The sequence below is a fragment of the Chitinophaga sp. YR627 genome, from assembly GCF_900114995.1.
In the GTDB taxonomy this organism is placed as follows: Bacteria; Bacteroidota; Bacteroidia; order Chitinophagales; family Chitinophagaceae; genus Chitinophaga.
The window spans coordinates 403,701-519,043 of record NZ_FOUX01000003.1; the positions used below are offsets into that span (position 1 = coordinate 403,701).

Genomic DNA, 115,343 nt, shown 5'->3' on the forward strand with positions numbered 1-115,343 from the left:
TGTAGAATTGCTGATGCTCTCCGGCCGCTCCCTGCCACATGTAATGATGATGCTGATCCCTGAAGCATGGGATGGCAACGACGACATGGATCCGGTGAAGAAAGCATTCTACGAATACCACGCCTCCCTCATGGAACCATGGGATGGCCCGGCTTGTATCTCCTTCACAGATGGTAAGATCATCGGTGGTACCCTGGACCGTAACGGTCTGCGTCCTGCCCGCTTCGTTATTACTAAAGACGATCGCGTGATCATGGCTTCTGAAGCAGGTGTACTGCCAATCGATCCTAAGAACGTAAAAGAAAAAGGCCGCCTGCAACCTGGTAAAATGTTCATCGTGGACATGGAACAGGGTCGTATCATCGGTGATGAAGAGCTGAAAAGGAACATCTGCTCTCAGCAACCTTATGGCGAGTGGCTGAATAAATACAAGATCCGCCTGGAAGAACTGCCTGAACCAAGGGTTACTTTCACCCACCTGGAACACGATCAGATCTTCAAATACCAGCGCGCTTTCGGTTACTCCACCGAAGATCTGGACACCATCATCGCTCCAATGGCGCTGGATGGTAAAGAACCGGTAGGCTCCATGGGTACGGATGCTCCCCTGGCTGTACTGAGCGATCAGCCACAGCACCTGACCAGCTATTTCAAACAGCTGTTCGCACAGGTAACCAACCCACCGATCGATCCGATCCGTGAAAAGCTGGTAATGTCTCTTGCTACCTATGTAGGTAACAACGGCAACCTGCTCGACGAAGATCCGCTGCACTGTCACGGTCTGGCCCTTCGTCACCCGATCCTGACCAACTTCGAACTGGAAAAGATCCGTAGTATAGATACAGGTCTGTTCCAGGCGAAAACACTCCATACTTATTTCAGAGCCGACGGTAAACCAGGTTCTCTGGAAAAAGGTCTGCAACGTCTTTGCCGTTACGCGGTGGATGCCGTAGAAGATGGTTTTGAAGTGATCATCCTGTCCGACAGGGCGCTCGACTCCGAACACGCGGCGATTCCTTCCATCCTGGCAGCATCCGCAGTACACCACCACCTGATCCGCAAAGGTTATCGCGGCCAGGTTGGTCTGATCGTGGAAGCAGGAGATGTTTGGGAAGTGCATCATTTTGCTTGTCTGCTGGGCTTTGGCGTAACCGCCATCAACCCATACCTGGCGCTGAGCACTATCCGCGACATGAAACTGTATGACAAACTGGAAACATCCCTCGACGTAGATAAACTGAAAAAGAACTACATCAAGGCTGTTTGTGATGGTTTGCTGAAAGTATTCTCTAAAATGGGTATCTCCACCCTGCAATCTTACCAGGGTGCACAGATATTTGAAATATTAGGTATCAACCGTCAGGTAGTAGACAAATACTTCACCGGCGCCGTATCCCGTATACAGGGTATGGGCCTGGATGAAATTGCCCGCGAAACACTGGCAAAACACTGGATGGGTTACGGCCGTAAGGAAACACCTGTACAGCGCCTGACCACCGGTGGTCTCTATCAGTGGAAGAGAAAAGGTGAATTCCACCTCTTCAACCCGACCACGATCCACCTGCTGCAGTATTCAACCCGTATGAATGACTACGGCACTTTCAAAAAATACTCTAAAGCCGTAAACGACCAGAGTGAAAAAGCAGCTACCCTCCGTAGCCTCTTCTCATTCAAACGTACACGTCCATCTGTTTCTCTTGATGAAGTTGAATCAGCTGAAAGCATTCTCAAGCGTTTCGCTACCGGTGCAATGAGCTTTGGTTCCATCTCTCACGAAGCACACTCCACACTGGCGATCGCCATGAACCGTATCGGTGCGAAAAGCAATACCGGTGAGGGTGGGGAAGACGAACTGCGTTACGAGCAACTGCCTAACGGCGACAGCATGCGCTCTGCCATCAAGCAGGTAGCAAGTGCACGTTTTGGTGTAACAAGTAACTATTTAACAAACGCGGACGAGCTCCAGATCAAGATGGCACAGGGTGCTAAACCCGGTGAAGGTGGCCAGCTGCCTGGTCATAAAGTAGATGACTGGATCGCAAAAGTGCGCCACGCCACCCCTGGTGTTGGTCTGATCTCTCCTCCTCCGCACCACGATATCTATTCCATCGAGGACCTCGCTCAGCTGATCTTCGACCTGAAGAATGCCAACCGCGCTGCTCGTATCAGCGTGAAACTGGTATCCAAAGCGGGTGTAGGTACCATCGCTGCCGGTGTTGCCAAAGCAAAAGCGGATGTAGTACTGATCGCCGGTTATGACGGTGGTACAGGTGCTTCTCCGATCAGCTCTATCAAACATGCTGGTCTGCCATGGGAACTAGGTCTGGCTGAAACACACCAGACACTGGTTAAGAACAAATTACGTAGCCGCGTGACCGTACAGACAGATGGTCAGTTGAAAACAGGCCGCGACATCGCCATCGCTACCCTCCTGGGTGCGGAAGAATGGGGTGTTGCTACCGGAGCACTGGTTGTTGAAGGCTGTATCATGATGCGTAAGTGTCACCTGAATACCTGTCCTGTTGGTGTTGCTACCCAGGATCCTGAACTGCGCAAGCGCTTCAATGGTAACGCCGACCACGTAGTGAACTTCTTCAAATTCCTGGTGGAAGAACTCCGTGAGATCATGGCGGACCTCGGTTACCGCACCGTAAATGAGATGGTTGGTCAGGTAGACAGCCTCCAGTTACGCGATAACATCTCTCACTGGAAATACAAATCTCTCGACCTGTCTCCTATATTATATAGAGAACCAGCTGCTGACGAAACAGGGCTGTACAAACAGGAAGAACAGGACCACGGCATCAGTGAAGTGATCGACTGGAGACTGCTGAAAGCAGCACAGCCGGCACTGGAAAAGAAAGCACGTGTGTTCCAGCAGTTCTCTGTTAGAAATACGGACAGGGCTATCGGTACCATCCTCAGTAACGAGATCTCAAAACGTTACGGCGGACCAGGCTTACCGGAAGATACTATCCACTACAAATTCGTTGGTTCTGCCGGACAAAGCTTCGGTGCTTTCAACACCAAAGGTGTGACACTGGAACTGGAAGGTGAAGCAAACGACTACTTCGGTAAAGGTCTGTCAGGTGCAAAACTGATCCTGTACCCTTCTCCGGAAGCAGGCTTCAAAGCAGAAGAGAATATCATCGCAGGAAACGTAGCCTTCTATGGCGCAACCTCCGGTGAGGCTTATATCCGTGGTAAAGCTGGTGAACGCTTCTGCGTTCGTAACTCCGGCGCTACTATCGTAACTGAGGGCGTAGGCGATCACGGTTGTGAATATATGACCGGTGGTAAAGCTGTCATCCTCGGCGAAACAGGCCGCAACTTCGGTGCAGGTATGAGTGGTGGTATTGCTTATGTATATGATGTAAATGGTTCCTTTGCAGGACGTTGTAACAAGGAAATGATCGACCTCGATCCACTGGATCAGGATGATGCAGCCGAACTACAGGACCTGATCACCAAGCATCATGCTTACACAAACAGTACCGTAGCCAAATTCATCCTGAAAGACTGGGAAAATCAGCTGCGTCACTTCGTGAAAGTATTCCCGAAAGAATACAAGGCTGTACTGAAAGCTGGCAAAGCTGCTGCACAGAAAGTAGAGAAGTAGTAACATTCTAACACCACCTAACGAAAGAGACAAATGGGCAAACCAACAGGATTCCTGGAATTTACCCGGGAGCTGCCGGGCAAATCTCCTGCAAAGGAAAGAGTCCAACACTATAATGAATTCGTAGAGAAGTTTTCAGAATCAAAGCTGAATGAACAGTCTGCGCGCTGCATGAACTGCGGCGTTCCATTCTGCCACAGCGGTTGCCCCCTGGGTAATGTGATCCCTGAATTCAACGATGCGGTGTATCATAAAGACTGGAAAGAAGCATACGATATATTAACCAGTACCAACAACTTCCCGGAATTCACAGGCCGTATCTGTCCTGCTCCGTGTGAAAGCGCCTGCGTACTGGGTATCAATCAGCCTCCTGTGGCAATCGAAGAGATCGAGCGCCACATTATCGAGATCGCATTCGACAAAGGCCTGGTACAGGCTAAAACACCAAGATTACGCACCGGCAAGAAGGTGGCTGTTATCGGTTCTGGTCCTGCGGGGCTGGCTGCCGCTGCACAGCTGAACTATGCTGGTCACAGCGTAACCGTCTTCGAAAGAGACGATGCGCCAGGTGGTCTGCTGCGCTACGGTATCCCTGACTTCAAACTGGAGAAATGGGTGATCGACCGTCGTATAAAACTGATGGAAGAAGAGGGCGTCGTATTCCAGTGTAACGCGAACGTAGGTGTGAATGTCGGTGTAAATGATCTGCTGCGTGAATACAATGCGATCGTACTGGCTGGTGGTTCTACCATTCCGCGCGACCTGGGTATCCCTGGCCGTCAGCTGAAAGGTGTTCACTATGCAATGGACTTCCTGAAACAGCAGAACAAACGCGTAGGCAACCTTGAAGTAGAAGGAGAGGACATCCTGGCAAGTGGTAAGAACGTGATAGTGATCGGTGGTGGTGATACCGGCTCTGACTGTGTTGGTACTTCCAACCGCCATGGCGCAATCGGTGTTACGCAGCTGGAACTGTTGCCAAAACCACCAGGTGAGCGTACTGCGTATATGCCCTGGCCAACTTACCCAATGGTACTGAAAACCTCTTCCTCACATGAAGAAGGTGCTACCCGTGAATGGGCCATCGGCACAAAAGAATTCGTAGGCGACGAAAACGGAAATCTGAAAGGATTGAAAATAGTGAAGCTTGAATGGGCATTGGGTCCGGACGGCAGACCAGGCAGCTTCAAAGAAGTACCAGGTTCCGAACAGGAGATCCCTTGCGAACTGGCTTTCCTCGCGATGGGTTTCTTACACCCGCAGCATACCGGCTTGCTGGATGAACTGGGTGTGGACAGAGACGAGCGTGGTAACGTGAAAGCAGGTGAGAAAGCCTTCCAGACCTCCATCTCCAAGGTATTTGCCGCAGGCGACATGCGCCGTGGTCAGTCCCTGGTAGTATGGGCTATTAGTGAAGGTCGTGAATGCGCCAGAAAAGTGGATGAGTTTCTGATGGGTGCATCACAACTTGAAAGTAAAGATCATTCTCTGCAGGCAATGGCTGTGTAAATAGCCATTCCTTCAGATCAAGTTATAATCTAAAGAATCTCATAAGCAGGTTTAGATTTTGTTGTAACCTTCAGCCGGGCCGGGTTTTTACCCGGCCTTTTGTTTTCCCTTCTGCCGGTCCCACGCGCCCTCTCAAATTTGTATTTATATTTGAATGCAAATTTTGTGTCCCTTTACCATTTACCCATGAGAGCATTTTTACTGTCCATTATTACCGTATTATTCGTACTCCCGGCGTTTTCCCAGTTCAGAGGCAAAGCCGGTTATAATCTCGAATCTGTTGAAGACAAGCTGGATACAGCGAAACATTACCAGAAGATCCTGATCGTGGCAGAAGGCAATATGCAGGTACGCATGTATGCCCAAAACCTCGCACAGGAACTCACAAAATATTTCAAAGACCAGAAGATCGAATGTAAATATGAATACCTCGGCGATCCCGCCAAAACAGACGTCAACCGTGCATTAGAGACCGCAAAGACATGGAATCCGGACGCTGTCATGCGCCTGAAACCAAGCCAGTCTGAAGAAATAATGGTCAAAAGAGTATACGCCAATAGTATGCCTGGACCAGGTTCGGGAGCAGGGTTACGTAATGTACTGATCAACGTTTTTAATATCACACTGACTGACGCTATAGAACTCGTTTGGTCTGCCAAACTTTCTGCCTCCTACGAAGGCGCAGAGGAAGGTATCTACCGCCGTGTCGCGAAAGGCATCATGCACGATCTGAAGAAACAAAATGTAGTAGGCGGGAAAATATAATTCCCGTCTATATCTCTGATACCCAGAGTATCATCGCTATTATAACGACCTATGAGATTATTATTATTGCTGTTAACAGCATTCTCTTTCCTCCAAGCCCATGCGCAGACCGAGGAAGTCATGCTGAACCCGGTAGAACAGCCCTTATCTGCTGACAGCGCCAGACATTTCCATAAGATCCTCATCGTCGGCGAAGGCAACTTGCCGGCACGTGCTTTCATCGATGCCATTGGACAGGAGCTTGTTAAAGCTTTCAAAGAAATGGAGATCGAATGTAAATATGAGTACCTGGGCGATAAAACTAAAACTGATGTGAAATCTGCTTTGCAGAAAGCAAAAACCTGGGAACATGATGCCATCTTTCAGTTGAGTCCTCTTGCCATTGTAGTGACAAAAGAGACCCGTATTGGTAGCGCATCCGCAGCAGAAGTTTTATTAATGGCTCCATTAGTACCAGCACGCCGTGTAAAAGCAAGCTACTACCGGAATGACCTCGATCTGTCTCTGCTGGAGAATACCACCACCCTCTGGTTTAGTCGCCTGACCGTCGAATCGAAGTTTGGGAAAACAGCCGTGTTCAAAAAGATCAGGAAAGCCATCGTGATCGATCTGAAAAGACAAAACGTGCTGGCGAACTAACAAATGCCTTCCCTAAAAACAGTACATTTGTTCACTATGAGGCAGTTGGCACTTTTATTCATGTTATGCACAGCTATCTTGCATAACACTTCCGCTCAGGTAGGCAATACAGTTTACGATACGCACCAGTACAAAAAAGGCATTTATAAAACATTCCAGGAATTCAGGGCAAATACGCCTTCCATTACCGGAAACCTGGTCGTGAAAAATAAAACGCCGGCAGCACAGGTCTATCTGCTATCCGCCCCCAATGAACTCAGGATCGTTGATTCTACAGGCAAAGAACAGAAAGTCAAAAAGTTCTGGGGATATTCCGACGGAACAGTTATCTATATTAAAGATAATGGCCTGAATAAACTGGAAGAGATCGGCTACTATTGCATTTACCGCATCAGCGCGATCACTTCTGTACCGGTCAACAGAGCCACCGGAGGAATGGTCTTCGAAAATACCCCACCGCCAGCGGCAGATAAAAGAGTACTTAATCTGGTTACCGGCGACGTATATGATCTGACGCTGTTTAATCTGCGCCGTTACATCCTTCCGCAGGATACCACCTTGCTCCGTGAGTTCAATGAGGACAAGCAGAATAAGAGCAGACTGGTATATTACGTGCAGAAATTCAACAAGCGGAATACGCCTATTTGGTGATATTCCATCAATGAAATTGATATACAGCTTTTTAAATTTATAGCGTCTTGTGAGTAACAGGACGCTTTTTTTATCCTTTTCCGACTCAGCAGGTATAGTATTTGTTTGTTTAACCCTGTAAACCAGAATGGCCCTAAAGCGTTTTATTTCAGGAATTTACTGTAAGTAACCTTTTTCATAGTGACAGATCAATCTACAAACGAAGAAAAACATCATGGTCGTCCCTGGTGGCGGTGGTTATTGTGGGCGCTTGTCGTCCTGCTGATACTCCCTGTTATGGCAGTGTTACTTTTGCAACTGGAACCCGTGCAGGACTTTATCCGCCGGCAGGGAGAACAGTACCTGAAAAAGAAACTCCATACCGACGTGCGCATCGGCTATTTACGGATGCGTGGATGGCAATACCTCGAACTCCGGGATGTGTATGTGGCTGATACCACCTCCAAAGCATTGCTCTATTCAGGCTCCCTGAAAGTCAGGTACAATCTGTTGGCATTTCTCAACAATGAGTTACAGGTAAACGGACTGGAATGGGATTCCGTACTGGTCAATGTATACCGTAACCAGGGAGACAGTGCCTATAACTATCAGTTCATTGTGGATGCGTTCGTTACAAAAGATAGCATCCCGGATACCGTCTCCGCAGAGACAGGTACCACCCTGCAATTCCACATCAAAGATGTAAGCCTCTCTAAAATACGTTTGCACTTCGCGGATGCAGCAACAGGGATGAATGCCGTCATCTTTCTACAGTCATTACATGTGGATCCGGATGACCTCCTGCTGGACGAAGGTCTATACGCCTTCCGGGGTATAGAAGTAGACGGGCTGAAAGGATTATACACACAGGACTATCTCCCGAAAACACGCACATCTGCAGCGCCGCCGCCAACTCCGGCAGATACTGCCAGCACGCCCTTTCACCTGCTGCTTAAAAAATTACAGATAAAGAACAGCTCCTTCCTGTATGCTGATCAGGCCAGCGGTATATCCACCGTATGGCGCATCGGTAATCTGCAACTGCTGAACTCAAATATTGATATGGATTCTACCCTCGTACAGCTGGGTGGATTGAAAATGGGCAACGTTGCAGGGGTATTCACACTATCCGCAGCAAAAGATACTTCTGCACCGTCTCCGGCAGATAGCAGCGCTCCAAATACATGGAAAGTGCTGGCGACCAAGGCAGAACTGGAACATGTAGACGTCAAATTCGATAACAATACGGCGCCTGCGCCAAGAGGAGCCGGCACAGATCCGGACTATAACCACCTGTTCCTTTACAACTTCAATACGGCCGTTTCCAGCATCGTATACAAACCAGATACGATCAAAGCGGTACTTAATAAACTGGAAGTCAAAGAAAAATCCGGCTTTGCCGTGAAAGAGGGCCGCTTCGATGTGCTCTTCACCCCACAATCACTGGCCCTCCGGAATATGTTCTTCCAGACCAACAAAAGCCTGCTGCGCAAACATATAGCCGTAACAGTACCGTCCTGGGAAACCATGTCAGAAAATATGGACCTGATGCAGCTCAGGGCTGATATCGATTCTTCTCACATCACACTGGGAGAGTGGTTACCTTTTGTGCCTGACTCCCGTAAGAACCCATCAATGAAACCATTGTGGGACAAAGAGATAGACGTCACTGCCGATATAAAAGGCAGCATCGGTAAACTCATTATCGAAACGCTGCGGATCGTTGATAATAAAGGTAACCGCATACGCGCCAACGGAGAAATAGCCCACGCCACCGATCCGGATCATTTTTCTGCGAATCTGCCATCTGTATACATCGAGTCCGGCAACAAACCATTAAGATCATGGTTACCTCCGGGTACCATGCCGGATACCCCCAGATTACCGGAACACCTGATCATCACTGGTAATGTGCTGGGTGGCATGCAGGACCTCAAAACACAGTTACAACTGACCAGTAGTTCTGCCAATGCCCGTCTCGCCGCACACCTTGTTAATATCACCGACAGCATCCGTGCCCGTTATGATGTGAATGTACCTTCCTTCAGGGTCAACCCGGGCATACTGATGTATGATACAACAATGGGATGGATCAGCGGAAGAATGCAGGCAAGCGGACAGGGATATACTTTCCCCGGCATGATCGCCAAAGCGGCGGCCAATCTGGACGAAGCCACCTACAACGGTTATACCTACCATGGTATCAATGTCAGCGGCGATATCAACAAACAGCAGTTGCATGCGGAAGGCCAGACCACCGATACCAGCATTACCATGAACTTTGACGTCAATGCGACGCTCAATGATACCAGTATCAGTTCTTTACAGGCCAATCTGCAGATGGATAAAGCCGATCTGTATGCCACCAACTGGTATGCAGACCCATTAATGCTGAAAGGTAATCTGACCGCTGACTTCAGCAGCCTGGATCCAAAAAGGCTGGAAGGTAATGCCTTCCTCAATGGCTGGCAGATCGCTACAAACGGACAGGTATTCCCGATTGACACCATCGCACTGACCGCTAAATATACTGACCAGCAAAATCTCTCACTGGAAGGTCCGTTCGGATTTATACATGTCAACGGACAGGTAGATTATACCCAGGTAGGAAGTGCATTCGGACAACTGATCAACAAACCTTTACAACCATATGATAGCGCCAAACTCGTACAACTGCCTCCGGGTCAGCTATTACAGTGGAATGCCGCTATCTCATGGCCACGCAGTCTGAAAAATATGCTGCCTGGTCTGCGGATGGAACAACCATTGCTGATTACCGGCCGTCTGAATACAGACAGTAGTCTGATCGCCATGAATGCCTCTCTGCTGAAACTGACCTACGACTCTGTCAGGGTAGACAGTGTGAATATCACAGCACAGATCGTCGACACCTCGCTGAAAGCAGAAGTGGATATGGCCAGTCTCTATCATCCGATCGCCCCGCTGAATCATACACAATTGAAAGCCAGCGCGCTGGCAGGTAAGGTAGACTGGGATCTTTTACTGGATGATATCAAAAGGAACCCTAAATACAAGCTGGGTGGCTATGTGACTTTCCTGCCCGCCAACGCGATGGACCTTTCCCTGAAAACAGACCTGCTGCTCAACAAACAGCAATGGAAAGTAGATGAAGGTAATCATATCCGCCTCGTAAATGGCGGTCCGGATACCGCACAGATGACCCTCTCTTATCAGAACCAATCCATACAGGTACAAACATTGAGAGATAGCAGTCAGGGAACATTACCTCCGCTGAAAGCAACAATCAAAGATTTCAAGTTATCCACGATCACCGCGCTGCTCTCAGCAGATACACTGCTCGCGAACGGTATCCTGAATGCAGAAGCAAATGTGAGCAATCTTGACAAATCTCCACTGGTAAAGAGCCAGTTAAAAATAGACTCCCTGGTATTTAGAGGTACCTCTGTTGGTACGCTGAATGCAAATATTGAGACGCCTCAGCCGGGACAGTATAAACTGGCAGCAAATCTCACAGGTAATGAGAATGACGTAAAGGTGGACGGTTCTTATGATTCTACGATCAACGCAACTGTGAATATCAATAATCTGAATATGGCGTCTATCGAGGCCTTTACCTTCGGAAATGTAAGCCGTATGCACGGTAGCGCAGATGGTAAGTTCACAGTTACCGGCACAACCGACAAACCTAAAGTATTGGGTAACATCCATTTCAATAATGCGGGCGGTACGATCACCTATGTGGGAACACCGCTTACCCTGCCGGATGAAAACATTCTGCTGGACGACAGAGGCATACAATTCAACCAGTTTGTGGTAGCGGATAGCCTGGGCAATGAAATGGTTGTAAACGGCCGTGTTAATACAAGGGATTTTACCAATTATAATTTCAACCTCACCGTGAACTCAGATAACTTCATGGTACTGGGTGAACAACAAAATCCTGATCAATTATATTATGGCCCCGCGTTCATTGATACACGTATCTCCGTAAGAGGAAATATGGACCTCCCAAGAGTAGATGCCAATGTAAAACTCAAAGAAAAATCCAAAGTGACGATCACCCTGCCATCCGAAGAACCAGGCGTAGCCAACAGGGAAGGGGTGATGGTATTTGTTGACAAATCGAACCCGATAGATTCTGCTATGATCAGGGCAGCAGACAGTCTTCGCTTCCAGAACCCACGCCTGAAAGGCATTAACCTCTCCGGAAACGCAGAGATTACACCGGAATCAATTATCAAGATCATCATCGACCCTGTCAACGGTGATTATGTACAGGCGCAGGGTACCGCAAGTATCAATGCGACCCTGGATGCCAGCCAGAAAATGAGTCTGACCGGTCGTTATGAGATTTCCGAGGGTAAATATGAAATGTCCCTCAACCAGCTCATCAAACGTTCTTTCAGCATTGAAAAAGGAAGTACGATCACTTTCAGTGGAGACGCCATGGATGCCGACCTGAATATCACAGCCAAATATACCGTCAATGCGACTGCGGCTGACCTGGTACAGGACCAGCTTTCAAATATGTCAGAAATCGACAGGAACCGATATCGGCAGAAACTGCCTTTCTATGTATACCTCCGTATTAAAGGCCAGATGATGAAACCGGAAATATCCTTTGAACTGGATATGCCGGAAGCTGAGCAGAACGCATTCAGTGGAAGTGTATACAACCGCCTGAAACAAATCAATCAGATACCCTCTGAACTGAATAAACAGGTGATGGGCTTACTGGTTCTCAATAGCTTCATTCCTGAAGATCCGCTGGCTGGCGATGGTGGTGGTAGCGGAGATTTCGGTGTAAGTAATATGGCCCGTCAGAGTGTTAGCAAGATATTGTCACAACAGATGAATAACCTGGCAGGCAACCTGATTAAAGGAGTGGACCTGAACTTCGACCTGGAGTCAAGACAGGATTATTCAACAGGTACCGAACAGGAAACGACTAACCTTAAAGTAGGCGCCTCCAAACAGCTATTCAATGAAAGATTGTCGGTTTCCGTTGGTTCCAATGTGATGCTACAGGGTGAGAACCAGGCGAATCCATCATCTCTGGTAGGTGATATTTCCATCGAATATAAACTTACAAGAGACGGACGCTATCGCGTAAGAGTATATCAGCGTAATGACAACAGCACCGTGATTGAAGGACAGGTTGTAGAAACAGGTGTTGCCTTTGCATTGATCATGGACTATGACGAGTTCCGTGAAATATTCCACAGAGCTAAATCTCAAAAGAAAGCAGAAAAACTCCGCAATAAGAAAACCGTGACCAAAAAATAAAATGATCAAAGGATACAGCCATATATCATCCACTGTTGCTGCAGCACTGGTTACCCTGTGCATCTGTGCCTGTAGCACAACCAGGACCGTCCCTGAGAACGACCGCTTGTATACTGGCGCCTCGGTGAAATGGGAGGGAAAGAAACCGCGGGACTATAGTACGCTTACCGCTGAAATGAGCAGCCGTACAAGACCTAAACCCAATCGGAAATTTGCCGGGATGCCTATCAGACTCTGGTTGTATAACCTTGGTAATGAACCCAAAGGCAAAGGGCTGAATTACCTGCTGAGAAAAAAATTGGGAGAACCGCCTGTATTGTTAAGCAGCGCAAAGCCTGACTATACCGCTAATGTGCTGGAACAATATCTTGTAGATAATGGTTTCTTTCAGGCAACAGTCGTTTCCGAAATCAAAAACAGCGGAAAGAAAAAAGCATCCATTACTTATACCACTACGCCTAATCACCGCTATCGTATCAAAAGTGTAACCTTTGAAACCGATAGCAGCGCTCTGGGTAAAGCAGTAGCGGCCGCAAAGGAGGGAAGTTCCCTCAAACTGAACCGTCCTTACCGGCTGGATAGTGTCGTTGCAGAACGAAATCGCGTACATAGTATATTAAAGGAGCAGGGATACTATTACTTCACACCTGATCACCTGCTGATAGAAGTGGATAGTACCAACAATGGCATGGTAGACCTTTATCTGAAGGTCAAAGACGAAACGCCTGTTGCCGCGCGCAAGCAGTACAGGATGAAGAACATCACATTGTATCCTAACTACTCCCTTGATAATGACTCACTAAGTCGCAGGGGAACACCAGTACAATACAATCATATAAGGATCGTCGACTCCACTAAGAAATTCAGACCTAGTGTGTTTGACCGTTCTGTATTTCTGAAACCAGATAGTCTGTACAGATTAACAGATCACAATACAACACTTCGCCGTCTGACTGACCTGGGTACTTTCAAATTTGTAAAAGGACAGTTCCGCACTGTAAGAGGAGACAGTTCCAGGCTGAATGCCAGCTTCTTCCTGACCCCTTATCCGCGAAGAAGCTTATCCGCGGAGTTAAGAGGTACCTCTAAATCAAACAACTTTGCCGGTTCCGAACTGAGGATCACTGCACGCAACCGTAACTGGCTTCACGCAGCAAACCTGTTGGAGCTCACTTTATCAGGTGGTCTGGAATGGCAGGTTGGAGGACGCACCACGGCTAACAATACGACGCTAAGAGGAGGTAATTCTTATAATCTTAAAGCAGAAGCTGCCGTAACTATCCCACGTTTCTGGCAGCCTTTGTTCAATTTTAATGTGAAGACTCCTTACGTACCCCGTACCCGTATCAGCCTGAGTTATGAGCTGTTCAGCCGTAGCCAGCTGTATAACCTGAACGCCTATTCTTTCCAGTTCCAGTATATCTGGCGGCAAACGCAATACCTGGAACATAAGTGGTCGCCAATAGCCATCACTTATGTACTACCAACCAGCACGACAGCTGGTTATGATAGTATTCTACGCAATGATCCAAGTCAGCGGGCAGCCATTGAAAAGCAGTTCATCCTTGGAGGTAATTATAGTATCACTTTCAACAACCAGGCGGACAACCGTGTGCATAGTTTCTACCTGAATGGTGACCTGGATTATTCCGGTAATCTGGCAGGACTGATCATACCGAAAAAAGATACCGCCAGAAAGATCATCGGCGCTCCCTTTGCCCAATATGTTAGGTTGACAGCCGATCTGCGTCACTACTGGAAGCTGAATCGGAAACTAACCTGGGTGAATCGTCTGTATGCCGGTTTTGGTATCCCATATGGCAACTCTACTACACTACCTTTTGTAAAACAATACTTTATAGGCGGTAGTAGCAGTCTTCGAGGCTTCCGTGCCAGAACACTGGGACCAGGTTCCTACAGGGATACTACCAGTCAATACCTGGCAAATGAAGCAGGAGATATCAGACTGGAATACAACTCTGAATTGCGTGCGAAGCTGACCGGCATCTTCAATGCAGCTATATTCATCGATGCCGGTAATATCTGGCTCAAACAGGACGTACCAACTAAACCAGGTAGTAAGTTCAAGGCCAGCACCTTTGGCAATCAGATAGCGGTGGATGCAGGCGCCGGTCTTCGTGTAGATGCCTCTATTATAGTCGTGCGCCTGGACCTCGCATTCCCGCTACGTAAACCATGGCTGCCTTCTGATGAAAGATGGGTCATAAAAGATGTTAAGTTTGGCGATCCTGACTGGCGAAAAGAAAATCTCATTCTGAATATTGCGATTGGATATCCTTTCTGATTTTTTTACCTTGGGCGGGCGTACCCCGCCCTTTTTTTAAAAATGACCTATGATGACAATGAAATATACACGCAACATAATGCTCCTGCTCAGCACATTATTTTTATTAGCCTCGTGCAGCAGGAAGATCACAGAAACAGGAAAGGCATCTTATTATGCTGACAAGTTTGAAGGCCGTAAAACTGCCAGTGGGGAAGTATTCAGACAGGGAGGATTGACAGCAGCACATCGCACATTGCCATTCGGCACCAAAGTGACTGTTATCAACGTATCAAACGGACGCTCCGTAAAAGTGCGTATCAATGACCGCGGACCATTTGCTGAAGGCAGGGTAATTGATCTCTCTAAGAAAGCAGCTAAACGAATTGGCATGCTTACAACTGGTGTAGCACCCGTGGAAGTAAAATACAAGAAGAAGAAATAAACAAAGACATACACATAAAAAAAAAGGCGATACTCATTGCAGTATCGCCTTTTCTTTTTATTGGAAACCTCAAATTTTTCAGGCGTGTACACCTTCACCTATCTCTTCCACCATCTTCCTGCAGAAGGCCGGTAAGTCGTTTGGATTACGACTGGTCACCAGTCCATTATCCACCACTACTTCCTGGTCTACCCAGTTAGCGCCTGCATTTGTCAGATCTGTTTTCAGGGAAGGGTAAGAAGTAACCGTTCTGCCTTTTAGTTCACCTGTTTCTATCAATGTCCATGGACCGTGACAGATGGCTGCAATTGGTTTACTATCATCAAAAAAGCCGGAAACAAAATTAACTGCGTCCTGATTTTCTCTCAGGTGATCAGGATTCATTACACCACCTGGCAATACCAGTGCATCATAATCTTTCGCATCTACCTGACTGACTGTTTTATCAACAGGATAAGTATTACCCCAGTCTTTTTCAGCCCAGGCCTTTACCTGTCCATCATGCAGCGATATCACATCTATCTGTGCACCTGCTTCCTGCAACGCTTCCCGTGGCTGTGTAAATTCTACTTCTTCAAAGCCGTCAGCCACAAGAATGGCGACCTTCTTATTACTGAGTTTGTTTTCCATAATCTTTCCGTTTTATGGTTTTTTAGGTAATAGTACTTGTTCGGACTACTATCTATAACAACAAAAACGGTTCCTAATGGAAAAGCGCCGCCAGCAGAGAGGTCTATGCGTATATGTGTATGAACATCAATTTACCCGCTGTGCATTATTTACTCAGAGTAATGTTCAGATTACTCATTTAACTCACATTTATAAGCAGATTGTTCTATTTTTTTTGGAATTATTATACGGCTAATGTTACTTGCATCGCAATCAGTTTTACCTTATTCTCATTAAAAGACGCGACACTTGCTTATACCGCTTCTGAGAATGCATATTTAGATCAGAGGTTACTGCAATGGTTTTTTGTGAATGTAAAGTAATGTGAGAGAAAGCTGAGTTATTGTTATATATCCAATCTCTATTAATTCCCTTATTTGTACAGCATATTTAGCTTCGTGAACTTTTGCGGAGTTTATTTTTTGCGCGGTCTGCTATCGCTGACCACAACATTATTACATCGTCTTCCATATCCTAGTCTTAAATAGCCAATCTGCTGCCGGTGAGTTCTTCACCGGCAGTTCTCTCTTTTATCAGTTTCCGGCAGCTACTGTATTCAATGCACCATTCTGCTGTAATAAGTTGTACATATAACTCGCCCTGAATTGTTGTCCGTTTATTTCATACAAAGGATCATTAGTGCCAGTCGAATCCTCTATCGCATCCGCAGCTACATATAAAGGGTGTACAGCATTTCTTGCGAAAATATTGGAAGCTGCAGGGTCCAGTACATAAGTATCATCATCATAAGGAATAGACAGGGCTTCTCTTGACAGTTTGAAATTGATAGACAGATGATTCATGTAATCGGTAATGAACAACTGTCTGTTGAAATGAAGACGATCACCATGGGACAATTGCTGTGAAGCTGCTGTCATCAGTTCTTCAGTATACTTTACAAGTCCGGGATTGTAGATATTCACACGATCTGCATACAGATTCCACAACTGCCTTACGCCTTCCAGCGAAGCAGCAGCTTCTTTCATACTCTCACATGCTTCCGGAGAATCAAAACCGCTGATACCCAGTGAAATGATCCTCACTAATTCCAGTCGCATCGCGTCAAATATCTGTGCATCTGTAGGAGCGGGGCGTTCATTTTCCTGTGCCAGTGTATTTACGGCAGCTGCCAGTTTACGGGCTTCCACATAAGCCATCTGTGTATCTGCTACCTGTAATGAAGGATATAAAAGACGTTCTAATTGCTGAAATGCTTTGCCTTCTTTATTAACAGTGGTATCATCTCCTTTACCGTTGATCAGTTGTACCGTAAACGGATTAAAATATTCTGCGAGCACTTCTATCTCCTTGTAAGCCAGTCTGGACTCACAAAAAGCCTGTTGTACTGCTACCGGCGACTGATGGGTAGCCAGGGTATTACATAAGTTATCCACTTTTGTTTTCAGTTTGTTTACACCAGGTACATACCAGGACAGCACGTTCTGAGAAGGAGCTCCAGGTTTCTGCCGGCATTCGTAGATACTAAATGCACAAATGGCAATCAATAAAGTGGCAATCACAAAAATTAATACACGCATACACCTTTTATTTCACCAGTTATTTAAAGCGTTCTATTTTTATCTATATAAACTGATGTCAGCATAATAGCATGGCATTACCGGCGGGTTGGCTAACAAGCGGAGCAGTTATCCCTGATAATCATTATTATGTGACAGTTGTAGGTAGTCTTATTGTTAGCCAAGATAAAGACAACGTGTTAAATAAGCGTTACGCCTATTTTAAGTTAACTTTAAAATAGCGCAGCATAAATCAGTCCATAAATGCCAAGGTCAAATAGAATAATACCCATCCAGCCCATTCAGGATGTATTGGAAACACTGAACCCTTTTAAGGCCAGGAAACAACGGTTGATGAACTACAATCCGGTGACCGGTCCGCTGACCAGGAAACCGTCTGTTTGTGAGAAGATCACCATCTTCAATTATAGTAATACACATTTTGAAGAAGTGACTTTAGCCGGAACCGAGGTAGATGAGATCTTTAAACATATTGATAGTAAGAATACGGTGTGGATCAATGTGGATGGCATCAATAAAGAGACCGTACACAGGATCTGTATTGAACTGGGTATTCACATCCTGCTGGAGGATGATATTATGAGCGTTGGACAGCGGGCCAAGATGGATGAGATCGGAGATCACCTCTTCTGCCTGTTACCTATGATGTATTTCAATGCGGAGAACTGTACCGTTGACCAGGAACAGGTTAGTATCGTGTTGGGAAAAAATTTCGTTATCTCCTTCCAGGAAGAGGTGGAAAAAGATGTGTTCAATCATGTAAGAGAGAAACTACGCATCAATAACTCACGTATGCGTTCAGTAGGAGCAGATTATCTCTGTTATTCACTGATAGATACCATTGTGGATAGTTATTATCTTATTATAGAGAAACTGGGGGAAAGGATCGAGTTGATGGAAGATGCCGTACAGCACCAGGCCAATACCCGGGCACAGGCCAGAATAAACTTCCTGCGGAAGGAATTACTGCTGTTCAAACGGGCGATTGCACCGGTAAGAGAGCTGGTAAACGGATTTCTGAAAAGTGACAGCGATCTGCTGGAGGAGCGGACGACCAAATATTTCAAAGACGTATACGATCATATCATCCAGGCCAATGACCTTTCGGAGAACTACCGCGATATGATACTCAACGTACAGGATCTTTATCATACCCAGCTCAATCTTAAGATGAATGAGATCATGAAGGTACTGGCGGTGGTAACTACCATTATGGCACCGCTGACCTTCATCGCCGGTATCTACGGGATGAACTTTGACAATATGCCGGAGCTGCATACCAGGAATGGGTATTACTACACCATGGGGTTCATGCTGGTAATGCTGATCGCAATGATTCTGTTATTTAAGAAGAAACGCTGGTTCTAGGATTACTTCTTTTTATAAATAGGTACGGTGGAGCAGGGTTCACCGTACATCAGACTTTTTACCACCGGTTTCAGTAAACGGGTGATTTCCACATAGGCCGCTTCGCCGGCGCCTTTATCCCCACAACCTTTGATAACGACACGTTTATCCACGTATTCGTTCACATCAATAGCCCCCAGACTTTTCATGAATTGCGTCTGGTGTACCTGCTTTGTATCACCGAAAGCTGCAAAGTTCGCAACTGACTCGAGGTAAGTCATCACGAGCATATAAGCCCAGAAAGGTATAACGGCATCTGCGGAGCAGAAAATGGCGACATTTTTATTGCGGAACTGTTCCCAGTCAAGTTCCTGTAATTTGGTACGGAAGTCTTTCTCTTTCAGGATCATCTCCATAAAGAGGTAGGGTTTCAGATCAAACGGCACTAATTCTTCCTTTGGATAGTAATCTTCCAGATCCAGTGTAATGATTCCACTCTGTGCTACCTTATTTACAATCTCTTCCATAGTAAATCACTTTTTACAAATTTACTAAAAAATGAAGCTACGATCCGGAACTAATTGATCATTTTCGATGTATAGGGTTTATCAACAAAAAACCCCGGGCTTTTGACCCGGGGCTTTTGTTATAATCAGTTATTGAAGATTCCTTAAAAGAATTTGCTGCGGTTGTCTTCGATTTTGCTCAGTTTTTTCAGCACTGTGAATAACTGGCCATCGAGCGCAGACAGCATGCTTTGTTCATAAGCACGGCTAACACTTGCAGGATCCTGACCACCCTGACCAGGCTGGTAGCTATCAACTTTCAGTACATACACACCAGCATTACCTTCGATTGGAGCGGTAACTTTAGCGGTACCCCATGTTTTATTGAAAGCAGCACCTACTACGCGTGGTTCAAAGCCCATGCTGGCAACGAATGGTGTACCGAAGCCAATACCATCAGCTTTCTGTTCTGGCTGGTTGGTTGCTTTTGATACGTCAGCCAGGGAAGCCGGAGATTTGATCTTTTCGATGATCTGTGCAGCTTTCTTCTGTTTTCTTACTTCAGCTTCAACAGAAGGTCTCACATCTTCCAGTGGAGCAGTACCTTCAGCACGAACGGCAGTCAGTACAGCTACTACGTAAGTATTGTCGAAAGTGAATACGTTACTTACAGCACCTTTATCAGAATCATAAGCCCAACGAACGAGTTCACGTGCCTGACCGATACCTGGGATTACGAAATCCATAGGACGGAGGTTGTCAGCGATACGTTTGTTAAGACCTTTTTCCTGGATAGTTTTTTCGAAAGTTTTAGCGTCGCGGTTTTTAGAAGCGAATTCATTTGCTTCAGCGTAAGCTCTGCTATCAGTTTCGCGGCTTGGAGATACTGGTTTAGCGAGGTAAGCCAGTTTCACTGCAGTACCGATATTTTTCTGTTCCATTACTTCGATCAGGTGGTAACCAGCAGCAGTTTTCACTACACCTCTGGCGCCTTTACCTTTTTCCAGTGCAAAATCTTTGAATTCTTTCAGGAAGTCGGTAGATGGAGTTACATCATATTCACCACCGGTAGGTTTGCTTCTAACGTCATCAGTATACTGTTCAACCAGGGCTTTGAAGTCAGCACCACCATTCACAGCTCTTTCGATGCTGTCGATACGAACTTTAGCCAGGGAATCAGGTAAGCCACCGCCTTGCTGATTCTGCGTAGCAATTAATATATGACGTACTTTAACGCTATCCGGTAAAGTTTTACGATCGATCATTTTAGCATAAACGATCAGGTTATTATCATAATAAGGACCGAATACGGCGCCAACTGGTAAAGTTACCAGGGTATCCTTCTGCGGAACCATCAGTGCGCTTTTAGATACATAACTATCATAATAAGGCAGGTCAGAGTTACGATTGATGAAGGCAGCGATATCGTTATTGCTGATAGTGTCCAGTTCCTGTTTTGCATCTACCAGAACTTTCAGGGTAGCAGCGGTATCAGCAGCAGAAGGGATTACGTTGAAAGCGAGGTAATCAACTTTACGGGATTCTTCTACCTTGAACAGTTCTTTATGACTGCTGATGAAGCTATTCAGTTCGCTGTCAGACACTTTAACAGTGGAGTCAGCGATAGAGGCGTATGGAACAGATACATAAGATATAGATGCTGTCTGTGCGTTATCCTGGATTTGCTTTTCAGCTAACCATTTAGGATAATATACGGCCTGTTTGATCAGGGAAAGATATTTCTCAGATACTCTTGACTGGGCGATGTATTCTTCCAGCTGGAGGAGTCCTGCGCGCATCTGACCGGTTTTATCCTGGCTGATGCTGGCGAGCACCTGTTGCATACGTGCGCGGTCAAACTGTCCGGTTTTCTCATCAGTGAACTGCTGAGTAATAATAGGACTAGGATTTTTACCGGTGAACTGGTCTTTGATTTCTTCTTCGGTAACAGCCAGACCCAGTTTTTCGTACTGAGCGGTCAGGATGTTATCGCTGAGGAATTTAGTCCACGCAGATTCACGGGCCTGCTGAGTGATTTGTTCGTTCAGAGCGCCGTTAGACATGCGCATTCTGTCCTCAGCATTTTTAATCATTTGCTGATACTCGGTGAATTCGAGTTCCTTGCCATTTACTTTACCAACAGTTGTGGAGCGGCGAATAAGGGAGTTTTTGCCGAAAAAGGCGTCTTGCAACAGGAAACTAACAATAGCCAGGCAGATCACTACTACGATCACCACAGCATATTTATCCCTGATCTTCTGAATAACTGACATATATTATATAGTCTAAATTTTTTAAGGAAAGCAAAAATATAATAAAATAACTGTAACTACAAAAAGGTTTTTATTGGCCAAAACCCAATACAGTAAAGGGTTTGCGCCATATTATGGTGAATTTTGGTTCAGAGGTCATTCACAGGTTATCCACATTTGTCATGATTTTTGTACCAGGTTGTTTGTTGGACCCAGGGATTTTTTAATACGGCTACAGACCATTATTTCAGGAAAACGGCTGCTCAGAAAACATGTGTTTGGTTATTCACAATTCACAGGCAGGCAAAATCTTCATTCACATAAAATTGTGTAAAAAGATTCATGTAAAGCTAAAAAAGCAAATTCAACCTGTGATAACTTTTTAGTTGTAGTTTATCCACATTGGCTGTTAAAAAACCGGCAAAAGTTGTCCAATATCTTCTTAAAAACCCTACTTCGGGTACCTGAAAACTAATTTTGTTATTTCGGAAGAAAATGGTCCGGTTCGCAAAAGTGGATTTTTGGGGATTGTTTTACCCCACTATTAACATTTTCTTAATACAGGTACCGCTAAGAAATTATTCACGGAAAACGATATCCACGGGTGTGGATTAAAATAGGGTTTTTCAGGACTATGGCCAATCTCGACTGTTAATTTGCTGTGGATAGCCGAGGCAAAAAGAATAACAACTACATTTGTACACGACGGTCAAAATTTGTTTTCACATATTCACAGCCCTAATAGTAGTGGGTTTTTCTTTTTTTAAAAAAATAACTAGATATATAATTATGATGAGGGAGCTCGAAATTGCTAAAAGCGAACTTCAAAAAAAAGGGTACCTCGACTTACCGGTCGATGTACGTCTTGATCTTTTTGCGGAAATCGAAAGATTGAAGAAAGAAAAAAACGCGATCGTCCTGGCGCACTATTACCAGGAACCAGATATTCAGGATGTGGCCGACTACATCGGGGACAGTTTGGGCCTAAGTCAGCAGGCAGCAAAAACGGATGCCGACATTATCGTTTTTGCCGGTGTGCACTTTATGGCCGAAACGGCAAAAATTCTGAGTCCGCAGAAAAAGGTTTTACTGCCGGATCTCAAAGCGGGTTGTTCACTGGCCGATAGTGCTCCCCCGGAACTTTTCAGAAAATTCAAGGAAAAGCACCCTGACCACCTGGTTATTTCCTACATTAACTGCTCGGCGGGTATCAAAGCGCTCAGCGATATCATCTGCACGTCTTCTAACGCCGAAAAGATCATCGAGAGCGTTCCCAGGGATCAGCCGATCATTTTTGCCCCCGACAGGAATTTAGGGGCTTATTTGTCCAAAAAAACGGGTAGGGACATGTTGTTGTGGAATGGTGCATGCATGGTCCACGAGATCTTCTCCCTGGAAAAAATAACAAAATTGAAGATCCGTCACCCGAAAGCCAAGGTGATAGCGCATCCGGAGTGTGAAGCAGCTGTTCTGGAAATTGCAGACTACATCGGATCGACCACCGGCTTACTGAACTTTTCCAAAAAAGACGATGCGAAGGAATACATCGTGGTAACCGAAACCGGTATTCTTCACCAGATGCAAAAAGAAAATCCTTCGAAGACTTTCATTCCAGCTCCGCCGAATAATGCATGTGCATGCAATGATTGCCCACATATGAAGTTGAATACTTTGGAAAAGTTGTATCTGTGTATGGAATTCGAAGAACCTGAGATCACAATGAACGAACAATTGCGTATCGCAGCGAAAAAACCGATTGAAAGGATGTTAGAGATCTCCGCACACTACGGATTGTAGATAAATCTCTGAAAAACAACGGTTTATAACTTAATTTTGGTCTAATTTATCATATTATGGCCTGGTTAGCATGCTAATCAGGCCTTTTTTATGCCCACAAAGGGCTTATGGGCAGCTTGCTTCAGGTCGTTTCAGCCCCTTATACGAGCTATTATCTGCTATAGCATTCGTTTTTCCTACCGCTTATAGATCAAATATTCACAAAAATGCTGTACCCCCCTACGGTATTTTGCATTCTGAACGATTCTCAGAGCCTTCATTTGGGAAGGCCTTATCCCTGCAATAGATGTGTTCATCAGGGTAAGAGGTCAGTTTGAGAGGTTCTCAGCGCTTTTTGCGAAGGCTTTATGGCTTCAGTGAACTTGAAAATGCTGTAGGGGACTACGGAAATTTGAAGTTCACTAAAATTATGAGCGTTTCATTTTTGAACGCCTTATAGCTGCGATGAAATTCACATTATGTGAATTGCTATAAAACAATAAATTCTAAGCGCTTTATTTTGAAGGCTTTGAGCTTTTCATAGATGTGGATATCCTGTGGGTACCTACAGGAATTGAGATTTTATTGAAACGAGAACGCCTTCATTTTTGAAGGCGTTATGCTTACGATGAAATTGTAAAAACGGGTGTGTATAAGATCGATTCAATTCTGAGGCCTTTATTTTGAACGGCTCGTGGTTGCGATGAAGCCAAAATCCTGTGGGGTACCACGGAATTTTGCGATTGATTGCAAATATGGGCCATTTAATTTTGAGCGGCTTATAGTTAAAGTGAAAATTTGGAACCGGGGAGTTGTAGGGATCGTTTAATTCTCAGCGCTTTCATGAAACGCTTATAGCTTGAATGAGTTTTAGAACCCGTGGGTATCCACGGGTTTTAATTTTTTGTGAAAAACAGGAGCGCTTCAGAAATGAAGGGCTTATAGGTGAGGTGAGATTTTGGAGTCGGGGGATTATAAAGATCGTTTGATTCTCACGGCTTTAGTGAACAGCTTAAGAATTCAACGAGCTGTAAATACTGTGGGTATCTACGTGAATATCTTTTTTATGGAAAATATGGCGCCTTCAGAAATGAGGGCCTTATGGTTTGAACGGATTTTGTGTAAACGGGGAGTTGCCAATATGAGTTAATTCTCAGCGGTTTGATGAAGGCGCTGAGAATGCGATCATTGAAAATAGCTGTGGGTAACCACGAATATTTCAATTTGGGCAGAATTGTGAGCTGTTTGATTTTGAGTCGCTTGTAGTTGCGATGGAAATTTTATGACTGGACTATTCATCAATGGCCTGATTCTCTTGAGCTTCGTGAACAGGCTATAGTTTTAACGGAAATTTTTTCATGTGGGTATCCACGTATATTTCCGTTTCATTGAAAATATAGGGGCTTCATTTTTTTCATTCGCCGGAGATTGGGGAAAACCTGGTTAGTAATGATGACAAATCAATTTTTTTATGCTGAGCTATGTGACTAAGGCGCTGAGATTATGTTGGAAGTCATCAAACTCGTAGGTATCCACAAGGTTTTGATGATCTATTGAAGCTATAAAGCCTTTCTTTTTCAAAACAATGTGGATTTCTCGTAAATTTTTTTGTTTTTAATAATTGCCGCGCGGATTTTGGTGGATAACTTGCAGTTGGTTAGTGAAAATGGAAAAAAGTTGGGGTGATATCCACATTATTTTTGTTTTTCGGGAGAAAATCTGCCGTTTTATAAATTTCGATGTGGAAAACAGGGTCAATTTTTCTTTTTTCAGAAAAATTTCTTCAATTTTTTTCTTTCGGAAATCTAATAACTGGTCTTATCCACTGAAAACAGCCTGGATAATGTGAATAAAAAGGTGAGATAGATCTCAAAAAACATAAAATCAATTATTTTCCTTCTGAAATGTGGAAAAGGGTCTCAAAATTTTTTATTTTTTTGTTTTTTCTCGAAAATTTCTTGTTCATACTAAACACAAGGATGCTTTATCCACAAAAACTCACCATTCTTTTTGAAAACTGATGTAGAGATCTTTGGAATCTTTTAATTTTCAATTTTCCAGCTTCATAAATGTGGAAAAGCAATCATTTTTCTCTAAAAATTTTTCTTTTTCAGATTTGGATGGCTTTTATAGCGCTCGTTTTCCACATTTTTTTGTTTTTAGCTCATAAGATCTCTCCGACGCGTTTTTTACACAGCAACTATCCACATTTTCCTGAAATTTTTTCTTTTTTTCTATTTCAATTCCATTTGTTCACGGGATTTTGCATCCCATTTACATAGTTACACCACTCTTATTATGGAAAGGCCCTTTTTAAGCCATTTAAGCCTGATTGTAATACTATAGGAGTATAGTTGTGCGAATTATGAAAGGGAGGCCGATTAGGGCAGATATAGTGATTGATATTGTAAGGTGCACCTGGTATAATGAAGGGATTATATGCTAATTGAGGACCTGTTTATTGGTCTGAGTGGCCTTCTTCTACGTTCGTCTTACATTAATGAATGAAGGATCAAGGGAGAAGAAGTATAGTTCAACTATTGTTAAATGAGGAGGGATTAATAAGAACAATCTGAAGGATATAAAAGTGAGCAAGAAGAATCCGAATGATACATTTAGTTTATTAGCTCATTTGAGTGAAGTGTATCATTCGGATTTTCTATTAGACCAATTCTTCGACCCATATATAGTCTGCTTCTGTTTTACGGAGGGAAAGATTATAGCCGGCTACCATGATTGAAATAGGATCTCCGAGTGGGGCGATCTTTTCTATTTTCACTGTTTCACCGGGTACACAACCCATTTCCATTAACTTAAGGTGCAAATCATCTTTTTCAAAAGATGTGATAACGGCACTTTTTCCAATAGCGAGGGAAGACAATTTAATCACTCCTTTTTTCATCCGTTGTAATTTAATCTTTAATGCCTGAAGTGTTTCGATCTTAGCAGGTGACAAAATTGTATCTCTTACTAAGTGATGCAACAAAGGTACTGGCTGACACTCAATCGAACAAAGACAGGGGAGGTGTAATCCGAAATTTCACCATATTTTTACATTCTCAATCAATTACAAAAACAAGTTCGAGGTATGGCAATCAATTTTACTGCGCATGAGGTGAAAGTAAATCTTAAGAATAAGACGAAGCTGAAGGCATTCATAAAGGACTTATTTGCGCAGGAGGGTCAGGGGATGAAAAGTATGCAATATGTTTTTTGTAGTGATGAATACCTTTTAGAAATTAATCAGCAATTTCTGCAGCATGATACGCTTACCGATATTGTTACGTTCGAAATGGGAGAGGACCCTGATGTGACTGAAGGGGAAATTTATATTAGCATTGATCGTGTTCGGGAGAATGCAGAGAAGTTCAAAGTGACTGAAGAGCAGGAATTGCATCGGGTCATTTTTCATGGTGCGCTTCATCTTTGTGGTTATAAAGACAAGACAAAAGATCAATCTGCTAAGATGAGACAAATGGAAAATCAGTGTCTTGAGAGATACTTTGGCTGAGAAAATATTGAGATGTTCCACGTGGAACATTTTGCAAAACCGGATCGTTCAGATCCGGTTTTGTGCTTTTAGGTGGTATGTGTTTGCTCCGAATTAGTCCATTGGGTTTGCTGAATTTTATTATTGTGCTCCATAGTTTTTATTCTTTCTCTCTCAGATTTAAAGGGTATTTAGGTCAGCTTGTACTCTTACCTGGTAGCGATATATCAGCCCTTTATTCGCTGCACTTCTAGAGGAAGGTTAGTTCAGGTGACTTTACCTTTAAAATATGGGGTGTTAGTTTTTTAAAGTCCTGGGCATCTGCATTCGGTTTAAGGTGGGACCCGGGCTGATGCCCTTTTTCGAGGAATGCTATTGAGCGTTGTCAATCTTGTTGGCTATTGGAATGCTATTAAACATTAGTCGATCGTGTAGGGAATCTCAAAGGGCTAAGGCCCGAGTCTCCACCTTAAACCTGCTGCTTATAAAGCCGGCTAACTGATTTTATAATTGATAAGGGGAAGGTTTGTCTATCTGATTTTATTGCTGTTCTTTCTGTGCTGTAGGTATAAGATCGGGAGAACTACATTTCTAAAATCTTGGGCTTTTGCATTCGGTTTAAGGTGGGACCCGGGCTGATGCCCTTTTTCGAGGAATGCTATTGAGCGTTGTCAATCTTGTTGGCTATTGGAATGCTATTAAACATTAGTCGATCGTGTAGGGAATCTCAAAGGGCTAAGGCCCGAGTCTCCACCTTAAACCTGCTGCTTATAAAGCCGGCTAACTGATTTTATAATTGATAAGGGGAAGGTTTGTCTATCTGATTTTATTGCTGTTCTTTCTGTGCTGTGGGTATAAGATCGGGAGAACTACATTGCTAAAATCTTGGGCTTTTGCATTCGGTTTAAGGTGGGACCCGGGCTGATGCCCTTTTTCGAGGAATGCTATTGGGCGTTGTCAATCGTGGTGGCTATTGGAATGCTATTAAATATTAGTCAATCGTGTAGGGATCTCAAAGGGCTAAGGCCCGAGTCTCCACCTTAAACCTGCTGCTTATAAAGCCGGCCAACTGATTTTATAGAGGATGAGATAATGTGGGTTGCCTGGTTGGTAGATATTTATTTTTTCCTTTCTTCAATGTTCCTAATATGGATATGGCAGACATTTCTGTGTTGTAAAAAACTTTATAATCGTGTGAGGAGATGTGGATCATAGTTATTATTTATTGGTTTTCGCACCATTATTTTCGAATTGGCCATTGATCTATGTGTTTTATATTTGACCAAAGGATGTGAAGTCGTCTTACATCTTTTGAGAGATAGTTATAATCATTTAATCTCATCCTTCTCATCCTTGCTTTTGTTCAGGAGAAAAAGTTCATACGATTCTACCATCTAATATACTTTTCTCGGGATGTTATGCAATACCTGGAAAGGTCTGAAACGAAATTTAATATACCTGAAGAAGTTGATCGACTGGTCTGCATTATCCTTACCAATGAATAAATTATCTCCACAAATCAAGAATGTTTTGGGTAGATACCATCTTAAGATGCGTTAGCACCAGGAGAATTTTTACACGCTCAACCTTTAGGGAAAAGAGCTATTCTTGAATAAACTCACATCATAAAGTTACTGCTCTGATTGTGAGAAACACTTCTATCATATTCATCAAATCCTCCTGGGAAAGCTTATGATAGTTATCACCAGTCCCTCATATCCTAGGAACTTAATCTTAACCGATAATACCAGTGAGCATATAAGTGGCTAAATCTGTCAACAAATGAGGACTATAATTTGAAAACAATTACCAGGACAGACTCGATCCTGGTTTGGCTTATTCAGAACGTCTGATAGGGTAGAGGAGAACGACAACCCTAAAAGATCATAACGGTGATCCCTTACAACAAATCAACAGAAAGAATTTTTAGTTAGACTTTACCTCAACTTAATCAGCCTGTCTGTCCCTCCTGAAAACATGAAGAACATATCAATAGACCTACATCAGTAAGAAAATATTTCAGCTACACTCCTGAACTATCAGAAGGGACAATTAGTGCGGCGGGTTTGAGAAGGGCTATCGGGCCTTAGCCCTTCGAGATTTCTACACGCTTGACAAGACTTAATAACACCACCCAAGCCAACCACGATTGACAACGCCAAATAGCAAACCTCGAAGAAGGGCATCAGCCCGATAGCCCTTCTCAAACCCAAAGCAGTATGTCTGAGAATCCCACAGAACCCTAAGCAGAAAGATTTCATGCACAAAAAATAACCCACCCATGAATTATAACATGGCTCCCGTAAGAAAATATCTCAGCTATACTCCTGAACTACCACAAAGAGACAATTAGTGCGGCGGGTTTGAGAAGGAGCTGTCGGGCCTTAGCCCTTCGAGATTTCAATACGCTTGACAAGACTTAATAGCACCACCCAAGCCAACCACGATTGACAACGCCAAATAGCAAACCTCGAAGAAGGGCATCAGCCCGATAGCCCTTCTCAAACCCAAAGCAGTATGTCCAGGAATCTTACAGAACCCAATCAGAAAGATTTGAAGCGCAAAAGGAATACTCCACCCATGAATAATAACATGGCTCCCATAAGAAAATATCTCAGCTACACTCTGAATTTCCCCAAGGCAACATGTCGCCATCGGAACAAACATCCAGGGCTCGACGCCTAACCTATAATAATTTAAAACATAACTCTTCTTGTGATCACCTTATAAACCCAACTTCTCCCAATAAAAAATCCACTATCTTCACCTTCACCAACCACTCATTTCAAAACGAATTTCCAGATGTTCCACGTGGAACATTACATATCCCCGCTTCTATGTACCTTTGCATTTCTATTTAAATAAAATTATGTTTCCATCATACGATGTAATTGTGGTAGGCGCCGGACATGCCGGTTGCGAGGCTGCAGCTTCCGCTGCAAACATGGGTTCCAAAGTCCTTTTGGTCACCATGAACATGCAAACGATCGCTCAGATGAGCTGCAACCCAGCAATGGGTGGAATCGCCAAAGGACAAATTGTAAGGGAGATTGACGCACTCGGAGGATACTCCGGAATCGTGACCGACCAGTCCATGATTCAGTTCCGTATGCTGAACCGTTCCAAAGGACCAGCCATGTGGAGCCCCCGTACACAGAACGACAGAATGTTGTTTGCGGCAAAGTGGAGAGAGGCATTGGAACAAACGCCAAACGTCGACTTCTATCAGGACATGGTAAAAGGACTACTGGTAAAAGACGGTCGTTGCTATGGTGTGGTGACCGGCTTGGGACACGAAATAAAAGCAAAATCTGTAGTGCTCACCAACGGAACATTCCTGAATGGTGTAATGCATATCGGAGATAAACAGTTCGGCGGAGGTCGCGTAGCAGAAAAAGCAGCTACCGGAATCACCGAACAATTAGTATCCCTCGGCTTCGAAAGCGACAGATTGAAGACAGGTACACCACCAAGAATCGATGCAAGAAGTCTGGATTATTCCAAAATGGAAGAACAACCAGGTGATGATGTAATCACCGGTTTCTCTTATCTGGATGTTGAAAAGATCAAACCTGAACAACAGAAAAGTTGCCATATCACCTATACAAGTGATAAGGTACATGAAATGCTGAAGACAGGATTCGACAGATCTCCGATGTTTCAGGGTAGAATCCAGGGTGTCGGACCAAGATACTGTCCAAGTATTGAAGATAAAATCAACCGTTTCGCAGAAAGAGACAGACATCAACTGTTCGTAGAACCCGAAGGTTGGAACACCGTAGAAATCTATGTGAATGGATTTTCAACCTCCCTGCCGGAAGATGTACAGTATAAAGCACTGCAATTAGTACCCGGATTTGAGAACGTAAAAATGTTCCGCCCGGGTTATGCGATTGAGTACGATTACTTCCCACCAACACAATTGCAGTTCTCCCTGGAGACAAAACATATCCAGAATTTGTTCTTCGCCGGACAAATCAATGGTACTACCGGATATGAAGAAGCTGCATGTCAGGGTTTGATGGCAGGTATCAATGCACACCTCAAAGCAAGCGGTCAGGCGCCATTTGTACTCAAAAGAAGTGAAGCATATATTGGTGTACTCATCGATGACCTGATTAATAAAGGCACCGACGAACCTTATAGAATGTTCACTTCAAGAGCAGAATTCAGAACTTTGCTGAGACAGGATAATGCCGATCTGCGTCTGACAGAACAGAGTTTTGAAATGGGACTCGCCAGACAAAACAGACTGGATAAAGTGATCGTGAAGAGAGAAGGTGTAGAGAAGATCAAAGCAATTCTGAAAGAATTGCCTGTCGATCCGGAAGAGATCAATCACCTGCTGGCCGAGAAAAATACTTCACCACTGCCACAGCGTATGCGCGCTTACCAGATCCTGTTAAGGCCTACTATGGATATCTTCTCCATGAAGAACCATGTAGCGAAGATCGGAAAAGCACTGGCGGAATTCGGAGATGAAACATTGGAACAGGCAGAGATCCAGATCAAATATGAAGTATATATCGAAAAGGAAAATGACCTGGTGAAAAGAATGAGCCAGATGGAAGACCTGCTCATTCCTGATGGATTCGATTATACAAAACTGGTATCACTCAGTGCAGAAGCCAGACAGAAATTTAATAAGATCCGTCCGCGTACCCTCGGACAAGCCAGCAGAATCAGCGGCGTAAATCCAAGCGATGTACAGATCCTGATGGTGTACATGGGACGCTGATATCAATCATACTAAAGCCAAAAATAAAAATACATGCTTGTTATGGGCATGTATTTTTTTTGTCTATATTCGTCAAAGACCAGATTCCTGTGGACCCAGACAGAAGATGCATGAGATTGAACCTATGACTCGACCGGACCTATTTTTTCATCCACACCAAATTTCTAACGAAGCAGGCAGAAATTTATTTATAGTTCATTCCACTGATTTACCTGATTAGTGTATCTATGAATTTATTCATCACCCGATTTCCTGGAAAATTTACCTGAACATTTTTTCAAGCGGAACATTGTGCTTTTTGTTACACGTGTAACAAGACACAATATGTCGTTATCATATATCGTATTTGAAAATAATTTATTCAAAATAAAAGTTAAGGTTAAATTAGAAGTATATACACCCGGACCTTGTCTATGGACTGGGCTTTTTCCTTAATTTTCTTTAAAAAATTGATTTTCAATCATTTGATAGATTATTTACCCTAAAAAGATGACTTTATAAGCCCCTTAAATTTGGACGATCGGGATGTAGGTAATGATAATGGTCCGTAAAGGGTGTAGATGGCAAAAAAGGGCCTTAAAATGCGTTTTATAGTTTATTGCATATTTAGTAATTTGTTTTTACATAAAAGGCACAGTATATGCTCAATACCTTACTCACCTGCACCGCTTTATTAACTACTACGATGTTGTCAGCACAAACAGATACGACGAAAGAAAAATATCTACTGATTGGCACTTATACAAAGAGTGCAGATGAGGGGATCAATGTCTATGCGTTTAATACAACAACCGGTACACTCCGTTATGTAAGTACTGCGAAAGGTGTGGATAATCCTTCCTATCTCGTGATCGCCCCCGATCAGCAACACGTATATTCCGTAAATGAAAATAATGAAGGAGGCGTAAGCGCCTTTGAATGGGATACCGTCGGCGGTAACCTTACCTTCCTCAATAAACAGGTTTCCGGTGGCGCTTCACCCTGTTATATCACAACAGACGCAGATGGTAAATATGTGATCGTCGGAAATTACAGTGGTGGTAGTCTCTCTGTATTGCCCGTACGTAACGACGGAAAAATAGATGCGCCTGTACAAACAATTGAGCATACCGGTACCGGACCTAATAAAGAACGACAGGAGAAACCACACGTACACTGTACCGTATTCGGTCCTGATAAAAAGACATTGTACGTGTCCGATTTAGGTATTGATCAGATAGTCATCTATAATTACAACCAGGGAGATGTGCTGCCCTTAGTACCTGCTGATACGGGCTATGCTGCATTGAATCCCGGTGCTGGTCCGCGACACATTACTTTCCATCCAAATGGCAAATGGGCATACGTGATACATGAACTCGATGGAAAAGTAACCGCCTTTAATTATGTAAGAGGAAGACTCATTCCTTTTCAAACTTTGTCAACATTGCCTGTTGCATACAAAGGTCCTATCTCGGGGGCTGATATTCACATCTCTCCGGATGGTAAATTTTTATATGCTTCCAACAGAGATAAATTGAATAATATTGTCATCTACAGCATAGATCGCAAGAACGGTCAGCTGGTGAAAAAAGGTGAACAACCTTCCGGTGGAAAAGCACCGCGTAATTTCATGATAGACCCTGATGGAAACTATTTATTAGTCGCTAATCAGAATACTGACAACGTAGTTGTATTTAAAAGAAACAAGCTGACAGGATTACTCAAACCAACCGGTCAGGAGATAAAAGTACCCAAACCGGTTTGCTTAAAAATGATTGGAACGAATTAACATTTGCTGCTGAATACCGATATCTGATTGGCATAACTTTTTCATAAAAAACTAAAACGATAAGATCATGAAAAAGAAAGTCACTAAACCAACAGATAAGAAATCCGAACAAACAGAAGACGAAAAATTCCCAGGTTATCCTGCTTATCCTGCAAATGAAGATATCACTTACAGAGGCGAACAGGAAGATCTCGATGTGGAAAAAGTAACCAGATCTGCACGTATCAATAATGAACTCGCAAGAGAATCTTCTGTTGATTCCGGTGAGATGGATGAAGGACTGGATGTGCCAGGTGCTGACCTGGATGATAGTAATGAAATGATAGGAGAGGAAGACGAAGAAAACAATTACTATAGTCTTGGTGGAGACAGGCATGAAGATCTCGAAGAAGATAATGATAATGGCTGATCACATACTATAGTAACGGAGTAAGTAATCTGCATACACCATCTATGAACTTCTGCCACAAAGAACGATTTCTCCATAAGCGACGATCGATGTGTTCAGAGTCCTGCAGGTCCTGTTCAAATGCTGCATTCAGCTTATGCACAAAGGTCTTGTCATAAACGACTACAGCAATTTCACTATTCAGATAAAAACTCCGGTAGTCAAGGTTTACAGAACCAACAATTGCAAGATTATCATCTATTGCAATTGACTTTGCATGTATAAAACCTTTCTGATAAAAATATACTTTCACACCTGCATCAAGCAACGACTTGATGTAGGATTGTGCTGCATGTTGCACAAAAAATGAATCACCACGGAAAGGTAAAATGAGCTGCACAGTTTTACCTGATAATGCAGCCATCTGCAATGCCGTTAATATCTGTTCGTTGGGAATAAAATAAGGATTACTGATACGGATAGAACGGCGTGCATTATTGATCGCCATCAGTATCGTTTGCATCGCCATCGGAAACTCAGAATCTGGTCCGCTGGCTACAATATCTGCAAAGCAATTTTCATTCAGATCAGAACGATGAAAATAAGGTGGACTGAACGGAAATGTTTGTTTACTGCAATAACGATAACTCATCATGAATTGCAGCTGTAAAAGATTTACCACATCGCCTTCCAGTTTCAGATGTGTATCTCTCCAGAATACCGGATGCTTCGCATTGTTCAGGTAACGGTCATCTATATTGATACCTCCGGTAAATCCTACTTCTCCATCGATGATAATGATCTTTCTGTGATTACGATAATTCGCATTCAGATAGAAATTGATCAGTACAGGAGAGAAGGCAAAAACCTCTGCACCATTTTCTTCCAACAGGTCTGGTATATCACCGATCTTATCACTGCCCAGGTCATCATAAATGAAACGTACTTCCACACCTGCTCTCAGTTTCTCCAGTAATATTTCTGCTATCTCATTACCCACATCATCCGAAGCAAAGATGTAGTACTCGATATGTATATGATGTTTGGCTGCTCTCAGCGCCTCCATTACTGCAGGATACTTTTCTTCTCCGTTTAATAATAATTGTACACGGTTATCACAGGATAATACAGAATGTCTTGTGTTGAGCAGCATAGCAGAGATCTCCTGTTTACTCGCTACCTGTTTACGAAGCTGCAACTGCATCTGGTCAATCTCTTTTCGCTGAGATTCCCAGTATCGTAACATCAGCGTTTCATCCTTACTTCCCTTCAGCGTAAACCGGCGTTTCTTGCGGAGGTCTCTTCCCAGATAATAGTATACTACTAATCCCAGTATGGGGACAAATACCAGCAACATGATATAAGCCATCGCTTTGACCGGATTCCGGTTTTCCAGCAGAATAGTTCCAACCACACCCAAAAAGGAAAGTGAGATCAGCACATACCCTATAATTTTCAATGCGATATGCCAGTTTGTACCCCAGAGAAAGTATAATACCTGATACACGGAAATGATTAATAGTTATGTGAATAAAGGTAATAGTAATATTATTAGAATAAATTATCGTCAATAATCGTTCTTAATATAAATTATCGTTTTTTTTGTTCTTACAACGAACTGCACATGAAGGAATCAATCCTTATTAAGCTGGAGGCTTCCCGCCGGGAATTACTGGATCTGGGACTACGTAACCCCTTATTGAATTACCGTTTACCCGTAAGTCGTGGAGTACATATCGAACAGGAAAGCATCACCAATATATACGAAGTACTGGTGAAGCAGAGCAAGGCAATGACCTTCCTCCCCAAAACTGATGTAAAAGAAAAGAAAGAGACAGCAGTAGAAGTAACAGAGCCGGTAATATTACCGGAACCTGTCACTTTACCTGAACCGGAAGAAGTCGTACACGATACGCGTTTACAGACGACTGAAACTGCCGCTGCTTTGCAAAACAGATTACTGAATACCTATTATGCTGCGCGTACCAGTCTGGAAGAACAGGGTGTCAATATCCTGTTCCTGACATTGGGCATGTTAAAGTGGTATGAAAATGATAATGGAAAGGAAGCGCGGTATGCACCACTGATATTAATACCTGTTTCGCTGGAACGCTCCAGCGCAAGAGAGCGTTTTCGTTTGCGCTATACTGGTAGTGATGTGGAAATGAATCTTAGTCTGCAGACCAAGATCAAAGCAGAATATGGTATCGTATTGCCAGACATGCCTGAGTCAGAAGAAATCGCTGTCACAGAATATATACAACAGATCGATGCTGCTGTCAATGGAATGGACGGATGGGAAGTGATCACTGATGCAGTTGAACTGGGATTCTTCTCCTTCGGCAAACTGATGTTATATCATGACCTGGATAGTGATGGATGGCCCGCGGATGAACAACCTGCTAATCATCCGATCTTACAGAGTTTATTCGGAGATGGTTTTTCTGAAGGTGCACCTGAAGTACCGGAAGATGCATTCATCGACACAGAAACTTCCGCACATGAATTACACCAGGTAGTAGATGCGGATGGCTCTCAGTTACTCGCTATGTTAGCAGTACAGGAAGGACGTAACCTGGTGATACAGGGTCCTCCGGGCACGGGTAAATCACAGACCATCACTAACCTGATTGCGAATGCAATCGGTGAAGGAAAGAAGGTGTTGTTTGTCGCTGAGAAGATGGCCGCACTTGAAGTGGTAAAACGCAGACTGGATAGTATACAATTAGGCGATGCCTGTCTCGAATTACATAGCCACAAGGCCAACAAAAAAGAATTACACCAGGAGTTAAGAAAAACACTGGAGTTACGTAAGCCTGCTATTCTGCAATTACAACAGGAAGTCACATTACTGAATGACTATCGCAAAGAACTGAACGATTACAGTATTGCAGTGAATACACCAGTTGGTGAAAGTGGTATCACTCCGCAACAACTGATGGGTTATCTGTTACAACTGAAAGAACAATTCGTAGATATTACTTTACCAAGGATCGCAATACCTGATATAGATAACTGGAATGCTTTGAGCATGCAACGTGCAGAAGCAATGGCACTGAGAATTGAACATCGTTTGAAGGAGACAGGGATGCCTTCTTCTTTGTTGTTCTGGGGGATCGGATTGACCGTTCTGGTTCCTGCTGAACAGGACAGACTGATTCCTGTTTTACAGAAAGCATTGGATACTACTACAACGCTGCAACATGAAAGTGCGATCATCGCTGGTCAGGTAGGATTGTCAATGCCACTGAATAGAAAGAATAGTATGGATCTTTCGTTCTTTGTACAACTCGCATCTGTACGTCCGGATATAACAGGTATACAGTTAAGACATCCCGCCTGGTTGCAACAGAAAGAAGATATCAAAGAGTTGCTGCAGATAGGAAAACGTTTGCGTCAGTTGCATCAGGCATATGATGCAATACTCATTCCGGAAGCATGGGAACAACAGGTCCTGGAGATACGACAGAACCTGTTGGCCTATGGGGATAAGTGGTATAAATTCCTGAAAGGAGATTATAATAAAACAAATCGTCAGCTGGCTGCTTTATGTAAGACAGCTCCACCTGATGATCTGCCTGGAAAACTCGCTTGTATAGATGCTATACTGGAAGCAAGAAGATTAGAAAAACAACTCCAGGAACAGGAATCACTCGCAAAAGAATTGTACCAGCAACGCTGGCAGAAAGGACAATCCAATTGGGAAACACTTGAAACCATTACTAATTATATAACGGAAGTACATAAGCAGATCAGTTATGGTACATGTACTGCTGTCATCCTGGATTATCTCGAAAAGAATGAGCCGGTTGAAGTAGCCAAACGTTATTATGATACACTGTTGAGAACATTGCAACAGCAGGGTGCTGCTATCGATGCTGTGATCGCAGCTTTTGCATTAAATGAACAACGCCGCTTCAGAGACGTAACACCACTGCTGCAACGTCCCTATGAAGAGCAGGTCGTATTGATGCAATCATGGATAGACGGATTGCCGGATATTCATCATGCGATCTCCTGGAATAACCTGGCAGATACAGCGAAAACAGAAGGTTTACAGGTCTTGACAGAAGCAGTCGCTTACTGGCCGGAAGCAGCAACAGCATTAAAAGGTGCAATACAGAAAACATGGTATGAATACCTTTGGGAAAAAGCACTCATGACACATGCTGCTATCAGAAAATTTGAAAGATCAAGTCATGAAGCAGCAGTCAAACAGTTCGTAAAACTGGATACACTAAATCTTCAGTATAACAGGGCACGTGCGGCGCTAAAACATTATGATGGTATTCCTCCTTTGGAAGCCGGCGGACAGGTAAACGTACTGCGAACCGAGTTTAATAAAAAGGCAAGACATATGCCTATCCGTAAACTGGTACAGGCAGCAGGACTCGCCATACAGGCCATCAAACCTGTGTTCATGATGAGTCCTCTTTCAATTGCTAATTTCCTTCCTCCTGGTTCATTACAATTTGATCTTGTCATCTTTGACGAAGCGAGTCAGGTAAGACCGGTTGATGCATTAGGTGCATTGCTGAGAGGAAAGCAACTGGTAGTTGTAGGCGATAGTAAACAGTTGCCACCAAGTAGCTTCTTTGATTCACTGATGAAGGAAGTTGATGATGAGGAAAATGTAACAGCAGATATGCCAAGTATCCTGGGTATGTGTGATGCACAGGGTGCTCCGCAACGCATGTTACGCTGGCATTATCGTAGCCGGCATGAATCACTGATCACGATGTCTAATCATGAGTTCTATGAAAATAAACTGGTGATTTTCCCAAGTCCGGGTGCTGCACATCAGATGGGATTAGTTTATCATCATCTGAAAGAAGCAACCTACGATCGTGGTAAAACAAGAACGAATCAGCAGGAAGCAGATGCCATCACTACAGCTGTGATTGAACATGCAAAACAACATCCTGAAATGAGTTTAGGTGTAGTTGCTTTCAGTACTGCACAGATGCAGGCAATACAGCAATCACTTGAAACAGCCAGAAAGAAAATGCCTGAGCTGGAATCATTCTTCAAAGCACATCCGCATGAGCCATTCTTTGTAAAGAACCTGGAGAATGTACAGGGTGATGAACGTGATGTAATATTTATCAGTATAGGTTATGGCCGCACACCGGAAGGAACAGTGAGCCTTGCATTCGGACCGCTGAATAACGAAGGAGGAGAGAAGCGACTGAACGTATTGATCACGCGTGCAAAACAACGTTGCGAAGTATTTACGAATCTGACCTCAGATGATATCGATCTGAATAAAACAGAAAGTGAAGGCGTACGTGCGCTGAAGAATTTCCTGTATTTCGCACAACATGGTTCTATGCATCGTTCTTATGCAGATGGATTACCTGCGAATATTCCTTTTGAAACACTGGTTGCCGAACAACTGACAGCTGCTGGTTATAATGTGAAGAAACAACTTGGCAGCAAAGGATTCTATATTGATCTGGCGATTGCTGATCCGGAACATCCGGGTAAATATATCATGGGTATTATGTGTGATGGCGCTGCTTATCACGCTGCCCGTTCTGCGAAAGACAGGGATAGATTGCGTCAGCAGGTGCTGGAAAATATGGGATGGAATATCTATACCGTTTGGAGTACCGATTGGTTCCGTCATCCCGTACGTGAGTTGAAAAGATTGCTTGCAGCAATTGAATCGGTGCGCGCAAATGAAGGGGAGAACCAGGAAGCAATTGTGCCTTCTGAAGACTATACAATGGTAAGAGAAGAAGAGGAGGAAGGCGCAGACGTACCATTATATGAAATGGCAGTGCTACCGGAAGAAATAGCATTAAAAGATCTGCATCAGCATCCGGCAGATAAATTAAGATCCTGGCTGGAGATGATCGTACGTGTAGAGAGTCCGGTGCATGTCGAAGAAGCAACGCGCAGAATACTGGATGCAGCAGATGTATCCCGTGTAGGAAACAGAATTCGTGAGGTATTGAAACAGGCAATTGCAGACGCAGTTGGAAATGATACGGTTGTTGTAAAAGAGGAATTCCTCTGGGATGCGGAGATGGAAAAACCATTAGTACGTAGCAGGGCGAATTTGCCTACTGCATCGCGTAAGATGACTTATATCGCGCCGGAAGAATTAGGAGCCGTTGTAGAGAAAACAGTGCAGGATGCAGTAGCAATCACGATGACGGCGGCGATACCTGTTATTGCAAAAACATTGGGATTTGCGCGTGTAACAGAAGATCTGCGGACTGATTTACAGGAGGCGGTAGAAAAAGCCCTGGCAGATGGTATCATCTACCAGGACGATGAATGGTTAAAAGTGAAGTAGTTATTTCTTTAGTATAAAATCTTCTCTGGCTGCCCAGTTGTTGATATCCTGTTTACTCAGCGCAGCAGCCATCAGATCAGGAAATTTGTCGGGCGTACAGGCAAACACCGGAATACCCAGATTGGACAGAAATTGTGCATTACCGTGATCATAAGCCGGCGCACCATCATCGTTCAAAGCAAGTAATACGATGACCTGTACGCCCGCGGCTGTTAATTCAGCCGCGCGTTTACGCATCTTATCATCAGCGCCTCCTTCAAACAGATCGGTGATCAGTACGAGCACAGTATCTGCCGGACGGGTAATGATCTGCTGACAATAAGAGAGTGCTGCCTGTATATCTGTACCTCCACCAAGTTGTACACCAAATAAAAGATCAACAGGATCTTTCAGTTCTTCCGTAAGATCAGCAACAGCAGTATCAAATACCACCATACGTGTTTTTATCGCAGGTATGGAAGCCATCACTGAACCGAAGATACCTGAATAAACCACTGAAGAACCCATTGATCCACTCTGATCGAGACAAAGCACCACGTCTTTCAGTGAAGTAGTTCTACGGCCATAACCAATCCGTGTTTCAGGAATGATTGTTTTATACTCCGGCTGATAATGCTGCAGATTCTTAAGGATCGTCGCATGCCAGTTGATCTCATTATGACGGGGCCTTCTGTTACGAATGCTCCTGTGCAAACTACCCGTAATTGCCTGTAAAGTAGGTTGGGTCAGTTTTTTCAGCAGTTCATCTACCACACGTTTCACCACCTGTCTTGCAGTGTCACGTGTCTTATCAGGAATAGCATGTTTCAGTGTAAGTAATGTAGCTACCAGATGTACATCCGGCTCTACATTTTCCAGCATTTCCTTTTCAAACAGCATCTGTGTGATATTCAGACGTTGTAATGCATCACGTTGCATGATCTGTACAACAGATGCCGGAAAGAAGGTACGGATATCGCCCAGCCAGCGGCTGACATTTGGGGAGGAAGCACCGAGTCCTCCTTTCTTTTCGCTGTCATACAAAGCCTCCAGTGTTTTATCCATCTGTAGCTCTGTGCCACTGAGTGAAAAGCCGGTACCATCTGATTCATTACCACCCAGTACCAGCCGCCATTTATTTAAATCATCCATATCAGAATTATTTAACGCCCAACATTTGCAGCACGACAGGAATTCCTTTCAGTGCTCTTGTTGCATCAATGTTTTCCATCGTCTGCTGAGATACGCCCGTAGTGCCACTGACACCACCTTTTGCTTTTTCTCCCAGCTTTCTTCTTTCTGCTTTGGTAAAACCAGAGAAGGTTCTGCGTAACAATGGAAGCAACTGTTTGAATGCGTCTTCTTCCAGTTGATGCATCCAGTTATATACCACTGTCCATAGATCATTGTCTACCAGCAGTAATGTACCGCTGCCTTTCAGAAAACCTTCCAGCCAGGCAGCTGCAGTAGCAGGCGGTGTCGCAGCAGACATTGCATAACTGAATACTCTTACCAGATCATTACAGGAAAGTTGTCTGTGATCGGCCAGCAATCTTGTTGCATAACCACCGATAACAGGTGCGGAGCTGTCATTGCGTGCAATGTGAGAGATCGTCTGTTGCCATTGTGTGGTCAGTTCGGAGTCCTGCAGGATGAGCAGGGCATCATTCATATTGTAGATCAGCTCCAGCAATTCAGCTGCTGCATCATCCGCAATACCAATACAGGCGGCAGGTAAACTGATACAGATACGTGTGATCATACCGGCTACAATACCGTCAACCAGCGTTGCATCTGTTTTCCTTACGTTACCATAACGGCTGATCTGCACCAGACCAGGAATAACGGTCATCAGTTGCATTACATCACCGGTGGCAGCGGCCAGGTTATTCACCTGTTGTACGAGTGCTTCTACGGCAGCATGCAGTTCAGCGGGAATGGCTGTTTCCAGCAGCGTACAAACTTCTTTAAGAGAAGTAGCCGTTTTCGCCTGATGCTGTACATATTTAGAGGCGGCTTCTTCTACCGTATTTCCCCAGCTTCCCTTCTCAATGATATCAATAGAGAATCCGGGGTCCCATTGTAAGCGCCACTGCTCTTTAAAGGTGCCTTTACCCGAAGGACCGTAACGATGGCCCCAGCGGATGTCCAGCATCTCCATACGATGCAGCAGGATACTACGTTCAAGATCTGTATCCTTACGGAGATCGAGGACATAGTCTTTATAATCAGCTGTTTGTGGCAGCCTTAATTTCTTCTGTAGTTTTTCGATATCCGTCTGTAAGGGAGGACGCGGAATATCTGTAGGTACTTCCCCGATCTTATCACTGACGATCAGTTCTTCATTGATCAGTTGCAGCAGAATATCTTCCCCGTTACAGAGTACGCTGAGAGTTGCTTCATTCAGTTCTTCCAGACCCGCTTTAGGTAATCCTCTCAATGCGGTAAGCGCATTTGCCAATCGTACCGCCTCCATGACGTGTGCCACAGAAATATCTTTCTGTTGTTCACGGAAAAGACGGGCTACTCTTGACATCCAGCGGGTACCATCATCATTGGGATAGCGCCAGTTATGTTCATACCATCCGGGAGAATTGATACCTGCGCCATAGCCACTGTTGTAACTGAGACGGTTGTATGTCCAGGGGATCCAGGTAGTAGCGACTTTCACTTTCGGCAGTCCCTTAAGCAGTTCGTTGTCATCTTTTGCCTTACCCATATTCAACAGGGCAGGAGTGTGCCAGGCGCCGCATACAACTGCGATCTCTGTATACATTTCCCTTTCAGCCTGACGAATAGTTTTACGCATATGCGCTTCACGTAACTGCTCTTCACGATCGTAAGGAAGATGAAGGTCCTGCCGGAGTGCCTGCATGCCTTCGGCAACAGCGGTAAACACGGCTTCCGGGTCCTGTCTGTATTCAAACATATGTTCCCACCATTTCTCTTCATCTGCAAAACCGGCTGCACCTGCGAGATAGGCTACAGGGTTTCTTCTCACGATATGTGTATCGGGGATATAGGGCGCCAGACTATTGTTAAGCGAAGGTGCTTCTGCTGCATCTTCTTTCGGCTCTCTGGCTGCTTTCAGTTCAAACTGATGTGCCATAGGAAGGTCCATGAACCGTACAGGAATATTATTCCTGCGGGCATAGAGAATAGCCTGCCATTCAGGAGAGAATTCTGCAAATGGATAGAACACTGCTTTCTGCGGCGCGTCAGGCTGATAAGCCAGAATAGCCACAGGTGGTTTCAGCAGATCATTATTAACCCATTCCAGGATGTTGTCAGCTTCCGGCGGCCCTTCCACCAGTACGATATCCGGTTTAACTTTTTCAAGATATTCCTTCACATGTCTGGCAGAGCCGGGTCCGTGATGTCGAATGCCCAGTATGTGTATTGACATATGAATTATTTATAGATCGCGGCAGGCGCGGTAAATATCTTTCCAGTCTTCTCTGGTTTTTACGACAGTCTCCAGGTATTCCTGCCATACCAGTTTATCCTGCACAGGATCTTTCAGTACAGCGCCGATGATACCGGCGGCCAGATCAGCCGCTTTCAGCTGACCATCGCCAAAATAAGCCGCCATCGCCAGACCGTTATTCACCACAGAAATCGCTTCTGCAGTACTCAGTGTGCCGGAAGGTGCTTTGATCTTTGTTTTACCATCCACAGTTACACCATTTCTCAGTTCACGGAAGATGGTCACGATACGACGGATCTCTTCCAGTGCTGGTTTCTCAGCCGGCAGGTCCATCACTTTCTCATAGCTTTCCACACGACGGCGTACGATATCGATCTCTTCTTCCATGGAATCAGGTACCGGCAGAATAACCGTATTAAAACGGCGTTTCAGGGCGCTGGAAAGATCGTTTACACCCTTGTCCCTGTTATTCGCTGTCGCAATGATATTGAACCCTTTCTGTGCCATTACAGCGGTGTTCAATTCTGGCACCGGGAGTGTTTTTTCAGATAAGATAGTGATCAGCGTATCCTGTACATCTGCACTGATACGGGTCAGTTCTTCAATTCTGACAATTTTACCAGTCTGCATACCACGCATAACGGGTGTTTCTACCAGGGCTTTTTCAGAAGGACCTTCTGCCAGTAAGCGGGCATAGTTCCATCCATAACGGATGGCTTCTTCCCCGGTACCTGCAGTACCCTGTACGATCATGGTAGAGTCTCCGCTGATAGCAGCAGCCAGGTGTTCGCTCACCCAGCTTTTTGCAGTACCTGGTAAACCGTATAATAAGAGTGCTCTGTCTGTGGTCAGTGTAGCCACCGCAATCTCAATCAGTCTGCGGTTACCGATATATTTTGGCTGTATTTCAAATCCGTTTTTCAGGGTGCCGCCCATCAGGTAAGTCACAACAGACTGCGGCGACAATACCCAGTTATAAGGACGCTTTTCATTGTCCTGTTTTTTCAGCTCTTCCAGTTCTTCAAGGAACAATTGTTCTGCATGTTGACGTAATACGTTGGACATCTTTATATGCTTGAAAAGGTGATTGTTTTGTGTTGAATATTTTATTTGAATGCGTTCGTTATCTGCACTTTGCAGAAGATCAGTTTGCGTATATGATCGCTGGTATTCCGCCAGGTACCCTGATAGGCGGGTTCTTCCGGCATTAGTTTATCCAGTTCATCTATGATCGCCGGAGGAAGTTGTAATACGTGCTTATCAAAGAAATTTCGGGTATACTGATAAGGGTTACGGGCCATCCATTTCAGTACTTCACCGGTGAGGGTAAGTCCCCATTCTTCTGTACGGTTACTGAGATAATTGATCACATCCTGCGGATAGGTAGGGAACAGGCGCAATGCATATTCCTCCTGTTCGGCAGCAGGTAATAAAGGAATGATGTCAGGATAAAAGGTAGTACTGGTGGCTAATAATAAACGAAGCCAGGTAGTATCTTTAAAACGACCCGCAGCAAGTATCAGCGCAGGAATGAACCGTTTACCCAGATCATCATTTTGAAAGAGGTCAATGATCTCTTCCTTGTCCATACGGAAGTGTGATTCCCACCAGGAGGGAGGTACGCTTCCCACGAGCTGAAAAAGGATATAGGCTTCTTCACTGAGATGCTTTTCATTGCTCAGCGTTGCGATACCGGAATCAATAATGACCTTATCCAGGGGTAATTGCAGCGAGATCTGCAATGATTGTTTAGCGCCACGTGAAACAGCCTGTTGCAATATCTGCCAGTAGGCCTGTACGATAAATGAAGCAGGGATCTGTTTCAGCAATGCCCATATTTCATCCTTTACTTTCTGGTTTTTCTCCTGCAGAGATTCCAGCCAGCGAAGGTCATCCTCGCCGATGTTAGTACGCATGATCTTCAGGAATTCTGTTCTGGCAGAAGTATTTTCCTGTGTCCAGGTCTGCATCAGCCATTCCCTTCCTGTACCCGGATAGGATTGACGCATTTCCTGCAGTACCAGTCTGCGGTCTTCCGCGCTTCCTGTTTGCCAGCGATCTTCGTTGCTGAGTGCAAAAGGAAATTGCCAGTCAGCATTCATATTGCTTAACCACTGACCCCGTTTTCCACATACCGCCATTGTCAGATGCCGGATGCGTTTCTGAGAAACAGCCGTTTCCAGTAATACCGGGATATATTCCGGGACTACGATCTGGCCTTTATCATAACAGGCTTCCAGCCAGTAATTGACCAATGGCAGGAGGTCCATATCAAGTGCATCCTGTAATGCGTAGATAGCCGCTTTGTTGCAATAGGGCTTCTCTTCAGGTGGTGCCGCCTGCAAAGGAACACCGCTGTTATGTTCAGCACTGACGCCACTCTGACGATAATTCAGTATGACCGCTGCGATGTGCAGAAACTGTGTTTCCGCATCGAGCGATCTGTCCTCCATGATCGTAGCGGCCACAGTGGCCAGGTCTGTCGGAAGTTCCGCAGCAGACAACTGTTTTTTGCCGGTACCCAGGAGGGCGGTGTTAATGATATTATTCCACATGTCCCTTATAACAATTTATAGACGCCGTTATGCCAGACGCCCAGGGGTTCGTATTCCTGTTCCTTACCTAGCAGTGCCATATCCAATGGTTGACCGCCACTGAGGGAGAGTAGTTTCCAGATATTACGGAAACCGTCTTTTACAGGCATGATCCGATCGTTGCTGTCTTTGAGCCACCATTTCATATTGTGCTGAACAGGCGTTAACTGTTGTACAATATAAGGGCGTTCGCTGCGGACAGGCATCTTCTCTGCAAGTGAAGTTTCGGTGGCTGTCAGTTCCTCCCAGCCGGGAAGGCCGTAGGTATCCTGGAGATTATTGTTGGTAACAGGTTCCTTGATCAGCGCCCTTAACGGGATCTCAGAGGGAAAGAATACCAGTTCTGCTTCGATAGACATACCGGCTGTTAACAGGAGTTGTGGTCTGGACATACCTCTTGCATAGAACTGGAGTACCAGTGCCGGCTGGTAGGAATGCAGGCCATAAAGCCAGTACTTTTCGGTGGTCAGATTATCTTCTTCTGTGACCTGTTTGTTGAGGATCAGCCAGGTATCTTTTATGCCCTTCTCCTGCCGGAGGGCTTCCTGACTTTGGGTGAAGCCGACAAGGATACGAAGTTCCTGTTGTAACAGGAGAGAGAGTGTTTCTCCCTGTCTGAAACCCTGGATAACGAGGTAGATGCGGAGCAGTTGCTCCATGAAGGTATGTTGCCAGCCTTCACTATAGAAGTTGATCTCTGAGAGGCCACGGACCATAGCTGCCAATCCCGGGGCCTGTGCATCCACCATACGGCGGGCCATGGTCTCCCAGTAAGAGGCGCCTTTTTCCGGCAATTGCAACAGACCGTTACGGATGATATCTTTCATCCAGAGCAGCAGTTCGTGAATACCATCTTCCACTTTCTGCTGACGGGCCAGTTGCCGTTTATCGCGGGCTGCTTCGTCTACCTGTTTTTCTTCTTTTTCCTGTTTCTTGACTTCTTTGCCGGCTCTTTTTTCCAGCCATTCACTGACCCAGGAAGGAGGAGTGTTGTCAGTGAAGGTAGCGGACTCACGGGCATATAGCAACATGAGGCCCATACCATGTTTGCACGGAAATTTGCGGCTCGGACAACTACATTTGAAAGCGGTTCCGGCGAGGTCTATCTGGGTTTGATACGGTTTGCTGCCACTCCCCTGGCATTCTCCCCACAAGGCTTGTTCATTCGCCCCTTTACTCACCCATTTTGCTGCACCAGCCAGGGCCTTTCCGGCTTTCCTGGAAGCTTCATCCGGTGCTAAGGATAGCACCTGTTCTTCTGTTAGGAGCAATGGATATAAGATTTAAAAAGTATTGTATTACAAACAATGTTACGCCAGCAATACCTTGTATATTCTGGAATATAACATCACGAGATAGGTAATCAGGATAACTGAATTTAATACGAGTAACCAGTTGACGTCCACCTGCTGGTATTTGTTCTTCTTACAGAGAATTGCCAGCCAGAGAAAACCGATCAAAAGAACTACCGGGAATACCAGTGTCCATTTATTCGTGATGATAAGGTGTGCATTGGCGATACGGTCATTCCATCCCTGGTCATTTCCTGCTACCAGCGGAAGGATGCCCATGAACAGCACGATAACAAATATTCTCACAGCCGTTTTTGCGGCCGTTTTACTGATTTTCTGACTCTTACTTTCCTGTTGCATTGTTTCTTTAAATTTTAAGTAGCGACTGGATTGCTAAGTTCGGGATTAAACTATTACGATCCTATTGCTGCCTGACGAACGGGACGTAAATGTATCCACCAGTGTATGACGATGCCAATCAACAGGTTGATGACACAGAAAAAGGTCATCCAGGCATTCTCTGCCGCAAATCCACCAATAAATAACCAGACAAAAAAGTAAAGATGAAACCAGGCAGGGACTAACCAGGTCACATAGGGTAATGCCGGAGGATGTAATATGCTGCGTTTCCTGAATCCCCATATGGTCAATACAGGGAGTAAGATCAGCAGGAAAATCAGCTTTTCTTTACTTCTGATGTGAAACTGTTCATTCAGCCAGGTGGCCATCGGAAATAATGTGATCCAGAGCGCAACCTGTGAAATAAGGATAGACAGTAGCGGAGTAATTGCCAGCCAGCCTTTCAATACTATATTATTACGGAAACGGACCTTTTCCAGTGTACGTGCAAAAGTGGAGTAGAAAAAGACCACACACAGCCATCCGAAGAAATTGCCGTAGGGCACGCCGAACCATTGGGCTGTCAGCGGATCAGGGAATTCAGGTCTGTTGGCCCAATCCCAGTGCCACATGTGCAGCCGGTAAGCAACAACATCCATACTGAGATCTATACTGAGTGCCAGCAGGGCATCAAATGCGGCAGCCGCTATCAGCGGAAGCCCTCTGCTGTCGGAAATAATCCGGGAAGTATAAATGATAATGCCCCATCCCATACCAATACAGACAGGGATATTATCAGGCGCATGTCCCAGCATGAGCCAGAACTGCCCATATTTATAACCGGCATTGGATACAACGTTCACATATTCCAGTAACAGACCAAAACCAAAACCGCCCAGCATATAGGCGACATGTCCTGTGCCTCTTTTCCAGGCATATAGCAGCGTCAGAAAGAACAGTATGATCATACAGGATTCTGACAGGGGATAACAGATCGCAGGAGGAATGCCATAAGGCATATTGGCGTAAGGGAACATAACAATTATTTTATCGTTGTTCTTTATCCATGAACGAAGTGTGTTTCGTATCTCTCACAACAGCATAAACGATCAGCGAAATAAAGATACAACCCGTAACGTACCAGTAGTACAGGGATTCATGACCGATGTTCTTGAAATATAAAGCAATGTACTCAGCCGTACCACCGAACAGGGCAACTGTCAGTGCATAAGGTAGTCCTACACCTAACGCCCGGATCTCAGCAGGAAACATCTCCGCCTTTACCACGGCATTGATAGAGGTATAGCCGCTGACAATGATCAGTGCAGAGAAGATGAGGAAAAAGGCGGCCCATTCCGATGCCGCATGACTGATAGCGGTAAGGATAGGAACAGTTAGCAGGGAACCCAGTATACCAAAGCCAAGTAATAAAGGTTTACGCCCGATTTTGTCACTCAGCATACCAAAGAGCGGTTGCAGACAGGCATATATCAGCATGAGCAGGAAGGTAAGCAGGGTAGACCTTTCTTTGGTCAGGTGTACCGTATTCACCAGGAACTTCTGCATGTAGGTGGTATAGGTGTAAAAAGCCAGTGTGCCACCCATGGTGAGCCCGACTACTGTCAGTACTGCTCTGGGATGTTCTTTCAGGAGGATCATCACAGAGCCCCGTTTTTTATTTTCCTTTTCAGCGCTGACAGTCTCCTGCATATGCTGACGGATGACGAGGGCAAAGAGGGAGAGGATAGCGCCTATTACAAAAGGGATACGCCAGCCCCATTCATGCAGTTGCTCCGGACTCAGAAACACTTTTTGCAGCAGCAGCTGAATGCCGAGGGCAATGAGTTGTCCGCCGATAAGCGTTACGTACTGAAAGCTGGAATAAAAGCCTCTTTTATCAGGAGTGGATATTTCGCTTAAATAGGTCGCAGAGGTACCATATTCTCCGCCGACACTCAGGCCCTGTAATAACCTGGCTGTCAGCAGGATCACCGGAGATAGGATACCGGCAGTGGCGTATGTAGGCGCCAGGGCGATCATCATACTACCAAGTGACATCAGCAGCACGGAAAGCGTCATGGAAACCTTCCTGCCTTTCCGGTCGGCAATACTGCCAAAGAGCCATCCACCGATAGGGCGCATCAGAAAGCCGACGGCAAAAATGGCGGCGGTATCCAGTAACTGGGCGGTAGGATTGCTTTTGGGGAAAAAGACAGGTGCAAAGTACAGGGCGAATGCGGCATAGGCATACCAGTCGTACCATTCAACGAGATTACCGATGGAGCCTGTAAAGATCGCTTTAATGCGGTGCGCGGTGTCGCTTTTTTGATATGTATTCATTATTGATAGGAGCGTGGCTTTCAAAAATAATACAATCGGGCCAATAGTCTTATATTGCTAAACAATTAAAGGATAATCATGGACACGATCACAAAAGCAAAGAAAGCAGCCGGAGAGAAGGCTGCATCGTTGGTACAGCCCGGTATGTTAGTAGGATTGGGAACCGGGTCAACTGCTTACTGGGCGATAGAAAAGATTGGTCAGATGGTAAAGGAAGGATTGAATATCCGTGTGGTAGCTACCTCCGTTGCCTCAGAACAACAGGCAATAGCCCTGGGTATACCCATTACTTCTTTCAGCGAAATCCAGCAGCTGGACATCGATATTGATGGCGCAGATGAGATCAGTGAAGATTTACAGATCATCAAAGGTGGCGGTGGCGCCCTGCTGCGTGAAAAGATCGTGGCACACGCCAGCAGAAGGAAAGTGATAGTGGCTGATGAAAGAAAATATGTAAGAACACTGGGTAAATTCCCGCTGCCTGTAGAAATTATTCCGTTTGGCTGGGAACTGGTGTTCAAAAGTATACAGTCCCTGAAAGGCGCTCCGACCTTAAGGACCAGAGAAGATAAACCTTATATTACAGACAACGGGAACTATATCCTCGACTGTATGTTCGGCGCTATAGAAAACCCGGAACAACTGCATCATCAGCTGAAAGCGATGACAGGTGTAGTGGAAACAGGGTTATTCATCAACCTGAAACCAACCGTGATCATCGCCTATGAAAACGGTGATGTAAAGACACTTTAATACCTAAATATTCCATCCTATGTATGAAACCCTCCACCAGATCATCGCTGTTATCTGGGTATTGTCAGAAGTGCTGCTGAACCGGCTTGTAAGGTCATCTCAGTCTGATAAGACACGGGCGGACAAACAATCGCTGCGTTTTATCTGGATCACGATCATGATCACATTACCGCTGGCGCATATCTTGTCCCGGCAGTTGCATGTCCTTCCGATCAGTAGTTCTCCTGCGATCGTACAGGCGGGCCTTGCAATGATCGTGGCAGGAATGATCTACCGTTTTATCGCCATCTATACATTGGGACGGTTCTTTACGGTAGACGTAGCGATCCGTAGTGATCACAGGATCGTCAGAAAGGGGATGTACAGATACATGCGCCACCCTTCTTATCTGGGATCGCTGTTATCCTTTCTGGGGAATGGATTTGCACTGAATAGCTGGGTCGGACTGGTGATTGGTTTTGTGCCGGTACTGCTCACTTTTCTATATAGGATGAAGGTGGAAGAGGAGTTACTGATCAACAATTTCGGACAGGAATATATAGACTATAAAAAGGAAACCTGGAGATTAATACCGTTCGTGTACTGATACCAATAACACGGACGTATCTGTTAACACATAAAGGGACACAGTATGAGCTATACTAACTTTATAAAACCAGCAGAGGCGCATGCGCTCCTGAATAAACCTGATGTTGTTTTTATTGATTGCAGCTTTGCATTGAATGATAAAGAGTGGGGTCGTAAAGAATATGAGAAAGCACATATACCTGGTGCGCTGTATGCTGATCTGGACAAAGATCTTTCCGGACCGATCATCGCAGGTAAGACCGGCAGACATCCTTTACCGGAAAAGAAAGCACTGGAAGCAACCATCGCATCATGGGGCATAACGTCTAATACACAGGTCATTGCATATGATGCCGGTGCCGGCTTTATGGCAGCGGCAAGATTGTGGTGGCTGCTGAAATGGGCTGGTCACGAACAGGCGGCTGTGCTGGATGGTGGTAAGAAGGTATGGGCTGAAAAGGCATATCCTTTGGAAGGCGGTGTGGTAACACCTGTGGCTAAATCATTTAATGCCCGCTATGACGATAGTCTGCTGGCAGATGCAGCAGCTGTGCTGAAGGCAACAGCGGAACATGGTAGTTGTGTGATAGACTCAAGAACAGCCGACAGATATGCCGGTCAGAATGAGACAATCGACCCGGTAGCGGGACATATTCCTGAAGCAATTTCAAGACCATTTAACGCCAATATTACACCGGAAGGACTGGTAGCAGGACAGGATGTGGTAAGGGGCTATTTTGCGGCTGATTTTGCGAAAGATGATGTGATCTTCTACTGTGGATCAGGGGTGACTGCGGCATTCAATGTATTGCTGGCCAATTATGCCGGTTATGCCATGCCGAAGTTATACGCAGGTTCCTGGAGTGAGTGGATCACAGATGAGGGCAGACCAGTAGCTGTAGGAGCATAATGTAAGCATACGTGAAATAAAAAAGGCGTCAACAGGGATAAGCTGTTGACGCCTTTCGTTTTGATATAAAAGACTTATTGTTTGCTCAGATAGATAATGAATATTACAACAGCAATAATCGCCATTACCAGCAATGCAATCTTGGTGCCGCTGTATGGTCTTTCACCTACAACCTCACCGGTAGAGGCGTTCACGGTAAAGTGATAGAGCTTGTTATTATACTTATAGGCACTGATCCATACAGGCAACAGCAGATACTTTAAAGCGATATTACGATAGGTATCATAATACTCTTCAATGCGCTGTTCATCTCCACCGATATCACGACGGATCGTCTGCTCGATGATACCCCGCATGATCAGTTTCGCCTGCTCCAGTCCATCTTCAGGAGATACCTGGTAAAGCTCAGAACGGAAACCGCTCACATACTGTTCATTGTAATGAACGAGCGCCTGCATATGCCATGGCTCTAAGCGCTTTGCCACTTTATGAGGAAGAGAGGCGCTGGCGATCACAAAAATATCATTGAACTCATTATACACAGTACCGCTGACACTATGCCATCTTGTATGGCGTACCTGTCTGGAACGTCTTTCTTCTCTGCCATTGACGGTCTCTGTGTAGTATTCAGTTTCGTAGTAATAATCACCACGTTGGCCATCATATTCAGTCCTTGCATCTGCATCATAGGTCCAGTGTGGCAGGTATATACCTCTCAGCTGACTGGCATGTCCAGAGACCAGCTGTGGCAGGTCAGAAGGTGCAAACCAGAGCTTTTTCATCCATGTCTGGAAGTTGGTAGCAGCCTGTTGCTGTGTGATGGCAAAAGGCAGGATATAATGTGGCCGGACGATCTGTTTGCTTTCCGCATCGCTGATGACCAGCGGACTGGCACAGAAGGTACAGTTCTCTGAGTTTACTTCCGCCAGCAGGGTAGTGGAGGCACCGCAGTTTTTGCAGGACACCACTTTTGCCGTGCGTTGTGCACTCAGACTGTTTGTACTGTGGATAAATGAATCATAATCTACCGATACGACAGGACCTGTATTTTCCTGTACGATCTCGTTGGTAGCGCCGCAATAAGTACATTTCAGCTGATGGGTACCTGGTGCGAAATGCAGGGTAGCTCCACAGCTGTTACATTGTAAAGACGAATTCAGAGCGGCGGATTGCTCCGCCTGGGAATATGGATCCATGAACGATTACGGAATAGGTAAAGGTGGTGGTGTATTGTTAAATAAACCGGCCAGTTCAGCCATGGTGTTGGCCACTGCCCAGTTGGCCATGCCTTTTTTCCAGATATGGCTCTGCTGGTTGATCGTACCGGCAGCTACCAGTTGTGTCAGTTGATCCATGGTGTACGGACCTGCCTGCTGACCATTTATCGCGGCATAATATTGTACGGCTGCAGGTAATGGCGGTGGCGCTTCATTACTACCCTGTACGGTATTCGGCTGGAACACATTGCCCATCTGACTACCCATTGCCATGCCTAAACCTGCTCCCATACCAGCGCCTGCCAGACCACCATTAGGGTTCTGTGCCGCCTGTTCCATGGCATTGGCTGCCTGGAACTGTGCGTAAGCGCCCAGGTTACCAACGATACCCATGCTGGTACGTTTGTCCATCGCAGCTTCCACTTCCGGAGGAAGGGAAATATTTTCGATCAGGAACTTGGTCAGTTCCAGCCCCATTGCGTTGAATTCCGGTTGTATTTTATTGGTAATCAGTGCAGATACCTCATCGTAGTTTGCTGCCAGGTCCAGTACGGGAATCTTTGCCTGTGCAATTGCATCCATACCACGGGTGATGGCAAGATTACGTAGCTGCTCATTTACACCCTCTACGGTGAATTCAGGATTGGTAGCGGCGATCTCTTTTATGAACAATCCGGCATCCTGTACACGGAATGCGAAGCTGCCGAACGCACGAAGACGTACCGGACCAAATTCTGCATCACGCAGCATAACAGGATTACGGGTTCCCCATTTCTGATTGATGAACTGACGGGTACTTACGAAATACACGTCTGCCTTGAATGGACTGTTAAAGCCATATACCCAGCCTTTCAGCGTGGTCATGATCGGCATGTTTTGCGTAGTGAGCGTGTACATGCCGGGTTTGAAAATGTCGGCAACAACGCCTTCATTCAGAAATACAGCCAGCTGTGATTCACGCACAGTCAGCTTTGCATTCATCTTTATTTCATTCTGATAGCGGGGAAACTTCCATACTATGATTTCATTAGAGGTATCGACCCAATCGATGATGTCGATAAATTCGTTGCGGAGTTTGTCAAATAGTCCCATATAAGACGGATTTACGGTAGTATGAAAATAGAATAAAGGTGTAATATATTGTATAGGAAGACAGTAAAAAATATCACAGTACTATAATTTTTTCATGGACCAGGTGCCATGCAACAGATATTGCCTGATACTTCCGTCAGGAAATACCTCTGTATGTGATACAAGTTCCCACTCGCCTTCGAAAATTTCATCTTTGTAGTAACCGGTGTAGATCACTTCATGTGAAGGGAGCTCCGGCATTTCAAAAAAGTTATTGTATTCGTCCTGTGCGATGGCATGAGAATACGTTTTTACAAAGTTAATGAAGCCACCTCTCACGAAACCTTCAATGACAGCAGGAGCTCTCATGGGTATTTTACTTTTATCATCCCGGCAGGTGCCTTTCAGCGCGCCATCACTAACATCCATGATAATGTCAAAGCTGGTTGTATCTCCTATCATTTCTTTGGGGTACCCATCTCCAAGGGTATATTGTCCTGCCCATTTTCCGGAATAAAGATCGCTCATAGGCTAAAAGGGGTTTGATGCAATTAAAAAAGCAGTCACTAATGTAACTGCTTTTTCTATAAATCAGATAAAAATGATCATTGTTTTGCCGCCCATTCCCGGAGGTAATGCTCCAGTACATTAAGCGGCATATCTCCCTGTTGAAGCAGCGCATCATTGAACCTGACCAGATTAAATCTGCTACCCAGCTTTTTCCTGCACTCCTCGCGTAATCTTATGATTTCCAGTTCTCCTGTCTTATAGGTAAGCGCCTGTCCCGGCCATGCCATATAGCGTTCTACGGAAGTGACGGCATCTTCTTCGCTGATGGATTCATGTGTTAACATATAATTGATCGCTTCTTCTCTTGTCATTTTGCCGGTATGGATACCAACATCTGTTACCAGTCTTATGGCACGGTGAATCTCATTGTTCAATGCACCGATCTGCTGATCAATAGTTGTGTAACACCCAAGTTGCTTACCAAATGATTCGCAATACAATGCCCATCCTTCGGTAAACGCACTGAAACTGATGGACCTTCTGAATGTTGGTAGTGTTTTGTTTTCCTGCTGTAAGGATATCTGGTAATGATGACCGGGAATTGCCTCGTGCAGGAAAGTCGCTTCCATACCCAGGAATGTTACATTGATTTTCTTTGGATCGGGAACGGGGACATAAAATATACCCGGACGACTACCATCCATTGCACCGATCGAATAAGAAGGTCCGTTCTGTGATGCTTCCCGGAAAGCTTCCACGCGTCTGATTTCAAAAGTTGCTTTTGGAACTACGCTTAACATGGTATGAAGGTGCGGTTTTACCTTATCATAGATATTCCGGTAAGCCTGTAAAACTTCATCTGCCGTGTTAAATGGCATAAACTGAGGAGCTGTTCTGACGAAGACAAAGAACTCCTGTAAGGAACCTTTGAAACCCATCTGCTTTTTTAGTTCTTCCATGGCGGCATTGATCCTGGTCACTTCTTTTATACCAGTTTCGTATAGCTGTTCCGGCGTCAGATCCGTTGTCGTGAAATAACGCACATAGTAATTGTACAGGTCTCTTCCTCCGGTAATACCAGACAATCCTGCACTGTCTGTTGCATGTGGAAGATATTCCTGTTGCAGATAGTTTGCAAGACGTTGATAAGCGGGTAATAATTGTGTATTTATACTTCGTAAAAAGGATTGTTTTAATCGCTCACGATCTGCGCCGGTAATAGTCGCCGGCATTTTATTCAGCGGTTGAAAGAAGACACTTTTTGAGGAGTCTCTTTCAGCCAATGAGGTCATCTGCGGGATCATCTTTATGACCAATGTTTTTGGTAATACCATACCGATAGCAACACCTTTTTTCATGTTGCTGATAGCAGTATCTGTCCAGCTGGAAAAAGCGGTAATGCGTTGCTGCCAGTGCTCATAATCTTTGATGGTTGCAAATGGCTGTGCAGATTCTCCTGAACCCAGTTGACCTATTAAGAGAGGGATAGAAGAAAACTGATTCATCGGAAGATATTCTGTATGATGTTTCAGGCGCTCCAGATCCATATTTAATATCTCTTTCAGTACGTCGAAAGAAATGCGGTCGGCTGTATTCAGCGATTGTCTGGAGAAGGCATTCAATCGTTTTAGATACTTTTTATCAAACTGTTCTTTCGCTACTAAATAGGCAACAGCACCATCATTCGCCAGTTGGTTATCATACTGGTGAACCCCTGTGAATGTCGCACTGATCGGATCAAGTTGTAATGATTCCCGGTAATAGTTTTCGAATAAGCGGTGTAATTGGGTATTACGTTGCTGACTATGCGCTGCAGGAATATACAGGCAGCAATATAAAATAAGGAAGCTGGCGGTTTTGAGAAAAAGCTGTTTCATGGTGTATACAAAGACAGGTTATGTACACTGTCAGTGGTTGATGCAAAAGTAGCCGCTTGTCTTACCGTAAAATTGTATGGAGTTAGCGTAGGAGAGAGGCTCAGATCTTTCTGTATTCTTTAGGCAACATACCTGTTACCTGCCGGAATGTTTTCGTAAAATGTGCCTGGTCTGTGAAGCCGCTCATGTACGCAATTTCTGTCAGCGAATATTTCTGTGATCTGATCAAGGCCAATGCGCGGTCTACTTTAATCTTCCGGAAATATTCTCCCAGTGTACAGGAAAAGTATTTCGTAAAATACTTCGATAAGGTAACCGGGTGAATGCCAATCTGTGCTGCCAGTTCTTTCAATGATAAGGGCTCATTCCAGACGTCATTCATGACATTGAGTATCTGTCTGGTCCATTCGGGATAATGCTTCTCTATGACCGGATTAGCATCCATTAAACTAATGCTCAGCTGTTCTATGGAGAGAATGCTGCAATCATCGTTGTAATAATGTTCTTTCAGAATGCGGAGCAGTCCGCCGGTATTCAATACAGTATTACTGTCATACATCAGAGATTCCGGAGGGATGCTGATGTTGTATGTTGCAAAGAAACTATCTGCGATCTCTAAATTGAATATCCGTGTGCCGGGACGGTAATGTACATTCTGATGAACGATGCCAGGGTAGTAGTATAAACCTGCGCCAGGGATCTGATGGTCAGCTTTTCTTCCTCTTATTTCCTGGCTGCCGCCGGAGAGAATATGTGAGAAATGAGGATTTATATGATAATGCCAGTCGGAGGTAAAGTTTTCGGGAAAAACAGTTTCGCTGGTCGTGATATGACCTATGGTATGTTCCTTCACTTTTGAGCCAACATAGCAGCCTCTGGAAAATGCGACAGGATTATTCATGGCTGTCAGGTTTAGATGGAATAAAGCTAAGGATAATGGTGTAAAAACAAAAGAATAAGGGAGATTCGGTACGCATTGCGTCCCAAATTGGAAAAGAATGAGAATCGTATATCAGCAGTAAGAGAGAATAGAAAATACAGGCTGTATATAAATCTGATATTTACCAGCGGCTTTGTGCTGCTGGCGCCTTGTTGCTGATTTGAAAAACCGTTTGGGTGATCAATTGAAATCTCTCCTGAGAAGATTTCGTATAAATCAATATCCCGTGTCAATAATGTAAAGTGAATCTCTTGCGCGCTATAATGCTGTGCTCAGTTAGTTTACGTTGAACATTATTATAATACGCGGTATTTGTTTTGACAGAAGAGTAGCGAAGAGGATAGACGAAGTAAATAAAAACAAAAAAACCTCTGGTATTTACCAGAGGTTTTTTCTTCGTGGTGTGAGGCGGGATCGAACCGCCGACACAAGGATTTTCAGTCCTTTGCTCTACCAACTGAGCTACCGCACCATCTCTTTTTTGTTGTCCTTCTCTCGTGAAGGGATTGCAAAGATAAGCAAATTAAAAATTAACTTCCAAATTTTATTCAACAAAACTTTTAATTTCCTCTAAGATCCCATTCCACAGGGCATTTCGCTGTTCTAAAGCAGCTCTTGAAGCATGCGCTGCCTCCTCCCATTTCTGCGGATCATTGCCACAAAGTTCCTGTACCATCTCCATACCAAGGTGACTGTGATGATCGCCATCCACTTCAATATGTCTTTCGAGATAATATTTGAACAGACTGATTTGTCCCGGGAATTGTTTGTCCAGATCGTTCACTAATGCCAGGAACATATCAGGTATCAGATCTTCACGACCAAAAGTGAAAACAGCCGCCTGTACATGTACAGGTTCGTTTGCAATCAGGTCGAAGGTGTGTTTTACAAAACCACGTACTGCCGGTGGCAGCCCATTGATTACAGCAGTAAGAGATTTACCTCTTTCCAGCTGCTGCAGGCATTCTTTGATACCGGAAGTATCAGCGCCTACCTGTTCCATGGCCTGGAGATATAATTCAAAATGACTGAGGCGGGTACCATCAGGCGCTACATCGCTTTCTTCGCCGGTTACGATCTCATTGATCAGGAAACGGGTGGCTGCGCTGCCTTTTGGAATCCAGGGAATATCTGTGCAGGTAAGATTTCTCTGCAGTGATTTCAGCAGAGACATAAAATCCCATACAGCGAATACGTGATACTGCATAAATGCACGGATATCATCCATGCGCTGCATTTCCGGATATAAAGGATGTTGTATGATACGCTCTCTTACAGGAGCAATAGTGCCCTTAATGTGTGGTATGCCAGTCATTACGTGTTAAATATTGTCCATTAGTTACCATATACCACCAGGAACTTGATACGCATCAGTTTCAGCTGTTCCAGGGTATAATCGCTTTCAATCAGTTCTTCTCTTGCGAGGGCAAGGCTGGATGTTTCACAGCCTTTAAAGTATTCCATGATCTCATCCTGTGCGTAATCGTCCAGTTCTTCATCCAGACAATAATCCAGATTCAGTTTGGTACCGCTTGCGACAATCGTTTCCATTTCATCCAGCAGTTGCGGAATAGTGAGTTCCTTGTTACGGGCGATGGTTTCCAGTGGCATCTTTTTATCGATATTCTGGATGATGAATACTTTCAGACCGCTTTTGTTGACAACGCTCTTCATGACGAAGTCGTCAGGTTTCACGATGTCATTTTCTTCCACATATTTAGCGATCACGTCTACGAATTGTTTTCCGTAGCGGATAGCCTTTCCTTTACTCACACCCTGGATCTTTTCCAGTTCCTGAACTGTGGTAGGATATTGTGTTGCCATGTCTTCCAGGGATGTTTCCAGGAAGATCACGAAAGGAGGGAGGTTCTTTTCTTTTGCAACTTTCTTACGCAGGTCTTTCAGCATTTCAAACAGCGCAGTATCAGCAGATGCCTGTGATTCCGCAGCTATTTCATCTTCATCGCCGCCTTCTTCTTCGAACTGGTGGTTGAGTGATACCATGATAGAATAAGGCTCCTGCAGGAAAGCGTGTCCTTTATCTGTGAGTTTCAGCAGGCCGTACTCTTCGATATCTTTTTCGATGAGATCTTCCAGCATCATCTGACGGATGAGGGAGTTCCAGAAATGCGCGTCATGCTCTTTTCCTTCTCCAAACACTTCCAGCTGGTTGTGCTGGTAGGTAGTGATCTGAGGATTGACCTTTCCGGTAATGATATTTACAACGTATTCGGTACCAAAGCGTTCTTCTAATGATTTGATCGCTTTGAGTACGATGACTACGCGGTTTTTAACTTCAATTTTCTCTTTCGGATTGCGACAGTTATCGCAGGCATTGTTACACTGTGACTCTTCATATTTCTCTCCGAAGTAGTGCAGGATCACTTTCCGGCGGCAGGCAGAGCTTTCTGCGTATGCCACTGTTTCGTTGATCAGCTGCGCACCCATTTCCCGCTCACTCAATGGTTTATCACGCATGAGGTGCTCCAGCTTCTGTACGTCTTTATAAGAGTAGAAGCAGACACAGATTCCTTCGAGTCCGTCACGACCAGCACGCCCTGTTTCCTGGTAATAGTTTTCCAGGCTCTTTGGAATGTTGTAGTGTATAACAAAGCGTACGTCCGGTTTATCGATACCCATACCAAAGGCGATCGTCGCAACGATCACATCCACATCTTCGTGCAGGAACATATCCTGACGTTGTGCACGGGTACCAGCGTCCAGTCCGGCGTGGTATGCGACTGCCTTGATATTATTAGCAACCAGCATATCTGCCAGTTCTTCAGTGGTTTTGCGGTTCAGCGTATAGATGATACCGCTCTTTCCCTTATGCTGATGAATGAACTTGACAATTTCACGGATGGTCTGGTCTTTCTTACGTTTAGGACGGATCTCATAATAGAGGTTCGACCTGTTAAAGGAAGAAAGGAATACCTGCGGATCACGCAGTTCCAGGTTCTTTACGATATCGCTCTGTACTTTCGGTGTCGCTGTGGCGGTCAGGGCAATAATAGGCAGATCGTTATTGATCTGTTCTATCATTTCCTTCAGACGGCGATATTCAGGACGGAAATCATGACCCCATTCGGAGATACAGTGCGCTTCGTCAACCGCTATGAAAGAAATCTCTAATTCACGGAAGAAATCCAGATTTTCCTGCTTGGTCAGCGTTTCCGGTGCTACGTAGAGCATTTTGGTCTTGCCGGACAGCAGGTCTGTTCTCACTTTTTTTATCTGTGCCTTTGAGAGGGTAGAATTTAAGAAATGCGCGACATTGTCTTTACTGCTATATGAACGTACCAGGTCCACCTGGTTTTTCATTAAAGCAATAAGTGGTGAAACGATCAGTGCGCAACCCGGACTCATCAGAGCCGGTAATTGATAACATAAAGATTTGCCTCCGCCGGTCGGCATTATTACAAAAGTATCTTTACCGGCAAGAATGCTCTTGATGATGATTTCCTGGTTCCCTTTAAAGGAATCAAACCCAAAGTGTTCCCGTAATGCATCTATCAAACTTACCTTTACAACAGCCATTGCATTCAAAATTTAAAACAAATAAACTCTAAAGAAAGTAACAAATTATGGATATTGTTTATGTGTTTTTTAGGGGACACGAAGTTAATTAAAAATGCGCTGACCGGCAATTAATTTATGTGTTATAGGGAGTTACGACTCGGCAGAATCCCCGCTCAGCTTGCCTTTCCAGCTGTCCCCACCCGGAAGCCATCATTTGAAGCCCGTTTTCCCCCAAAGACCAGTGTAAGCACGCATTATTATAAATTTACAGAATATCATGGGCTTAATCTGCTGAATCCTAGTTAACTTTGTGGCTGCCCATGAAAAATAGAACGGTTATTAATATTGCTGAAGTGGCGAAAAGGACGCTGTCCCTCGAGGCAACAGCGATCTCTGACCTGAAGCAATACATCAATGGTGATTTTGAAAAGGCGGTAGAGTGGATCGCGGAGTGTGCCGGACGACTGGTAGTCTCCGGAATCGGGAAAAGCGCCATTATTGGTCAGAAAATTGTTGCTACGCTGAATTCCACGGGAACCCCCGCTATTTTCATGCACGCAGCAGATGCTATCCACGGAGATCTGGGTATGATCCAGCAGGACGATATCATATTGTGTATTTCTAAGAGCGGTAATTCTCCTGAAATAAAAGTGCTGGTTCCTCTTGTTAAGAACTTTGGCAACAGATTGATCGCCATGGTCGGGAATACGGAGTCTTTTCTGGCTCGCGAGGCTAATCTTGTCCTGAATACTTCAGTAGACCAGGAAGCCTGTCCCAATAATCTGGCGCCGACCACCAGTACAACTGCCCAATTGGCAATGGGCGATGCTTTGGCCGTATGTTTGATAGAATGGCATGGGTTTACTGCAGCTGATTTTGCAAAAGTCCATCCGGGAGGTACACTGGGTAAAAAACTGTATCTCAAGGTCGGAGACCTTAGTCGTCTGCACCAGGCGCCACAGGTTGCAAAAGGCAGTGCTTTAAAAGAGGTGATCGTAGCCATCTCTTCCGGTATGCTGGGCGTTACCGCCGTACTGGATGCAGAAGGTGAACTCAGTGGGATCATCACTGACGGAGACCTTCGCCGTATGCTGGAGAAAGGCATTCCGGGCGAAAGTGTCACAGCGGAAGTTATCATGTCAACGCATCCGAAGACGATCCAGGAAGACGAACTTGCGATCAATGCCCTGGAGATGATGCGCCAACATGACATAACACAATTATTGGTTTTGAAAGATAAACGTTATATAGGTATCATTCATTTACATGATTTAATCAGGGAAGGAATTATATAAGATGACATCCGTGAACAGGCATTTTTATGTGGCCATTATGGCCGGGGGAATAGGTAGCCGTTTCTGGCCCTATAGCCGCACTGATTACCCCAAACAATTCCTGGATATCCTGAATACCGGGAAAACATTGCTGCAATGGACCTATGAACGGTTCGCGCAGTTTATTCCAGAGGGAAACATTTTTGTCGTTACACATCATCATTATGTAAACAAAGTGAAGGAACAATTGCCGGATCTGCTGACTGACAATATCGTCAGTGAGCCTTCCCGTAAGAACACCGCTCCCTGCATTGCCTATATTTCTCATAAGATCAATAAACAGGACCCTAAGGCAAACATTATCTGTGCGCCTGCCGATCACCTGATTATGGACTCCATCGCGTTTGCCAGCACCTGTCTGAATGCCCTCATGTTCGTACAGAAACACAGTGCGCTGGTCACCCTTGGTATAAAACCAACCCGTCCTGACACCGGATATGGATATATCCAGTTTGAAACACAACAGGTGTCTGATAACGTGTATCCGGTTAAAACTTTCACCGAGAAACCAAACCTCGAACTGGCCAGAACCTTCCTGCAAAGCGGAGACTTTCTCTGGAACGCGGGTATCTTCGTGTGGAACGTGAAAACGATCCTGGTCGCGTTCAATAAATATCTTCCGGAAATAGATGAGCTCTTCGTACAGAATGATGCCCTGCTGAATACCCCGGAAGAAAAGAAAGCGATTGAAAGCATCTATCCACAGTGTACGAATATCTCCATTGACTATGCAATCATGGAGAAAGCAGATAACGTATATGTCATTCCTTCCAATTTCGGATGGAGCGATCTGGGTACCTGGGCATCTGCCTATGAGAACCTGGACAGAGACGATTCCGGTAATGCCGTACAGGGCAAAAACATCATGCTCGTAGATGCTAAAAACTGTATGATCAAAGCACCACAGGAAAAACTGGTGGTGATACAGGGACTGGATGAATTCATCGTGGTGGACACATCCGACGTACTGCTGATCTGCAAAAAAGAAAATGAACAGCAGATCAAGGAATACGTCGCAGAAGTAAAAAGAAATAAAGGGGATAAGTTCCTTTAAGAATAAAAGCACTGATCAGATGATCAATTACGGATTACATGTTTTAATTTCAGACATCTATTCGTAATTGATCATTTGTATTTTATGTCAAAACTACCCAACGTAGGCACCACTATATTCTCAGTGATGTCCGCCCTGGCGGCACAACATAAAGCCATTAACCTCTCTCAGGGATTTCCAGATTTTGATTGTGATGAACAGCTGAAAAGAATGGTCAGCGAAGCGATGCAGGAAGGGCATAACCAATATGCACCTATGCCGGGTATCATGCCGTTGCGTGAAGTGATCGCTGAGAAGATACAGACCTTGTATGGTCAGCAGGTAAATCCGGATACGGAAATTACAGTCACTCCCGGTGGTACATACGCGATCTTTACAGCGATCGCTACCTGTATCAGCCCCGGCGATGAAGTCATCATCTTTGAACCGGCATATGACAGCTATATCCCGAATGTACTGGTCAATGGAGGCGTACCGGTACTGATCCCGCTTTCTTATCCTGATTATACAATAGACTGGTCGCTGGTACGCAGCAGGATCACGCCACGTACGAAGATGATCATGATCAATACGCCGCACAATCCTACCGCCAGTATCATGACGGCTGCCGATATTGCACAATTACAGGAGATTGTAAAGGAGCATAACCTGCTCGTATTATCAGATGAAGTATATGAACACCTGGTTTTCGATGGCGCACAGCATCTTAGTATTCTTCGTTACCCGGAGTTACTGAAAAACAGTTTTGTCACCTTCTCTTTTGGTAAGGTATTCCACAACACCGGTTGGAAGATGGGTTATTGCGTCGCGCCAGCTCATCTGATGGCAGAATACCGTAAAGTGCATCAGTATCTCTGTTTTTCAGTGAATACGCCGATGCAGTATGGATTGTCCCGCTATTTACAGACACCTGAACATTACCTGACCCTGCCGGTATTTTATCAGCAGAAAAGAGATTATTTCCTGGAACTGACAAAAGATACCCGTTTCACGCCACTGTCCTCAAAAGGCAGTTATTTTCAGCTGATGCGCTATGACCGGATCTCTGATGAAGGGGATAAGGAATTTGCTACGCGTATTACCAAGGAATTTGGTGTAGCCTGCATTCCTGTATCAGCATTCTATGAAAACGGGAAAGATGATCATGTGGTAAGGTTCTGTTTCGCGAAAAAAACGGAAACGCTGGAACAGGCAGCAGAAAGACTCAGAAAGATCTGATTCGTCGTCTCTGATATTCGGTTTATACTTTGTTATATAATGCTTATCCTACGTTAATCCTACGTTCATGAACGTAGGATTAACGTAGGATAATGAAGATTAAAGCACTATCAAAACGGTATCAGAAAAACGGGAAGTAATAAAAACAGATAAGCCGCTCCTGGAGAAGAGCGGCTTTTCCTTTGTATATGACTACAAGCATGGCTTGTCAGGAGTTGTACATCCTTAGACTGTCGCAGCCTCAGGAGTAGTGTTGAACTTCTCACTACCGATTACCAGGGTTTCTTCCTGGAATGTCACCACACCTGTTTCTACATCATACATAGCGCCGATAATACCCACCTCGCCATTCAGGATCATTTCACGCAGAATATGGCTCTGCTCGAGGATCGCCTGTACAGAACGCTCAGTATGAAGATGTGTCACTGCATCCACGAATGCAGGGTTAGAAGAAGTTCTGTTTTCAGTGATGGTTTTCTCTGCGAAAACCGCCGGCGTGATCTTATTCAGCAAACCGGTCAGGTTACCCATCTGTACCATATCGCATGCACCTTTGATCGCGCCACATTTGGTGTGACCCAGTACAACGATGAATTTGGAACCTGCTACTTTACAGGCATATTCCAGACTACCCAGTACGTTATCAGAGATCACTGCACCAGCCAGACGGATACTGAAGATATCGCCCAGACCCTGGTCAAAGATCAGTTCTGCGGAGGTACGGGAATCCATACAGCTCACGATCGCAGCCATTGGCCACTGACCGTCACGCGTATCGTTCACCTGCTCAAGGAGGTTACGGTGCAGTTGCAGGTTATCTACAAAACGCTCGTTACCATGTTTCAATAATTCATAAGCCTGTGCCGGAGTAATATTGGATTGAGATGCCTTATTTAATGTTTTCATTTTCTTCAAGTTTTTTACTGTTTTTAAATTTAATACATGGAGCTGCAGTAATTAGTTCAGCTGAAGCTCCTTCAACAATTGTTCGTGGTTACCGGTGATGGTATGAACATGACCACTGGCTATTTTCTCCTGCTGCTCGGGGGAAATATTTTCAGTGTTGGCCAGTTTATACTGTTCCTTGAAACCAGTGATAATTACTGTGATGTTTTTTTGCACAGCTTTTACCTCTTTGAACTCTCGTATAGTTTCTAATACGTCAAAATCTATGTATGTGGTTTTACTTCCGTCAATAACCACAGTAGAATTTTCCGGCATATGGTCGAGCGTCAGCAATATGCTGGCTTTATTCAGGAAGGAAACTTCCTGTGCAAGTTCCAGAATGATGCTTTCGCCGGCTTTATATTTCTCCTTACGGAAAAAGTAAGAACTACGGATGTTACCACGGAGAATGGCAATAACGCTGACAGCCATACCCAGGGAGATACCGATCAGCAGATCGGTAAATACGATCGCAACGACTGTTACTACGAATGGAATCCATTGATACTTACCGTTTTTGAACATTTCCTTAAAGATGGAAATCTTACACAGTTTGTATCCGGTTACCAGCAGTACAGCTGCGAGGGTGGCCAGAGGTATTTTATTCAGCAGGGTAGGAATTAACGCTGCACAAACTAACAGCAAAGCCCCGTGTGAAATAGCAGATAGTTTGGTCCGGGCGCCGGAGTTGATATTTGCAGAGGAACGCACGATTACGGATGTAACCGGCAGACCGCCCAGCATACCACTTATGATATTACCGATACCCTGTGCCTGTAATTCACGGTTAGGGGGAGAATGACGTTTCATGGGGTCCAGCTTGTCTGTCGCTTCCAGGTTCAGCAGGGTTTCAATAGACGCTACTATTGCGATAGTGGCGCCAACGACCCAAACTTCTTTATTAGTAATAGCGCTGAAGTCAGGAAGTGTGAACTGACCGATGAACGAGTTGAAATCGCTTGCAACGGGAAGATTTACCAGGTGAGACGGTGCAACAGCCAGTACACTGCCGGTGGCAATGAACAGCATATTCAGTCCGACACCTGTCAGTACAGCCACCAGGGGAGCCGGTACCACGTTCACTTTAGGGATCTTGTTCCAGTAAAGGATGATCAGTACAGATACGATGGTAATCAGGGTAGCACCCAGGTGAATATGATTCAGGGTAGAGAGTAAAGCAGTAATACTGTTATCTCCATCTACCTGTATAAAAGCGAAGTCGCCTTCCGAATCAGCATCATAACCAAAGGCGTGCGGTAACTGCTTCAGTATAATAATAATACCAATAGCAGTCAGCATACCCTTGATAACGTTGGAAGGGAAGTAGTTGGCAACAATACCCGCCTTTAAAAGGCCAAGTGCCAGCTGTATCACACCACCGATCACAACGGCTAACAGGAAAACTTCAAATACGCCAAATTTTGTAACAGCTGTCAATACTACAGCGGTAAGACCGGCAGCGGGACCACTCACACTCAGCTGAGAACCGCTCAAAGAACCGATCACCAACCCACCTACAATACCGGCGATCATACCAGAAAACAGCGGTGCGCCGGATGCGAGGGCAATACCCAGACAAAGCGGAACCGCAATAAGAAATACAACAAGGCCGGCAGAAAGGTCACCTTTAACATTGGAAAATATGGATTGCCTGCTCATAGTCCGAAGGATTTAAAAGAAACGCGAATAACGTTATAACAGGGGATAGGCATGCCCTTATCAACTGGCATAGCTACTCCGGTTAAGTGAAAAAAATGGATAATAGTAAGTGTGCGCGCATGCGCCTGATATGGAGGAAATAAGATGAGATCAGTATAAAGCCGAAAAAGCCCCTACAGGGCAGCATGGCTGTACTGATTCAATAGTTTAAATCTATTAACAGTTGGGTGGAGGACAGTGTATTTCGCGGGTAGGACCCTGTGGGATCTCCGCAAAGAAATTATAGTGCAGACTCTTTACCAGTAATGAAGGCTCAAACTGGATAATAGAACTGTTGTTGAGGAATTTGAGATCCTTGGCAATTTTAACGAGGTCACAGTTGCAACCATCTTCCACAGGATGCTCTTCGACGATCTGATTATTGAACAATATCTTCCCCACCTCCTTAATCGGAAGGAGCTGTGTGCACATCAGTGCCAGGAGGAATATGCCAATAAGTCTTTTCATCTGTACAGTACAAAAATAAGTTAGAGCTAACCTACTTTGTAAAGATAGACGATAAAAAAATGTTAAATCCCTTTTATTTATGAGTGGCTTTCCCGGGAAACCATTATACCCATGACACCACGTTCATCCCTTATTTAAGACCGTTCGTCACAAACGTAAAAAATTTTTCCAAGGGCTTTATATTTCTTAAATAATTGTATATCAATTGTTTGCTTATTAATTCCGGTAATATCCTAAGCAAGTTATTTTGTTTTCCATGGTATTGTGTATTGCATAGTAGTATAAAATACCTATCTTTGTATCGTAATCATCAGAAACCACCATTTACCATGTTTAAGTATCGTTTTATTCATAAAGCTCACTTGCCATGAATATAGATAACACACAGTCACAGATGAGAAAGGGGGTACTTGAGTTCTGTATCCTCTCGATCATCAAGCAAGGAGAAGCTTATCCTTCAGACATTATCGAAAAAATGAAAGAAGCAAAGCTGGACATCCTGGAGGGGACCCTTTACCCACTGCTTACCCGACTTAAAAACGCAGAATTTCTTACTTACCGATGGGTCGAAAGTAATTCAGGTCCCCCAAGGAAATATTTTTCCATGACCGACAAGGGAGAATTCTTCTATAAGGAACTGGAATCAACCTGGAATGAGCTGGCCAATGCAGTAACACAGCTTACAAGTCAATAACATTAACACTACCATCCAATAACCAAAACCTAAAATAGAGCATCGAGATGAAAAAGATCATTAACATCAACCTGGCCGGCCGCCTTATCGCTATCGAGGATAGTGCATATGAGATATTGCGGCAGTACCTGGAAAGCTTGTCGCGGTATTTCGCCCGCGAAGAGGGTGGGGATGAGATTGTGAGTGATATTGAGAGCCGCATCGCTGAGCTTTTCCTGAATAAATTAAAAACAACACACTGTATCACCGATGAAGACGTGCAGGCTGTAAAAGCTTCCATGGGTACGCCGGAACAGTTTGATCAGGCCGAAGAAAGTACTGGCAAGCAACAGCAGCCAGCCAACGACCCTGCATATGAATCTATCCGCCCGCGTAAAAGGCTGTACCGTGATCCGGAGGCTAAAGTACTGGGTGGTGTATGTGGTGGCCTCGGCGCTTACCTGAACGTAGACCCGGTGGTATTCCGTATCATCTTCGCCCTCCTGGCGATCGGTGGTTTCGGTTCCGGTATCCTGGTATATTTCATTCTGTGGATTGTAACCCCGGAGGCAAACACTGCCGCTGAAAAACTGCAGATGAGAGGAGAAAAGGTAGACGTTAATAATATACGTGCTACTGTGCAGGACGAGATCAACGCTGCCAAAAGCCATTTCAAGAACTTTGGGAACGATGTTAAAAATTTTTCCCAGGGCCGCGGAAGGCAAGTTGGTAGTGACATCGAAAGAGCTTTTCGCAACATCTTCGAAGCGTTGGGAAAAGTACTCCTGTTACTGACCAAGGGATTCTTCTATTTTCTTGCGGTTGTGATCCTTATCTCGCTGATCAGCGTAGGTATCGGCATCACCGCATCTTCCGCGGCCCTTTACCCGCTGAAAAACCTGATCCTGTCAGGTGCTGTACAAAATCTTTTACTCTGGTGTTCCATCCTGTTCCTGGTAGGTATCCCTATCGTGGCGCTGATCATGTTCTTCGTCCGCAAGGCGACCGGTATCAAGGAAGCTAATCGCTATGTAGGATATACGCTCAGCCTGTTATGGTTTGCCGGTCTGATCTGTGCGGTTGCACTGGTTGCCTCTGTGATCAGAGACTTCAGGACCGGTCCCGGAAGAATTTTAAAAGAAAATTACGCCCTCGTGCAACCTTCCAATGGAAAGTTAGTCATTAAACAGGCGGAAGATTATACCAACATCGACGATATCGACTTTTTCGGGGATGCACTGCGTGTGACAGAAGACACCGTTATCATCAATTCCGCCAGGATCAGACTGGAAAAAAGTGATAGCGACAGTTTCGAGGTGTATATAGAACGCTATTCCCGCGGACGTACCGTTGCCCAGGCAAGAGCCCTTGCCAAACAAATTCAGTATCAGCTGGAACAAAGAGATTCAATTCTCTACGTGCCATCAGGTATTTCAATTCCGGCAGACTCCAAATTCAGAGGACAGCATATCAGGGTGATCGTGAAAGTACCTGCTAATAAGAAGGTACAGATGGACAGAAACCTGGAATATTCTCACGGATGGGATTTTAACGACGATTGGGACGACTTTGGCCGTAACCGCGACAGAGGTCACGTTGAGATCAAAATGAACGAAGACGGATCTTCTGTGGATATGGACCATAACAACAACGACTCCGATCGGGAGGATAATGACAACGACGGTGAAAACAGAGACAACAGCGGAAATAAGGCTGATTCTGTGGAAAGAAACTACCGCTATAAAGGTGGAAAACAGGAAAATAAGACGCCTGTAGACAATAGTGGTTCCGGCAGCAAACCCGCTGCAAAGACCAGCGAAGCAGCAATAGATGTTGTGAGCACTATCGGATACAGTTTATATAAACTCGTTAAGTGATGAGAAACGTGTGTTAAAGATTAAACTTTGTCATCACAATAAGTTCAATAGTTACAGAAACACTGACCACGGTTTTTACCGTGGTTTTTTTTTAACGCATCTTTTTCCCGATCCGATTCCCCGCCTCCTGTATTTAATCATAACTTTGCGTCTTTAAACCGTTTATCAGGATAAGGCTAAGGAATGCAGGCAACAAAAAAAGCTACGATCAATATCGCGTTGGTAGGGAATCCGAATAGTGGGAAAAGTTCGCTCTTTAATGCGCTGACAGGTTTGAACCAGAAAGTCGGCAACTTTCCAGGGGTAACTGTTGATAAAAAGACAGGGGCCGCTACCATTTCGTCCTCTCTCCAGGCCAATATTATCGATCTGCCGGGAACCTACAGCCTGTATCCCAAAAGCGCTGACGAGTTCGTTACCTACGATGTACTCGTCAATCCTGCCACTGATGAACAACCGGATATGATCCTCATCATAGCCGATGCCTCCAACCTGAAACGTAACCTGCTCTTCTGCTCCCAGATCATGGACCTGAAAATTCCGGTGATCATAGGTCTTACCATGATGGATATTACCCGCAAAAAAGGCGTCGAAATAGACGAAGCCGGCCTCGAAAGAGAACTGGGGGTACCTATTGTGAGCATCAACCCCCGTAAAAATAAAGGGGTGACGGAGCTGAAAAAGATGATAGAACTGGTCGCCAGGGAAAAACAATCCGTAGCACCGAGAGATTTCATTGATAGTCAGGCACTAGCACCGGAGGTGATCCAGGAGATCAAAAAATATGTACAGGTGAAAAGTGATTATGCGGCTATGCATATCGCTGTGAACCACCACGAACTGGGATTTCTGAATGGCGGACAAAAACTCGCTATCACCAATATCCTGCAAACACACCAGTTTAATAAAACCAAGGTGCAGGCAGAGGAGATCATGCAGCGTTATGCCAGGATCAAACACATCATGAAGAATACCGTGGTGGAAGCGGATCCCCTGCAGAAACAATTACAATCCGAGAAACTCGATAATATATTACTCCACCGCTTCTGGGGATACATGATCCTGCTGGGGATCATGTTCTTTATGTTCCAGAGCATTTTCTGGCTGGCATCCTTCCCGATGGACTGGATCGAGGCCGGTTTCGGCTGGTTAAGCGGCTGGCTTACCGGTGTATTACCTGCCAATCAGCTGACAGACATCCTGGTGAACGGGGTGATTGCCGGTCTGGGAGGAATCGCCGTATTCGTTCCACAGATCATGATCCTCTTTGCCTTTATCACCGTGCTGGAAGACACTGGTTATATGGCCAGAATCAGTTTCCTGACGGACAGACTGATGCGACAGGTAGGACTGAACGGTAAATCTGTAATGCCCCTGATCAGCGGAGTAGCCTGTGCGGTACCTGCGATCATGGCAACCAGGAACATTGAAAACAGGAAAGAACGCCTGATCACCATCCTCATTACACCGTTAATGAGTTGTTCTGCGCGTCTGCCTATCTATACGGTGATGATTGCCCTGGTGATACCGGACAGACCTGTATTTGGCTTCCTGGGGTTACAGGGACTGGTGATGATGGGATTATACCTGCTGGGTTTTGTGATGGCCCTGTTCATTGCTGCCATATTGAAGTTATTCATCAAGATAAAAGAAAAGAGCTATTTCATCATGGAACTGCCGGTATACCGTGCGCCCCGTTGGGCAAACGTAGGTACCACCATGGTGCAGAAAGCAAAGATCTTCATTACGGATGCCGGTAAGGTGATCATGGTGATCTCTATCGTACTCTGGTTCCTGGCCTCTTTCGGTCCTAAAGACAGGATGGCAAAGGTGACCGCGCATTATGAACAGCTGAAGACCGCTCACCCGGAACAAAGCGAAGCGCTGGATATGGAAATGCAATCTGAAAAGCTGGGTAATTCATACGCAGGCGTACTGGGACACGCGATTGAACCAGTGATCCGCCCGCTGGGTTATGACTGGAAGATAGGTATTGCGCTCATTACTTCTTTTGCAGCACGTGAGGTATTTGTAGGTACAATGGCGACCCTGTACAGTGTGGGCGAATCTCCGGAAGATAATGATGCTACCCTGAGAGAGAAAATGAAAAACGCGACCTGGAAGGATGGAAGTCCGGTATATACATTGGCAAGCGGTGTTTCCCTGATGTTATTCTATGCCTTTGCCATGCAGTGTATGAGTACACTGGCAATCGTAAAGAGAGAAACCAGGTCCTGGAAAATGCCTGCTATACAATTCGTGTACATGACAGCCCTGGCATATATCTCTGCATTGATCGCCTTTCAGCTGTTGAATTAATCGACTGATAAGCGGTACGCACTGAAATAACTTATATTGCAGTATAACAGATCAGGTATGAAAAGATTCATCCAGAGTTTGCTGCTCTTCATGACCGTTGCCGTACAGGCACAAACCCCAATAGATTCTACGCAGCTTGTCAATGATATCAGGACGCTTTCAGCAGATAAATACGAAGGCAGAATGGCGGGTACCAGAGGTAGCCGGCAGGCACAGTTTTACCTCATTTCCCGTTTCCGCGAGATCGGACTGCAGTCTTTTCATAATACATTCGAATACCCGTTTTACTTCCCACAGGGTGAGAAGCAGATCATGGGTACCAACCTGTTTGGGTACATTAAAGGGACATCAGACGCTGCTATTGTGGTGACGGCCCACTATGACCACCTTGGTATCAAACATGATGCGGAAGGAAAAGACAGTATTTTCAATGGTGCAGATGATAATGCTTCCGGTGTTGGCGGTCTGCTGGCATTGATGGCGTATTATAAAAAGCATCCACCCCGTCATACCATGATCTTTGCTGCACTGGATGGAGAGGAAGAAGGATTACAGGGTGCAAAGGCATTTGTGAAGCAACCACCTGTTCCAGCTTCGCAGATTGTGTTGAATATCAATATGGATATGATCGGCCGGAATGATAAGCAGGAATTGTATGTCTGCGGACTGGCCCAGTTCCCGGAACTGAAGCCTTATGTAGATGCGGGAATAGCTGAAGGAAATACGATCAAATTATTGTCAGGGCATGATCATAAAGAAGAAGGCGCCGGCAACTGGCTGAATCAGAGCGACCATTATGAATTTTATAAACTAAAGATCCCATTCCTTTATTTCGGTGTGGAAGATCACCCCGATTATCATCAGCTATCAGATGAATTCTCCGGTATCCAACCTGCCTTTTATTACCAGGCGGTATTGAAAATACTGAGTGTACTGGAATCGGCAGATAAAGGGTTACAATAACGGGTCAGAGCCCCATCCAGTGTCAGGGCGGCGAGGGCTTCTCCTACCAGACCTTTCCATTTCTTCTGTGCAGCAGGGTCTTGCCCGTGATTGGTTTCCCGGTCATAGGCTTCCTGTAATTTATTCATTTCCCGGAACGACTCAATGTATTGATACTGAATGATGCTGTCGAAATCTTCGGCTGTCAGTTCCATTGATTTTATACGCTGTTGAAAGCGGAGGGCGACCAGCCAGGTGATATCGAAGTGCAACTGCTCATGCTCTAATGAATAGTTGTCACGGGCGAATGACTTTACCCAGGAGGAGCCCTTGATAAAGAAGACCTGGAGAGTCAGGTTGATCTGTAAGGTATCTTTCTTATGGAGGCTGCTACCTTCATAGGCGAAGCTGGTATATGAAACAGCTGCACTGGGACCGCGCAGGGGAGGAGTAGCTTTGAAATCAGACCATTGCAGTTTACGGTGTGGCTGATAAAACAGGGTGTCTGAATTAGGGTCTTCCGGTCTGCGGTCAGGCGTAAAGACGATCTTAATGATCGTAACAGGAGTTGTTTCCTTTGGCTGAGCGGCAGGAAACAGCAAAGTACACCATATGAGTTGCAGGAATAAAAACATAGCACCCGTTCAGAATTAAAGGTACATTTTTTCGTAACTTACAATCTACCAAAACAATCGCACTATGTACGGTGGCGGATATATTTATGATGATTCCGGCAGGTCCCGGCAGCAGGAAGAACAGCTGCAGGACGATCCTGTTAAACTGGCCGCGTTCGAAGCGCGTATCGCCGGTGGGGAAAAGATCGAGCCGGGCGACTGGATGCCGGCAGAATATCGCAGACAGCTGATCAGGTTAATTGAGCAGCATGCTCATTCAGAGATAATAGGCGCTTTGCCGGAAGGTACCTGGATCACCCGGGCTCCCGGATTTAAGCGAAAACTGGCGCTGATTGCAAAAGTGCAGGATGAGATCGGACACGGACAATTACTGTATAATGCGGCGGAGACCCTGGGTAAATCGCGCGAGGCCATGATCAATGACCTGCTGAGCGGAAAATCCAAGTACTCCAATGTGTTTAATTATCCGGCCGAAACCTGGGCAGATGTGACCGTGATCGGGTTTCTGATAGATGCGGCAGCCATTGTCAATCAGGTGGCAAATGCAAAAGGCTCTTACGGACCTTACTGCCGTGCGCTGGAAAGGATCTGTTATGAAGAGAGTTTCCACCTGAAACAGGGACATGACGCCTTTATTGAACTGGCAACCGGTACGCCGGCACAGAAAGCCATGTTACAGGATGCGCTGAACCGCTGGTGGCAACCAATTATGCATTTCTTTGGTCCGCCGGATAAAGTATCTGCCCATAGCGAAAAGCTCATGCAGTGGAAGGTGAAAATGGCCAGCAATGACGATATGCGTAACCAGTTCCTGGAGGCCTATGTCCCCAAGATCTGGGAGTTAGGACTGACATTGCCGGATCCATTGCTGAAAAAGAATGCGGATACCGGTAAATGGGAGTTTTCGGATCCGGACTGGGACCTGTTTTTTGAAGTGATCAAAGGCAATGGACCCTGTAATAAGGAAAGACTGAACGTACGAAAGTGGGCAGAAGAACATGGCCGCTGGATCAGGAAAGCGCTCATGCGGGAAGAGGAAAGAGAACGTACGGCATTGCCAGTCGCATAAGTATAGCATAGTAAATCAGATAGTTCCCCGGATTAACAGACAAGTACCACGTTTTATGAATGAATCACTGGATCCACGTGTTAACCGGCTACGGTTAAATAATAGTGACGGCTCCTTCAGTATAGAAGAAGGAGAAAACTGGAATGTATTCGAAGTATTTCACCAGGAAAAAAGAGGTGCGCATCATGAGCATGTCGGTTGTGTACATGCTCCTGACGCAAATCTTGCATTGATCTTTGCCAAAGAACAGTTTGGCCGCAGGAAAAAATGTGTGAACCTATGGGTCGTACGCAGTGCAGATATTCTTGCATTCGACCTGGAAGATGAAGACATGTTTGCCAACAATCCGGATAAAACCTACCGGGATGCCAGCGGATTTAAAGTCATGGAAAAGATCAACAAATTTAAAGCACAGTCAAAATAGCTCCCCATATCCCAATGCAATTAGAACAAGCATTACCCGAACTGCTCATCAAAATAGCAGATGATGAACTGATAATTGGCCATCGCAATTCAGAATGGACCGGGTTAGGACCAGTTATGGAAGAAGATATCGCATTTTCCTCTATGGCACAGGACAAGATCGGTCATGCCTGGGCGCTGTACCGCATACTACAGGAGCATTTTAATGGCAGCGATCCTGATCAGTTTGCATTTATGAGAGAAGCCGCAGATTTCAAATGTTGTCACCTCACAGAAATGCCGATCAGTTCCTACGATTTCAGCCTGATGCGGCACTTTCTGTTTGACCATGCAGAGACCGTACGCTATCAGTCTTTTTCACAAAGCAGCTTTACTCCTTTACAGCAACTGGCCGCCAAGATAAAAGGCGAGTTGAAGTATCATACACTGCATGCAGATGCATGGATCCTGCAACTGTGTACAGCAGGGGCGGAGAGTAGAGGACGGATGCAGCAGGCACTGGATAATTGTTTTCAGTTGGCTGGCGGCATTTTTGAACCAGGAGAAGCGGAAACGTTGCTGATTGATGAGAAGGTGTATCCTGGAGAAGCGGCTTTATATCAACAATGGCTGAACAATATATCACCCGTTATAGAAAAAGCCGGACTTACCATACCTGCTATGACCGCACCGGTTTATGGCGGACGGAAAGGACAGCATACAGAACATCTGCAACAATTATTAAACGAAATGGGAGAAGTATTCCGGTTGGATCCGGAAGCTACCTGGTAGAAAAAAACGGATATGCAAACAATTACCACACTACAGGCTGTTTACAATGCCCTGGACCACGTTATGGACCCTGAGATCCCTGTACTGAGTGTACTCGAGCTGGGTATGATCACCGATGTAAAGGTTGATCTGGAAGGAGTACACGTTAAAATGATCCCTACTTTTTCTGCGTGTCCCGCTATTGATGTTATCAAAGAGAACATCACCAATGCAGTAGAAAGAGAATTGCAGATGCCCGCCTTTGTTACAGTTGACAAGGAAGTTAACTGGAACAGCAACCGGCTGACAGATACTGCGAAAGAGAAGTTACGTAACTATGGTATTGCGCCTCCAGGTAAACATGAAGGCGAGGTTAACCTTGATATGCTGATCAAAGTAAGCTGTCCGCATTGTGGCAGTGAAAACACCTATCTGCGTTCTCCCTTTGGATCTGCGCTTTGCAGAGCGCTGCATTTCTGCAAGGAGTGTGGGATGATGTTTGAACAGTTCAAACCGCTCTCATAAGGATACATATATATATGTCCTTATTATTCACTACTTTCACGCTCAAAAAACCGGGGCATGAAGATAGGCTTGTATTTTGGATCATTTAATCCTGTACATACCGGACACCTGATAATAGCGAATTATATAGCATACAATTCAGACCTTGATAAAGTATGGTTAGTGGTTTCTCCACAAAACCCACTAAAACCGGCTGGATCATTATTGAATGAGCATACCCGTTTTCATCTGGTGGAACTGGCCATTAAGGACGAACCCAAACTAAGAGCAAGTAATATCGAATTTACGCTGCCCAGGCCTTCTTTTACTATAGATACACTGACTTATCTGTCAGAAAAATTTCCCACACAGGAGTTCGTCATTATCATGGGAAGCGATAGCTTCAAGAACATTACCCGGTGGAAAAACTATCAGCACATCATCAAAAATTACCCTATCTGTGTGTATCTGCGTCCCGGCCATGAAGTGACTGAAACGCATGGTGCACAGGTGGAGATATTGAAAGCGCCAATGCTGGATATTTCTTCTACTGATATCCGCAAATGGATACAGGAGGGAAAGCCTATCCGTTATATGGTGCCGGACAATGTAGCAGCTTATATTGCAGAGAATAATTATTATAAATAACTTACTGTTTGATACGCACTTCGCGTTTCTTCGTAAAGAATTCATTTGAGTAGATCTCCAGTAGCAGGATAAACATTGAGATCAGCAAAGGGCCAAAGATCAGTCCTATAAAACCGAAGAGATTCACACCTATCAGTACGCCAAATACAGTGATCAGCGGATGTACATCTCCTATCCGCTTGGCTAATACAAAACGGAAAATATTATCCGAAGTACCCACAACCGCAAAGCCATATACCAGCACACCAATGCCCTGCCAGGTCATACCGGTACCCAGCAGATAAAGTCCCATAGGTACATATACAGCGGCTGCACCAACTACAGGCAGCATGGCGGTAAAACAGGTTACAGCAAACCAGAAAACAGGCTGCGGTACCTGGAATATAAAGTATCCTATCAGGGAGACAACACCCTGAATCAATGCGATGGCAGGGATTCCCACAGCATTGGCAATCACCAGTTTATGGAATTCTGTCCCCAGGCGGAGCACATTCTCATCTTTCAATGGAATATACTCATACAACCATGCTTCCATTTCCCTGGCGTTCACGAGCATGAAGTACAGAATAAAATAGAGTATAGCGATGGCTGTTAGTGTATTAAATGTGGCGCCCAGCAAGGTTGGCAGTACGGACGTAAGGTACCCCTGCAGCCGTTCCAGTTTCACTTGTGATAACACATCAATATTGGTGGAGTGTTTTATACGAAGGTTCAGTTTTTCGATACCCGCGATCATTTCCTGTGAATGGGAGACGGCGTATCCGATCTTATCTGTAAGCATATTGATCAGCATACCAAAGGGTAGCAGGACGATGATAAAGGAGAGAAACATGAGCAGAGCGGCAGCAAGACTCTTTTTCCAGTTCCGTTTTTCTACCAGCCGGAACATGAATTTCCTGCTTAGTATATACATGGTAACAGCGCCGAGAAATCCGGGGAAAAATGTATACAATTCTTTGAACAGTACGTACGTCAGTAGCAGAATTATAAGCAGGAAGCTGACTTGTTTTACACGCTCGTTGTCAATTACACTCATGAGGTTAAAGGTTATCTGTAAGAAGATATAGCTATAGTGCAAAAAGAGTACCGTTCGCGGCAATATTTCTGATAATATAAAACTAAACTATTAATGGCTGTAAAGTGTTTAAACAGTGCAGATTATTGAACATGTATCAGTAATGAATAAATATTATTTAACAGTTATCTAACCGGGATTAGAATTATTGGAATAATGTTTGTTTCCAGTACAGTACGATTGTAAAATCATTGTTCACTTTAAACCTTTATTTTATGGCAAGCAACAGTTCAAAAGCAGTTGTATCATTCATCGTTGGAGCAGCCGTAGGTGTAGCAGTTGGCTATTTCCTGAACTCTGACAAGAAAGATGAATTGGTAGATAAGCTGAAATACCAGGCAGACAAACTGAAAGACAAGTTCAAGAAGCAGAAAGAGCAATACGAGGATGCACTGGAAAATGAGTTAGCATAACCCCTAGCTTGTACAAAAAAATTTTGCATGGAAGATAATTTCAGCAATTACTTCAATCAGACCGGCAAGGTTGCAAAGGAATACCTTGAAACCCGATTGGACCTGATTAAACTTCAGGCAGCAGGAAAGCTATCGAAAGCCTTAGGGCTTTTTTTCTCACTGATACTGGCTTTCCTGCTGTTCTTTTTCGTTATCGTATTCCTGGGCATGGTGCTGGGATTCTGGATTGGTGAAATGACCAACAGTTTTACATTAGGATTTTCCTGCTCTGCGGGCCTGTTTGTAATACTGCTGGGCATCATTTTAGCCTTCCGGAAACCGCTTGTTCAGATTCCTCTCTCCAATATGCTCGTGCGTGAACTGCTGAGTGAAATGGACGTGGAGGAAAAAGAAGAAGAAGAAGATAAGGAAAAGGAAGTCAACGCGGTGAAGAAGTCTGCAGACGAAGAAGAAGAATTATACGAACAACTATAACAATGTTGAGAGCACTCATGATAAACTTTTACACATGCCCAAGGTGAAAGTAACAAGCCAGGACCTGTTACAAAAGGAAATCATCCGCCTGAAAAGACGTTCCAAAGCACTTGAAAATGAATTGGGAAACAGGGTGGATCATCTGAAAGGTAATTATGGAAAAATGGCATTAAACTCCGTTATCCCTGGAAGCGCGAAACATTCGGGCGTACTGGGTATCGTAGGACGTGTCGCAAAAGTTGCCTGGCAGAGCGGCAGTTTTAAATCATTTACGACCAGTGCATTAATGACAGCGCTGGAGTTTGCAGGCGTCCGTTTGGGCATCAACCTGTTTGACAAATTCCGTAAGGGCCGCAGCAAGAAGAAAAAAGCGAAGGCTGCGGCGGAGCGGGAGGAAGAAGATTAAAAGGTTTAAGGTTTGTTACCCCCAAACCTTTGTTCCTTCACTACAGTTAGCGCAGATATCAATATTCGCGCGTCCTTTCTGGATCTGTGTTCTGAATTGAATATACTTATCGTTGTGCCACAACTCTTTCAGGGACTCTTTCTTGAGATCTCCCAGTTTATGCTGTGCATCTTTATCAAAACAGCAGGGTACCACAAGACCATCCCATGTAATTACAGGAGCGTGCCATAAGCGCCAGCAATGGTTACCCATCTTATTTTTAATAGCATAGGTGCCATCTTCATTACGACGATAACGGCTGTATTTATCAATAGTTGGGATCAGCCGGTTACCTTCCTCATAATCGTATACCTGTGCGGTCTTGAACCGTACTTCATCTACACCGATCTCTTTCGCAAGTTGCTTAATATCTTCGATCTGGTGTTCATTTGGTTTCACGACGAGGAACTGGAAGAACACAAAAGGAGTTTTAGACTTCAGTTCTTTTTTCCATTTCACGATATTCTTTGCACCCTGGATCACTTTCTCAAGATTACCACCTACACGATATTGTGTATACACATCCTGTGTTGTACCGTCGATGGAAATGATCAATCTGTCCAGACCACTTTCCACGGTTTTACGGGCATTTTCATCTGTCATGTAGTGCGCGTTGGTAGAAGTAGCGGTATAGATCCCTTTATCGTGTGCATATTTCACCATTTCCAGGAAGCCCGGATTCAGAAAAGGCTCACCCTGAAAATAGAAGATCAGGTATAATAATTCTTTATAGATCTCATCGATGGTCTTCCTGAAAAAGTCCTGTTGCAGCATACCCGTAGGGCGGGTAAAAGCGCGGAGACCACTGGGACACTCCGGGCATCTCAGGTTACAGGATGTTGTCGGTTCAAAAGATACGGATATAGGATAACCCCATTGTACAGGCTTACCGGTCCACTTGCTTACAAAATAACTACTCAGTACCTTACCGGCGTTCCAGGCGCGGCGTGGCGTGAACTTGGAAAGCAGATTGAGGCTATCGTTAAGATTAAATTCTGGCATAACAACATCACTTATTATTGTAAAAATAAGATAACTACGCGGGTTATGTATAATAATAATTATACTTGCTGTGAAATTTGGAAAACCTTCCTATTTAATGCGAAAGTTGAATCAGTTTAAAAGTGTCAAAACTCCGAATTAAGAAGTCCAGGCGTCTGGTTTTCGTCTTTTTATTCCTCCTATGTCTGGCTGCTGGTGGCTGGCTATGGTGGCTGGACAAAGAAGATGCCATCAATTTTGTACGATACGAAGAATTTGGTATTGATATGCCAGTGAATTATTCCATTCATGGAATTGACGTATCGAAGTTCCAGAAGAATATCAATTGGTCTGCCGTAGAACAAATGCAGGTGGACAGAATCCATATTTCGTTTGCATTCATCAAGGCCACTGAGGGAATCACCCGTCAGGACGCCTCGTTTAAAACGAACTGGCAGAAGGCGAAAAAGGCCGGTATTGTCCGGGGAGCCTATCATTTCTTTTATTCTACAAGAGATCCTCTGAAGCAGGTGATCAATTTTCAGAACGTCGTACAGCTGGAGTCAGGCGACTTACCACCTGTGCTTGATATAGAAGTACATAATAACCAGCCTGCTGCTGTGATCCGTTCTACAGCCAGAATCTGGCTGGAGGAAATGGAAAAGGCTTACGGTGTAAAGCCAATCATTTATACGAACATACACTTCTATGAGACATATCTGGGGGAGGAGTTTGATAAATATCCATTATGGCTGGCACATTATTATCAGAAAGAACGACCTTCGACAAAGAGACAGTGGTTATTCTGGCAGCATAGCGATATTGGCAGGGTGAATGGTATCCGTACAACCGTTGACTTTAACGTATTCAGAGGAGATAGCCTGGCATTGCGGAAATTATGTCTTCCTTAATTCATCAAAAAAAGATCAGATATGGAATCACAGGAGCCACAGCAGGACAGGAAAGAACCATTTGATATGAGGATTGTGCAGTATTTCGTGAGAATAATGCGGACGGTATTCATTGGCTTTTTCTGGATGATGGTAAATGTTTTCCTGGGATTATATTTAGGCTTTGCGATTCCTGAGGAATCAACGCCCGGAAGGATGATTTTTTTCTACAGCTGGCTGGTCGTTTCCCTTGCAGGTTATTTGTTTCTGGTAGTGAAGATGTGGAGAAAGAATGGTCACGTCCAGGACAATTACTAAAAAAGAAGTGATCAATCATGAAGATTTACACATCGAACTTCCGCTCATGGTAAAGTCACAATTGATCACCTACTATCCTTACAGCAATGTTGTTTGCTGCAAGTATGCTTGTTGCATACCTTTAATTATACGGGCAACATCTTCCTCAGACTTTCCCGTTTTACGTTCCAGTCTGACATATAGCTCCCTTTCTTTACCCCTTTCAAACACTAAATCTTCGTCTGAAAGTTCTGTAAAACGCTGTTTCAGCAGTTTTTTCAGTACCGACCACTGGTATCCCCGGATGTTCATAGTAGCGTTTTTATAATTGTTATTGAATTTATATGTAGTAGTAATATCCAAGTTGCCAATTTTCGATTCCTGTCCGTGTCAATCTATCAGGGTAACTGTCATGAATTGCTGAGGTATAACTATCATGGCTATCAACACGGGCGGATTATATAATGTTCAAAGTCTATGCCATCCGTTAGTAGTAGAAATGTTAAAAAAAGATACCCCCTTCTACCGCATTTCCTTTGCAGTAGCCATTTTGTACTTAAGTAAGTAGTTTTCCAACTCTCTGTTTAGGCTGCTAAAAATTTGCTAAATCTTACCGGTGTTACGTTTTGCAATCTATTGCACCAAACACGGCTTCTATATCAATGTGGAGTATGCTGCACATCAAAACCAACGGTTTGGGGCGCGTTTTGTGGAATGCATTACTCAGAAGCATAAGGGAATGCCCAATTATCAAGGATTTAAGAGCTGGAACAGACTTTGCAAAGTATAAAGTGTAACCGACAAGCAAAACATTCTAAAACGGAACATATGCTAAGTGAAAAAGAAAAAGACGAAAAGAAGTCTTCAGAGGAGTACAACCAGCCGGAACAGCATCCCGTTGAAGTATTAAAAACAAGTAAAGCAGATAATTCCCGCAATCCGCTACATGGAGATCTCTCCGAAGAACCTGAAAAGGAAAATGCAGTGGTGCGCGATCAAGATAATAAAGACTAAATCGTTACCATAGATTTATTAGATTAACCTTAATATCCAACTGAGGAAAAACGAATTAGTAAAACTTCTTCTTTAATGTTGTGGTGTATAGCAGGCCGTCCCATTCATGGGATGGTTTTCTTTTTTTAGCTACTATGGTCGGCAATGATCTTCCAGTTTCCCTTAATCTTCTTTATTAACAGGGAAAAGTGTCCCTCTAAATCCCCAATTGTCCTTGTCAGGTGCCACTTACCTACTACAAACCAGGTGTCAGTAGACAATGCTTTCATTTCCAGTAAATTAAAGTTCAGCTTGCCCATGGCTGCCGTGTCCGGATAGGAGCGTTTATAATTATCAAGTGTAGCTTGCCACCCATAGGTGGGGCCGCGCTTACCAATAAATATAAGGGAGTCGGATTGCCAGTAGGTACTCATAAAGGTTTCCAGGTCGCCCTGGTTCCAGGAGTTTGTTTGTTTCTGTAATAAGGCTTTGATCGCAGACTGCGGCTGTTGGGCATGGAGGCCGGCAACCGGAGCCGTCAACAGGATAAGGAACAGCAATAAACGCATGGTAATTTTTAGTAAAAGATAAACAGTTTTTGCGAGGACGGGCAATATGATTGTACTACATTTGCAAAAATCAACAACTTATGCCCGGATATGAATTTTTTGGCCCGGAAGAACGCAAGGAAATAAATGATGTATTAGATACAGGCATTTTTATGCGTTACGGCTTTGATGGTCCCCGTAAAGGCATCTGGAAAGCTAAGGAACTTGAACAGGCCATTTCTGAAAAACTGAACGTAAACCATACACACCTGGTCTCCAGCGGTACTGCTGCGCTGACCACTGTAATGGCGGCTCTGGGTATTGGCGCCGGAGATGAAGTGATCATGCCTACTTTCACATTTGTAGCAAGCTTTGAATGTATTTTCTCAGTAGGCGCAACACCAGTACTGGTAGATGTGGATGATACACTGACACTCGATCCGAAGGCGGTAGAAGCGGCTATCACACCGCGTACAAAAGCAGTAATGCCGGTGCATATGTGTGGATCAATGGCTGACCTGGATGCACTGAAGGCGATCTGCGACAAACACAACCTGATATTATTGGAAGATGCCTGCCAGTCATTTGGCGGTACTTATAAAGGAAAAGCACTGGGTACCATCGGTCACGCAGGCGCTTTCTCATTTGACTTCGTAAAAACCATCACCTGTGCAGAAGGTGGGGCTATTGTTACGAACGATAAAGACGTTTACCTGAAATGTGACGCATATGCTGACCATGGTCACGACCACCTGGGCGTAGATCGTGGCGCTGACCTGCATCCATATGTAGGATACAACTACCGCATTTCCGAACTGCATGCTGCGGTTGGTCTGGCGCAGGTACGTAAACTGGATACTTTCCTCAGCATCCAGCGTAAAACAAAGAAAATACTCAAAGATGCACTGGCAACCGTACCAGGTGTAACCTTCCGTCGCTTGCCTGATGCAGAAGGTGACAGCGCTACATTCCTGGCCTTCTTCCTTCCGGAAGAATCACAGGCAAGAGCGGCCGCCGCTGCTATGAAAGCTGCCGGTCTGCCTGCCTTCTACTGGTTTGACAATAACTGGCATTACATCCGTAACTGGGAGCACTTCAAACAGAGCGCTGTACTGTCCCGTTTTGCACCAGGACTGCAACAGGCGATGGAACTGTATAAAGTAAAACAGTTCCCGGTGTCTGACGCGATCATGAGCCGTTGTATCTGTACGCCTGTCAACCTCGGTTGGAGCGAAGAAGAAATTCAGCAACGTGTGGAGAAATTGGTGAACGCAGTAAAGAGCGCTTTATAAGATATCAGCATGAAGAAAGTAGCCTTAATTCCTGCCCGCTATGGCGCTACCCGTTTTCCAGGTAAGCTGATGGCAAAACTGGGAGGCAAATCCGTGATCCTGCGTACCTACGAAAGCACCGTTAACACAGGTGTGTTTGATGAGGTAATGGTGGTTTGCGACAGCGACATTATTTACAATGAAATCGTAAGTAATGGCGGTAAAGCGATCATGAGCAAAAAGGAACACGAATGCGGTACCGATCGTATTGCGGAAGCCATTGAAGATCGTGCGGATGTGGATATCGTGGTGAATGTACAGGGAGATGAACCTTTTACCCAGAAAGAACCGCTGGAGAAATTACTGCAGGTTTTTGAAGGAGAGGAGGGGAAGCACGTGCAGGTAGCTTCGCTGATGCAGGTGCTGAAGGATTGGAAATCTATTGAAGATCCTAACTATGTAAAAGTGGCCGTTGATAAGAAATCCAACGCCCTTTTCTTCTCCCGCTCAGTGATCCCGTATCCCCGTGATAAAAACGTGGCAACCACTTACTACGAACATATCGGCATTTACGCTTTCCGCCGGCAAACACTGATGGATTTTACCAAAATGCCGGTAAGTCCGCTGGAAGCTGCTGAAAAGATCGAATGTCTGCGTTACCTGGAGAATGGCATTTCCATGAAAATGGTGGTGACTGAATACATGGGCGTGGAGATCGATACGCCGGAAGACCTGGTGAAGGCAGAAAAATTACTGTAATACTAAAACATTAAACCACCGAGATGAAATTCAGGAATTTTAAAATGGTTGATTATGTGGTGTTTGGCCGTGGTGCGTTTGACCAGCTTGACGAAATACTGGCTCCCCGCCGTCAGGGCGACGCGCCAATGATCTTTTTCGTAGACCACTTCTTTCAGGGAAATGATGCGTTCGCAAAACGTGTTCCGCTGAGAGGCAAAGATAAAATCGTATACATCGACGTCACCGACGAACCAAAGACCAAATACGTTGACAAGGTAAGAGATGACCTGAAAGCGGAATTTGGTGAAGTAAGCGGTATCATTGGTATCGGCGGCGGTTCCGTAATGGATATGGCCAAAGCCGTAGCTCTGATGATGAAAAACCCGGGTTCTTCTGCTGACTATCAGGGATGGGATCTGGTGAAAGTAGCGGGTGTATACAAAGTAGGTATCCCTACCATCTCCGGTACCGGCGCTGAAGTAAGCCGTACCTGCGTATTGACCGGTCCTACCCGTAAACTGGGTATGAACTCTGACTTTACGCCATTTGACCAGATCGTACTCGATCCGGAATTAATTAAAGGCGTACCGGTAAACCAGCAGTTTTATACTGCGATGGATTGCTATATTCACTGTGTTGAATCGCTGACAGGTACTTATCTGAATGCTTTCAGCCGTTCCTACGGTGAGGAAGCGCTCCGCCTCTGCCAGGAGATCTTCCTGCAGAAAGAGCAGTGGGATGATGATGCAGATGAGAAACTGATGATGGCTTCCTATGCCGGTGGTATGAGTATCGCTTATTCCCAGGTAGGGGTGGCACATGCGGTGAGCTATGGTCTGGCATACCTGCTGGGTACCAAACACGGTATCGGTAACTGTATCGTATTTGACAAGCTGGAAGAATTCTATCCGGAAGGCGTAAAAGAATTCAAGGAAATGGTGAAAAAACATAACATCGACATTCCGCAGGGGATCACCAAAGGATTGACCGATGAGCAGTTTAACATCATGATCGACGTGTCCCTGGGTATGGCCCCACTGTGGGAAAATGCACTGGGTAAAGACTGGAAAGAGCAGATGACCCGTGAGCGTTTGCGTGCACTGTATGAGCAGCTGTAATATTGATCAGTAATGTCTTTTAATAGAAAAAGCCGTACATCTCAGGTGTACGGCTTTCTTTTTATGATAAGTTATCCGGTCTAGCGAAGAAATCTCCTTATGGGCGCCCGCATATGCACAAAACGCATCATTATCTGCAGCCTGCGATTGTGATAAATAAACAGCAGATATACAGATGCCAGTAATGTCACTACCGCTGTACAGTAGAAGGTGAGGGCGAAAAAATGGGTGTCGTTGTGGTAAATAAAAGCGGACAGGTATGCGCCCAGACCGATACCCGCTTCCATCGCAATATACATGCTGGCCAGGGCGCGTCCTTTAAACTGTGGATGTCCCAGATCGATCGTCCAGGCAGTGATCGCCGGGGAGTTCAATCCTACAGATACGCCGTAGATAATAGCCGCTGTCAGCATCATAGCAGGTGTATGTGCTACTGCCAGTACAAAAACCGCGATTGCCATCGTAAAAGAGGAAATCTTCAGGACGGGAACACGTCCGTATTTATCAGATACCTTTCCTGCCAGCAAACGGATGCCGATGGAGGCGGCTGTGAAGAAGGTGAAGAACAATCCTTTATTCTGAATGCCCAGGTGGCTGCTGAAGTCGGGAATAATGGTGAACAGGGCGCCATAACTGAGGTAGGTCAGGAACGTGACGATTACCGGCGCCAGTACCAGTGGCTCGAAGATCTCATTCTTTGAGATCCGGAGTGTGGATAACCGGAAGCCCTGTTTGTCTGCCAGTGTTTCCCGCATGCCACCCGCCAGGATCACCACTGAGAGCAGCGCAAAAACTGCTGATATCTGGAACATCACCTGGATATTCCATTGTGTGGATATATACCCTCCGATAGCTGGTCCGAGTGCCAGGCCGATCGTACTGAATAATCCGACCATACCCATGGCTTCCGCTCTGCGGGTAGCGGGTACAATATCAGAAACATAGGCGGCGGTACCAGTTGGTTTAAAACCGGTGGAAAATCCATGGAAAAAGCGCAAGAGTAAAAATGCACCTACAGAACTAACAAGGGGATAAAGCAGGCTACATACCACACATACCAGTGAGCCGAAGATCATTACAGGTACCCGGCCGACTGTATCTGTCAGTTTCCCGCTGAAAGGGCGGGATAAACCTGCCATCAGGGTGAAAAGGGCAAGAATATATCCTTTGTAATCCTCACCACCCATCCGGGTCAGATAAGCGGGTAATTCCGGAAGCAACATGTTAAAGCTGGCGGAAAACAGTGCATTGCTGAGGCATAGCATAACGAAGTGGAAGGTATAAACTCTCCCGGGCGACTGATCCATAGCACAAAGTTACAGATAATGGATTTATACACAGGAGCTTACCAGAAAAATTACAACTAATGTTATTTTATCAGCAGGCTGGTGTTAAATTTGTTTATCAACCCCAATAAAGGCATGTATGGAAAACAAAGATCTCCGTTTGGCAGTCCTTATCGATGCTGACAATATTCCCCACACCAAGGTGAAAGAGATGATGGAAGAGGTGGCGAAGTATGGTATTCCCACATTTAAGCGCATTTATGGGGACTGGACAAAACCCACACTGGCCGGCTGGAAAATAGTGTTGCTGGACAATGCGATCACGCCGATACAACAATACAGTTATACCTCCGGCAAAAATGCCACCGATTCCGCAATGATCATCGATGCGATGGATATTCTGTATACCGGCAGGGTAGATGGTTTTTGTCTGATCACGAGTGATAGTGATTTTACCCGTCTGGCCACGCGTTTACGGGAAGCAGGTATGCGGGTATTCGGGCTGGGAGAGAAGAAGACACCCAGTGCGTTCAGGGCAGCCTGTGACAAGTTCATTTACCTTGAAATCCTGGTGAGCGAGGTGAAGGATGCGTCTGTCAAACCGAAAACAGTAAAGGAAAAGGGTAAGGCGATCAGCAAGGCAGATAAGGAGCTGGTAAATATGCTGGGATCGAGTATCAATGATATTGCAGATGAAGATGGCTGGGCATACCTGGGAGAACTGGGGAATCTGTTATTAAAGAAACAGCCGGATTTTGATGCCCGAAACTATGGGTACAGCAAACTTTTACAGCTGATCAAAAGCTTCGATGACTTTGAAATAGACATCAGGGAGAGCGGCCGCAAGATGGGGAAACTGGTATATGTCAGGGTAAAATAAGACATAAAAAAAGCCATTTTACAGTGGAGTAAAACAGCTTTAAAATATCTTAAGTTGTTGAATACTAGCGTTTAGCGTACTTGATCGCTGCGTACAGGAACATGGCAGCAAACACGATGATAACAACATAGGTCAAAGAGTGAGCGATCTTATCTCCAGCTCTGTAAAAATCTGTAGTCTCTACGTTATTGATTACTTCAAGCAACATAAAAAAAATGTTTATTGGTCCGGGCTGCAAGTTAGCGCATTATCCTGGAAAATCCCAACATACGTACCTGCCTAATAATTCATCAGTTGCTGTATGCATTGATGCATACGCGTTTTCGCGAGGAAATTTTTCTCCAGCTCAGCTGCAAAAGGTACAGGCGTATCGAGTCCTGCACAGCGCATTACCGGAGCGTCCAGTAAGGAAAAACAGTGTTCCGCTATCCAGGCGCTGATTTCTGCTCCAATACCACCAGTCAGTGTGTCTTCATGCAGGACCAGCACTTTTCCACTTGCTTCCACAGCGGCTCTGATCGCTTCATAGTCCAGCGGAAGTAAAGAGCGGAGGTCCAGGATGTTTAAGGATATATCCGGATATTGCTGCGCATATTCCAGCGCCCAGTGTACGCCACTCCCATAGGTAATGATGCTGATATCATCTCCGCTTCGTACAAGTTTTGCTTTTCCGATCTCTATCGTGTACCAGTCCAGTGATACCGGACCGCTGATACTGCGGTAGAGCGCTTTATGCTCAAAGAATAATACAGGGTTCGGATCGGCAAATGCAGCTAATAAAAGTCCTTTTGCGTCTGCCGGTGTAGATGGGTAGACGACCTTCAGACCGGGGACATGCGTAAACCAGGCCTCATTACTCTGAGAATGAAAAGGGCCTGCACCAACACCGGCACCTGCCGGGAGGCGGATGACCACATCGGCCGTCTGGCCCCAGCGGTAATGTATCTTCGCCAGGTTATTGACGATCTGGTTAAAGCCGCAGCTGACAAAGTCGGCAAACTGCATTTCTATCATACTCTTAAAACCCATGATGGATAGTCCCAGCCCGGCGCCAATAATAGCACTTTCGCAAAGAGGGGTATTCCTTACCCTTTCCCTGCCAAATATGGTGGAGAAGCCCTCTGTAATTTTAAAAGCACCACCGTATTCTGCGATATCCTGTCCCATGAGGATGAGATTGGGATAGCGATCCATTGCCTGGTGCAATCCTTCTGAAATCGCATCTATAAACCGCTTTTGCGGGGAAGGAGTATCCTCCGGGGGAGCTATTGCTGCAGGAGCCAGTGCATAGATATCCCTTAGCTCGTCTGCAATACTGAAGGCTGGAGAAGTAGCCGACAGTGCTTCATGTATATCCCTGTCTATTTCCTGTTTGAGTTGTTCCCGGATATTTTTGATCTTATGATCGTCCAGGAGGCGGAGATACTGAAGAAAGCCTTCAAAATGAAGGATAGGGTCCTGTGTAGCCCATTCTTCCAGCAGGGCAGGAGGAACGTATTTTGTACCGCTGGCCTCTTCATGACCGCGCATACGGAAGGTCATGGCTTCTATCAGGACAGGTTGCTGTTCCTGTAAGGCGTGTCTTTTGGCTTCTTTGATGGCATGGTAGACCTCGAGCAGGTTATTACCGTTGATACGCATACCACGCATACCATAACCTGCCGCACGTTGTACGAGCTGTTCACAACGGTATTGTTCTTCTACCGGTGTGCTCAGGCCATAGCCATTATTTTCTATGAGAAAGATAACAGGGAGGTCCCATACAGCCGCTACATTGAGGGCTTCATGGAACTCGCCTTCACTGGTACCGCCTTCACCGGTGAAAGCGAGAGCCACTTTATTTTCCTGTTTAAGTTTATGTGCGAGGGCAATACCATCCGCAATAGAAAGTTGCGGCCCCAGGTGGGAGATCATGCCACATATGTGATGCTGGCGGCTGCCGAAATGGAATGAGCGTTCGCGTCCCTTGCTGAATCCCAGCGGACTACCCTGCCATTGGTGAAACAACTGCTGGAGGGACATCTGCCGGGTGGTGAATACGCCCAGGTTGCGGTGCAGGGGGAGTATCCATTCATCCATATCTAACGCTAAAGTGGCGCCGACGGCAATAGCTTCCTGGCCTATACCGGAAAACCATTTTGTCACCTTGCCCTGCCGCAGCAGTAAGAGCATTTTCTCTTCTACCAGGCGGGGATACAGTAATTGTTTGTAAAAACTCAGCAGCTCCTCATCACTGATGTGTGCACGTTCAAAGTACATGGTGTAAAACTCAATCGTTATTGCCTCCTGCTATACTGTGCATAATACCACTGACTACGGTCAGTACCACACTGAATATCAACGCCCAGAAGAAGCCATCCACGGAAAAGCCCTTTACCAGTCTTGCAGCCAGGAGAATGATCACTGCATTGATCACCAGCAGGAAAAGTCCAAGCGTCAGTAGAGTGGCAGGTAGGGTCAGTAATACCAGGATCGGTTTTACCAACAGGTTCAAGATAGCTAATACTAATGCAAGGATAAGCGCACTGGTAAAGTCTTTGATATTAACACCGGGCAATATATAGGCAGTCACCATTGCTGCCAGCGCCGTTACTAATAACCGGATCAGAAAGTTCATAGGGAGTTGAATTTTCCGGGAAGGTAATAAAATTGGTGTTATACCCGATTACAGAAAATCGTCACTTTCCCGGTATGCCTTTATGAGTGCCTGTTCGCCTTCTTTTCCGGGATTGGCATTACCATGTTCCATGCCCAGGATACCTTTGAATCCTTTCTTGTGCAGGTGTTTGAAAATGTTTTTGTAGTTGATCTCACCGGAAGTAGGTTCCTTACGGCCAGGATTGTCACCGATCTGGATGTAGGCGATTTCATCCCAGCACATGTCCATAACAGGGATCAGGTTGCCGGTATTGCGCTGCATGTGATAGATATCGTAAAGTATTTTACAGCTTGGGCTGTTGACAGCTTTACAGATGCCGTAGCTTTGTTCTGCGGTGCGCAGGAACAGGTCAGGATTGTCGCTCAGGGGCTCCATGACCATTACCAGGCCTTCTTTTTCCAGTACACCCGCGCCGGCACGGAAGGCTTCGATCACATGTGCCGTCTGTACGCCGATAGGCAGGTTACGTTCAAAGTAGCCAGGCACTACGGTCGCCCATTTCGCATTGACACGTTTGGCGGTTTCCAGTGCCTTTTTACACTCTTTTACAAAAGCGTCTTTAAACTCCTGTTTGCCGCTGGTCAGAGACACCTTCCAGTTATCGCCGGCATCGATCACAAATACCCCCATCTGCATACCAAGTTTGCTGAGCAGTTTACCGATCTTCTCCTGTTCTGCCGTGTCTCTTTTCATCATGCCGTTGTCTTCGATGGAACGGAATCCCTGATCATACATGAACTGTATCTGATCGAGGAAGTTTTCGCCGCCACTGTTTTTAAACATACCGTCATGAGGGGCATAGTTGAGATTGAAGGTTTTGCCTGCGTGTTCTTTATCCTTGCCACTGAAGGACTGATGGGCGGCTGCCGCGGCACTGCCTGCTGCCAGTGTAGAGAGACCTGCCAATGTGCTTTGCTGAAGGAATTTTCTTCTTTCCATAACGTTAAAGGGTTGATTGCATGAATGCTAAATGTAATCGCTTTTTGATTCCGGCGCAAGGGCTCCCTGAGGGAAAAGTGTATTTCTTACCCTCATTCATGGAAAAAACGTTGCATCCCAATTTTTGATTTAATAAATTCACAGGTATTATCTTTCAAACGAGTTATGAAAAACAGATTATTGGCGTTGTCGCTGGGATCGATACTCGCTGGTCCGGTGTTCGGACAGGAGACCGCCTCCCAGCCATTTGCTGCTTACGAAGAAAAACTGCCAGGAACTACATTCTCTTTTAAAATGGTGCCTATTCCCGCAGGAGAAGTGACGCTCGGAAGTCCTGCAGGCGAAAAGGGCAGAAGCGCCGACGAAGGACCGCAAAAAAAGGTGAAAGTCAATGCATTCTGGATGAGTGCATATGAAGTTACCTTTGAGCAGTATGACGTTTATTCCGACCCGGAAAAAGACAAAACACCTATTCCGGACGGGATGACAAGACCGAGTCCTCCCTACATTGACCTGACCCTGGGAATGGGTAAAGTAGGTGGCTTTCCGGCCAACAGTATGAGCCAGTACGGCGCATTGATGTACTGTAAATGGCTTTATGCGAAAACCGGTGTATTTTACCGCCTGCCAACAGAAGCGGAATGGGAGTATGCCTGCAGGGCTGGTGCTACAACCGCTTATCCTTTTGGCAATGATGCCGCAAAGCTGAAGGAATATGCCTGGTATGCCGGCAATAGCGATAACAAATACCATAAGGTAGGAGAGTTAAAACCTAATGCCTGGGGCTTGTATGATATGCTGGGTAACGTAGCGGAATGGACCCTGGATCAGTACGATGAGCAGTATCTGCAACATGCAGAAGAGAACAATCCCTGGATTAAGCCGACATCCAAAACGCCCCGGACCATCAAAGGCGGTAATTACCGTGATGAGTCATTGGCCTTGCGCAGTGCCAGCAGACTGAAATCTGATCCGGCCTGGAACCGCAGAGACCCACAGATACCAAAAAGCTTCTGGTGGAACGCAGATGCGCCATTTATCGGATTTCGTGTAGTGCGTCCGGCACAGCAACCGACAAAAGAAGAAGCCGCACGTTTTTTTGAAGAGGTCGTAGATCAGTACAAAGGATCAAGATAAGTTACAGACAGCGATAAGCTGAACACACAGGTCAATAGTAAAAATTCCCCCGATTAACACATAAAAAAACCTTCTATCATGCAACAGGAAGAACTGAATCAATTCCACGGAAAGTCCCGCAGGGACTTTGTAAAAGAGTCTTCATTACTGGCTGGCGGTTTACTGACCATGCCTATGTTGTCTCAGGCCAATTTCTTTTCAGGAGCAGACAATGTCATTAAAATAGCGCTGATCGGATGCGGTGGGCGTGGTACCGGTGCTGCTGTGCAGGCACTGAGTACCAAACAGAACGTTCAGCTGGTGGCAATGGCAGATGCTTTTGCAGAGCGACTGAATAACAGCTACAACGACATTAAAGGCGAAGTAGGTGACACACCTGGCAAACTGAATGTAAAAGAAGAAAACAAATTTATCGGTTTTGACGCCTACAAAAAGGCGATCGCACTGGCAGATGTGGTGATCCTCGCTACACCTCCCGGCTTCCGTCCGATCCATTTTGAGGAGGCGGTAAAACAGGGTAAACACATCTTCATGGAGAAACCAGTAGCGACCGATCCTGCTGGTATCAAAAGAGTGCTGGAAGCAGCAGAAGTAGCAAAGAGCAAAAAGCTGAATGTCGTAGTAGGGTTACAACGCCGTTACCAGACCTCTTACCGCGAAATGTACAAGCGTTTCCAGGATGGTATCATTGGTGACATTTTATCTATGCAGGTATGGTGGAACCAGGGTGCACTGTGGGTAAGACCACGTAAACCTGAATATACAGAGATGGAGTACCAGATGCGTAACTGGTATTACTTCAACTGGTTATGTGGTGATCATATCGTAGAACAGCATATTCACAATATTGACGTCGGTAACTGGTTCATGAACGATTATCCGGTGACAGCCGTAGGTATGGGCGGACGTTCCGTACGTACCGGTAAGGAATTCGGAGAGATCTATGATCACCACTATGTAGAATACCGCTATGGTAATGGTGTGGTGATGAACAGCCAGTGCCGTCACTGGAAAGATGCGGATAGCAGGGTAGACGAGGAGATCGTTGGTACAAAAGGCCGTATGCTGATGGATAAAGCCGTGATCAAAGATCATAAAGGCAAGGTGCTGTACCAGTTTGATAAAAAGCAGGAAAATCAGCCGTATCAGGCAGAACACGATGAGCTGTTTGCTGCTATTGCAAAAGGGGAGTATAAATTCCATGATGCAGAAAGAGCGGCTAAAACAACGCTGACGGCTATTATCGGCCGACTGGCCACCTATTCCGGACAGACCATCGCCTTTGATAAAGCACTGAATTCCGGACTGAATCTGCAGCCTGCTACCTATGCTTTTGACGCGGCGCCACCAATCGTGCCGGATGCTGATGGTAATTACGCTTATGCGCATCCAGGTATCACTAGATATTTCAGCTGACACGCTGTATATTAGAGATAATTTGTAATATAATAAGATGTTGAAGGCTCCATTATGGAGCCTTCACTTTATAAGGATGTTTATGAGATCATTCAGGATTGTTTTATCAGGGTGTCTGTTACTATCGTTTATTAAGCCGGTTGCCGCACAATACGGTCCGATTAAAAAATGGGCAGAAGAGGAGTTACTGACAAGTGCACCGCTGAAACAGGCGCATACCGGTATCAGTATTTACGAACCTGCCACCGGCAAATACTGGTACAACTATCAGGAAGATCATTATTTCACACCTGCATCCAATACAAAGATCTTCACCCTGTATACCGGCCTACGCCTGCTGGGGGATTCATTACCAGCTTTACGCTATTTCCGTACCGACACTGCTTTGTATGTAAAAGGAATGGCAGATCCTGCGTTCCTGCATCCGGATTATAAAGTGCAACCCGCCTGGCAGTTGTTACAGCAGGCTAATCAGCCGATTGTACTGGTGCCCGCAGCGATAGAAAACAAACGTTTTGGTAGTGGCTGGGCATGGAGTGATTATGCCGACTACTATCAGCCTGAATTGAATGAATGGCCGGTATATGGCAACGTTGCGCACGTGCGGCATCACGGTGACACTACTGTTATATGGCCCCGTATGTTCAGTGATACGCTGCATTTTTCGGTTCACCGGAATGATAAGCTGGAGGAACTGCTGACAGAAAGAGATGAACGTAGTAACCGATTCTCGGTCACCTACAATGGCAATGATAAAAGTGTACAGGAAGGAGAAATTCCATTCATTACAGGGGGGAGTGAGGACCTTATATACCGCCTGCAGGACACCCTGCATAAACAGATCAGCATCGCGGCTATGGGTAATCAACCAGCTCCTGCGTCCTTTTCTTTGCTGAGAGGCATTCCCGTGGATACCCTGTTTCAACCGATGATGCATCGTAGTGATAACTTCTTTGCGGAGCAGACGCTCATGATGTGTTCCGCCCTGTTGTGGGATACGATCAGTACCGCGCGTACGATCGCGTTTATGCAAAAGAGCTACCTGGCCAATCTGCCGGATACGCCGAAGTGGGTAGATGGCTCCGGACTTTCCCGCTATAACCTTTTTACGCCGAGAGATTTCGTAAGTGTGTTGTCTGATATGTATAAGACCTATCCTTCACAGAGATTATATGCCCTGCTTCCGACAGGTGGAAAAGGCACCCTGAAGAACTACTATAAACAACAGTTTGTGCATGCGAAAACAGGCACTTTATCCGGATGCGTCGCATTGAGCGGATATCTGGTGACTAAAAAGAATAAAACACTCGTATTCAGTGTATTGGTGAATAACCACAACAACAGTGCTACCGCTGTAAGACGAACGGTAGAAAGTTTCCTCACCCAGATCTGGGAAAAGTACTAACGGATCTTGTAGTCCACCAGCCGTACTGTATCAGTAACGGAAGCGGTTTCTATATAACCGACGCCCGGCGCATAGTAATAGGTTGCGATGGTGCCGGCAGGGTATGTCGTTTCTCCTACAATGATTGCTGCATCCTGCCGGATGACAATAACGCCGTTGTAAGTGATACCCATAACGCGTCTGGAAACATCTCTTTCAAGCAGATGGTATTGCAGCAGACCGAATTGTTTTACCCCTGCAACGGTGGCTAGTACGGTATCGCTCCAGGTAGAACCTGCGGGATAGTCGTCATGCAGAAAGAGTCTGTCACCTGGTGTCAGTTCATAGTCAGGCAGGGACAAAGCCTGTTCATACAGGAAGTAACTTCCATTATTACAGCGGATAAACTGGTCGTTATACCCGTCATTAAGAATGGAATACGGACGTCCTTCGATGCTGGTATCTTTCCTGACCCGTAGGGTATACTGAGAGGCGTCTCCCAGATTGTTGACATACTGATAGGTAAACGATGACCCGATCGTATACGGGGCATAACTACAGGGAGTGACGGTATTCAATGCTTCAAGGCTTTTTTCTTTACGACATGCGCACGTAGCAATAATACTCAAGGCTCCCAATACGGATAGCAGTTTAGATGGCATAGGTACTTACTCTAGTTAACATTGGCATAGGAAGGCACGGGATAGTAGGTCCGTAAAAGTAATAAAAAACTTTCGGGCGACTTAGTATAAATTATTGAATATCATAATTAGTTAATCACAAACCACAATGTTGGGCGTGATGGTGCCATTGCTGGCGTTGGTCGTCATGGCGGACGTTTTTCCTGTACCGTTGTCGGTTGCCGTCAGGGTGATATTGACAGGATCTGTTTCACATCTGACGATGGTCGTATTGAAAGTGCCTTGTGTAATGGTAGCGGCGTAATTGGTTCCGTCGATATTGATGATCACTTTTCCTGCCGCCACATTGGTATTGTCACAGTCTTTAGCGGTTCCCCTGATAATCAGGGAGGTACTTGCCGGTAATGTGACGCTGATGTTACTGACGGTGGCAGCTGCGCTGAAAGGACCTATTTCCTGCTGACGCAGTACGTTGTCGCAGTTATCGGTGACTGTCAGGATCAGCACATTATTGGCGGGTACTTTGCCGTAGAAGATGCCGTCTTCGGCAGAGAATGCGAAAGATGGAATGAAATCGACCTTGGTCATCACCGTTACCCTGATATTGGGCACCGGATTACCATTCTGGTCTTTAATGCCGGCTGTGAGTGCGATCTGTGGTAGCGTGGTGGCACAGAGCCAGTAGCCGGGTTTAGTGATCTTACCAACATAATCATTGCCCTCGCGGGTAGCGGTTCCTTCCTGTATCCAGAAACCGGTGTCGCCGTTAAAATACCAGAGCGGTATTTCGGTAGGCGCACTGCTGGCCAGGGTATTAGGTATCATAATGCGGAAAATTGCCGGATTGGTGGAATCCGGATGCAGGGTATTGCCGGCGCCATCTTCCATCGTGGTGGCGATCATACTGAATGCCCGCAGGAAAACCTGTCTGTTCTGCTCATTTATACCCCGCAGGTCACCAGGCATCTGATCGGCAATGGTACTGTTCTCCGGATTGATATAAATGGAACGAACGGTTACAGGACCGCCATAGGGCTGGTCTCCGCCAGTCAGAATGCTGCCGGGAGGAAAAGTGAGGGTCCCTTCAGGAAAGGGGATTACTCCGCCGGATGTGCCACTTATAGGATTCTGATTTTCAAGCAGTAGTTCGATTTGTATATACTGTATAATGCCTTCCCGGACCATCAGTGTGCGGTAGCCTTTGAAATAGCCAGCTTTATCCACACTTACAACAGTTGCATCGTCGGGACCATTAATTTTTTCCAGGAGAAAATAGCCATTTGCATCAGTCGTGGCAGTTACGCCGCCACCGCTGACAGTTGCGCCCTGTACCGGCTGACGTTGTTCATTCAGTACACGTCCCTGAATACTGGTAGTGACGATTTGAGCAGGAGGAGGTTCTGTCTCCGGAGGAGTCCCTTCAAGAGAAAGTTCTTTCCTACAGGAGCTTATTGTTAATAACAACAGGCAATACACCAGCACTGGGGACAATCTTAACAAATGCATATGGAATTTGGGATGGGATTAATGAACGTTGTAGTAAATATAGCGCTTAACTGGCTGACCAGCAAAGAAAAAGGGAAGAACATTGCTGTCCTTCCCTTTGAATATTGGTATTCGTAGCTGAGCTATACACCAAGGCTCCAGCCCTGACGGTATGTTCTCTTAACGAACTGATTGGCATCATCAAAGTTGGTAATTTTCATTTCCTTGCTATCCCAGAGCAGTTTGATATAACGGCCAGGGAAGCTGGTTTTACCTTCTTTTTCTTTCCTGATGTCGAAGCTTCTGATAGCGAGGTTGGCCATCAGCAGTGTTTCGGTCAGCGGACCGGCAATAGAGAACGGAGAGCTGATCAGTTTGTCTTTCGGACTATTGAAACCAGCGATCGCCGCATTAACCCACTGTACATAGTGTCCTTCCGGTACACGTGCAATGGTCTGCGGTGTGTTCGTCTGTTTGGTCTTGCTGGTCGGTAGTAACTGCGGATCTCTACCGTAGGTACCACACATCATTTTACCTTTATCGCCGATCAGGATAGCACCGTTACCACCGTCACCCATTACCTCGTTTGGTCCCAGTTCTTCAGGGCGTTCTGGCTGGATACCACCATCCATCCAGTGGAGGGTGATTTCTTTACCGTTTTTACCGTCGAATTTCAGGATTACGTGAGATGAAGGAGGACAGCTTTCAGGGAAGTAGCCGCGTTTGAATTCGTCTACATAAACGCTACCTACGCTGCATTCAACTGATTTCGGATAACCCAGTCCGAGAATACGGAATGGAGGTTCGATGATGTGGCAACCCATATCACCTAATGCACCGGTACCATAATCCCACCAGCCACGCCAGTTAAACGGTACCAGTTTATCGATATAATCTTTGTAGGGAGCAGTACCCAGCCAGAGGTCCCAATCCAGTTCTTTAGGCACTTCTGCCTTCATGCTGGACCATGGAATACCCTGTGGCCATACCGGACGGTCTGTCCAGCAGTAAACGGTGTGTACATCGCCGATCAGACCGGCATTGTACCATTCCATCATCTGACGTACGCCATCGCCGGAAGCACCCTGGTTACCCATCTGTGTAACCACTTTATTTTTCTGGGCAGCGGCAGTCAGTGCACGTGCTTCGAAAATATCGTGGGTGAGTGGTTTCTGCACATATACGTGTTTACCCAGCTGCATGGCCGCCATTGCCGCTACTGCGTGCTGGTGGTCAGGTGTGGAAACCGTAACGGCATCAATATGTTTATGCTCTTTATCGAGCATTTCCCTGAAGTCTTTGTAGAATTTCGCTTTCGGGAAACGAGCAACGGATGCTGCTGCTCTGCGGGTGTCTACGTCGCACAGGTAAGTGATGTCTGCAGGACCTTTTGCGATCTCAGACAGATCGCTTTCTCCTTTACCGCCTACACCAATACCGGCAACACGTAAACGATCGCTGGGAGCAATAAAACCTTTACCTCCTAAGACGTGACGTGGAACGATCATAAAACCAGCTGCAGCAAGGGCACCTTGTTTTAGGAATGATCTACGGGATTCATGACTTCCCTTGTTATTTTTTTCGACCATATGTAACAAAATTTACCGATCAATATAAAAGAAAATGAGAGAAATTACCTGTTATTAATGATGTGTGGATCAGTCCCAGGTCATGATCGTACCCCTGTCTTCCATTTTTACATACAGCGGAAGCAGTTTTTCATCATAGGCAAGACCATATTGTTGCAGGACATCCGCCGGCACACCATCCCATTCGGTAGGAACGTTGCCTTTATAGCCAAGGTCCCTGATACCGGCTTCGCTGGTAAAGAAGCCGTTTGCCGTCAGGTCGCGCATCAATGAGAAGAAGGCAACGCCCTGACTCATTTCTGGTTTTGCCTGCTCCGGATAGGCGATCTGGTCCACCAGTTCCAGTTGTTGTTGTTGTGTACAGTCAGTGAACGCATTGTTATAACGTTTCATACACTGTACATCCAGCCAGCGTAATCCACCGCGCAGGGGCAGTTTGAACTGTGGCTGGTCCTTGGCCATGAACTCAATGAATTCCGGCACTTTAGCTGCTGATGCACTGATAGAGTGATCGTCAGCAGGTATAATAATATCTGCGAGTACGGTGATTGTTTTCAGCTCTGTAGCGGTAAAAAATGTCTCTGCCATCAGTGCTGCATCTCTGGTGGCCTCTGGTTCTGTACGACCATAACCGCCGAGTTTACCAGCTGTTTCCTTGTCTTTGGCCGGAGACTTTTTATCATCGCAGCCGGTCAGTATAGCGCCAACGGATAAGGAGCCTATTGTCAGCGCTTTGAGCGATTCCCTTCTGTCCATAATGGGATGAATTAAGGTGTATTAAAGGTTTTGCTTTTTCAGTTCACTCATCATGTATTCTGATGCACGGAGCGATAATGCCAGAATGGTCCAGGTCGGGTTTTTATCTGCCTGAGATACAAACGGACCGCCATCCACGACAAACAGGTTTTTAACATCGTGCGCCTGATTGTGCTTGTTGACTACAGAGCGTTTCGGATCGTCGCCCATACGGGTAGTACCTACTTCATGAATGATCCTGCCCGGTGTTTCCAGGCCGTAGTTTGTTTCAGGACCAGGTTTGGTACCCAGTGGTACGCCACCCATTTCATGGATCAGCTGATCGAAGGTATCCTGCATGTGTTTGGCCTGTTTGACCTCATGATCACTCCAGGTATAATTGAAACGCAGTACCGGAATACCCCATTTATCCACCACTTTCGGATCTATTTCGCAATAGTTGTCTTCACGGGCGATACATTCACCTCTGCCGGCCATACCAACGGTAGCTCCGTAGAAGCGGCGGTAATCGTCCTTCAGGGAGGCGCCATATCCACCCGCAGGTTTGGGTTTGCCATCACTACCTGGATATTTACCATTCAGGCGATCAATGCCGCTAAAACCACCATAAGATGGCATACGCATACCGCCTCCGAATTCTATATGATATCCACGGGCAAAGTCCAGTTTTTTGTTGTCTTCCCACCAGGGGATATACACGTGCATACCACCTACACCGTCTTCATTATAGCGTTTACGGTTCATAAGATGCGGCATAAAGGCTGCGCGGGAGGAACCGGTGGAGTCATGCAGGTATTTACCAACTACATTGCTGGAGTTGGCTAATCCGTTAGGGAATCTGGCTGATTTTGAGTTCAGCAGCAGACGGGCAGATTCACAGGCGCTGGCTGCGAGGACGATCACCCGTGCATTCACGACATATTCCTGGAGATCTGTTTTATCGACGTACGCAACACCTGTTGCTTTTCCTTCTTTATCAGTGAGTACTTCCCTGGCCATAGCGTTGTCGTAAAGATCGACGTGTCCGCTTTTCATAGCAGGTTTTACGAGTACGGAAGAAGAGGAGAAATCGCCGTACACCTGGCAACCACGGTTACATTGTCCGCAGAAGAAACAGGCGCTGCGCTCTTTATTCACAGGCCTTGTCAACATGGACATACGGGCTGTGATCACCGGAATCTTCAGTTTGTCTCCCGCTTTCTTCAGCATCAGTTCATGCAGTCGCGGTTTGGGAGGGGGCAGGAAGAATCCGTCCGGCTCATTGGTCATCCCTTCTCTGGTACCAAATACGCCGATCATTTTATCTACACGGTCATAGTAAGGAGCGACATCCTCATAGCTGAGTGGCCAGTCATCTCCCAGACCGTCATAACTTTTATGTTTAAAATCCCTTGGGCCAAAGCGGAGGGAGATACGTCCCCAGTGATTGGTACGTCCACCTACCATGCGGGAGCGGAACCAGTCGAATTTGGTCCCATCTTTAGCTGTGTAGGGTTCTCCTTCGATCTCCCATCCACCATAAGCAGCATCGAAATCGCCAAATGGGCGGGTCGTAGTTGCGCCTCTGCGGGGAGATGCGTAGGGCCATTTTAACTGGGTGATTTGTTGCGGGTCAGCCGGATCATATTTCGGCCCTGCTTCCAAAAGGGCTATTTTAAGTCCGGCTTCAGAGAGTATTTTAGCAGCCATACCGCCACCTGCACCTGAACCAACAATGCAGATATCATACACAGGTCCCTTCTGTTTTATCTGAAAAGCCATATCGTGGATAATTTATTTGACCTAAAGTGATTTTAAATCTATAAATTATTTTCTAAGGATTATAGCAAAAAAAGTATAAAAGGAAATTTATAAAAACATAGTAATGGAATATATAATAGGTGTGGATCTGGGTACAAGCAGTGCCAAAGTGATTGCGGTAAGACAGGATGGAAAGGTGATGGCTCATTCGCAGCAGGAATATACTATTACGCAACCGGAGCCTGGCCATAGTGAGCAGGATCCTGATGTGATATTACAGGCTGTGAAGAACGGTATCAGAAGTGTGGCTACTATTATGAAAGATCCACCGGCAGCGGTATCATTCAGCACGGCAATGCATAGCGTAATGGCCATGGATGGAGCTGGAAAGGCTCTGACCCCGCTGATTATATGGGCGGACAATCGTAGTCAGCCCGTGGCAGACAGGTTACGGCATACACCCCTGGCAGCCAGTTTACATCAGCAGAGTGGTACCCCGGTACATGCCATGTCGCCGCTTTGCAAGATCATCTGGTGGAAAGAACAGGTTTCGGAGGTCTTTGGAGCAGCTGCCTGCTTTATCGGGATCAAGGAGTATATATTCTATTATTTCTTTGGCCGCTATATCACAGATCATTCGACGGCTTCAGCGACCGGTTTATTTAATATACATGAGCTGCAATGGAATGCTGCTTCCCTGGAAGCCGCTGGTATAACCGCCGCTCAGTTGCCCGAACTGGTGAGCAGTGACAGTATCATTGAAGGCCTACTGGAAAAAGTAGCACAGGAACTGGGTATTCCTGCCAATACCCGCTTTATTGCCGGCGCCAGTGATGGATGTCTGGCGCAACTGGGCAGTAACGCACTCGATAAAGGACATGCCACACTGACGATCGGTACAAGTGGTGCGGTACGTATGGCGATTGGCCAGCCAATAACTGATCCGGAGGGAAGGCTATTCACCTATGTGCTGACCCCCGGACATTTTGTAACAGGGGGAGCAATCAATAATGGTGGTGTCGTGTTGCAATGGTACCTGGATTCTTTCCTGCAATCGGCTACCGAAAAGCCGCTACATGTAGATGCCGGTCTGCAACAGGCCATGAACACACCGCCGGGAGCGGAAGGCTTATTATGTCTTCCTTATCTGCATGGGGAACGGGCGCCGGTATGGGATGGGCATGCAAAAGGAGCGTTTATTGGCGTACAGCCACAACACACTACCTGGCATTTTATGCGGGCTTTGCTGGAAGGAATGGCGATGGGCCTGCTCAGTATAACAGAGGCATTGGAAGAGACGGCAGGGAAGGTGGAGAAGATTTCCGTGAGCGGTGGATTTACGCATTCGGCAGACTGGGTGCAATTAATGGCCGACGTGTTCCAGCGTCCGATGCACCTGCGGCAGGAGAGTGATGCATCTGCCATGGGAGCTGTATTACTGGGTTTTCAGACCCTGAAAATAAACACCAGCTTTGGGGCAGTACCTGAGAAGGTGTTTGCGCCCCGTACAGAGCATGCAGCCGTATATCGCAAGGCATATGCAATACATGGCAAACTATATGGTGCTTTGAAAGATATCTTTCCCCTGTTCTGAGAAAAGGGGGAATATGAAAAAGCCTGATCAGAGACGATCAGGCTTTTTCTATTATAATGAGTTTGTTGTCAGTTGCTTATCCGAACATCTTGGCGAGGTCCGTCAGTTTGAAGGAAATATAGGTGTATTTACCTCCAGGTGCGGAGTTCGGCATGGTGCAGGCAAACAATTCATCAATAATGTTCTGCATCTCGCGAGTAGACAATGATTTTCCTGCCTGGATGGAGTTGTTATGCGCCATAGAGCGGATCAGTTGTTCTCTGCGAGGCAGTTTGAGCTCATGGCTGAAGTGTTTGAACTGTTCGAGCAGTCCTTCAATGCTGGCCTGTTCGTTGCCACTCTGGATATCGGCCGGGGTACCCCTGACTACAAAGGTATTGTTACCGAATGGTTCCAGGTCATATCCGAGGGTTTGCAGATCAGGGATCATTTCCATGATCAATGCCGCATCCGCAGGTAATAACTGCAATGTTTGCGGGAACAGGCTTTGCTGGGTAGGAATAGCGGTTTCCTGAACGGCGCGCTGATAGCGTTCATACAGGATGCGCTCATGCGCTGCCTGCTGATCTATCAGGATAAAGCCGGATTTGATCTGAGACAGGATGTATTGCTGGTGTACCTGAACAGGGACTTTCTGATCGATACTGGTGTCCTGCCAGCCTTCATCGATCATCGATGTGGCGGAAGAACGGCTCTCGATAGTCGTAGAGTGAGTCGTGTAAGACTCATCCTGCGGACTGTCCATGGTTTCAGTCTCTGTTTCTGTATATGTTACATTAGACTCACCGGAGCCATACAGATCTTTCCAGTGTTTCAGGTTACTGGATTTGTCGATCGTATGGGCCTGATTGGCCTGTGTAAAGCTTTTATAGAGGGAGGTGTTGACAGATTTTGCCTGTTGCTGTTCAGTAAATGGTTTGCTGACAGCATCCAGTTGCTGGATACCCGGATCCAGACCAAAGTCGAGGGTCGGGGTGATGTTGAATTGTGCCAGTGCGTGTTTTACAGCGGACTGTACAAAGGCATACATCAGCTTTTCGTCATCAAACTTGATTTCCTGTTTGGTGGGGTGGACGTTGATATCCACATGACCGGGGTCCAGGTCGATGAATAATACGTACAGCGGGAAGCTGTCTGCCGGGATCATTTCCGCAAAAGCGTTCATGATGGCATGGTGCAGATACGGGCTTTTGATGAAACGGTTGTTAACAAAGAAGAACTGGTCTCCTCTGGTTTTCTTCGCCGTTTCCGGTTTCCCTACAAATCCGTGTACGTTCATATAGTCAGTCGTTTCCTTTACAGAAACGATCCTGGCGTTATAATGCTGTCCAAGGATGGCGATAATACGCTGTTTCAGGGAGCCCTTTTCCAGGTAGAAAAGCTGCTGTGTATTATTGGTAAGTGTGAACTGGATCTGTGGGAATGCCATGGCTACGCGGATGAACTCATCCACGATATGCCTCATTTCGGCGGCATTGCTTTTCAGGAAGTTACGACGGGCCGGTACGTTGAAGAAGAGGTTCTTCATGGCGATACTGGTACCTTCAGCTGTCTGACACATTTCCTGTTTTTTCACAGCACTGTTGTCGATTTCTATGTAGGTACCTATTTCCGAACCGCGGAGACGGGTTTTGAGTTCGACCTGGGAAACGGCGGCAATAGATGCCAGCGCTTCACCACGGAAGCCCATCGTACGTATGGAGAAAAGATCGTTTATCGTCTGTATTTTGGAAGTAGCATGGCGCTCAAAGCACATACGTGCATCCGTCTCACTCATGCCTTTTCCGTTATCAATCACCTGCACCAGCTCCTTTCCGGCATCCCGGATAATGAGTTGAATTTCTGTCGCACCTGCATCTACGGCGTTTTCCAGCAGCTCTTTTACTGCTGAAGCGGGCCGTTGGATCACTTCCCCTGCTGCAATCTGATTCGCTATATTGTCTGGTAATAGATTTATAATATCCGCCACTTATTATGTGCCTTTTGCCGTAAAGTTAGCAAAGTTTAGCCTTTGATGGGGGAACTGGGGTAAAGAAGTGCACCGGAGAATGTGTATATGAGGTGGACTTAATATGGGGCTGATAATCGAATGTGCGTACAGGCGGGCATCTGGAGCTGTGGGGATTATGTTAGTTACTTTATCCGGGATGTGGAAATATAATTTATTCACATCATTGTGTTGTTAACAAGACGTTAATCAATAATATTTTAGGGCATGAACTGGTGGAATCAGATAATTTTGAGCCTTTCCATATTAGTTAGCAACCGCACCTATTCTCAGGAGCCAAAAAATAAGTCTATGGAAGACCAGAAAAAGAGTGATGTATACTCAAGAACGGATACCAGCAAAGTGAACCTCACCAACGAAGAATGGAAAGAGCGCTTATCTCCGGAGGTATATAATATTGCCCGGGAAAAGGGAACCGAATGGGCATTTACAGGAAAATACTGGAACAGTAAGGATGACGGCACCTATTACTGTGCTGCCTGTGGTAACCCGCTGTTTGTATCAGATGCAAAATTTGAAAGTAGTTGTGGCTGGCCCAGCTTTTTTGAGCCGGTGACCAAGGGTAGCCTGATCTATGCGCCTGACAATACACACGGCATGCATCGCACAGAGGTAATGTGCGGACGTTGCAAGGCACATCTCGGACATGTATTCGACGACGGTCCTCCTCCGACTGGGTTACGCTACTGTATCAATTCCGTTATACTGGATTTTGAAAGAGCGAAAGAGGCCGAAAATAATTTTAATGGGAAATAGTAAGTCTGCGGATGCCTGATTACAGATATGGTTATTATACGTAATCAGGCATTTCGTTAGGAAAGATAAGACTGTAACTCGTTGACGTAGGATGTTGGCTCAAACTCGATGATCTCATACAATGCCAGCTGGTATTTATCCAGTGGATCTTCAGTCATAATTTGCTCTACTTCTTTACGGCTTGACGCTTTACAAATGATCAATCCTCCGGACTTGGGCTTACGACGTCCAGCCAGTATAAATTGTCCGCTTTTATAGAACTTATCAAGGAATGCTCTATGTTGCTCCATATAATGCTCTACGGCAGCTACCGGACGGATGTATTGTAAAAGAATTAAGAACATAACAGCGCTTCAATAATAGGATTTAGAATCATTTAGAGACCTCTTTATAGTGCAAAGGTATAAAACTATTGCAGCTTTTATTTTTATAATAATAGCGTAGAAATGAATGTCTTATCACACTATTTCCTGACAACCCCCAATGGATGCCCAAATGCTAATATATGAATAAAATCGCTAATTTATATTGGGCCCCTATAAGGTAGTAAACGAAAAAGAGAGTATTTTAGCGTCCAATTCACTCATTTTTAATTTTATCCCCCGATTATGACAAAAATGTTTTCCAAAGCTTTGTTAGCCGCATCGGCCGTCGCGATCCTGCTATCCTCCTGTTCCAAGGTACCGGAACAGAGCAAATACATTCCTAAGACAGCCAGCGTTGTTGTAAGCGTAAACAGTAAGGAAATCAGCAAGAAGCTGATTACCAACGGCATTACCATGGATAAACTTTTCGCCGCTGTACAGGAAAAGGATTCGCTCAGCGAAGCGCAGAAGTTCTGGAAGGATATTGAGAATTCAGGACTGGACCTGCAGGCTAATTCCTTCGTATCTGTTGTATATGGCAAGGAGGCGTCTTATGTGGCGCTGACTGGCGGTCTGAAAGATGCAGGCAAATTCGAAGATTACCTGAAAAAAAATGTCAGCAACTTCTCTCTGCAAACAAAGTCTGACTATAAATACATCCTGGAAGAAAAACAGGAAGCGGTAATCGCATGGAATAAAAGCACCGTTATCTACCTGAAAGGAACAGAAGGTGACGCTATGCAGAAAGCATTGCCTCCAGGTGCGATGCCTCCTGTGCCAGGTGGAGATTCTGACAGCGAAGAGTCTGCAGACTCTAATACTGCTCAACCGGCAGCGCTCGTTACCACAGAAGGGGCTCAGCAATGGGTAACTGAAGTAGATCACCTGTTCCACCTGAAAAAAGAAGAAACCGCTGGTTCTATTGAAGCGTTCAATGATCTGCTGAAAAATAATGCAGACGTTAGCCTGTATGTGAATCCGGAGCCCATCTACAGCGCACAGGCTGCTATGATGCCGGCTAACCTGAAAACACTGCTGGCTGGTTGTTATTACACAGGCGCGGTAAACTTTGATAAAGGTAAGATCGTTGTGGAAGGTACTTCCTACGTAGGAAAGGACCTGGCAGCTATCTACAAGAAATATGGCAACATGGAAGCTGATCTGGATATGCTGGAGAAATATCCTTCCCAGAATATCACCGGTTTCCTCGTATACGGCTTTGACTTCCGCATGATCGGTGATATCGTAAAAAGCACCGGCCTGGATGGTATCGCTAATATGGGGCTGCAAAGCTCTGGTCTGACACTGGACGATATCCTGAATGCATTCAAAGGACAACTGGTATTCGTAGCTTCTGACTTCGAAATGAAGAAAAAAGCAAGTCTGTATGACGGCGATTCCACCACTTCTCCTGAGTCTAAATGGGTATTTGCGATGAAAGTAGGCGACAAGGCTGCTTTTGATAAAGTAATGACCTCTCCGATGTTGAAAGGCTTCTTCACCAAACAGGGGGATGGTTATGCGCTGACGCAGAACTTCCCTGGTATGCCAGCTATCTCTATCACCGATAAACTGGTGACAAGTGCTTCTGATTCAGCATTATTACAGGAATACCTGGCTGGCAAAAGCAAAGCGGGTGGTCTGGATAATAGTTTCGTAAGCAAGATCAAAGGCAACCCAATGGGCGCTTATGTAAACTTCGAGAAGATCGTGAATAATATTCCGGATAGCGAAATTCCTGCAGAAGGCAGACCGCTGGCTGGTAAATTCAAGAATCTGCTGAAAGATATGACTGCTATCAGCAACTCTTTCGACGGTAAAACACAGCATTCTGAAATCGTACTGAACTTCAAAAATGAGAACGAAAACAGCCTCGTGCAACTGGTAAACCTGGGCACAGAAACAGCTAAGTTCCTGGAAGAATCAAAGAAAGCAGAAGCTGCTCCGCTTGATAGCGTTGTTGCAGCAGTAGATAGCGCAGCACAGGCTGCAGACGCTACTGAAGCAGGTAAAAAATAGTCTTATTAAAAAAGATAACGGAAATGTCCATGGCGGTACAACCACCATGGACATTTTCATTTGGAAAAAGCTCTATATTGAGTCATCATTTCAAGAACACCAGTTACATGCAGATACAGTTAGAAAACCTGGTGCCTGTTCCGCTGCGGGACAAGATCCTGCAGCGATCCTCAGATATCTGGAACAGGCAGATAACATTTACCCCGGGTAGTTTCATCAAAATAAAAGCGCCTTCCGGTACCGGTAAAACCACCCTGGTGCATTACCTGTATTATATCAGAACGGATTATACCGGTCAGGTACTGGTAAATGGTCAGCCATGGGCCTCCCATTCCAAAGCAACTATTGCGGCGATGCGACAGGAGCAGGTAAGCGTCATATTCCAGGATCTGCGTGTATTCGAACAGTTGACCGCCAGAGAGAATATTGAACTGAAAAGGGTTATGAACGGTCAGCCATACTGTACCGCTGAAAAGGTAGCGGAGATGGCTGCAAAACTGAATGTCACGCATGTGCTGAACCAGAGCGGTAGTACGCTATCTTATGGCGAACGCCAGCGTATAGCGATCATCCGGGCACTGGTACAGCCTTTTCAATGGCTGATCATGGATGAACCATTCAGTCACCTGGATGAGGAAAATGCACAACGTGCAGCACAACTCATAGCAGAAGAATGTAAAGCGCGTAAAGCAGGATTTATTTTAACAGATCTGGACAACGATACCAGATTTGCATATGATATACATTATAACTTATGATGCCATCCTTTTACCAGTTACTCAAAAAAATCATTCAGACCGGTATTGGCAGGTCCCGGCTTATCATGGCTGCCGGTGGATTAGGCATTGCCATGATATTGCTCCTGATCGCGATACAGGCTCATTCTGACTTTGACCAGTTGTTATACAGCCAGCAGAATGCGAATGAAAGCGCAGATTTTCTTGTGATCAATAAAAAGATCACAAATGCCATGATGGGGCAACGCGGACAAAGCGTGTTCACCGCTGCTGAAATCGCAGATATCAGGCAACAATCTTTTGTAGAAGCATTCGGATTTATTACCTCCAATCAATACAAAGTAACAGCCGCCGCACCTGGTGATCTGCATTTCTATACGGATATGTTTTTTGAATCTGTACCCGATTCTTTTATTGATGTGAAAAATGAAGAATGGAAGTGGACGCCTGCTGATAATACCATCCCTATTATCCTGCCAAATGATTTTCTCAACCTCTATAACTTTGGTTTTGCATTAAGTCAGGATCTTCCACAGATCTCACAGGAAACAGTGAAGGCAATCCCTATGAAAATAACCATCTCCCAGGGTTTGCTGACGCAGGAATTTACCGGACGTATCGTAGGGTTTTCTGACCGCATATCCAGCTTCCTGGTACCTGGCAGCTTTATGGAATGGGCGAATGGTAAGTTTGGTAATGGCGTGGCGGCATCTCCCTCCCGCGTGATCATCAAAACCAAAGATCCATCTAATCCGAAACTTGTAAAATACCTGGATGATAAGGGTTACAATACCAACCAGGATAAGATCAAATACAGCAAGACAAAAATGATCGTACAGACCATTGTATCTGTTATTGGCTTTTTTGGTGTAGTCCTGTTATTATTTGCACTGCTGGTATTCAGTATGTTCATCCAGCTGGTGATCGCAAGCTGTAAAAAAGAGATACAATTGCTGGTCACTTTAGGAACCGCACCCCGACAGTTACAGCGATACCTCATGCGTCAGTTCGTGCCCTTGTATATTGCTATCGGTATTGTCGCATTGGCGCTGGTCGCTGCGTTGCAATGGTGGGCCTCCGGACAGCTGGCCATATATGATATGGTCATCTCACCGTGGATCGCAGCTGGTACCGGTATCGCAGCTGTAATAGTAATTGTATTGGTCTATATTGTAAACAGGATCAATGTGCGGAAATACATTCATGCGATCAGCTGATAAATTGTTTCACATACTTAAACTATAAAGAAGATGTTTGTACACGTTGTAAATTTCTGGCTGAAGCCAGGTCTTTCAGAAGCAGATATTAAGAAATTTGAAGAAGGCGTACAGTCTCTGAAAGCAATTGAATCACTGGTGATGTTCAACGTAGGTAAGCCTGCTGCAACTGATCGTCCTGTCATAGACAAGAGCTATAGCTATTGCGAACTGACTGTATTCAATGATGAAGCAGGCCACGATATCTATCAGCAGCATCCTGTACATCTGGCATTTGTAGAGAACTGCAAACACCTGTGGGAAAAGGTATTGATCTATGATTCTGAAACGATCTGATTCGATTGATATTGGTTCGATGAATCTGTAGCAATAAAAAAGGCACTTCATATCATATGAGGTGCCTTTTTTTCAGATATCTCTGCTAAGAGACATTTTTTAATTACGCTCATATGGCATGATAAACGTTTCTTTTACCTGCCTTGATTTCAACATATACGGGATCAGTATAGCGGCTGCAATACATGCCTGCATAATGATCTGTATCGATGCATCTGCCCAGTCCTTTCTTTCGTAGACATAATTGAACGCCAGTATGTCTGCCAGATTGAACACCAGATAGAAGACGATAAACACCACCAGTGCTTTCGGGAATGTATCTCGTTTCTTCAGAAAAAGCGATACCAGCAACAGATTGAATACGAGCATACAGATCACGCCTGCCAGTTCGGTGACCAGCAGCAATTGAAGCAATGAAGTACTATGTGTGGCATTCGTGAGTTTATCCAGCTGTAACCAGATATTGTTGCTGAAAATATCCATATTGATCAGCGTATAAAAGGTATGCACCGGCATGACGAAAATACCAATAGCAACCAATACCAGGAAGCCGTTAATAGCAGGAGGGTAGTAGGCTGTCTGCGCGGGCTGAATTGATATTTTATAGAAGCGTAGTGCATGATGTGTAAATACGCCGGCAAAGAAAATGGTCAGTCCGATGATAAACCAGTTGATGCCCTGGGAAGGAGCTTCACTTTGTGCTTTTCCTTCCATATCCCAGTAAAAGACGAATCCCAGGAAATCATCTATCTTCTTTCTGTCTTTGATATAAGTATCCAGGAAGTTGACAGGAATATGGTCCTGATATGTTTCAAAAGTATAGTGTAGTGTGACGATATTGTCTTTTACGGAAGGGACGAAGTGAAGTGCATAATATGGATTCCTGATGTGCAGTTCTTCTTCGTTAATACTCCATGCAGAAGGCATTTCTATGGTAATGGTATAATCCTGTGAGAAAGGATATCTCATTTCCAGCGGAGCAGTTTTTTTATCTTCTTCTTCTGCATAGGCGGGTAAAACGTCACGTAACAGATTTGCTTTGACGTTGAAGTCAATGCGGTTTATTCTGGCACTGTCTGTTTTCCAGGGAGTATGTAACAGATAGTTCTCTCTTATTTCTATCCGGTCGTCATCTTCATTATCAATCACGCGGAGGGAAGAATCAATACTGACACTACCATAAATATTCTTGTAGTAGTTCAGGAATGTATTCTCATTATCCTTCCGGCTGCTGTTGGCCAGTAAGTCACGCTGATCATCTGCATATTGCATGGTGAAGATGGACGTAACGGAAAGTCTGCCTGCATTAGACTGGTCAGACGGTAGCTGAAAATGTTCATACACGACTGTTTTACCATTGGCAATATTCTTGACCGGTGTAAATCCATTTTTTCCAGCCGGATCAATGATCAGGCCCTGCTGAAAATCAGAGATGGTCAGCGCAGCAAGATTCCCCCGCTGGAAGCTGGTGGTTGCATCGATCCAGTAATCTTTGTCATTCAGTCTGGCATACACGATAGCGTGATCAAATATATCCGGCGCCGGCAGGAAATCGACTACCCGTCCCTTATTGTAAGAATCTACATAAGCCATGCTGGCGTAAATGCCGTTTGCTTTCAGGATAGTGGCGAGTAACAGCGATTTATCTTTACAATCACCGAAACGTTGCATGAGTATTTTATCCGGGGTATTGGGGCGATGTGAGTATTCCCCCATTTCAATACCCATATAACGGATGTCATCCTGCACAAAGCGGATGGCTTTCAGCATGTAGGTTTCTTTGTTCTTGTGCGACTCTCTTTTAAGTTCTGCGATCTTTGCTTTCAAGGCAGCACCAGGAGGGGGGATCTTATTCACACGGTCACCCCATTTGATCACTTCCATCCAGTCCCTGTATTCTGTTGCCTGTACTGTCGGATAGTTATCGTACCAGCTGGGTGCATCTTCTTCAGGTTCCGGCGCCTGTATGTTGGTCATTTCCCATTTATAGACCTGCATATTGTTGACCATCTGCCGGTCGGGCATTGGTGCGCCATTAAATGTTTTGAAGAAGAGCTCTCTGGAAGGATCTGTGATGATGCTTCTGTGAAAATTGACGATAGGACTCGGAGAGGCGAGATAAAACAGGCTGGTGAACTTATGTTCGAATATCGGGTTATTCCCCTCGATCGTATAAGCCAGTTCTATCTGGTCGCCTTTGCGTACATCTTCCAGGATATAGTAGGCGGTATAAAGACCGCTGTAAATGAATCGGGAGAGGTCGTCCTCCTGTTGCAGTATTTTGAATTTGGATGCCTGTAGCTGATTGATCAGTTTCCCTTTTCTGCGGATAAGGATTTTATGAAAGAGCAGCTTTTCGTAAACAGGGTCATAATCTACCTTGATCTCTGCGGCATTCTGAATACCAGCTTCAGAGACGATCTGTTTGATCTCATGACGGTATATCGCTGATTGTTCAACGTGCTGTTGTTCCTCAAACAATAGCATATAGTAACCGTTACTAACATCGCGGGCATCAGGCTCCTGCTTCAGGTCCGGTTTATAGGGAACCCGCCAGGAGGGTTCCGGTGTAATGGAAAAGTTTTTTTGCTGTGCACTGGACCTGGCAGTGACACAACACATGAATAAGATAAGGATCGGAAGTATCCGGTACATAGGGATAAGATAGGCATTAATTGTTCTCTGTGGTCAGCGCATATACTGCGAAGGAAGCCAGCCAGTGTTCTCCGGCATAATCGCCGCTGGCTACATGCGGGATGGCGGCTTCAAGGTGCAGATTCGCCAGACTGAGAATTGCTTCTCTGTTCTCCGTTGTATGACGGGCAATGCCATACAGGCACCAGGCTCTGCTCAGGTTTAATCCATACAGATGTACGAGTTTACCATCCGTGACATCTTTTACCTGCGCTACCTTGAAGGCAGTAATACCTTTGGCAAACAGATCAGGCAGGAATGCTTTGATCCATCGCTGATATTCAGCTGCCGGTAGTATACGCCACATCAGGTCTGCTTCTTCCAGACAGGGGGAAAGAAAGTCGTAGCCGCCCGGCTCCCAGGCAACAGGACAATTCTTATCAGCTGCATAGAAACGGATAGCTGCCTGACGGATCGCGTTCTGCAGATCAGTGTCTTTTGCGGTAACGGCGTAATCCCATGCGAGAGAAAGACCGAAAGCCAGATTGGTGTGTTCTCCTACACGAATAGGATACATCAGTTTACCCAGGAAGTCGATATATGATTTGGCAAACTGGGACGCCAGTGGTTGTAAATTGGCAGCTAGTTCTTTCCCCTGTGGGGTATTCCAGGTTAGTAGTTCCCGTTGA

92 protein-coding genes and 1 tRNA gene (2 of these 93 cut by a window edge) are annotated in these 115,343 nt (G+C 45.3%); 49 read left to right on the plus strand and 44 right to left on the minus strand.

The features are described 5' to 3' along the window. From gltB to BMZ72_RS17130, 8 genes are all read left to right on the plus strand, one after another. Positions 1–3,619: the 3' portion of a glutamate synthase large subunit gene (gene gltB / locus BMZ72_RS17095; protein WP_089810456.1), read on the plus strand. 911 nt of this gene lie to the left of the window's left edge; only the last 3,619 of its 4,530 coding nucleotides appear in the window; its start codon lies off the left edge, out of view; its stop codon occupies positions 3,617–3,619. A gap of 33 nt (positions 3,620–3,652) precedes the next feature. Then, positions 3,653–5,128: a glutamate synthase subunit beta gene (locus tag BMZ72_RS17100; RefSeq protein ID WP_089810458.1), complete on the plus strand. Its 1,476-nt coding sequence runs from the start codon at positions 3,653–3,655 to the stop codon at positions 5,126–5,128. Positions 5,129–5,314: 186 nt separating this feature from the next. Continuing rightward, positions 5,315–5,893, plus strand: coding sequence for a hypothetical protein (locus BMZ72_RS17105; protein WP_089810460.1), 579 nt, complete (start codon positions 5,315–5,317; stop codon positions 5,891–5,893). 51 nt (positions 5,894–5,944) lie between these two features. Next, positions 5,945–6,532 carry a hypothetical protein gene (locus BMZ72_RS17110; protein ID WP_089810461.1) on the plus strand — a complete coding sequence of 196 codons (588 nt, stop codon included), beginning with the start codon at positions 5,945–5,947 and terminating at the stop codon, positions 6,530–6,532. Between the two features lie 78 nt (positions 6,533–6,610). Next, entirely contained in the window at positions 6,611–7,183 is a 573-nt protein-coding gene (locus tag BMZ72_RS17115) for a hypothetical protein (RefSeq protein ID WP_143087718.1), read from the plus strand. Positions 7,184–7,363: 180 nt separating this feature from the next. Next, a complete protein-coding gene (locus BMZ72_RS17120; RefSeq protein ID WP_143087719.1) occupies positions 7,364–12,430 on the plus strand; it encodes a translocation/assembly module TamB domain-containing protein in 5,067 nt (1,688 codons plus the stop codon). A 1-nt stretch (position 12,431) separates the two neighbouring features. After that, entirely contained in the window at positions 12,432–14,735 is a 2,304-nt protein-coding gene (locus BMZ72_RS17125) for a translocation and assembly module lipoprotein TamL (RefSeq protein ID WP_089810467.1), read from the plus strand. 49 nt (positions 14,736–14,784) lie between these two features. Continuing rightward, the gene (locus BMZ72_RS17130; RefSeq protein WP_089810468.1) at positions 14,785–15,159 is read left to right on the plus strand and encodes a septal ring lytic transglycosylase RlpA family protein; all 375 of its coding nucleotides are present in this window, start codon (positions 14,785–14,787) and stop codon (positions 15,157–15,159) included. 78 nt (positions 15,160–15,237) lie between these two features. Here BMZ72_RS17130 and BMZ72_RS17135 read toward each other — a convergent pair whose 3' ends face one another. Further along, positions 15,238–15,789: a type 1 glutamine amidotransferase domain-containing protein gene (locus BMZ72_RS17135; RefSeq protein WP_089810470.1), complete on the minus strand. Its 552-nt coding sequence runs from the start codon at positions 15,787–15,789 to the stop codon at positions 15,238–15,240. Positions 15,790–16,361: 572 nt separating this feature from the next. Next, entirely contained in the window at positions 16,362–17,366 is a 1,005-nt protein-coding gene (locus BMZ72_RS17140; protein ID WP_089810472.1) for a hypothetical protein, read from the minus strand. 243 nt (positions 17,367–17,609) lie between these two features. Here BMZ72_RS17140 and corA point away from each other — a divergent pair, with 243 nt between their 5' ends. Beyond that, positions 17,610–18,734: a magnesium/cobalt transporter CorA gene (gene corA, locus BMZ72_RS17145; protein ID WP_089810474.1), complete on the plus strand. Its 1,125-nt coding sequence runs from the start codon at positions 17,610–17,612 to the stop codon at positions 18,732–18,734. Between the two features lie 2 nt (positions 18,735–18,736). Here the strand turns inward: corA and BMZ72_RS17150 are convergent, their stop codons facing one another. Together BMZ72_RS17150 and BMZ72_RS17155 are read right to left on the minus strand one after the other, a co-directional pair. Beyond that, a complete protein-coding gene (locus BMZ72_RS17150) occupies positions 18,737–19,240 on the minus strand; it encodes a DUF2480 family protein (RefSeq protein ID WP_089810476.1) in 504 nt (167 codons plus the stop codon). Between the two features lie 143 nt (positions 19,241–19,383). Then, positions 19,384–21,492: a peptidylprolyl isomerase gene (locus BMZ72_RS17155; RefSeq protein WP_089810478.1), complete on the minus strand. Its 2,109-nt coding sequence runs from the start codon at positions 21,490–21,492 to the stop codon at positions 19,384–19,386. Positions 21,493–22,263: 771 nt separating this feature from the next. Between BMZ72_RS17155 and nadA the strand changes: the two genes are divergently transcribed. Continuing rightward, positions 22,264–23,268, plus strand: coding sequence for a quinolinate synthase NadA (gene nadA, locus BMZ72_RS17160; protein ID WP_089811589.1), 1,005 nt, complete (start codon positions 22,264–22,266; stop codon positions 23,266–23,268). 2,641 nt (positions 23,269–25,909) lie between these two features. Here the strand turns inward: nadA and BMZ72_RS17165 are convergent. Next, on the minus strand, positions 25,910–26,149 hold the full coding sequence (locus tag BMZ72_RS17165) for a FeoA family protein (RefSeq protein ID WP_089810480.1): 240 nt from the start codon (positions 26,147–26,149) through the stop codon (positions 25,910–25,912). A 186-nt stretch (positions 26,150–26,335) separates the two neighbouring features. On the opposite strand from BMZ72_RS17165, the gene ybeY reads away from it, so the two are divergent. From ybeY to BMZ72_RS17190, 4 genes are all read left to right on the plus strand, one after another. Further along, a complete protein-coding gene (ybeY, locus tag BMZ72_RS17170; protein WP_089810482.1) occupies positions 26,336–26,758 on the plus strand; it encodes an rRNA maturation RNase YbeY in 423 nt (140 codons plus the stop codon). Positions 26,759–29,606: 2,848 nt separating this feature from the next. Continuing rightward, entirely contained in the window at positions 29,607–31,475 is a 1,869-nt protein-coding gene (gene mnmG / locus BMZ72_RS17180; protein WP_089810486.1) for a tRNA uridine-5-carboxymethylaminomethyl(34) synthesis enzyme MnmG, read from the plus strand. Positions 31,476–32,115: 640 nt separating this feature from the next. After that, on the plus strand, positions 32,116–33,246 hold the full coding sequence (locus BMZ72_RS17185) for a lactonase family protein (protein WP_089810488.1): 1,131 nt from the start codon (positions 32,116–32,118) through the stop codon (positions 33,244–33,246). 67 nt (positions 33,247–33,313) lie between these two features. Beyond that, on the plus strand, positions 33,314–33,655 hold the full coding sequence (locus BMZ72_RS17190) for a hypothetical protein (protein ID WP_089810490.1): 342 nt from the start codon (positions 33,314–33,316) through the stop codon (positions 33,653–33,655). Between the two features lie 7 nt (positions 33,656–33,662). Here BMZ72_RS17190 and cls read toward each other — a convergent pair whose 3' ends face one another. Beyond that, positions 33,663–35,141 (minus strand): cardiolipin synthase, encoded by a 1,479-nt coding sequence (gene cls, locus BMZ72_RS17195; RefSeq protein ID WP_177222820.1) that lies wholly within the window; start codon positions 35,139–35,141, stop codon positions 33,663–33,665. 117 nt (positions 35,142–35,258) lie between these two features. On the opposite strand from cls, the gene BMZ72_RS17200 reads away from it, so the two are divergent. Continuing rightward, complete coding sequence (locus BMZ72_RS17200) at positions 35,259–39,938, plus strand: DUF3320 domain-containing protein (protein WP_089810495.1); 4,680 nt, start codon at positions 35,259–35,261, stop codon at positions 39,936–39,938. Here BMZ72_RS17200 and BMZ72_RS17205 read toward each other — a convergent pair whose 3' ends face one another. Genes BMZ72_RS17205 through BMZ72_RS17240 form a run of 8 tightly spaced genes read right to left on the minus strand, consistent with a single transcriptional unit; the run spans position 39,939 to position 49,909 of the window. After that, a complete protein-coding gene (locus BMZ72_RS17205; RefSeq protein ID WP_089810497.1) occupies positions 39,939–41,069 on the minus strand; it encodes a VWA domain-containing protein in 1,131 nt (376 codons plus the stop codon). Between the two features lie 7 nt (positions 41,070–41,076). Then, entirely contained in the window at positions 41,077–43,323 is a 2,247-nt protein-coding gene (locus BMZ72_RS17210) for a DUF5682 family protein (protein WP_089810498.1), read from the minus strand. Between the two features lie 9 nt (positions 43,324–43,332). Further along, a complete protein-coding gene (locus BMZ72_RS17215) occupies positions 43,333–44,409 on the minus strand; it encodes an ATP-binding protein (RefSeq protein ID WP_089810500.1) in 1,077 nt (358 codons plus the stop codon). 41 nt (positions 44,410–44,450) lie between these two features. Next, positions 44,451–45,899 carry a DUF5691 domain-containing protein gene (locus tag BMZ72_RS17220; protein ID WP_089810502.1) on the minus strand — a complete coding sequence of 483 codons (1,449 nt, stop codon included), beginning with the start codon at positions 45,897–45,899 and terminating at the stop codon, positions 44,451–44,453. A gap of 5 nt (positions 45,900–45,904) precedes the next feature. Further along, positions 45,905–47,209, minus strand: coding sequence for an SWIM zinc finger family protein (locus tag BMZ72_RS17225; RefSeq protein WP_089810504.1), 1,305 nt, complete (start codon positions 47,207–47,209; stop codon positions 45,905–45,907). A gap of 39 nt (positions 47,210–47,248) precedes the next feature. Beyond that, positions 47,249–47,590 (minus strand): hypothetical protein, encoded by a 342-nt coding sequence (locus BMZ72_RS17230; protein WP_012788433.1) that lies wholly within the window; start codon positions 47,588–47,590, stop codon positions 47,249–47,251. 53 nt (positions 47,591–47,643) lie between these two features. Next, entirely contained in the window at positions 47,644–48,606 is a 963-nt protein-coding gene (locus BMZ72_RS17235) for a cation-translocating P-type ATPase (RefSeq protein WP_089810506.1), read from the minus strand. Positions 48,607–48,616: 10 nt separating this feature from the next. Further along, positions 48,617–49,909 (minus strand): MFS transporter, encoded by a 1,293-nt coding sequence (locus BMZ72_RS17240; RefSeq protein WP_089810508.1) that lies wholly within the window; start codon positions 49,907–49,909, stop codon positions 48,617–48,619. Between the two features lie 78 nt (positions 49,910–49,987). On the opposite strand from BMZ72_RS17240, the gene rpiA reads away from it, so the two are divergent. The 3 genes from rpiA to BMZ72_RS17255 are packed head-to-tail and all read left to right on the plus strand — an operon-like array spanning position 49,988 to position 52,139. Next, entirely contained in the window at positions 49,988–50,662 is a 675-nt protein-coding gene (rpiA, locus tag BMZ72_RS17245) for a ribose-5-phosphate isomerase RpiA (protein ID WP_089810510.1), read from the plus strand. 19 nt (positions 50,663–50,681) lie between these two features. After that, positions 50,682–51,248 (plus strand): methyltransferase family protein, encoded by a 567-nt coding sequence (locus tag BMZ72_RS17250; RefSeq protein ID WP_089810512.1) that lies wholly within the window; start codon positions 50,682–50,684, stop codon positions 51,246–51,248. A 45-nt stretch (positions 51,249–51,293) separates the two neighbouring features. After that, positions 51,294–52,139, plus strand: a complete 846-nt coding sequence (locus BMZ72_RS17255; protein ID WP_089810515.1) for a sulfurtransferase — start codon at positions 51,294–51,296, stop codon at positions 52,137–52,139. A gap of 74 nt (positions 52,140–52,213) precedes the next feature. Here BMZ72_RS17255 and BMZ72_RS17260 read toward each other — a convergent pair whose 3' ends face one another. The 8 genes from BMZ72_RS17260 to recQ all read right to left on the minus strand — a co-directional run bounded on the left by BMZ72_RS17260 (position 52,214) and on the right by recQ (position 61,291). Further along, the gene (locus tag BMZ72_RS17260) at positions 52,214–53,335 is read right to left on the minus strand and encodes a TFIIB-type zinc ribbon-containing protein (RefSeq protein ID WP_089810516.1); all 1,122 of its coding nucleotides are present in this window, start codon (positions 53,333–53,335) and stop codon (positions 52,214–52,216) included. 6 nt (positions 53,336–53,341) lie between these two features. After that, a complete protein-coding gene (locus tag BMZ72_RS17265; protein WP_089810519.1) occupies positions 53,342–54,448 on the minus strand; it encodes an SPFH domain-containing protein in 1,107 nt (368 codons plus the stop codon). A gap of 81 nt (positions 54,449–54,529) precedes the next feature. Continuing rightward, positions 54,530–54,955, minus strand: coding sequence for a hypothetical protein (locus tag BMZ72_RS17270; RefSeq protein WP_089810522.1), 426 nt, complete (start codon positions 54,953–54,955; stop codon positions 54,530–54,532). A 77-nt stretch (positions 54,956–55,032) separates the two neighbouring features. Next, positions 55,033–56,814, minus strand: coding sequence for a DUF885 domain-containing protein (locus BMZ72_RS17275; protein WP_089810524.1), 1,782 nt, complete (start codon positions 56,812–56,814; stop codon positions 55,033–55,035). Between the two features lie 100 nt (positions 56,815–56,914). Then, complete coding sequence (locus BMZ72_RS17280; RefSeq protein WP_089810526.1) at positions 56,915–57,715, minus strand: helix-turn-helix domain-containing protein; 801 nt, start codon at positions 57,713–57,715, stop codon at positions 56,915–56,917. Positions 57,716–58,153: 438 nt separating this feature from the next. Next, a tRNA-Phe gene (locus tag BMZ72_RS17285) sits at positions 58,154–58,226 on the minus strand. A 72-nt stretch (positions 58,227–58,298) separates the two neighbouring features. After that, the gene (locus tag BMZ72_RS17290; RefSeq protein WP_089810528.1) at positions 58,299–59,069 is read right to left on the minus strand and encodes a DUF3050 domain-containing protein; all 771 of its coding nucleotides are present in this window, start codon (positions 59,067–59,069) and stop codon (positions 58,299–58,301) included. A 20-nt stretch (positions 59,070–59,089) separates the two neighbouring features. Beyond that, complete coding sequence (recQ, locus tag BMZ72_RS17295) at positions 59,090–61,291, minus strand: DNA helicase RecQ (RefSeq protein ID WP_089810531.1); 2,202 nt, start codon at positions 61,289–61,291, stop codon at positions 59,090–59,092. A 302-nt stretch (positions 61,292–61,593) separates the two neighbouring features. On the opposite strand from recQ, the gene BMZ72_RS17300 reads away from it, so the two are divergent. From BMZ72_RS17300 to BMZ72_RS17310, 3 genes are all read left to right on the plus strand, one after another. Then, a complete protein-coding gene (locus BMZ72_RS17300) occupies positions 61,594–62,568 on the plus strand; it encodes a KpsF/GutQ family sugar-phosphate isomerase (protein ID WP_089810532.1) in 975 nt (324 codons plus the stop codon). 1 nt (position 62,569) lies between these two features. Further along, entirely contained in the window at positions 62,570–63,661 is a 1,092-nt protein-coding gene (locus tag BMZ72_RS17305) for a mannose-1-phosphate guanylyltransferase (RefSeq protein WP_089810535.1), read from the plus strand. An 84-nt stretch (positions 63,662–63,745) separates the two neighbouring features. Continuing rightward, the gene (locus tag BMZ72_RS17310) at positions 63,746–64,879 is read left to right on the plus strand and encodes a methionine aminotransferase (protein WP_255373225.1); all 1,134 of its coding nucleotides are present in this window, start codon (positions 63,746–63,748) and stop codon (positions 64,877–64,879) included. Positions 64,880–65,104: 225 nt separating this feature from the next. On the opposite strand, the gene BMZ72_RS17315 is transcribed toward BMZ72_RS17310, so the two are convergent. The 3 genes from BMZ72_RS17315 to BMZ72_RS17325 all read right to left on the minus strand — a co-directional run bounded on the left by BMZ72_RS17315 (position 65,105) and on the right by BMZ72_RS17325 (position 67,990). Next, on the minus strand, positions 65,105–65,785 hold the full coding sequence (locus BMZ72_RS17315; protein WP_089810539.1) for a carbonic anhydrase family protein: 681 nt from the start codon (positions 65,783–65,785) through the stop codon (positions 65,105–65,107). Positions 65,786–65,836: 51 nt separating this feature from the next. Continuing rightward, entirely contained in the window at positions 65,837–67,483 is a 1,647-nt protein-coding gene (locus BMZ72_RS17320) for a SulP family inorganic anion transporter (RefSeq protein WP_089810540.1), read from the minus strand. Between the two features lie 216 nt (positions 67,484–67,699). Then, entirely contained in the window at positions 67,700–67,990 is a 291-nt protein-coding gene (locus BMZ72_RS17325; protein WP_089810543.1) for a hypothetical protein, read from the minus strand. A 367-nt stretch (positions 67,991–68,357) separates the two neighbouring features. Here BMZ72_RS17325 and BMZ72_RS17330 point away from each other — a divergent pair, with 367 nt between their 5' ends. The 4 genes from BMZ72_RS17330 to BMZ72_RS17345 all read left to right on the plus strand — a co-directional run bounded on the left by BMZ72_RS17330 (position 68,358) and on the right by BMZ72_RS17345 (position 73,822). Beyond that, positions 68,358–68,684 (plus strand): PadR family transcriptional regulator, encoded by a 327-nt coding sequence (locus BMZ72_RS17330; RefSeq protein ID WP_089810545.1) that lies wholly within the window; start codon positions 68,358–68,360, stop codon positions 68,682–68,684. 47 nt (positions 68,685–68,731) lie between these two features. After that, the gene (locus tag BMZ72_RS17335) at positions 68,732–70,540 is read left to right on the plus strand and encodes a PspC domain-containing protein (protein WP_089810547.1); all 1,809 of its coding nucleotides are present in this window, start codon (positions 68,732–68,734) and stop codon (positions 70,538–70,540) included. Positions 70,541–70,723: 183 nt separating this feature from the next. Next, a complete protein-coding gene (feoB, locus tag BMZ72_RS17340) occupies positions 70,724–72,859 on the plus strand; it encodes a ferrous iron transport protein B (RefSeq protein ID WP_089810550.1) in 2,136 nt (711 codons plus the stop codon). A gap of 57 nt (positions 72,860–72,916) precedes the next feature. Beyond that, on the plus strand, positions 72,917–73,822 hold the full coding sequence (locus BMZ72_RS17345; RefSeq protein ID WP_089810552.1) for a M28 family peptidase: 906 nt from the start codon (positions 72,917–72,919) through the stop codon (positions 73,820–73,822). Here BMZ72_RS17345 and BMZ72_RS17350 read toward each other — a convergent pair. Continuing rightward, entirely contained in the window at positions 73,762–74,436 is a 675-nt protein-coding gene (locus BMZ72_RS17350; RefSeq protein WP_089810553.1) for a hypothetical protein, read from the minus strand. The genes BMZ72_RS17345 and BMZ72_RS17350 overlap by 61 nt on opposite strands. Before the next feature lie 64 nt (positions 74,437–74,500). On the opposite strand from BMZ72_RS17350, the gene paaA reads away from it, so the two are divergent. From paaA to nadD, 5 genes are read left to right on the plus strand one after another with little or no spacing between them, the layout of a single operon-like run. Continuing rightward, entirely contained in the window at positions 74,501–75,505 is a 1,005-nt protein-coding gene (paaA, locus tag BMZ72_RS17355; protein WP_089810555.1) for a 1,2-phenylacetyl-CoA epoxidase subunit PaaA, read from the plus strand. 55 nt (positions 75,506–75,560) lie between these two features. After that, on the plus strand, positions 75,561–75,929 hold the full coding sequence (locus BMZ72_RS17360) for a 1,2-phenylacetyl-CoA epoxidase subunit B (RefSeq protein WP_012788462.1): 369 nt from the start codon (positions 75,561–75,563) through the stop codon (positions 75,927–75,929). Between the two features lie 14 nt (positions 75,930–75,943). Continuing rightward, positions 75,944–76,699, plus strand: a complete 756-nt coding sequence (gene paaC, locus BMZ72_RS17365) for a 1,2-phenylacetyl-CoA epoxidase subunit PaaC (protein WP_089810557.1) — start codon at positions 75,944–75,946, stop codon at positions 76,697–76,699. A gap of 12 nt (positions 76,700–76,711) precedes the next feature. Next, positions 76,712–77,203 (plus strand): 1,2-phenylacetyl-CoA epoxidase subunit PaaD, encoded by a 492-nt coding sequence (gene paaD / locus BMZ72_RS17370; RefSeq protein WP_089810559.1) that lies wholly within the window; start codon positions 76,712–76,714, stop codon positions 77,201–77,203. Between the two features lie 57 nt (positions 77,204–77,260). After that, a complete protein-coding gene (gene nadD, locus BMZ72_RS17375) occupies positions 77,261–77,830 on the plus strand; it encodes a nicotinate (nicotinamide) nucleotide adenylyltransferase (RefSeq protein ID WP_089810561.1) in 570 nt (189 codons plus the stop codon). Position 77,831: 1 nt separating this feature from the next. On the opposite strand, the gene BMZ72_RS17380 is transcribed toward nadD, so the two are convergent. Continuing rightward, a complete protein-coding gene (locus tag BMZ72_RS17380; protein ID WP_089810563.1) occupies positions 77,832–78,866 on the minus strand; it encodes an AI-2E family transporter in 1,035 nt (344 codons plus the stop codon). Positions 78,867–79,120: 254 nt separating this feature from the next. Here BMZ72_RS17380 and BMZ72_RS17385 point away from each other — a divergent pair, with 254 nt between their 5' ends. Genes BMZ72_RS17385 through BMZ72_RS17395 form a run of 3 tightly spaced genes read left to right on the plus strand, consistent with a single transcriptional unit; the run spans position 79,121 to position 80,198 of the window. Further along, complete coding sequence (locus tag BMZ72_RS17385; RefSeq protein WP_089810565.1) at positions 79,121–79,318, plus strand: YtxH domain-containing protein; 198 nt, start codon at positions 79,121–79,123, stop codon at positions 79,316–79,318. 27 nt (positions 79,319–79,345) lie between these two features. Continuing rightward, positions 79,346–79,792, plus strand: coding sequence for a hypothetical protein (locus BMZ72_RS17390; protein ID WP_089810567.1), 447 nt, complete (start codon positions 79,346–79,348; stop codon positions 79,790–79,792). A gap of 34 nt (positions 79,793–79,826) precedes the next feature. Further along, positions 79,827–80,198 (plus strand): hypothetical protein, encoded by a 372-nt coding sequence (locus BMZ72_RS17395; protein ID WP_089810569.1) that lies wholly within the window; start codon positions 79,827–79,829, stop codon positions 80,196–80,198. A 15-nt stretch (positions 80,199–80,213) separates the two neighbouring features. On the opposite strand, the gene BMZ72_RS17400 is transcribed toward BMZ72_RS17395, so the two are convergent. After that, the gene (locus tag BMZ72_RS17400) at positions 80,214–81,239 is read right to left on the minus strand and encodes an SPASM domain-containing protein (RefSeq protein WP_089810572.1); all 1,026 of its coding nucleotides are present in this window, start codon (positions 81,237–81,239) and stop codon (positions 80,214–80,216) included. A 122-nt stretch (positions 81,240–81,361) separates the two neighbouring features. Here BMZ72_RS17400 and BMZ72_RS17405 point away from each other — a divergent pair, with 122 nt between their 5' ends. Then, the gene (locus tag BMZ72_RS17405) at positions 81,362–82,129 is read left to right on the plus strand and encodes a glycoside hydrolase family 25 protein (RefSeq protein WP_089810574.1); all 768 of its coding nucleotides are present in this window, start codon (positions 81,362–81,364) and stop codon (positions 82,127–82,129) included. A 21-nt stretch (positions 82,130–82,150) separates the two neighbouring features. Then, positions 82,151–82,426 (plus strand): hypothetical protein, encoded by a 276-nt coding sequence (locus tag BMZ72_RS17410; RefSeq protein WP_089810576.1) that lies wholly within the window; start codon positions 82,151–82,153, stop codon positions 82,424–82,426. 78 nt (positions 82,427–82,504) lie between these two features. On the opposite strand, the gene BMZ72_RS17415 is transcribed toward BMZ72_RS17410, so the two are convergent. Next, positions 82,505–82,717, minus strand: coding sequence for a hypothetical protein (locus BMZ72_RS17415; RefSeq protein ID WP_012788473.1), 213 nt, complete (start codon positions 82,715–82,717; stop codon positions 82,505–82,507). Between the two features lie 516 nt (positions 82,718–83,233). On the opposite strand from BMZ72_RS17415, the gene BMZ72_RS17420 reads away from it, so the two are divergent. Beyond that, the gene (locus BMZ72_RS17420; protein WP_089810577.1) at positions 83,234–83,419 is read left to right on the plus strand and encodes a hypothetical protein; all 186 of its coding nucleotides are present in this window, start codon (positions 83,234–83,236) and stop codon (positions 83,417–83,419) included. Positions 83,420–83,544: 125 nt separating this feature from the next. Here BMZ72_RS17420 and BMZ72_RS17425 read toward each other — a convergent pair whose 3' ends face one another. Further along, positions 83,545–83,967, minus strand: coding sequence for a YybH family protein (locus BMZ72_RS17425; protein WP_089810579.1), 423 nt, complete (start codon positions 83,965–83,967; stop codon positions 83,545–83,547). An 80-nt stretch (positions 83,968–84,047) separates the two neighbouring features. Between BMZ72_RS17425 and BMZ72_RS17430 the strand changes: the two genes are divergently transcribed. From BMZ72_RS17430 to BMZ72_RS17440, 3 genes are read left to right on the plus strand one after another with little or no spacing between them, the layout of a single operon-like run. Continuing rightward, the gene (locus BMZ72_RS17430) at positions 84,048–85,238 is read left to right on the plus strand and encodes a DegT/DnrJ/EryC1/StrS family aminotransferase (RefSeq protein WP_089810581.1); all 1,191 of its coding nucleotides are present in this window, start codon (positions 84,048–84,050) and stop codon (positions 85,236–85,238) included. Positions 85,239–85,247: 9 nt separating this feature from the next. Next, entirely contained in the window at positions 85,248–85,976 is a 729-nt protein-coding gene (gene kdsB, locus BMZ72_RS17435) for a 3-deoxy-manno-octulosonate cytidylyltransferase (protein WP_089810583.1), read from the plus strand. 23 nt (positions 85,977–85,999) lie between these two features. After that, a complete protein-coding gene (locus tag BMZ72_RS17440) occupies positions 86,000–87,076 on the plus strand; it encodes an iron-containing alcohol dehydrogenase family protein (RefSeq protein ID WP_089810585.1) in 1,077 nt (358 codons plus the stop codon). A gap of 80 nt (positions 87,077–87,156) precedes the next feature. Here the strand turns inward: BMZ72_RS17440 and BMZ72_RS17445 are convergent, their stop codons facing one another. Continuing rightward, positions 87,157–88,383 (minus strand): MFS transporter, encoded by a 1,227-nt coding sequence (locus tag BMZ72_RS17445; protein WP_089810587.1) that lies wholly within the window; start codon positions 88,381–88,383, stop codon positions 87,157–87,159. A gap of 118 nt (positions 88,384–88,501) precedes the next feature. Between BMZ72_RS17445 and BMZ72_RS17450 the strand changes: the two genes are divergently transcribed. Then, a complete protein-coding gene (locus BMZ72_RS17450) occupies positions 88,502–89,242 on the plus strand; it encodes an NYN domain-containing protein (RefSeq protein WP_089810589.1) in 741 nt (246 codons plus the stop codon). A 64-nt stretch (positions 89,243–89,306) separates the two neighbouring features. Here BMZ72_RS17450 and BMZ72_RS36595 read toward each other — a convergent pair whose 3' ends face one another. From BMZ72_RS36595 to BMZ72_RS17465, 4 genes are all read right to left on the minus strand, one after another. Further along, on the minus strand, positions 89,307–89,450 hold the full coding sequence (locus BMZ72_RS36595) for a hypothetical protein (protein ID WP_012788481.1): 144 nt from the start codon (positions 89,448–89,450) through the stop codon (positions 89,307–89,309). 71 nt (positions 89,451–89,521) lie between these two features. Further along, positions 89,522–91,501 carry an alpha-ketoacid dehydrogenase subunit alpha/beta gene (locus tag BMZ72_RS17455; RefSeq protein ID WP_089810592.1) on the minus strand — a complete coding sequence of 660 codons (1,980 nt, stop codon included), beginning with the start codon at positions 91,499–91,501 and terminating at the stop codon, positions 89,522–89,524. 10 nt (positions 91,502–91,511) lie between these two features. Further along, positions 91,512–91,859, minus strand: coding sequence for a phage holin family protein (locus tag BMZ72_RS17460; RefSeq protein ID WP_089810594.1), 348 nt, complete (start codon positions 91,857–91,859; stop codon positions 91,512–91,514). Positions 91,860–91,907: 48 nt separating this feature from the next. Beyond that, complete coding sequence (locus BMZ72_RS17465) at positions 91,908–92,840, minus strand: hydroxypyruvate isomerase family protein (protein WP_089810596.1); 933 nt, start codon at positions 92,838–92,840, stop codon at positions 91,908–91,910. Between the two features lie 165 nt (positions 92,841–93,005). Between BMZ72_RS17465 and BMZ72_RS17470 the strand changes: the two genes are divergently transcribed. The 3 genes from BMZ72_RS17470 to BMZ72_RS17480 all read left to right on the plus strand — a co-directional run bounded on the left by BMZ72_RS17470 (position 93,006) and on the right by BMZ72_RS17480 (position 96,798). Further along, positions 93,006–93,977, plus strand: a complete 972-nt coding sequence (locus BMZ72_RS17470) for a formylglycine-generating enzyme family protein (protein WP_089810598.1) — start codon at positions 93,006–93,008, stop codon at positions 93,975–93,977. Positions 93,978–94,055: 78 nt separating this feature from the next. Beyond that, positions 94,056–95,393 carry a Gfo/Idh/MocA family protein gene (locus tag BMZ72_RS17475; RefSeq protein WP_089810600.1) on the plus strand — a complete coding sequence of 446 codons (1,338 nt, stop codon included), beginning with the start codon at positions 94,056–94,058 and terminating at the stop codon, positions 95,391–95,393. 82 nt (positions 95,394–95,475) lie between these two features. Continuing rightward, on the plus strand, positions 95,476–96,798 hold the full coding sequence (locus BMZ72_RS17480) for a D-alanyl-D-alanine carboxypeptidase/D-alanyl-D-alanine-endopeptidase (RefSeq protein ID WP_177222821.1): 1,323 nt from the start codon (positions 95,476–95,478) through the stop codon (positions 96,796–96,798). Here BMZ72_RS17480 and BMZ72_RS17485 read toward each other — a convergent pair. The 5 genes from BMZ72_RS17485 to BMZ72_RS17505 form a co-directional block, all read right to left on the minus strand. Next, a complete protein-coding gene (locus BMZ72_RS17485) occupies positions 96,795–97,439 on the minus strand; it encodes a hypothetical protein (protein WP_089810604.1) in 645 nt (214 codons plus the stop codon). The two genes, BMZ72_RS17480 and BMZ72_RS17485, sit on opposite strands and share 4 nt — an antisense overlap. A gap of 111 nt (positions 97,440–97,550) precedes the next feature. Then, positions 97,551–98,918, minus strand: coding sequence for a carboxypeptidase-like regulatory domain-containing protein (locus tag BMZ72_RS17490; RefSeq protein ID WP_143087720.1), 1,368 nt, complete (start codon positions 98,916–98,918; stop codon positions 97,551–97,553). A 128-nt stretch (positions 98,919–99,046) separates the two neighbouring features. Further along, positions 99,047–100,492, minus strand: a complete 1,446-nt coding sequence (locus BMZ72_RS17495) for a Gfo/Idh/MocA family protein (protein WP_089810607.1) — start codon at positions 100,490–100,492, stop codon at positions 99,047–99,049. A gap of 69 nt (positions 100,493–100,561) precedes the next feature. Beyond that, positions 100,562–101,248, minus strand: coding sequence for a gluconate 2-dehydrogenase subunit 3 family protein (locus BMZ72_RS17500; protein WP_089810609.1), 687 nt, complete (start codon positions 101,246–101,248; stop codon positions 100,562–100,564). 21 nt (positions 101,249–101,269) lie between these two features. Beyond that, the gene (locus BMZ72_RS17505; protein WP_089810611.1) at positions 101,270–103,009 is read right to left on the minus strand and encodes a GMC family oxidoreductase; all 1,740 of its coding nucleotides are present in this window, start codon (positions 103,007–103,009) and stop codon (positions 101,270–101,272) included. 103 nt (positions 103,010–103,112) lie between these two features. Between BMZ72_RS17505 and BMZ72_RS17510 the strand changes: the two genes are divergently transcribed. Continuing rightward, a complete protein-coding gene (locus BMZ72_RS17510) occupies positions 103,113–104,582 on the plus strand; it encodes a gluconokinase (protein ID WP_089810613.1) in 1,470 nt (489 codons plus the stop codon). A gap of 76 nt (positions 104,583–104,658) precedes the next feature. On the opposite strand, the gene mutL is transcribed toward BMZ72_RS17510, so the two are convergent. After that, complete coding sequence (mutL, locus tag BMZ72_RS17515; protein WP_089810615.1) at positions 104,659–106,551, minus strand: DNA mismatch repair endonuclease MutL; 1,893 nt, start codon at positions 106,549–106,551, stop codon at positions 104,659–104,661. 330 nt (positions 106,552–106,881) lie between these two features. On the opposite strand from mutL, the gene msrB reads away from it, so the two are divergent. After that, on the plus strand, positions 106,882–107,346 hold the full coding sequence (gene msrB / locus BMZ72_RS17520; RefSeq protein ID WP_089810617.1) for a peptide-methionine (R)-S-oxide reductase MsrB: 465 nt from the start codon (positions 106,882–106,884) through the stop codon (positions 107,344–107,346). A 56-nt stretch (positions 107,347–107,402) separates the two neighbouring features. On the opposite strand, the gene BMZ72_RS17525 is transcribed toward msrB, so the two are convergent. Beyond that, the gene (locus tag BMZ72_RS17525; RefSeq protein ID WP_089810619.1) at positions 107,403–107,690 is read right to left on the minus strand and encodes a YciI family protein; all 288 of its coding nucleotides are present in this window, start codon (positions 107,688–107,690) and stop codon (positions 107,403–107,405) included. Between the two features lie 264 nt (positions 107,691–107,954). On the opposite strand from BMZ72_RS17525, the gene BMZ72_RS17530 reads away from it, so the two are divergent. From BMZ72_RS17530 to BMZ72_RS17545, 4 genes are read left to right on the plus strand one after another with little or no spacing between them, the layout of a single operon-like run. Next, positions 107,955–109,730, plus strand: coding sequence for a DUF4836 family protein (locus BMZ72_RS17530; protein WP_089810621.1), 1,776 nt, complete (start codon positions 107,955–107,957; stop codon positions 109,728–109,730). Positions 109,731–109,759: 29 nt separating this feature from the next. Then, positions 109,760–110,488, plus strand: coding sequence for an ATP-binding cassette domain-containing protein (locus BMZ72_RS17535; RefSeq protein ID WP_177222822.1), 729 nt, complete (start codon positions 109,760–109,762; stop codon positions 110,486–110,488). Beyond that, positions 110,485–111,684, plus strand: coding sequence for an FtsX-like permease family protein (locus tag BMZ72_RS17540; RefSeq protein WP_089810625.1), 1,200 nt, complete (start codon positions 110,485–110,487; stop codon positions 111,682–111,684). The genes BMZ72_RS17535 and BMZ72_RS17540 overlap by 4 nt, the downstream gene beginning before the upstream one ends. Before the next feature lie 33 nt (positions 111,685–111,717). Further along, positions 111,718–112,020: a Dabb family protein gene (locus tag BMZ72_RS17545; RefSeq protein ID WP_089810627.1), complete on the plus strand. Its 303-nt coding sequence runs from the start codon at positions 111,718–111,720 to the stop codon at positions 112,018–112,020. 99 nt (positions 112,021–112,119) lie between these two features. On the opposite strand, the gene BMZ72_RS17550 is transcribed toward BMZ72_RS17545, so the two are convergent. Further along, entirely contained in the window at positions 112,120–114,675 is a 2,556-nt protein-coding gene (locus BMZ72_RS17550) for a DUF3857 domain-containing protein (protein WP_089810629.1), read from the minus strand. 16 nt (positions 114,676–114,691) lie between these two features. Then, positions 114,692–115,343, minus strand: partial view of a DUF2891 domain-containing protein gene (locus BMZ72_RS17555; RefSeq protein WP_089810631.1) — the 3' portion only. It continues 410 nt past the right edge of the window; 652 of the gene's 1,062 nt are visible here — the last part of the coding sequence; its start codon lies beyond the right edge, outside the window; its stop codon occupies positions 114,692–114,694.

Bases quoted from the DNA above. Each gene is read 5' to 3' on its own strand.
- BMZ72_RS17100 (WP_089810458.1), top strand. From the start codon at position 3,653: ATGGGCAAACCAACAGGATTCCTGGAATTTACCCGGGAGCTGCCGGGC.
- BMZ72_RS17105 (WP_089810460.1), top strand. From the start codon at position 5,315: ATGAGAGCATTTTTACTGTCCATTATTACCGTATTATTCGTACTCCCG.
- BMZ72_RS17110 (WP_089810461.1), top strand. From the start codon at position 5,945: ATGAGATTATTATTATTGCTGTTAACAGCATTCTCTTTCCTCCAAGCC.
- BMZ72_RS17125 (WP_089810467.1), top strand. From the start codon at position 12,432: ATGATCAAAGGATACAGCCATATATCATCCACTGTTGCTGCAGCACTG.
- BMZ72_RS17130 (WP_089810468.1), top strand. From the start codon at position 14,785: ATGATGACAATGAAATATACACGCAACATAATGCTCCTGCTCAGCACA.
- BMZ72_RS17135 (WP_089810470.1), bottom strand. From the start codon at position 15,789: ATGGAAAACAAACTCAGTAATAAGAAGGTCGCCATTCTTGTGGCTGAC.
- BMZ72_RS17140 (WP_089810472.1), bottom strand. From the start codon at position 17,366: ATGCGTGTATTAATTTTTGTGATTGCCACTTTATTGATTGCCATTTGT.
- corA (WP_089810474.1), top strand. From the start codon at position 17,610: ATGCCAAGGTCAAATAGAATAATACCCATCCAGCCCATTCAGGATGTA.
- BMZ72_RS17150 (WP_089810476.1), bottom strand. From the start codon at position 19,240: ATGGAAGAGATTGTAAATAAGGTAGCACAGAGTGGAATCATTACACTG.
- BMZ72_RS17155 (WP_089810478.1), bottom strand. From the start codon at position 21,492: ATGTCAGTTATTCAGAAGATCAGGGATAAATATGCTGTGGTGATCGTA.
- nadA (WP_089811589.1), top strand. From the start codon at position 22,264: ATGAGGGAGCTCGAAATTGCTAAAAGCGAACTTCAAAAAAAAGGGTAC.
- BMZ72_RS17165 (WP_089810480.1), bottom strand. From the start codon at position 26,149: ATGAAAAAAGGAGTGATTAAATTGTCTTCCCTCGCTATTGGAAAAAGT.
- ybeY (WP_089810482.1), top strand. From the start codon at position 26,336: ATGGCAATCAATTTTACTGCGCATGAGGTGAAAGTAAATCTTAAGAAT.
- mnmG (WP_089810486.1), top strand. From the start codon at position 29,607: ATGTTTCCATCATACGATGTAATTGTGGTAGGCGCCGGACATGCCGGT.
- BMZ72_RS17185 (WP_089810488.1), top strand. From the start codon at position 32,116: ATGCTCAATACCTTACTCACCTGCACCGCTTTATTAACTACTACGATG.
- BMZ72_RS17190 (WP_089810490.1), top strand. From the start codon at position 33,314: ATGAAAAAGAAAGTCACTAAACCAACAGATAAGAAATCCGAACAAACA.
- BMZ72_RS17200 (WP_089810495.1), top strand. From the start codon at position 35,259: ATGAAGGAATCAATCCTTATTAAGCTGGAGGCTTCCCGCCGGGAATTA.
- BMZ72_RS17205 (WP_089810497.1), bottom strand. From the start codon at position 41,069: ATGGATGATTTAAATAAATGGCGGCTGGTACTGGGTGGTAATGAATCA.
- BMZ72_RS17210 (WP_089810498.1), bottom strand. From the start codon at position 43,323: ATGTCAATACACATACTGGGCATTCGACATCACGGACCCGGCTCTGCC.
- BMZ72_RS17215 (WP_089810500.1), bottom strand. From the start codon at position 44,409: ATGTCCAACGTATTACGTCAACATGCAGAACAATTGTTCCTTGAAGAA.
- BMZ72_RS17220 (WP_089810502.1), bottom strand. From the start codon at position 45,899: ATGTGGAATAATATCATTAACACCGCCCTCCTGGGTACCGGCAAAAAA.
- BMZ72_RS17230 (WP_012788433.1), bottom strand. From the start codon at position 47,590: ATGCAACAGGAAAGTAAGAGTCAGAAAATCAGTAAAACGGCCGCAAAA.
- BMZ72_RS17235 (WP_089810506.1), bottom strand. From the start codon at position 48,606: ATGTTCCCTTACGCCAATATGCCTTATGGCATTCCTCCTGCGATCTGT.
- BMZ72_RS17240 (WP_089810508.1), bottom strand. From the start codon at position 49,909: ATGAATACATATCAAAAAAGCGACACCGCGCACCGCATTAAAGCGATC.
- rpiA (WP_089810510.1), top strand. From the start codon at position 49,988: ATGGACACGATCACAAAAGCAAAGAAAGCAGCCGGAGAGAAGGCTGCA.
- BMZ72_RS17250 (WP_089810512.1), top strand. From the start codon at position 50,682: ATGTATGAAACCCTCCACCAGATCATCGCTGTTATCTGGGTATTGTCA.
- BMZ72_RS17255 (WP_089810515.1), top strand. From the start codon at position 51,294: ATGAGCTATACTAACTTTATAAAACCAGCAGAGGCGCATGCGCTCCTG.
- BMZ72_RS17260 (WP_089810516.1), bottom strand. From the start codon at position 53,335: ATGGATCCATATTCCCAGGCGGAGCAATCCGCCGCTCTGAATTCGTCT.
- BMZ72_RS17265 (WP_089810519.1), bottom strand. From the start codon at position 54,448: ATGGGACTATTTGACAAACTCCGCAACGAATTTATCGACATCATCGAT.
- BMZ72_RS17270 (WP_089810522.1), bottom strand. From the start codon at position 54,955: ATGAGCGATCTTTATTCCGGAAAATGGGCAGGACAATATACCCTTGGA.
- BMZ72_RS17275 (WP_089810524.1), bottom strand. From the start codon at position 56,814: ATGAAACAGCTTTTTCTCAAAACCGCCAGCTTCCTTATTTTATATTGC.
- BMZ72_RS17280 (WP_089810526.1), bottom strand. From the start codon at position 57,715: ATGAATAATCCTGTCGCATTTTCCAGAGGCTGCTATGTTGGCTCAAAA.
- BMZ72_RS17290 (WP_089810528.1), bottom strand. From the start codon at position 59,069: ATGACTGGCATACCACACATTAAGGGCACTATTGCTCCTGTAAGAGAG.
- recQ (WP_089810531.1), bottom strand. From the start codon at position 61,291: ATGGCTGTTGTAAAGGTAAGTTTGATAGATGCATTACGGGAACACTTT.
- BMZ72_RS17300 (WP_089810532.1), top strand. From the start codon at position 61,594: ATGAAAAATAGAACGGTTATTAATATTGCTGAAGTGGCGAAAAGGACG.
- BMZ72_RS17305 (WP_089810535.1), top strand. From the start codon at position 62,570: ATGACATCCGTGAACAGGCATTTTTATGTGGCCATTATGGCCGGGGGA.
- BMZ72_RS17310 (WP_255373225.1), top strand. From the start codon at position 63,746: ATGTCAAAACTACCCAACGTAGGCACCACTATATTCTCAGTGATGTCC.
- BMZ72_RS17315 (WP_089810539.1), bottom strand. From the start codon at position 65,785: ATGAAAACATTAAATAAGGCATCTCAATCCAATATTACTCCGGCACAG.
- BMZ72_RS17320 (WP_089810540.1), bottom strand. From the start codon at position 67,483: ATGAGCAGGCAATCCATATTTTCCAATGTTAAAGGTGACCTTTCTGCC.
- BMZ72_RS17325 (WP_089810543.1), bottom strand. From the start codon at position 67,990: ATGAAAAGACTTATTGGCATATTCCTCCTGGCACTGATGTGCACACAG.
- BMZ72_RS17330 (WP_089810545.1), top strand. From the start codon at position 68,358: ATGAATATAGATAACACACAGTCACAGATGAGAAAGGGGGTACTTGAG.
- BMZ72_RS17335 (WP_089810547.1), top strand. From the start codon at position 68,732: ATGAAAAAGATCATTAACATCAACCTGGCCGGCCGCCTTATCGCTATC.
- feoB (WP_089810550.1), top strand. From the start codon at position 70,724: ATGCAGGCAACAAAAAAAGCTACGATCAATATCGCGTTGGTAGGGAAT.
- BMZ72_RS17345 (WP_089810552.1), top strand. From the start codon at position 72,917: ATGAAAAGATTCATCCAGAGTTTGCTGCTCTTCATGACCGTTGCCGTA.
- BMZ72_RS17350 (WP_089810553.1), bottom strand. From the start codon at position 74,436: ATGTTTTTATTCCTGCAACTCATATGGTGTACTTTGCTGTTTCCTGCC.
- paaA (WP_089810555.1), top strand. From the start codon at position 74,501: ATGTACGGTGGCGGATATATTTATGATGATTCCGGCAGGTCCCGGCAG.
- BMZ72_RS17360 (WP_012788462.1), top strand. From the start codon at position 75,561: ATGAATGAATCACTGGATCCACGTGTTAACCGGCTACGGTTAAATAAT.
- paaC (WP_089810557.1), top strand. From the start codon at position 75,944: ATGCAATTAGAACAAGCATTACCCGAACTGCTCATCAAAATAGCAGAT.
- paaD (WP_089810559.1), top strand. From the start codon at position 76,712: ATGCAAACAATTACCACACTACAGGCTGTTTACAATGCCCTGGACCAC.
- nadD (WP_089810561.1), top strand. From the start codon at position 77,261: ATGAAGATAGGCTTGTATTTTGGATCATTTAATCCTGTACATACCGGA.
- BMZ72_RS17380 (WP_089810563.1), bottom strand. From the start codon at position 78,866: ATGAGTGTAATTGACAACGAGCGTGTAAAACAAGTCAGCTTCCTGCTT.
- BMZ72_RS17385 (WP_089810565.1), top strand. From the start codon at position 79,121: ATGGCAAGCAACAGTTCAAAAGCAGTTGTATCATTCATCGTTGGAGCA.
- BMZ72_RS17390 (WP_089810567.1), top strand. From the start codon at position 79,346: ATGGAAGATAATTTCAGCAATTACTTCAATCAGACCGGCAAGGTTGCA.
- BMZ72_RS17395 (WP_089810569.1), top strand. From the start codon at position 79,827: ATGCCCAAGGTGAAAGTAACAAGCCAGGACCTGTTACAAAAGGAAATC.
- BMZ72_RS17400 (WP_089810572.1), bottom strand. From the start codon at position 81,239: ATGCCAGAATTTAATCTTAACGATAGCCTCAATCTGCTTTCCAAGTTC.
- BMZ72_RS17410 (WP_089810576.1), top strand. From the start codon at position 82,151: ATGGAATCACAGGAGCCACAGCAGGACAGGAAAGAACCATTTGATATG.
- BMZ72_RS17415 (WP_012788473.1), bottom strand. From the start codon at position 82,717: ATGAACATCCGGGGATACCAGTGGTCGGTACTGAAAAAACTGCTGAAA.
- BMZ72_RS17420 (WP_089810577.1), top strand. From the start codon at position 83,234: ATGCTAAGTGAAAAAGAAAAAGACGAAAAGAAGTCTTCAGAGGAGTAC.
- BMZ72_RS17425 (WP_089810579.1), bottom strand. From the start codon at position 83,967: ATGCGTTTATTGCTGTTCCTTATCCTGTTGACGGCTCCGGTTGCCGGC.
- BMZ72_RS17430 (WP_089810581.1), top strand. From the start codon at position 84,048: ATGCCCGGATATGAATTTTTTGGCCCGGAAGAACGCAAGGAAATAAAT.
- kdsB (WP_089810583.1), top strand. From the start codon at position 85,248: ATGAAGAAAGTAGCCTTAATTCCTGCCCGCTATGGCGCTACCCGTTTT.
- BMZ72_RS17440 (WP_089810585.1), top strand. From the start codon at position 86,000: ATGAAATTCAGGAATTTTAAAATGGTTGATTATGTGGTGTTTGGCCGT.
- BMZ72_RS17445 (WP_089810587.1), bottom strand. From the start codon at position 88,383: ATGGATCAGTCGCCCGGGAGAGTTTATACCTTCCACTTCGTTATGCTA.
- BMZ72_RS17450 (WP_089810589.1), top strand. From the start codon at position 88,502: ATGGAAAACAAAGATCTCCGTTTGGCAGTCCTTATCGATGCTGACAAT.
- BMZ72_RS36595 (WP_012788481.1), bottom strand. From the start codon at position 89,450: ATGTTGCTTGAAGTAATCAATAACGTAGAGACTACAGATTTTTACAGA.
- BMZ72_RS17455 (WP_089810592.1), bottom strand. From the start codon at position 91,501: ATGTACTTTGAACGTGCACACATCAGTGATGAGGAGCTGCTGAGTTTT.
- BMZ72_RS17460 (WP_089810594.1), bottom strand. From the start codon at position 91,859: ATGAACTTTCTGATCCGGTTATTAGTAACGGCGCTGGCAGCAATGGTG.
- BMZ72_RS17465 (WP_089810596.1), bottom strand. From the start codon at position 92,840: ATGGAAAGAAGAAAATTCCTTCAGCAAAGCACATTGGCAGGTCTCTCT.
- BMZ72_RS17470 (WP_089810598.1), top strand. From the start codon at position 93,006: ATGAAAAACAGATTATTGGCGTTGTCGCTGGGATCGATACTCGCTGGT.
- BMZ72_RS17475 (WP_089810600.1), top strand. From the start codon at position 94,056: ATGCAACAGGAAGAACTGAATCAATTCCACGGAAAGTCCCGCAGGGAC.
- BMZ72_RS17480 (WP_177222821.1), top strand. From the start codon at position 95,476: ATGAGATCATTCAGGATTGTTTTATCAGGGTGTCTGTTACTATCGTTT.
- BMZ72_RS17485 (WP_089810604.1), bottom strand. From the start codon at position 97,439: ATGCCATCTAAACTGCTATCCGTATTGGGAGCCTTGAGTATTATTGCT.
- BMZ72_RS17495 (WP_089810607.1), bottom strand. From the start codon at position 100,492: ATGGTCGAAAAAAATAACAAGGGAAGTCATGAATCCCGTAGATCATTC.
- BMZ72_RS17500 (WP_089810609.1), bottom strand. From the start codon at position 101,248: ATGGACAGAAGGGAATCGCTCAAAGCGCTGACAATAGGCTCCTTATCC.
- BMZ72_RS17505 (WP_089810611.1), bottom strand. From the start codon at position 103,009: ATGGCTTTTCAGATAAAACAGAAGGGACCTGTGTATGATATCTGCATT.
- BMZ72_RS17510 (WP_089810613.1), top strand. From the start codon at position 103,113: ATGGAATATATAATAGGTGTGGATCTGGGTACAAGCAGTGCCAAAGTG.
- msrB (WP_089810617.1), top strand. From the start codon at position 106,882: ATGGAAGACCAGAAAAAGAGTGATGTATACTCAAGAACGGATACCAGC.
- BMZ72_RS17525 (WP_089810619.1), bottom strand. From the start codon at position 107,690: ATGTTCTTAATTCTTTTACAATACATCCGTCCGGTAGCTGCCGTAGAG.
- BMZ72_RS17530 (WP_089810621.1), top strand. From the start codon at position 107,955: ATGACAAAAATGTTTTCCAAAGCTTTGTTAGCCGCATCGGCCGTCGCG.
- BMZ72_RS17535 (WP_177222822.1), top strand. From the start codon at position 109,760: ATGGCGGTACAACCACCATGGACATTTTCATTTGGAAAAAGCTCTATA.
- BMZ72_RS17540 (WP_089810625.1), top strand. From the start codon at position 110,485: ATGATGCCATCCTTTTACCAGTTACTCAAAAAAATCATTCAGACCGGT.
- BMZ72_RS17545 (WP_089810627.1), top strand. From the start codon at position 111,718: ATGTTTGTACACGTTGTAAATTTCTGGCTGAAGCCAGGTCTTTCAGAA.
- BMZ72_RS17550 (WP_089810629.1), bottom strand. From the start codon at position 114,675: ATGTACCGGATACTTCCGATCCTTATCTTATTCATGTGTTGTGTCACT.